The 86052-nt window shown below is 73.0% G+C and carries 72 protein-coding genes and 2 pseudogenes; 39 read left to right on the top strand and 35 right to left on the bottom strand.

What is annotated here, in order from left to right:
- From AB0J71_RS37965 to AB0J71_RS37950, 4 genes are all read right to left on the bottom strand, one after another.
- On the bottom strand, positions 1 to 1915 hold a 1915-nt coding region (locus tag AB0J71_RS37965; protein WP_364418850.1), incomplete at its 3' end, for a heavy metal translocating P-type ATPase.
- A 27-nt stretch (positions 1916 to 1942) separates the two neighbouring features.
- The gene (locus AB0J71_RS37960) at positions 1943 to 2917 is read right to left on the bottom strand and encodes a hypothetical protein (RefSeq protein ID WP_364418848.1); all 975 of its coding nucleotides are present in this window, start codon (positions 2915 to 2917) and stop codon (positions 1943 to 1945) included.
- Positions 2914 to 3126: a copper ion binding protein gene (locus AB0J71_RS37955; RefSeq protein ID WP_352330522.1), complete on the bottom strand. Its 213-nt coding sequence runs from the start codon at positions 3124 to 3126 to the stop codon at positions 2914 to 2916. Before AB0J71_RS37955 ends, AB0J71_RS37960 begins: the two co-directional genes overlap by 4 nt.
- 22 nt (positions 3127 to 3148) lie before the next feature.
- The gene (locus tag AB0J71_RS37950; protein ID WP_352330520.1) at positions 3149 to 3430 is read right to left on the bottom strand and encodes a metal-sensitive transcriptional regulator; all 282 of its coding nucleotides are present in this window, start codon (positions 3428 to 3430) and stop codon (positions 3149 to 3151) included.
- A gap of 114 nt (positions 3431 to 3544) precedes the next feature.
- Here AB0J71_RS37950 and AB0J71_RS37945 point away from each other — a divergent pair, with 114 nt between their 5' ends.
- A complete protein-coding gene (locus AB0J71_RS37945) occupies positions 3545 to 4126 on the top strand; it encodes an HD domain-containing protein (RefSeq protein ID WP_364392316.1) in 582 nt (193 codons plus the stop codon).
- A gap of 36 nt (positions 4127 to 4162) precedes the next feature.
- Here the strand turns inward: AB0J71_RS37945 and AB0J71_RS37940 are convergent, their stop codons facing one another.
- From AB0J71_RS37940 to AB0J71_RS37925, 4 genes are read right to left on the bottom strand one after another with little or no spacing between them, the layout of a single operon-like run.
- Complete coding sequence (locus AB0J71_RS37940) at positions 4163 to 4924, bottom strand: SDR family oxidoreductase (RefSeq protein WP_364418846.1); 762 nt, start codon at positions 4922 to 4924, stop codon at positions 4163 to 4165.
- Positions 4921 to 5763, bottom strand: coding sequence for an amidohydrolase family protein (locus AB0J71_RS37935; RefSeq protein ID WP_352329128.1), 843 nt, complete (start codon positions 5761 to 5763; stop codon positions 4921 to 4923). Before AB0J71_RS37935 ends, AB0J71_RS37940 begins: the two co-directional genes overlap by 4 nt.
- Complete coding sequence (locus AB0J71_RS37930; RefSeq protein ID WP_352329130.1) at positions 5753 to 6934, bottom strand: mandelate racemase/muconate lactonizing enzyme family protein; 1182 nt, start codon at positions 6932 to 6934, stop codon at positions 5753 to 5755. The genes AB0J71_RS37935 and AB0J71_RS37930 overlap by 11 nt, the downstream gene beginning before the upstream one ends.
- On the bottom strand, positions 6921 to 8258 hold the full coding sequence (locus AB0J71_RS37925) for an aspartate aminotransferase family protein (protein WP_364418844.1): 1338 nt from the start codon (positions 8256 to 8258) through the stop codon (positions 6921 to 6923). The genes AB0J71_RS37930 and AB0J71_RS37925 overlap by 14 nt, the downstream gene beginning before the upstream one ends.
- A 161-nt stretch (positions 8259 to 8419) precedes the next feature.
- Here AB0J71_RS37925 and AB0J71_RS37920 point away from each other — a divergent pair, with 161 nt between their 5' ends.
- The 12 genes from AB0J71_RS37920 to AB0J71_RS37865 all read left to right on the top strand — a co-directional run bounded on the left by AB0J71_RS37920 (position 8420) and on the right by AB0J71_RS37865 (position 23737).
- Positions 8420 to 9217, top strand: coding sequence for an IclR family transcriptional regulator (locus tag AB0J71_RS37920; RefSeq protein ID WP_352329134.1), 798 nt, complete (start codon positions 8420 to 8422; stop codon positions 9215 to 9217).
- Between the two features lie 176 nt (positions 9218 to 9393).
- A complete protein-coding gene (locus AB0J71_RS37915; RefSeq protein ID WP_364418841.1) occupies positions 9394 to 11343 on the top strand; it encodes a hypothetical protein in 1950 nt (649 codons plus the stop codon).
- An 11-nt stretch (positions 11344 to 11354) separates the two neighbouring features.
- Complete coding sequence (locus AB0J71_RS37910; protein WP_364418839.1) at positions 11355 to 13421, top strand: hypothetical protein; 2067 nt, start codon at positions 11355 to 11357, stop codon at positions 13419 to 13421.
- On the top strand, positions 13422 to 14642 hold the full coding sequence (locus AB0J71_RS37905; protein WP_364418837.1) for a Gfo/Idh/MocA family oxidoreductase: 1221 nt from the start codon (positions 13422 to 13424) through the stop codon (positions 14640 to 14642). It abuts the gene before it with no gap.
- A 12-nt stretch (positions 14643 to 14654) separates the two neighbouring features.
- A complete protein-coding gene (locus AB0J71_RS37900) occupies positions 14655 to 15878 on the top strand; it encodes a sugar ABC transporter substrate-binding protein (RefSeq protein WP_352328751.1) in 1224 nt (407 codons plus the stop codon).
- Positions 15878 to 16732 (top strand): sugar ABC transporter permease, encoded by an 855-nt coding sequence (locus tag AB0J71_RS37895; protein WP_352328753.1) that lies wholly within the window; start codon positions 15878 to 15880, stop codon positions 16730 to 16732. Before AB0J71_RS37900 ends, AB0J71_RS37895 begins: the two co-directional genes overlap by 1 nt.
- The gene (locus AB0J71_RS37890) at positions 16729 to 17574 is read left to right on the top strand and encodes a carbohydrate ABC transporter permease (RefSeq protein ID WP_352328755.1); all 846 of its coding nucleotides are present in this window, start codon (positions 16729 to 16731) and stop codon (positions 17572 to 17574) included. The genes AB0J71_RS37895 and AB0J71_RS37890 overlap by 4 nt, the downstream gene beginning before the upstream one ends.
- On the top strand, positions 17574 to 18596 hold the full coding sequence (locus AB0J71_RS37885) for an NAD-dependent epimerase/dehydratase family protein (protein ID WP_352328756.1): 1023 nt from the start codon (positions 17574 to 17576) through the stop codon (positions 18594 to 18596). Before AB0J71_RS37890 ends, AB0J71_RS37885 begins: the two co-directional genes overlap by 1 nt.
- Positions 18596 to 19627 (top strand): dihydrodipicolinate synthase family protein, encoded by a 1032-nt coding sequence (locus tag AB0J71_RS37880; RefSeq protein ID WP_364418835.1) that lies wholly within the window; start codon positions 18596 to 18598, stop codon positions 19625 to 19627. The genes AB0J71_RS37885 and AB0J71_RS37880 overlap by 1 nt, the downstream gene beginning before the upstream one ends.
- Positions 19611 to 20585, top strand: coding sequence for a hydroxyacid dehydrogenase (locus AB0J71_RS37875; RefSeq protein ID WP_364418833.1), 975 nt, complete (start codon positions 19611 to 19613; stop codon positions 20583 to 20585). The genes AB0J71_RS37880 and AB0J71_RS37875 overlap by 17 nt, the downstream gene beginning before the upstream one ends.
- Positions 20582 to 21439 carry a GNAT family N-acetyltransferase gene (locus tag AB0J71_RS37870; RefSeq protein ID WP_364418831.1) on the top strand — a complete coding sequence of 286 codons (858 nt, stop codon included), beginning with the start codon at positions 20582 to 20584 and terminating at the stop codon, positions 21437 to 21439. Before AB0J71_RS37875 ends, AB0J71_RS37870 begins: the two co-directional genes overlap by 4 nt.
- Before the next feature lie 141 nt (positions 21440 to 21580).
- Entirely contained in the window at positions 21581 to 23737 is a 2157-nt protein-coding gene (locus AB0J71_RS37865; RefSeq protein WP_364418829.1) for an alpha-L-fucosidase, read from the top strand.
- A gap of 51 nt (positions 23738 to 23788) precedes the next feature.
- Here AB0J71_RS37865 and AB0J71_RS37860 read toward each other — a convergent pair whose 3' ends face one another.
- Complete coding sequence (locus AB0J71_RS37860; RefSeq protein WP_364418827.1) at positions 23789 to 25336, bottom strand: alpha/beta hydrolase; 1548 nt, start codon at positions 25334 to 25336, stop codon at positions 23789 to 23791.
- A gap of 140 nt (positions 25337 to 25476) precedes the next feature.
- On the opposite strand from AB0J71_RS37860, the gene AB0J71_RS37855 reads away from it, so the two are divergent.
- Together AB0J71_RS37855 and AB0J71_RS37850 are read left to right on the top strand one after the other, a co-directional pair.
- On the top strand, positions 25477 to 26655 hold the full coding sequence (locus AB0J71_RS37855) for a sensor histidine kinase (RefSeq protein WP_364418825.1): 1179 nt from the start codon (positions 25477 to 25479) through the stop codon (positions 26653 to 26655).
- A 17-nt stretch (positions 26656 to 26672) separates the two neighbouring features.
- Complete coding sequence (locus AB0J71_RS37850) at positions 26673 to 27359, top strand: response regulator transcription factor (protein ID WP_352327137.1); 687 nt, start codon at positions 26673 to 26675, stop codon at positions 27357 to 27359.
- Between the two features lie 26 nt (positions 27360 to 27385).
- On the opposite strand, the gene AB0J71_RS37845 is transcribed toward AB0J71_RS37850, so the two are convergent.
- Entirely contained in the window at positions 27386 to 28093 is a 708-nt protein-coding gene (locus tag AB0J71_RS37845) for an alpha/beta hydrolase (protein ID WP_352327138.1), read from the bottom strand.
- 82 nt (positions 28094 to 28175) lie between these two features.
- On the opposite strand from AB0J71_RS37845, the gene AB0J71_RS37840 reads away from it, so the two are divergent.
- Entirely contained in the window at positions 28176 to 29123 is a 948-nt protein-coding gene (locus tag AB0J71_RS37840) for a YafY family protein (protein ID WP_352327139.1), read from the top strand.
- A gap of 82 nt (positions 29124 to 29205) precedes the next feature.
- Here the strand turns inward: AB0J71_RS37840 and AB0J71_RS37835 are convergent, their stop codons facing one another.
- Genes AB0J71_RS37835 through AB0J71_RS37825 form a run of 3 tightly spaced genes read right to left on the bottom strand, consistent with a single transcriptional unit; the run spans position 29206 to position 31465 of the window.
- Positions 29206 to 30900 carry a SulP family inorganic anion transporter gene (locus AB0J71_RS37835; protein ID WP_364418823.1) on the bottom strand — a complete coding sequence of 565 codons (1695 nt, stop codon included), beginning with the start codon at positions 30898 to 30900 and terminating at the stop codon, positions 29206 to 29208.
- Positions 30897 to 31238, bottom strand: coding sequence for a metalloregulator ArsR/SmtB family transcription factor (locus AB0J71_RS37830; RefSeq protein WP_352327141.1), 342 nt, complete (start codon positions 31236 to 31238; stop codon positions 30897 to 30899). The genes AB0J71_RS37835 and AB0J71_RS37830 overlap by 4 nt, the downstream gene beginning before the upstream one ends.
- The gene (locus AB0J71_RS37825) at positions 31238 to 31465 is read right to left on the bottom strand and encodes a hypothetical protein (protein WP_352327142.1); all 228 of its coding nucleotides are present in this window, start codon (positions 31463 to 31465) and stop codon (positions 31238 to 31240) included. Before AB0J71_RS37825 ends, AB0J71_RS37830 begins: the two co-directional genes overlap by 1 nt.
- Before the next feature lie 125 nt (positions 31466 to 31590).
- Between AB0J71_RS37825 and AB0J71_RS37820 the strand changes: the two genes are divergently transcribed.
- Together AB0J71_RS37820 and AB0J71_RS37815 are read left to right on the top strand one after the other, a co-directional pair.
- A complete protein-coding gene (locus AB0J71_RS37820; RefSeq protein WP_352327143.1) occupies positions 31591 to 32193 on the top strand; it encodes a TetR/AcrR family transcriptional regulator in 603 nt (200 codons plus the stop codon).
- Positions 32194 to 32216: 23 nt separating this feature from the next.
- Positions 32217 to 33005 (top strand): SDR family oxidoreductase, encoded by a 789-nt coding sequence (locus tag AB0J71_RS37815; RefSeq protein ID WP_364418821.1) that lies wholly within the window; start codon positions 32217 to 32219, stop codon positions 33003 to 33005.
- Here AB0J71_RS37815 and AB0J71_RS37810 read toward each other — a convergent pair.
- The 5 genes and pseudogenes from AB0J71_RS37810 to AB0J71_RS37790 all read right to left on the bottom strand — a co-directional run.
- Positions 32976 to 34352, bottom strand: a complete 1377-nt coding sequence (locus AB0J71_RS37810; protein ID WP_364418819.1) for an amino acid permease — start codon at positions 34350 to 34352, stop codon at positions 32976 to 32978. The two genes, AB0J71_RS37815 and AB0J71_RS37810, sit on opposite strands and share 30 nt — an antisense overlap.
- Positions 34353 to 34507: 155 nt before the next feature.
- Entirely contained in the window at positions 34508 to 35296 is a 789-nt protein-coding gene (locus AB0J71_RS37805; RefSeq protein WP_364418817.1) for an enoyl-CoA hydratase/isomerase family protein, read from the bottom strand.
- Complete coding sequence (locus tag AB0J71_RS37800) at positions 35293 to 36912, bottom strand: AMP-binding protein (protein ID WP_364418815.1); 1620 nt, start codon at positions 36910 to 36912, stop codon at positions 35293 to 35295. The genes AB0J71_RS37805 and AB0J71_RS37800 overlap by 4 nt, the downstream gene beginning before the upstream one ends.
- Positions 36909 to 37538 (bottom strand): TetR/AcrR family transcriptional regulator, encoded by a 630-nt coding sequence (locus tag AB0J71_RS37795; RefSeq protein ID WP_364418813.1) that lies wholly within the window; start codon positions 37536 to 37538, stop codon positions 36909 to 36911. Before AB0J71_RS37795 ends, AB0J71_RS37800 begins: the two co-directional genes overlap by 4 nt.
- Positions 37539 to 37581: 43 nt before the next feature.
- Positions 37582 to 37836, bottom strand: a pseudogene (locus tag AB0J71_RS37790) (helix-turn-helix transcriptional regulator); the annotation flags it as partial.
- 155 nt (positions 37837 to 37991) lie between these two features.
- Between AB0J71_RS37790 and AB0J71_RS37785 the strand changes: the two are divergent.
- Positions 37992 to 39173, top strand: coding sequence for a serine hydrolase domain-containing protein (locus AB0J71_RS37785; RefSeq protein ID WP_364418811.1), 1182 nt, complete (start codon positions 37992 to 37994; stop codon positions 39171 to 39173).
- 1 nt (position 39174) lies between these two features.
- Here the strand turns inward: AB0J71_RS37785 and AB0J71_RS37780 are convergent, their stop codons facing one another.
- On the bottom strand, positions 39175 to 40614 hold the full coding sequence (locus tag AB0J71_RS37780) for an LCP family protein (RefSeq protein ID WP_352323785.1): 1440 nt from the start codon (positions 40612 to 40614) through the stop codon (positions 39175 to 39177).
- Between the two features lie 102 nt (positions 40615 to 40716).
- A complete protein-coding gene (locus AB0J71_RS37775) occupies positions 40717 to 40968 on the bottom strand; it encodes a hypothetical protein (protein WP_364418809.1) in 252 nt (83 codons plus the stop codon).
- Positions 40969 to 41337: 369 nt separating this feature from the next.
- On the opposite strand from AB0J71_RS37775, the gene AB0J71_RS37770 reads away from it, so the two are divergent.
- The 6 genes from AB0J71_RS37770 (at position 41338) to AB0J71_RS37745 (ending at position 45190) form a co-directional block, all read left to right on the top strand.
- Positions 41338 to 42102, top strand: coding sequence for an ATP-binding cassette domain-containing protein (locus tag AB0J71_RS37770; RefSeq protein ID WP_364418807.1), 765 nt, complete (start codon positions 41338 to 41340; stop codon positions 42100 to 42102).
- Between the two features lie 11 nt (positions 42103 to 42113).
- Positions 42114 to 42875, top strand: coding sequence for an ABC transporter permease (locus AB0J71_RS37765; protein WP_352323782.1), 762 nt, complete (start codon positions 42114 to 42116; stop codon positions 42873 to 42875).
- A gap of 10 nt (positions 42876 to 42885) precedes the next feature.
- A complete protein-coding gene (locus AB0J71_RS37760; protein ID WP_352323781.1) occupies positions 42886 to 44094 on the top strand; it encodes a cytochrome P450 in 1209 nt (402 codons plus the stop codon).
- Positions 44095 to 44170: 76 nt separating this feature from the next.
- On the top strand, positions 44171 to 44497 hold the full coding sequence (locus tag AB0J71_RS37755; RefSeq protein WP_352323780.1) for a PadR family transcriptional regulator: 327 nt from the start codon (positions 44171 to 44173) through the stop codon (positions 44495 to 44497).
- Entirely contained in the window at positions 44494 to 44850 is a 357-nt protein-coding gene (locus tag AB0J71_RS37750) for a DUF1048 domain-containing protein (RefSeq protein ID WP_364418805.1), read from the top strand. The genes AB0J71_RS37755 and AB0J71_RS37750 overlap by 4 nt, the downstream gene beginning before the upstream one ends.
- A 1-nt stretch (position 44851) precedes the next feature.
- On the top strand, positions 44852 to 45190 hold the full coding sequence (locus AB0J71_RS37745; protein ID WP_364418803.1) for a DUF1048 domain-containing protein: 339 nt from the start codon (positions 44852 to 44854) through the stop codon (positions 45188 to 45190).
- Here AB0J71_RS37745 and AB0J71_RS37740 read toward each other — a convergent pair.
- Both AB0J71_RS37740 and AB0J71_RS37735 read right to left on the bottom strand, forming a co-directional pair.
- The gene (locus AB0J71_RS37740; protein WP_364418800.1) at positions 45178 to 45885 is read right to left on the bottom strand and encodes an ABC transporter permease; all 708 of its coding nucleotides are present in this window, start codon (positions 45883 to 45885) and stop codon (positions 45178 to 45180) included. The genes AB0J71_RS37745 and AB0J71_RS37740 overlap by 13 nt on opposite strands.
- A gap of 43 nt (positions 45886 to 45928) precedes the next feature.
- Positions 45929 to 46601 (bottom strand): annotated as a pseudogene (locus AB0J71_RS37735) (ATP-binding cassette domain-containing protein); the annotation flags it as partial.
- A gap of 164 nt (positions 46602 to 46765) precedes the next feature.
- On the opposite strand from AB0J71_RS37735, the gene AB0J71_RS37730 reads away from it, so the two are divergent.
- The 6 genes from AB0J71_RS37730 to AB0J71_RS37705 all read left to right on the top strand — a co-directional run bounded on the left by AB0J71_RS37730 (position 46766) and on the right by AB0J71_RS37705 (position 54957).
- Positions 46766 to 47428 (top strand): helix-turn-helix domain-containing protein, encoded by a 663-nt coding sequence (locus AB0J71_RS37730; protein ID WP_352323776.1) that lies wholly within the window; start codon positions 46766 to 46768, stop codon positions 47426 to 47428.
- Positions 47429 to 47726: 298 nt separating this feature from the next.
- Complete coding sequence (gene kdpF / locus AB0J71_RS37725) at positions 47727 to 47816, top strand: K(+)-transporting ATPase subunit F (protein WP_352323775.1); 90 nt, start codon at positions 47727 to 47729, stop codon at positions 47814 to 47816.
- Positions 47816 to 49477 carry a potassium-transporting ATPase subunit KdpA gene (kdpA, locus tag AB0J71_RS37720; protein ID WP_364418798.1) on the top strand — a complete coding sequence of 554 codons (1662 nt, stop codon included), beginning with the start codon at positions 47816 to 47818 and terminating at the stop codon, positions 49475 to 49477. Before kdpF ends, kdpA begins: the two co-directional genes overlap by 1 nt.
- 1 nt (position 49478) lies before the next feature.
- Positions 49479 to 51584, top strand: a complete 2106-nt coding sequence (kdpB, locus tag AB0J71_RS37715; RefSeq protein ID WP_364418796.1) for a potassium-transporting ATPase subunit KdpB — start codon at positions 49479 to 49481, stop codon at positions 51582 to 51584.
- Positions 51585 to 52418 (top strand): potassium-transporting ATPase subunit C, encoded by an 834-nt coding sequence (locus tag AB0J71_RS37710; protein WP_352323772.1) that lies wholly within the window; start codon positions 51585 to 51587, stop codon positions 52416 to 52418.
- A 1-nt stretch (position 52419) separates the two neighbouring features.
- Positions 52420 to 54957, top strand: coding sequence for an ATP-binding protein (locus AB0J71_RS37705; RefSeq protein WP_352323771.1), 2538 nt, complete (start codon positions 52420 to 52422; stop codon positions 54955 to 54957).
- 30 nt (positions 54958 to 54987) lie between these two features.
- Here the strand turns inward: AB0J71_RS37705 and AB0J71_RS37700 are convergent, their stop codons facing one another.
- The 3 genes from AB0J71_RS37700 to AB0J71_RS37690 form a co-directional block, all read right to left on the bottom strand.
- Positions 54988 to 55602 carry a hypothetical protein gene (locus AB0J71_RS37700; RefSeq protein ID WP_352323770.1) on the bottom strand — a complete coding sequence of 205 codons (615 nt, stop codon included), beginning with the start codon at positions 55600 to 55602 and terminating at the stop codon, positions 54988 to 54990.
- A 132-nt stretch (positions 55603 to 55734) separates the two neighbouring features.
- Entirely contained in the window at positions 55735 to 56373 is a 639-nt protein-coding gene (locus AB0J71_RS37695; RefSeq protein WP_352323769.1) for a response regulator transcription factor, read from the bottom strand.
- On the bottom strand, positions 56370 to 57419 hold the full coding sequence (locus AB0J71_RS37690) for a histidine kinase (RefSeq protein WP_364418794.1): 1050 nt from the start codon (positions 57417 to 57419) through the stop codon (positions 56370 to 56372). Before AB0J71_RS37690 ends, AB0J71_RS37695 begins: the two co-directional genes overlap by 4 nt.
- 87 nt (positions 57420 to 57506) lie before the next feature.
- Between AB0J71_RS37690 and AB0J71_RS37685 the strand changes: the two genes are divergently transcribed.
- On the top strand, positions 57507 to 58151 hold the full coding sequence (locus AB0J71_RS37685) for a hypothetical protein (RefSeq protein ID WP_364418792.1): 645 nt from the start codon (positions 57507 to 57509) through the stop codon (positions 58149 to 58151).
- On the opposite strand, the gene AB0J71_RS37680 is transcribed toward AB0J71_RS37685, so the two are convergent.
- A complete protein-coding gene (locus AB0J71_RS37680; protein WP_364418790.1) occupies positions 58129 to 59253 on the bottom strand; it encodes an FAD-dependent monooxygenase in 1125 nt (374 codons plus the stop codon). The two genes, AB0J71_RS37685 and AB0J71_RS37680, sit on opposite strands and share 23 nt — an antisense overlap.
- Before the next feature lie 63 nt (positions 59254 to 59316).
- On the opposite strand from AB0J71_RS37680, the gene AB0J71_RS37675 reads away from it, so the two are divergent.
- Entirely contained in the window at positions 59317 to 59769 is a 453-nt protein-coding gene (locus AB0J71_RS37675) for a MarR family transcriptional regulator (RefSeq protein ID WP_352323765.1), read from the top strand.
- Between the two features lie 19 nt (positions 59770 to 59788).
- Here the strand turns inward: AB0J71_RS37675 and AB0J71_RS37670 are convergent, their stop codons facing one another.
- A complete protein-coding gene (locus AB0J71_RS37670; RefSeq protein WP_364418788.1) occupies positions 59789 to 60739 on the bottom strand; it encodes an alpha/beta fold hydrolase in 951 nt (316 codons plus the stop codon).
- Positions 60740 to 60824: 85 nt separating this feature from the next.
- Here AB0J71_RS37670 and AB0J71_RS37665 point away from each other — a divergent pair, with 85 nt between their 5' ends.
- A complete protein-coding gene (locus AB0J71_RS37665) occupies positions 60825 to 61412 on the top strand; it encodes a TetR family transcriptional regulator (RefSeq protein WP_352323763.1) in 588 nt (195 codons plus the stop codon).
- A 54-nt stretch (positions 61413 to 61466) separates the two neighbouring features.
- On the opposite strand, the gene AB0J71_RS37660 is transcribed toward AB0J71_RS37665, so the two are convergent.
- The 5 genes from AB0J71_RS37660 to AB0J71_RS37640 all read right to left on the bottom strand — a co-directional run bounded on the left by AB0J71_RS37660 (position 61467) and on the right by AB0J71_RS37640 (position 69300).
- Positions 61467 to 65255 carry a beta-ketoacyl synthase N-terminal-like domain-containing protein gene (locus AB0J71_RS37660; protein ID WP_364418786.1) on the bottom strand — a complete coding sequence of 1263 codons (3789 nt, stop codon included), beginning with the start codon at positions 65253 to 65255 and terminating at the stop codon, positions 61467 to 61469.
- A gap of 49 nt (positions 65256 to 65304) precedes the next feature.
- On the bottom strand, positions 65305 to 66348 hold the full coding sequence (locus AB0J71_RS37655) for a ketoacyl-ACP synthase III family protein (protein ID WP_364418784.1): 1044 nt from the start codon (positions 66346 to 66348) through the stop codon (positions 65305 to 65307).
- Between the two features lie 20 nt (positions 66349 to 66368).
- Complete coding sequence (locus AB0J71_RS37650) at positions 66369 to 66623, bottom strand: hypothetical protein (RefSeq protein ID WP_352327657.1); 255 nt, start codon at positions 66621 to 66623, stop codon at positions 66369 to 66371.
- Positions 66620 to 67630, bottom strand: a complete 1011-nt coding sequence (locus AB0J71_RS37645) for a ketoacyl-ACP synthase III family protein (protein ID WP_364418782.1) — start codon at positions 67628 to 67630, stop codon at positions 66620 to 66622. The genes AB0J71_RS37650 and AB0J71_RS37645 overlap by 4 nt, the downstream gene beginning before the upstream one ends.
- Positions 67631 to 67983: 353 nt before the next feature.
- A complete protein-coding gene (locus AB0J71_RS37640; protein ID WP_364418780.1) occupies positions 67984 to 69300 on the bottom strand; it encodes a cellulose binding domain-containing protein in 1317 nt (438 codons plus the stop codon).
- Between the two features lie 434 nt (positions 69301 to 69734).
- Here AB0J71_RS37640 and AB0J71_RS37635 point away from each other — a divergent pair, with 434 nt between their 5' ends.
- A complete protein-coding gene (locus AB0J71_RS37635; protein ID WP_352327660.1) occupies positions 69735 to 69953 on the top strand; it encodes a hypothetical protein in 219 nt (72 codons plus the stop codon).
- A gap of 86 nt (positions 69954 to 70039) precedes the next feature.
- On the opposite strand, the gene AB0J71_RS37630 is transcribed toward AB0J71_RS37635, so the two are convergent.
- From AB0J71_RS37630 to AB0J71_RS37620, 3 genes are read right to left on the bottom strand one after another with little or no spacing between them, the layout of a single operon-like run.
- Positions 70040 to 71254 (bottom strand): ROK family protein, encoded by a 1215-nt coding sequence (locus AB0J71_RS37630; RefSeq protein ID WP_364418778.1) that lies wholly within the window; start codon positions 71252 to 71254, stop codon positions 70040 to 70042.
- 30 nt (positions 71255 to 71284) lie between these two features.
- Positions 71285 to 73060, bottom strand: a complete 1776-nt coding sequence (locus tag AB0J71_RS37625) for an ATP-binding protein (RefSeq protein WP_364392268.1) — start codon at positions 73058 to 73060, stop codon at positions 71285 to 71287.
- Positions 73057 to 73740 carry a response regulator transcription factor gene (locus tag AB0J71_RS37620; protein ID WP_352330464.1) on the bottom strand — a complete coding sequence of 228 codons (684 nt, stop codon included), beginning with the start codon at positions 73738 to 73740 and terminating at the stop codon, positions 73057 to 73059. The genes AB0J71_RS37625 and AB0J71_RS37620 overlap by 4 nt, the downstream gene beginning before the upstream one ends.
- 90 nt (positions 73741 to 73830) lie before the next feature.
- Here AB0J71_RS37620 and AB0J71_RS37615 point away from each other — a divergent pair, with 90 nt between their 5' ends.
- From AB0J71_RS37615 to AB0J71_RS37600, 4 genes are all read left to right on the top strand, one after another.
- Positions 73831 to 74592 carry a L,D-transpeptidase gene (locus tag AB0J71_RS37615; RefSeq protein WP_364418776.1) on the top strand — a complete coding sequence of 254 codons (762 nt, stop codon included), beginning with the start codon at positions 73831 to 73833 and terminating at the stop codon, positions 74590 to 74592.
- A gap of 29 nt (positions 74593 to 74621) precedes the next feature.
- Positions 74622 to 74897, top strand: a complete 276-nt coding sequence (locus AB0J71_RS37610) for a hypothetical protein (RefSeq protein WP_364418774.1) — start codon at positions 74622 to 74624, stop codon at positions 74895 to 74897.
- Between the two features lie 912 nt (positions 74898 to 75809).
- A complete protein-coding gene (locus AB0J71_RS37605) occupies positions 75810 to 80564 on the top strand; it encodes an amino acid adenylation domain-containing protein (RefSeq protein WP_364418772.1) in 4755 nt (1584 codons plus the stop codon).
- Positions 80561 to 86052 (top strand): amino acid adenylation domain-containing protein (locus AB0J71_RS37600; RefSeq protein WP_364418769.1); only part of this gene is annotated, 5492 nt, incomplete at its 3' end. The genes AB0J71_RS37605 and AB0J71_RS37600, both read left to right, overlap by 4 nt.

Here is an 86052-nt window from a genome sequence, read left to right as displayed (position 1 = left end):
TGGCCACGACCTTGCCCTCGCCCTGGAGCTCCTTGACGACGTCGACCTTGTCGGCGGGCAGCACCTCGGCGATCACCTCGTCGATGCCGACCTCGGCGGCCACCGTCCTGGCCACGGCCTCGTTGTCGCCGGTCAGCAGGACCGGGGTGAGACCGAGCGCCCTGAGCTGCTGGATGGCCTCCTTGCTGGTGGGCTTGATCACGTCGGCGACCACCAGCACCGCGCGGGCCTTGCCGTCCCAGCCGACCGCCACGGCGGTCCTGCCGCCCGCCTGGGCGGCGTGCAGAGCGCGTTCCAGGTCGGACGGCAGGTGCTGGGACCACTCCTCCAGCAGCCTCGGCCGGCCGACCAGGACCGCGTGCCCGTCCACGACGCCCTGGACGCCGAGGCCCTCGACGTTCGCGAAGTCCTCGGGGGTGGGCAGGTCGCCGACCCGGGCGGCGGCGCCCTTGGCGATGGCCTGCGCGATCGGGTGCTCGGAGGCGTGCTCCAGAGCGCCCGCCAGGCGCAGCACCTCGGCCTCGTCCTCGCCCTCGGCCAGGTGCACGCCGGTGAGCGTCATCCGGCCCTCGGTGACGGTGCCCGTCTTGTCGAGCACCACCGTGTCGATGCGGCGGGTGGACTCCAGCACTTCGGGGCCCTTGATCAGGATGCCGAGCTGCGCACCCCTGCCGGTGCCGACCAGCAGCGCCGTCGGGGTGGCCAGGCCGAGCGCGCACGGGCAGGCGATGATCAGCACGGCCACCGCGGCGGTGAACGCCGCGCCGACGCCGTCGCCGGTGCCGAGCCAGAAACCCAGCGTGCCCAGGGCCAGCGCGATCACGATAGGCACGAAGATGCCCGACACGCGGTCGGCCAGCCGCTGCACCTGCGCCTTGCCCGTCTGGGCGTCCTCGACCAGCTTGGCCATCTGGGCGAGCTGCGTGTCCGCGCCGACCCGGGTGGCCCGGACGACCAGCCGGCCGCCCGCGTTCACCGTCGCGCCGGTGACGGCGTCGCCCGGACGCACCTCGACGGGCACCGACTCGCCGGTCAGCATCGAGGCGTCGACCGCGGAGGTGCCCTCCTCGATCACGCCGTCCGTGGCGATCTTCTCGCCGGGCCGCACGACGAACCGGTCGCCCACGGCCAGCCGGTCGCTGGGGATGCGGGTCTCGACGCCGTCGCGCAGCACCGCGACGTCCTTGGCGCCCAGTTCCAGCAGGGCGCGCAGGGCGGCGCCCGCCCGGCGCTTGGAGCGGGCCTCGAAGTAGCGGCCGGCCAGGATGAACGCGGTCACCCCCGCCGCGGCCTCCAGGTAGATGTTGCCCGACCCGTCGGTGCGCTCGATCGTGAACGCGAACGGGTGGGTCATGCCCGGGGTGCCCGCCGTGCCGAAGAACAGCGCCCACAACGACCAGCCGAGCGCGGCGATGGTGCCGACCGAGATCAGCGTGTCCATCGTGGCGGCGCCGTGGCGCAGGTTCGTCCAGGCGGCCTTGTGGAAGGGCCAGCCGGCGTAGACGACGACCGGCGCGGTGAGCACCAGCGACATCCACTGCCAGTTGGTGAACTGCAACGGCGGGATCATCGCCATCGCGATCACCGGCACCGCCAGCACCACCGAAGTGATCAACCGGCTGCGCAGCGGCCGCAGCTCGTCCTCCGGCTCCCGCTCGCCCGGCTCGCCCTCGGAGCGGGGCGGCGCGGGCAGCGCGGCGGTGTAGCCGGCCGCCTCCACCTGGGCGATCAGCTGCTGCGGATCGACGCCTTCGGGGAAGGTGACCTTCGCCTTCTCGGTGGCGTAGTTGACCGTGGCGGTCACGCCGTCCATCTTGTTGAGCTTGCGCTCGATGCGGTTGGCGCACGAGGCGCAGGTCATGCCGCCGATCGAGAGTTCGACCGCGTTCTGCCGGTCATCGGTGACAGAGGTCATCACCGTTCCCCTTTCCCAGTGGCTTTCTCAGTGGCTGTGGTTGCCGTGCCCGGCGGGGGTCGCCGACGCGTCGGGGGTGGCGGGCCGCGGCCCGGCCGCGAGCGTGAAGTCGGCGGTACGGACCTCGCCCTCGTGCTGGAAGTCCAGGAACAGGCGGTAGTCGCCGCCGCTCGGCACCTCGGCGTAGAAGACGATCTCGGGCCCCGGCTGCGTCTTGCCGTCGCCCGGCTCGCCGTCGGGGTGAACGTGCAGGTAGGCCAGGTCGCGGGCGCGGAGGGCGACGAGGTGGCCGAAGGCGCCGAGGTAGGGCTGCAGGTCGGTGACCGGCTTGCCGTCCTTGCTGACCTTGAGGGTGAGCTTGCTGGCCTGGCCCGGCGTCAGGTCGCCGTCGAGGGTGACCTCGTAGCCGTCGACCTTCGAGGTGCGGCCGGTCTCCGGCAGCGGCCTGGGCTGGTAGTCGCCCGCCACGGCCAGGTCGGCGCCCAGCGTCAGGGCCTGGCCGCCGGTCGGCGCGAAGTCGGCGAAGGCCCGGTAGCCGCCCGCCTCGGGGAAGGTGACCTTGACCGACCAGATGCCGTCGGCCGACATCTCCGGATGCACGTGCTGGAAGCTGCCCAGGTCGCGGGAGACCACGATGAAGTGCAGCTTCTTGTCGTGCTGGACCTGGTAGTCGGTGACCGGGCGGCCGTCGGGGCCGGTCACGGAGAAGCGGAAGTCGGCGGGCTCGCCTGGCTTGAGCGACGTGGTGAGCGGGTTGAGGGTGTAACCGTTCTCGGACACTTGGAGCCCCCCGGGGGTATCGTTCTTCTTCGTCGTCGTCTGCTGGGCTGTGTGCTGGTTGTGGCCCGCGCTCTGCGCGGTCTCCGGGGTGGCCGTCATGGCGCTGTGGTCGGCGGCGGGAACGGCCCCGACCGGGCCGACGGCCTTGCCGGCGCCCAGGGCGCCGCCGAAGACGACGGCCAGCCCCAGGGCGTAGGAGCCGAGCTTGGCTGCGGTGTTCACGACTGGTTCGCCACTTCGTACCCGGCCTCCTCGACGGCGGCGACGATCTTCGCCGCGTCGATCGGGCTGTCACTCTCGACGGTCAGCAGGCCGGAGGCCAGATCGACCTCGACGCCGGTCACCCCGGCGACCTCGCCGACCTCTTCCTTGACCGAACTGACGCAGTGGCCGCAGGTCATGCCCTGGACGGTGTAGGTGGTGGTGCTCATATCGGTCTCTCCTTCAATCCGGTCAGGAACGAACAAGTCTGGCGATGGCGTCGGAGGCTTCCTTGACCTTGGCCTCGGCCTCCGGGCCGCCCTTCGCGGTGGCCTCGGCGACGCAGTGGGCCAGGTGGTCCTCCAGCAACGACAGGGAGAACGACTTCAGGGCGCTGGTGGCGGCCGACACCTGGGTCAGGATGTCGATGCAGTACTTGTCGTCCTCGACCATGCGCTGCAGGCCGCGGACCTGCCCCTCGATGCGGCGCAACCGCATCCCTTGGTCCTGCTTGTTACTGCCGTGTCCAGCCATGCCAGCCCTCCCTCGGCTCGTTGCCGTTGAGCACACTATACCCCCCTATGGTATCCAGAAGGCAAGTGGCGGCCCCCGCGACGAGCTCCGGCGGCCGGATGAAAGGCTGAGGGCATGTTCCCGGAGACTCCCGCCGCCGCCGCGGCGCTGTCGGTGGCCGGCCGCTACTGCTCGCCCGCGCTGCTCAACCACTGCGTGCGCGCCTACCTGTGGGGGGCGATGTACGGCGCGGCCCACGGCATCGCCTTCGACGACGAGCTCTACTACGTCTCGGCGCTGCTGCACGACATGGGGCTGACCGAGCCCTTCGACAGCCACCGGCTGCCGTTCGAGGAGGCGGGCGGGCAGCTCGCCTGGGTGTTCGGCGCGGCGGCCGGCTGGCCGGCGGAGCGGGCCGAGCGGGCCGCGGAGATCATCAGGCTGCACATGCGCGCCGACGTGTCCGCCGCCGACGACCCCGAGTCCCACCTGCTGCAGGTCGCCACGAGCTGGGACGTGGTCGGGCGGCGGCCCGAGGAGTTCGCGCCGGACGCCAGGGCGGAGCTGCTCGCCCGCTACCCCAGGCTGGGCTTCGGCGCCGAGTTCCTGGCCTGCTTCGAGGACCAGGCCAGGCGCAAGCCGGACAGCGCCGCCGCCGCGTCGGTCCGGAACGACGTCGCCGGGCGGATCGCCGCCAACCCGCTGGACGGCGGCTGACCCGAGCCCCTGCTCCAAGCCCGGCGACGCCGCAGGTCAGGAACCGGGCCGCAACGAGTTCCGGTACGGCGTCATGAACCGCGTCCTCGGCATCTGGTCGGCCAGCACGCCGCCGTCCACGACCAGGGTGGAGCCGGTGACGTAGCGGGCCGACTCCGAGGCCAGGTACGCCACCGCGCCGGCCACGTCGTCCGGCCTGCCGTACCCGCCGCGCAACGGGATGCGCTCCTCCCACGCCGCCTCGAAGGCCGCGCGGTCGAGGGGGAAGTCGCCGTCGATCGGGGTGGCGATCATGCCGGGCGCCACGGCGTTGACGGTGATGCCATGGGCGCCCAGCTCGGCGGCGAGCGAGCGGGTGATCAGCTCCAGGGCGCCCTTGGAGGCGTTGTAGTGGGCCAGCCCGGCCTCGGCCATGAGGCCGTTCTTGGAGGAGACGTTGACGATCCGCCCCCGCACGCCGTCCGCGATCATGTGCTCGGCCACCCGCTGCGCCAGGAAGAACGGCGCGTCGCAGTTGACCCGCATGACGGCCTGCCAGCCGGCCACGGTGATCTCGTTGAAGTGTTCGAGCCGGGCCACCCCGGCGTTGTTGACCAACACGTGGATCGGCCCGTGGTCGCGGCGGACCGCGTCTGCCAGCCCGGCCAGGCCCTCGGTGTCGGCCAGGTCGAAGCCGTAGGCGCAGCCCGCGCCCGGCCGGTCGACGGTGATCACCCGGTAGCCGTCGGCCGTCAGGCGCGCGGCGATGGCCTGGCCGAGGCCCCTGGCGGCCCCGGTGACCACGGCCAGTTCGGTCATGACAGCCCCAGCAGGTCGAGCGACGGGCGGTGGATCAGCTTCTCGATCTCCTCCCGGTCGAGAGGCGGCAGACCGGGGATGCCGGGGACGGCGCCGACCGCCCGCAGCCCCTCCACCGAGGCGTCCACCGTGGTGAAGGGGTAGTCGCTGCCGAACAGCAGCTTGCCCCACACCCCGTAGTCCTGGGCCAGGCGCAGGCTGTGCCAGAGCTGGAAGGGGCGGTAGTGCAGGGCGGAGACGTCGGCGTAGACGTGGCGGTGCTTGCGGATCACCGCGATGCACTCGCCCTCGTACGGGTGGCCGAGGTGGGCCAGGACCATGCGCAGCTCCGGATGCCTGATGGCGACCTCGTCCAGGTGCACCGGCAGCGCGTAGCGCAGGGGCGCGGCCGAGACGAACGTGGTCCCGGTGTGCACGAGCAGCGGAAGGCCGTGGCGGGCGGCGTAGGCGTACAGGTCGTCCAGCTCGGGTGCGGCCGGGTCGAAACCGGCGTACATCGGCATGAGCTTGATGCCGCGCAGCCCCAGGTCGCGGTGCCCGTGTTCCAGCTCGTCGCGCCAGCCGGGCTGGGTGGGGTCGAGCGACAGGTAGCCGATGAGCCGGTCGGGGTGCTCGGCGGCGTAGGCGGCCACGGCGGCGTCGTCCACCCACAGGCCCGACCGCCTGGCCTTGCCGCCCACCACGACGGTACGGGTGCCGGCCGGCGAGGTGGCGGCGTAGTCCGCCCAGCGCACGGTCAGGTCGACGTGACCGCCGTGCGCGCGGGCGGACTCGGCCGCGAACGGGTCGCCGACGTCGTCCGGGCAGCTGAACAGATGGGAGTGGACGTCAACGATCACGCTTCTCCCAGCCCTCCTTGAACATGTTCCAGAACCGGTGGGACGGCGGGTGCTCGGCGAAGACCTCGTCGGCCAGCTCGACGCCGAGGCCGGGCCGCTCCGGCAGGCCGACGTGGCCGTCGACCACGGGCAGGACGCCCTTCAGCGCGTCGAAGACGTACGGCTCCAGCATGCCGTCGAACGTCTCCAGGACGAGCAGGTTCGGCATGCCGAGCACGGCGTGCACGGAGGCCGTGGTGCACAGCGGGGAGTTGGAGTTGTGCGGGGCGACGAGCATGGCGTGCACGTCGGCCTGCGCGGCCAGCTTCCTGATCTCGGTGAACCCGCCGGCCATCGACAGGTCGGGCTGGATGATGTCGACCGCGCCGGTGGCGAACAGCCGGGCGTACTCGTAGCGGTTGTGGAAGTGCTCGCCGCCGGAGATGGGCATGGCGGCGCGGGCGCGCAGCTCGGCGTAGCGCTCGATGTGCGTCCACGGCAGCGGCTCCTCGAACCAGCCGAGGTCGAACGGCTCCAGCTCGCGCACGAGCCGGACGGCGGTCGGCATCGCGAACCGGGCGTGCCCCTCGACGAACAGGTCGAGGTCGGGCACGGCCTCGCGGACCGCCGCGACGATGTCCACCGAGAGTCGCAGCTCGGCCCGGGACAACTCGCCCAGCCCTGCGCCGAACGGGTCGAACTTCAGCCCGGTGTAGCCGCGGGCGGCGACCTCCTTGGCCTTGGCCGCGAACACCTGCGGATCGCGCTCGCCGGTGTACCAGCCGTTGGCGTAGACCCGCACCCGGTCGCGGCAGGCGCCGCCGGTCAGCCGGTAGGCGGGCACGCCCAGCGCCTTGCCCATGATGTCGTAGAGCGCCTGGTCGACGCCGGAGACGACGATGCCGCCGACGTCGCCGCCGCGCAGGAAGTCGCCCTGGTACATCCGCAGCCAGATCTCCTCGACGTCGAAGGGATCGGCGCCGATCAGGTGGCGCTGCGCCATGGCCTCGGTCAGCGAGCAGGTCTCCCGGCCCCGGTAGGGGTGGGTGATCTCGCCGATGCCGCTCAGCCCTTCGTCGGTGTGGATGCGCACGTAGGAGAAGTCGCGCCAGGCGGTGCCCAGCGAGAGGGTCTCGACGCGGCTGATCCGGCCGGCGGGCCCGGCCGGGCGGCTGGTGTCAACGGTGAGCATCGGCACCGCCCATGGTGCTGGCGTCGGTCAGGTCGAGCACGTCGCCGCGGGCGTGCCGGGCCGCGATGGCGGCCGCCTCCAGCAGGTGGTCGGCGTCGGCGTCGGTGTGGGCGTAGGAGACGTGGCTGCGCTTGAGGTTCAGCGGCAGCTCGAAGACGCCGTGCTCCAGCAGCCGGCGGCGGTACCCGATGAACATGTTGGCATCATTGCGCAGCAGGTCGTCGTAGCTGCGGGCGGGTCCGGTCATGAAATATCCGACGAAGACCGAGCCGTACCCGCTGACCAGCGCCGGGATGTCCAGCGAGGCGAACACCTCGGCCAGCCCGGTCCTGATCCGCTCGCCGAGGCGGAAGACGTGCTCGTGCACCGGCTCCTCGCGCAGCTTGCGCAGCGTGGCCAGGGCGGCCGCCACGACGGCGGGGTGGCCGTTGTAGGTGCCGGCGAAGAAGGCCGGGCCGCCGGGCCGCGAGCTGAACAGCTCCATGAGATCGGCGCGGCCTCCGAGCGCGCCCACCGGGTAGCCGTTCGCGATCGCCTTGCCCATGGTGGTCAGGTCGGGGGTGATCCCGCAGATCGCCTGCCAGCCGCCCAGGTGGTGACGGAAGCCGGTGATGACCTCGTCGAAGATCAGCACGCTGCCCGCCCTGGTGCACTCGGCGCGCAGCGTCTGGAGGAACTCCTGCTCGGGCAGCAGGCAGCCGACGTTGTGCGGCACCGGCTCCAGGATGACGGCGGCGATGTCGTCGCCGTGCTCGGCGAACGCCCGGCGTACCGCCTCGGGGTCGTTGAACGGCAGGACCAGCGTGGCCTGCAGCACCTCGGGCAGGATGCCGGTCGAGATGGGGTCGTGGCTGCCGACCTTCTCCGGCGTGGAGATCACGTTGAGGCTGACCGCGTCGTGCCAGCCGTGGTAGCAACCCTGGAACTTCACCACGAGCCGGCGGCCGGTCGCGGCCCTGGCCACGCGCAGGGCGTGGAAGGTGGCCTCGCTGCCGGTGCTGGTCAGGAGCACCTTCTCCACGCTCGGCACGAGCTCTGCGAGCGTCTCGGCGAGCTCCACCTCGCCGGCGGTGACGCCCACGCCGCACAGGTCCACCGTACGGCCGGCCTCGGCGACGGCCGCGGCGACGTCGGGGTCGTTGTGGCCGAGCAGCGGCGGGCCGAAGGCCGCGTGGTAGTCGACGAACTCCCGTCCTTGCGAGTCGCGGAAGCGGGCGCCGGCGGCATGGGTGATCACCAGGTCGGTGAGCCCGGGGATGCTGCGCTGCCCGCTGTTCACGCCGCCCGGGATGACCTGGCGTGCGCGCTCGGCTAGGTGCTTCAAATCTCTCTCCTCCGACGCGCCTCCCGGCCCGGCCCGGCCTGGGAAGCGCTGATCGTCCGCCACAAATTCCGAACAGTGTTTGGCAATACCGAACAGGTGAGGGAGATTGAAACACGAGAATGGGTGGGGGTCAACGATGAATTCCGCTAAGCTGTTCGGCTGTGACGAACACTGCTGCTGAGGAATCGCGATATTGGGTCCGCAGCGTCGCCCGCGCCGCCGAGGTGCTGGAGGTCCTGTCCCGCGTGGGGCCGGGTGGCGGCATGAGCGTGACCGAGGTCGCCGCGGCCTGCGGGCTGAGCAAGAGCGCCGCCTTCGCCACCCTCTACACGCTGCGCGGCTACAGCCTGGTCGCCGACGACGGCGAGGGCATGAACCGCCGCTACCGGCTGGGCATGGCCCTGTCCAGGCTGGGCGCCAGGGCCCAGGAGCAGCTCTCGCTGCGCGACGTGGCCCGCCCCGCGCTGGTCGCGCTCACCGAACGCACCGGCATGAACTCCAGGCTCGCGGTGCCCGAGGCCGGCCAGGCGGTCGTCGTCGACCAGGTGAGCAACGGCGAGCGCATCCAGGTCGACCTGCGGATGGGCACCAGGGAGCTGCCCCACTGCACCGGGCTGGGCAAGGCGCTGCTGGCCGAGATGGGCGACGAGGAGGTCGCCAGGGTCGTCGGCCACGTCGGCCTGCCGCGCCGCACCGGCAACACGATCACCGAGCTGCCGGTGCTGCTGGCCCACCTGAAGACGGTCAGGGAGCTCGGCTACGCGGTCGACGACGAGGAGGACGCCGACGGCATCTTCTGCATCGGCAGCGCGCTGCGCGACCACACCGGCGCCTGCGTCGGCGCGATCAGCATCACCTCGCTCAAGCGCGACCTGCCCGCCTGGCGCTACCAGGAGCTCGGCCGGGAGGTGAGAGAGACGGCGGCGATGATCTCCCAGCATCTCGGGCATGCCCCGTGACGGCTTGACAGATCCGTTCCCACTGTCTAGCGTCCTCGCCAATCGTTTCGGGCGAAGATCCGACTCCGAGCGCCGCGGCCCCCGGCGCCGGACGTCTGGGCCGCAGCACCGCCGCCTGCCCGCCTTCGCACGTCGCCCGGCCTTCCCATCACCCCGTTCCCCGAAGGCCTCCCCCCATGAACCATGTAGCCGACGTCGCGCGCCTGCTCGCGCTCGACGCCTCCCGACTCGCCGACGGCACGCTGCTGCGTGTCGCGGGCTACCACCGCGCCGGTGACGGCGGCGGCAAGCTCGTCCGCTGGGCCGCCGCCGCCACCACCCCCGCCAACGGCGGCACCGTGCTCGGCTCCGCGCCCCAGGGCCGCTGGATCCAGCTGCACGACGGCTGCCTCGACTTCCGCGCCTTCGGCGTCCTCGACGACAGGACCCCCGCCGACGACGCATTGGAGGCCATGGTCAACGACCCGGCCGTCTCCAGGATCGAGGCCCGCACCGATCTCAACTTCGTCAGGCGCCACACCTTCCGGCGCTCCGGCCTGGTGCTCGACTTCGGCGGCCACACCATGACCACTGCCGGCATCGAGAAGAACTCCCACGACAACCCCTTCGGCGCGGTCCTGTTCTTCCAGGGCGAGCGGACCGGGACGACGGTCACCGGCACGCTCACGGCCACGCTCCCCGACCTGGCCGACGTCTTCGAGGTCGACTCCCGGCAGTTCCGGGTCGGCCAGTGGTGGGCCGTGGAGGTCAACGCCCTGGCCGGCACGTACGAGCGCGAGCTCCAGCGCCTGGTCCAGATCACCCAGGTCGTCGACGGCCGGCACGTCCGGGTCAACTACAAGAACGGCTGGGAGCTGGCCGCCGGCCGCACGCTGACCTGGACGCTGATCAACCCGGTCGAGCGCGTGCACGTGCGCGACCTGCGCTTCGAGGCGGCCCCGGGCGGCGACGAGTACACCGGCTCGCACCCGGTCGCCTACGAGTACGCCGTCCACTGCGACGTCGAGGACGTGCACGCCACCGGCAGCTTCTGGCCGGTGATCATGCGACGCTGGTGCACCCACTTCCGCACCGAGCGCTGCAGCCTGAAGAACCCCCCGACCGTCATGTACGGCGGAGCCGGCTACCTGACCCAGCAGATCTACTGCCTGTACGGCCACGTCGCCGACTGCACCACCTCCAACGTCCGCCATCTCAACGACTTCACCGCCAGCGCCTACTGCACGGTCGAGAACTGCCACGGCGACGGCGACGACGAGGGCGGCAACCCCTTCACCACCCACGGCCAGTACGAGCATGACCTGGTCTTCACCGGCAACTCCGGCCTGATGGACATCGCCAACAGCGGCGCCCTCTGGGGCACCAGCGCCAAGCGCATCACCGTGCGCAAGCACCTGTGCTCGTGGTTCGTCGCCGGAACCAAGATCACCGACCTGACGCTGGAGGACGTCCGGGTGATCCCGCGCTCGACGTTCGACCCGGCGGGAACGCTCCAGGTGAACGCCGACGGCCTGCACATGCGCGGCTGCTCGGCCAAAACCGTCGCGATCGGCCAGCGGTCCAACCGCTCCGGCCGGCCCAACGTCATCGAGGGCTGCTCCTTCGACCTGCCGAAGGACCAGGTGCTGGTGCAGACGCCGGTGAGCAACGCGCTGCACTTCAAGGAGTGCGCCGTCACCGGTCTCGACGGCGCCACCCTGCGCGGCTCCGGCCCGCTACGCTTCACCGGCTGCGTCCTGAGCGGATCGGGCACGGTCTCGGTGGGCTCGGCCGACGTCGTGATCAGCGGCGGCCGGCTCGACGGCGTGCGCGTCGAGCTGAGCGCCGTCCGCGACCAGCGGCTGCGCCTGGAGGGCGTCACGCTGGAGAACGCCACGCTCGGCCGGGCCGCCGGTCCGGGCGTCCTGACCTGGGAACTGGCCGCCTGCACGGCCACCGGCACCCGCGTCGAGCCGGCCACCGGTGACAACCGCTGGCGCGCCACCGGCTCCCGGTTCACCGGCGGCCGCCTCGACCTGACCGCCGCCACCGTCCTGGTGCACACCGGCTGCACCGAGGAGGGCGTCGAGCGCGCCTTCCCGCCCGCCGGCCCCCGCGTCCTCATCGCCGACACCCTCGCACTGTAAGGAACCACCCCATGGAACGTCGTGACATCCTGCGCGTCACCGGTTTAGCGGCTGTCGGCACCGTCCTGATGGCCAGGCCCGCGCTCGCCGAGCCGGACAAGAAGCCCAAGGACGAGGTGCACGCGGTCGCCACCGTGGCCGAGCTGCTCGCCTTCGAGGCCGCCAAACTGGCGGACGGCACGCTGGCGCAGGTCGCGGGCTATCTCAAGCCGGGCGACGGCGGCGGCAAGCTCGTCCGCTGGGACGCCGCCGCCACCACCCCCGCCAACGGCGGCACCGTGCTCGGCTCCGCGCCCCAGGGCCGCTGGATCCAGCTGCACGACGGCTGCCTCGACTTCCGCGCCTTCGGCGTCTTCGACGACAGGACCCCCGCCGACGCCGCGCTGGAGGCCATGGTCAACGACCCCGCCGTCTCCAGGATCGAGGCCCACAGCGACCTCAACTTCGTCAAGCGTCACAAGTTCCAGCGCTCCGGCCTGGTGCTCGACTTCGGCGGCCACACGATGCGCACCGTCGGCATCGAGAAGGCGGGCCAGGACGACCCGTTCGCGGCGGTGATGTTCTTCCGCGGCAAGGTCACCAGCACCACGGTCAGCCACAAGCTGAGCGCCCCGGTGCCCGACCTGTCGGACGTCTTCGAGGTGACCGACTCCGCCGCCTTCAAGGTCGGGCAGTGGTGGAGCGCCGAGGTCAACGCGCTGTCCGGCCGCTGGGAGCGCGAGCTGCAGAAGCTGGTCGAGGTCACCCAGATCGTCGACGGCACGCACATCCGGGTCAACTACAAGAACGGCTGGGAGCTGGCCGCCGGCCGCACGATCACCTGGACCCTGGTCGAGCCGGTCGAGCGCGTGCACGTGCGCAACCTGCGCTTCGAGGGCGTCGCGGACGGCGACCAGTACACCGGCTCGCACCCGCTGGCCTACGAGTACGCCGTCCACTGCGACGTCGAGGGCGTCCACGGCACGGGCACGTTCTGGCCGCTGATCATGCGGCGCTGGGCCACCCACTTCCGCACCGAGCGCTGCACGCTGAAGAACCCCGCCAGCGTGACCTGGGGTGGGGCGGGCTACCTGACCCAGCAGATCTACTGCCTGTACGGCCACGTCCGCGACTGCCACACGGCCAACGCCCGGCACCTGAACGACTTCACCGCCAGCGCCTACTGCTACGTGGAGAACTGCCACGGCGACGGCGACGACCAGGGCCCGTTCGTCACCCACGGCCAGTACGAGCACGACCTGACCTACACCGGCAACTCCGGCCTGATGACCTTCGCCAACTCCGGCGCGGCCTGGGGCTCGGCGGCCAAGCGCATCACGGTGCGCAAGCACGTCTGCTCGTGGTTCGTGGCCCGGGTGAAGGTCACCGACCTGACGCTGGAGGACCTCCAGGTCATCGGCAAGCCGTCGCTGGAGGGCTCGGGCATGATCTGGGTCAACGCCGACGGCGTGCAGATGCGCGGCTGCTCGGCCAGCCACACGCTGATCGTCTCCCAGCAGTCGAAGCTGTCGCGGCGGCCCAACCTGATCGAGGGCTGCGTCTTCACCGTCCCGGCCAAGAGCGAGATCGTCCAGGCGAACGTGACCGCGCCGCTGCACGTCAGCCGCACCACGTTCCACGGCCTGAACGGCAACGCCTTCAACGGCGCCGACCTGCGCCTGTCCGGCTCGACGCTGAACGGCGCCGAGGGCGCGGCCCCGCTGGTGCTGGCCGGTTCCGTGTCGCTGACCGGCTGCACGGTGAAGAACGTGGGCCTGGCCGCCGCCGGCAAGGCCGACCAGCGCATCCGCCTCGACGGCGGCACCGAGCTGGCCGAGGCCGGGCTGTCGCGGGTGGAGGCCGCCGGGCTCGTCTCCTGGCAGCTGGCCGGGGTGCGCAGCCAGAACGCCGGAGCCCACGTCCAGCTCGACGCCGGCCGGAACCGCTACATGGCGACCGGCTGCCAGTTCGGCGGTGGCCGTCTGTCGATCAAGGCGTTCGAGGTGGTCCAGCACACGGGCAACGTCGAGGAGGGCGTCGCCAGGGAGCTGCCGGCCGACGGCCCGAAGGTCCTCACATCAGGAAATCTGGTGATTTAGGTGCGAAAAATAACGCTGGCGGTCGCGGGAGCGGGCAACCGGGGGCAGACCTACGCCTCCTGGATCGCCGCGCACCCCGATCGCGCGGAGCTGGTCGCCGTGGCCGACCCCGACCCCGCCCGCCGGACCAGGCTGGCCGGCCCCGGCGTGCGCGAGTTCGGCGACTGGCGCGACCTGCTGCGCGAGCGGGTGGCCGACGCCGTCGTCCTGGCCACCCAGGACCGCCTGCACGTCGAGCCCGCCATCGCCCTGGCGCGGGCGGGCTACGCGCTGCTCGTCGAGAAGCCCATGGCGCCGACCGAGGAGGAGTGCCGCGAGATCGTCTCGGCCGTGGGCGAGACCGGCGTGCTGCTCGCCGTCTGCCACGTGCTGCGCTACACGCCCTACACCGCGCTGGTGAAGCAGACCGTGGACAGCGGCGTGCTCGGCGAGGTCATGAGCGTCGAGCACCTGGAACCGGTCGGCTGGTGGCACCAGGCGCACTCCTACGTGCGCGGCCCCTGGCGCAGCGAGCGCCTGGCCAGCCCGATGCTGCTGGCCAAGTCCTCCCACGACCTCGACTGGCTGACCTACGTCACCGGGCTCAGGATCGAGCAGGTCGCCAGCTTCGGCTCGCTCGGCCACTTCAGGCCCGAGCGGCGCCCGGAGCAGGCCGCCGACCGCTGCCTCGACTGCGTCCTGGAGCCCCGGTGCCCGTACTCGGCTCCCCGCCTGTACCTGAACCGCGGCTACGACTGGCCGACCAGCGTCCTCGGCGAGAACGAGGAGCAGGTCATGGACGCCCTGCGCACCGGCCCGTACGGCAGGTGCGTCTACGCCTGCGACAACGACGTGGTCGACCACCAGGTGCTCGCCATGCAGCTGACCGGCGGCGCGACCGCGACCTTCACCATGACCGCCTTCACCGAGCAGACCCACCGCCAGACCAGGATCTTCGGCACCCACGGGCGGCTGATCGGCGACGGCGAGTCGGTCGAGGTGCTCGACTTCCGCGACGGCCGCAGCAGCCGGCGCAGCGTCGCCGAGACCGGCTCGAACGCCGGCGACGGCCACGGCGGCGGCGACGACGGCGTGATGGACGCCTTCGTCACCGCGCTGGCCACCGGCGACCCCGCACACGTGCGCTCGGGCCCCACCGAGTCGCTCCACAGCCACCTCGCGGTCTTCGCCGCCGAGAAGGCCCGGCACAGCGGCACGGTCGTCACCGTGCCCGCATTCTAGGAAGGAACCATCATGCGACTGCGCGCGCTGGCCGCCGCTGCGGCCGCCCTCGGCACGCTGACCGCCTGCGGCGGCGGCTCCGGAGGCGACGAGAAGCAGACCGTGACCATGTGGATCTACCCGAACATCGCCGACCAGCCCAAGCACCAGGCGTTCTGGGACGAGCAGACCAAGGCGTTCGAGGCGGCCAACCCGAACATCGACGTCAAGGTCGAGATCTACCCGTGGGCCAAGCGCGACGAGGCGCTGTCCACGGCGATCGCCGGCAACAAGGCGCCGGACGTGGTCTACCTCATCCCCGACCAGCTCCCCAAGTACGCCAGGACGCTGGAGCCGGTGGACGCCTACCTCGCCGACAAGGCCGACTACCGGGACAACGCCCTGAAGTCGGTCACCATCGACGGCAAGGTCATGGGCGCGCCGATCCTCATGTCGGCCAACCCGCTGGTCTGCAACCAGAAGGCGTTCGACGCCGCCGGCGTCACCGAGTTCCCCAAGACCTGGGACGACGTGCTCGCCCTGGCCCCGAAGTTCAAGGCCAAGGACATCGACGTCACCAACTACTGGGCCGACCCCGCCGCCACCCTCAACCAGTCGTTCTACCCGCTGCTGTGGCAGGCCGGCGGCGACGTGTTCAGCCCCGACGGCAAGGCGGCGGCCTTCGGCGGCGCCGAGGGCGTCAAGGCGCTGACCTTCCTGAAGAAGCTGGCCGACGGCGGCTACGTGGAGAAGGACCTGCTGACCGGGCTGCCCAAGTTCGAGCAGACCAGGACCGCGCAGAACAAGGTGGCCTGCACCTGGCAGCAGCTGCCCGCCGACGTCGAGTCGTTCTGGGGCAAGGAGAACATCAAGGTCCTGCCGCCGCTGACCGACGCCAAGCAGGTCGCCTACGGCACGGTCGGCTCGCTGTCCCTGCTCAAGGCGTCCGACCACAAGGAGGCGGCGGGCAAGTGGATCGGCTTCGCCACCGGCGCCGCCCCGAGCAAGGCCTACGACCTGGCCTCGGGCTACTTCTCCCCGCGCAAGTCCACCGGCTCGCTGTACGCGGCCGACCCGGTGCAGTCCGAGGTGGAGAAGGCGCTGGACCTGACCACGGCCGGGCCGCTGCACGAGAAGGCGCGTGACGTGATGGGCGTCCTGGCTCCCGAGATCCAGGCCGCGCTGATCGGCAAGAAGACGCCCGAGCAGGCGCTCGCCGACGCGGCCAAGGCCGCGGACGCGCTGCTGGGTGGCTGATGGCGGCGATCGACGTCAGGCGGTGGGAGGCGCGGACCGGACTGCTGTTCGTCCTGCCGTGCCTCCTGCTGTTCCTGCTGTTCCGGTTCGGCCCGTCCGTCGCCGGGGTGCTGCTGGGGTTCTTCGACTCCTCCATCGGCGCCAGCCCGGAGTGGACCGGCGTGGACAACTACCGGCGGATGGCCGCCGACCCCGTCTTCTGGGAGTCGCTGCGCATCACGCTGATCTACACGATCCTGTACGTGCCGGCGTCGATGGCCGCCTCGGTGGGCATGGCGCTGCTGGTGCGCCGCGCCTTCCGCGGGGCGGCCTTCTTCCGCTCGGTCTTCTTCCTGCCCGTCGTCACCAGCCTGGTCCTGGCCGGGACGGTCTTCACCTGGCTGTTCTCCTCCGAGGGGCCGATCACCAAGCTCACCGGGCAGTCGTGGCTGGCCTCCACCACGCTGGTCATCCCGGCCCTGGTGATCGTCTCGGTCTGGTCCAGGTTCGGGTACGGCATGCTCATCGTCCTGGCCCGGCTGCAGGACCTGCCGCGGGAGCTGGAGGAGGCCGCGCTCACCGACGGCGCCTCCACCTGGCAGCGCTTCCGCTACATCGTGGCCCCGCAGCTGCGCCCCGCGCTGTTCTTCGTCGCCGTCATCGAGACGACGAACTCCTTCCAGGTGTTCGACCTGGTCTACGTGATGACCGGCGGCGGCCCGGCGCACGGCAGCTTCACGCTGGTCATGGCCCTGTACGAGCAGGCGTTCAAGAACTTCGACTTCGGCTACGCCAGCGCCATCGGCGTCGCGCTGTTCGTCATGACCCTCGTGGTCGCGCTGATCCAGCGCCTGATGATCGGGAGGTCGAAGTGACGACATACCGCCCGTACAAGGCGCTGGAGCCGACCAGGGGCGGCAAGGTGGCCAGGTTCGTCCTGCTGGCCGTCGCCACGCCGGTCACGCTGTTCCCGTTCTACGCGATGGTCGTGCTGTCGCTGAAGCCGGGCACGGCCGTGACGTTCCCGGAGAGCATGCTGCCCTGGCCGGTCGACTTCAGCGCCTACGGCGAGGTGCTGGGCGGCCGCGACCTGATCACCTGGACGGTCAACACGCTGATCTACTCCGTGGTCAGCGTGGTGGCCGTGCTGCTGCTGGCCTCGCTGGCCGGATACGCCTTCGCCAAGAAACGCTTTCCCGGCCGCGAGCCCATGTTCTGGTCGTTCCTGGCCATGGTCATGGTGCCCTACCACGTGACGCTCATCCCGACCTTCATGCTCATCGCCGAGCTGGGCGGGGTGGACACGTACTGGGGGCTGATCCTGCCGACGCTGGCCAACGCGCAGGCGGTCTTCCTCATGCGGCAGTTCATCATGGGCCTGCCGGACGAGCTGTTCGAGGCGGCCCGGCTCGACGGCGCCTCCGAATGGCGGATCTTCATCAGGATCGTCCTGCCGCTGTGCAAGCCGATCCTGGCCACGCTGGGCGTCTTCGTCTTCCTGTGGCACTGGAACGACCTGCTCTGGCCGCTCATCATCGGCGGCGGCGCCGACATGCGCACCCTGACCGTGGGCATCGCCTCCCTGCAGACGGAGAACGTGCCGCTCAGCGTCGTGCTGGCCGGGGCCACGGTCGCGTTCGTACCGATCTTCGCCGCCTACCTGGTCGGCCAGCGTTATTTCACCGAAGGAGTCACGATGTCGGGGATCAAGGGCTGATGTTCACCTCCGTCGACGATCTGGAAGAACACCTCACCCGCCCGTCCGAGTCGCTCGTCGCCGACCTCGCCGCCGGCTCCGGCGACCTGGTCGTGCTGGGCGCCGGGGGCAAGATGGGGCCCACGTTGTGCCGTCTGGCCCGGCGCGGCCTGGACGCGGCCGGGCGCGGCGCCGACCGCGTCTTCGCCGTCTCCCGGTGGTCCGACCGCGCGGCGGCCGGCGCGCTGGCCGCGCACGGCGTGGACGTCGTCCCCTTCGACCTGCTCGACGGCGACCTGGGCACGCTGCCCGACGCCGCGGACGTGGTCTTCATGGTCGGGGCGAAGTTCGGCACGTCCGCCGCGCCCTACCTGGCCTGGGTCGTCAACGCGGCCCTGCCCGCCCGCGTCGCCGAACGGTACGGCGGCGCCCGCGTCGCGGCGCTGTCCACGGGCAACGTCTACCCGCTGGTGCCCCTGTCGTCCGGCGGGAGCGTCGAGGGCGACCCGGTCGGGCCGGTGGGCGAGTACGCGATGAGCTGCCTCGGCCGCGAGCGCGTCTTCGAGCACGCGGCCGCCACCCGCGGCACGGCCGTGACGATCGTCCGCCTCAACTACGCCGTGGACCTGCGGTACGGCGTGCTGGCCGACATCGGGCAGCGGGTGCTGGCCGGCGCTCCGGTGGACGTGACGACCGGGCACGTCAACGTGGTCTGGCAGGGCTACGCCAACGAGGTCGTGCTGCGCTCGCTGGCCCACGCGACGGCGGGCACGCCGTTCACGCTGAACCTGACCGGCCCCGAGACCGCCTCGGTGCGCCGGGTGGCCGCCGCCTTCGGCGCGCGCCTCGGCAGGCCGGTGTCGTTCGAGGGGTCGGAGGCCGCGACGGCGCTGCTGAACGACGCCACGCTCTGCCACCGCCTGTTCGGCTACCCGCCCGTGCCGCTGGGCACGCTGGTCGACTGGCAGGCCGACTGGCTGGCCGCCGGGCTGCCGACGTCCGGCAAGCCCACCAAGTTCGCCGTACGAGACGGGAGATTCTGATGCCCACGCCGAATCCCGCCCTGCCGAATCCCGCGCTCTCGCGCCTGCGGGCGGGGACCGTCATCCCCGCCCACCCGCTGGCGCTCACCGCGGACCGGACGCTGGACGAGCGCCGCCAGGCCGCGCTCACCCGGTACTACCTGGCGGCGGGGGCGGGCGGCCTGGCCGTGGGCGTGCACACGACCCAGTTCGAGATCCGCGGGGCCGGGCTGCTGGAGCCGGTCCTGCGGCTGGCCGCCGACGTCGCTCATGAGTCGGCCCGTGAGTCCGCGCGGGAGCGGCCGGTGCTGGTCGCCGGGGCGTGCGGGCCGACCGCGCAGGCGGTGGCCGAGGCCGAGCTGGCCGCCTCGCTCGGGTACGACGCCGTGCTGCTCTCGCCGGTCGTGCCGGGCGCCTCCGAGGACGACCTGCTGGCGCGGGCGCGGGCCGTGGGCGAGGTGCTGCCGGTGGTCGGCTTCTACCTCCAGGCGGCGATCGGCGGGCCGGTGTTGTCGCGCGGCTTCTGGCGGGCCCTGGCCGACCAGCCCTCCACGGTCGCGGTGAAGGTGGCGGCGTTCGACCGCTACCGCTCGCTGGACGTGGCGCACGGCGTGGCCGCCTCCGACCGGGCCGACCAGGTCGCCCTCTACACGGGCAACGACGACCACATCATCGGCGACCTGCTGGCCGAGCTGCCCGGCGGCCTGCGCTTCGCCGGCGGCCTGCTGGGCCAGTGGGCGGTGTGGACCCGGGCGGCCGTGGAGATGGTCGACGGCCTGCGCGAGGACCCGGCGCGGTGGTGGGGCCGGGCCACGGCGCTCACCGACGCCAACGCCGCCGTCTTCGACAGCGCCAACGCCTTCGCCGGCTGCATCGCCGGCGTGCACGAGGTGCTGCGCAGGCAGGGTCTGCTGGCCGGCACCTGGTGCCTGGACCCGGACGAGGGCCTCTCCCCCGGCCAGGCCGAGGAGCTGACCCGGGTCAGCGCCGCCTACCCGTGGCTGACCGACGACGACTTCGTGGCGGAGCACCGCGATGCCTGGCTCGGCTGACTCCGCCGTGCGCGTCCTGGTCAGCGTTCCGCCGTCGCTGCGCGCGCAGTTCTTCCCCGACCCCGCGGCCCTGCTGGCGCTGGGGGACGTGCGGCTGCTCGACGACCACCGCGCGCTGCCCGAGGCGCTGTCCGGCACCGAGGTGCTGGTGACGTCGTGGGGGGTGCCGCCGCTGACCGCCGACCTGCTCGACCGGGCGCCGGAGCTGCGGCTGGTCGCGCACACCGGGGCGACGGTCAAGCCGTTCGTCACCGGCGAGCTGTGGGCGCGGGGCGTCCGGGTGACGCAGGCGGGCGCGGCCATGGCCCGGTCGGTGGCGGAGGTGGCGCTGACGTTCACGCTGGCGCTGCTGCACCAGGTGCACCGCTTCGACCACGCCCTGCGCGGCGGCGTGCCGTGGGAGGCGGCCGAGCGGGCGCCGGCCAGGCGGGAGATCCTCGGCTGCCCGATCGGCGTCATCGGCGCCTCCAGGACCGGCCGGGCCTACCTCGACCTCGTCCGCGCGCTCGGCGCCGAGGTCACCGTCGCCGACCCGTACCACGAGGGCGCGGTGGAGCTGGACGAGCTGCTGTCCACCAGCCGGATCGTGGCCGTACACGCCCCGGCGCTGCCGGAGACGCGCCACCTGCTCGGGGCGCGGGAGCTGGCGCTGATGCCCGACGGCGCCGGGCTGGTCAACACCGCCAGGTCCTGGCTGGTGGATGAGGCCGCCCTGCTGGCCGAGCTGCGTGCGGGACGGCTGGACGCGGCGATCGACGTCTTCGACGAGGAGCCGCTGCCGGTCGGGCACCCGTTCCGCGCGCTGCCGAACGTGCTGCTCACCCCGCACCAGGCGGCCGGCACCGATTCGGGGCGGGCCCGTCAGGGCCGGGTGGTGGTCGAGGAGATCGCCCGGTACGCCGGCGGCGTGCCGCTGGCGCACGAGGTGACGCCGGAGCTGCTGGGGAGGATGGGATGACGTCCCTGCGCACCGCCCGTCCGGGCGACCGGGAGGCGCTCTACGCGCTGTGGGCCGCCTGCTTCGACGCCCCGCACGTGGTGCCCCTGTACGAGACCGACCCCGGCCGGTACGGCAGGACGTTCGTGACGGGTGACGTGTCGGCCTGCGTGTACTACCTGCCGCGCCGGCTCCACGACGGCCTGGGCGGCGAGGTGCGGGCAGGTGGCGTGGCCAACGTCGCCGCCCATCCGTCGGTCCGCGGGCGCGGGCACGTCCGGCGGCTGCTGGCGCTGGCCGCCGAGGCGATGGCGGCCGACGGCTGCGCGTGGTCGTTGCTGTTCACCGGCACGCCGGGGGTCTACAAGGAGTGGACCGGCTTCGAGCTGCGGACCGTGTCCGGCCCGTTGCGCCGTACCGGCCCGGCCGGGCGGGGGCTGCGCCGGATCCCGGCGGGCGAGGCGGCGGTGCTGCGGGAGGTGTACGAGCGGCACAACGCGCGGCGTCCGCTGACCGCCGTGCGCGACGAGGCGCACTGGCGGGACCGGCTGCCGATCTGGTACGGCGACCCGGTCGAGCTGCTGGCCGGGGACGCCGGGTACGCCGCCGTGCGGTGGGACGGCGGCGTCCTCGACGTGCTGGAGGTGGCCGGGGACCTGGCCGGGGTGCTCTCCGCGCTGGCCGCCGAGGCGTCGGCCCGAGGCGTCCGTGCCGGCCGGGCCAGGCTGACCTGGGACGAGCCGGCTCTGCCGCACCTGTTCGCGAGCGTCGTCCGGGAGCGGGACCGCACGGGGATGGCCCGCGCGATCCTGGGGGATCCGGGGCCCGTGGTGGGCGCGGAGAACGCGGCCCACTGGCCGGCGGACTACTTCTGACAGCCGCTTTTATCCAGCAGACATCGGATGAATCTTCGTACAGCTCTTGCCGAGGGAACGGAGATCGGGCTACCTTTCCTCCAATCTCTTCCCCGCTTTGGAGTGGACATGGCCTGCTTACGTCGACTTCTCGCCGTCTCCATGCTCAGTGTCATCGGATGTCTTCCCGCTCCCGCTCAGGCCGCCACGGATGGCCCCTACGAGCCCACCGTCGAATCCCTGAACAGTCACCCGACCCCTAAGTGGTTCAACAACGACAAGTTCGGCATCTTCCTCCATTGGGGGGCGTACTCCGTCCCGGCCTGGGGTCCGCGCCGCAGTTACGCCGAGTGGTACTGGTACTACATGAACTCCCCCGGGAACGCGACCAACAGCTACCACCGGGACACCTACGGGCCGGACTTCGCCTACGACCGCTTCGCCGAGCAGTGGAAGGCCGAGAAGTTCGACCCCGCTGACTGGGTCAAGCTCTTCAACGACGCCGGGGCCAAGTACTTCGTCCTCACCTCCAAGCACCACGAGGGCGTCGCCCTGTGGGACAGCAAGGTGAGCGAGCGCGACACCATGGCGCTGGGCCCGAAGCGGGACCTGGCCAAGGAGCTGTTCACCGCGGCCCGCGCCGACGGCAAGCTGCGCGCGGGCTTCTACTACTCGCTCATGGAGTGGTACAACCCGCTGTTCACCGGCCACCCGGCGACCAACCCGTACACCGGGCAGCCGGTGCCCTACACCGGGGCCCCGCAGCAGGGCGACTACGTCAAGGACTACATGCTCCCGCAGATGCGCGAGCTGATCGACGGCTACGACCCCGACATCCTGTGGTGCGACGGCCAGTGGGACCGCTCGGCCGCCCAGTGGCAGACCGCCGGGGTGATCGCCGACTACTACAACAAGGCGGCCAAGAAGGGCAAGGAGGTGGCGGTCGCCAACCGGTGCAAGATCGAGAGCGGCGCGCTGGAGAGCCACGAGCTGGACTTCCAGACGCCCGAGTACTCCGTCAAGCCGGACATCGACCCCGTCAAGTGGGAGGCCAGCCGCGGCATCGCGCACTCCTACGGCTACAACCAGAACGAGCCCGTCGAGGACTACCTGACCTCCGACCAGCTCGTGGACTCCTTCGTGGACATCGTCAGCAAGAACGGCAACCTGCTGCTGGACGTGGGCCCGAAGGCCGACGGCACCATCCCCGACGTGCAGCGCGAACGGCTGCTGGACATGGGCTCCTGGCTGAAGGTCAACGGCGAGGCCATGTACGGCACCACGTACTGGACGCGCGCCGAGGAGAAGGGCGGCCCCGACGACGTCCGGTACACCGTCAAGGACGGCGTCCTGTACGCGACCGCGCTGAAGTGGCCGGGCGAGCAGCTGACGCTGGGCGCGGACGTGCCGGCGGGCCCCGGGACGCGGATCACGCTGCTCGGCTCCGACGCCGGCCCGCTGCCGTGGCAGCGCGACGAGCAGGGCCGGGTGGTCGTCACCACGCCCGCCGAGACCGGGCAGTACGCCTACTCGTTCAAGATCGAGACGCCCGGCGTGACGGCCCTGCCGCGCTTCGGCACCGACCTGCCCGAGCACGTGCAGGCCGGTGAGAGCGTCACCGGCAAGGTGACCGTCACCAACCCCGGCTCCACGCCGCTGCGCGCGGCCACGCTGACCCTCGCCGCGCCCGACGGGTGGACGGTCACCCCGGCGAGCACCCGGCTCGGCCACCTGGCGGCCGGGGCGAGCACCGAGGTGCCCGTCACCGTGACCGTGCCGCCCGGAGCCCAGCCCGCCGCGCTCGGCATCCAGGCGACGCTCAAGTCCGGACGGCTGCGCGCGGCGTACCGGATCCCCGTCTCGGTGGTGCTGCCGAACCTGGCCCAGGGCAAGCCGGCCACCCAGCAGAGCACCGGCTACGACGCCCCGGCCGCGCGGGCCGTGGACGGCAACACCGACGGCGGCTTCTGGAACGGCTCGGTCACCCACACCCAGGAACCGGCCAGGGAAGCCTGGTGGCAGGTCGACCTGGGTGCCTCGGCCGCCCTGGACAGCGTCGAGATCTGGAACCGCACCGACTGCTGCGCCGAACGGTTGCGGGACTACTGGGTGATGTCCTCCGAGCAGCCGATCACCGCCGACGGCCTGGAGGCGGCCCGCACGACGCCGGGCGTGACCGCCGTGCACGTGCAGGAACAGGCCGGCCGGCCCAGCACGGTCAAGCTGCCCGCCGGCACCACCGGCCGGCACGTGCGCATCCAGCTCTCCTCCGGCACCGACCCGCTCGCCCTGGCCGAGGTACGGGTGAGAGGCCGCTGACGCAGGCGGCGGACCACCAGCCCCTGACCGGCCTGCCCATCGGCGGGGCGGTCAGGGGCGGCAGGTCTGGTCGGCGGCGGGGAGTGCGCCGGTGGCCAGGTAGGCGTTGACCTTGGCGTCCACGCAGGCGTTGCCGTACTCGCCGTAGATCCCGTGGGCGATGGCGCCGCGCAGGGTGAGCAGGCGGGAGCCGGTCAGCGCCCGGTGCATGGCCTTGCTGCCCTCGTAGGTGGTGGCGGTGTCCCCGGTGGCGGACACGATCAGCGCGGGGGTGGGGTTGGCGACGTGCGTCAGCCGCTCGCGCGGCGGGGCGGGCCAGAAGGCGCAGGGCCAGATGTTGTTCCTGACCGGGCCGAAGAGCGGGTGCCGCGCCCGGCTGCGCTGGACGTCGTCCCAGTAGACGTCGGGGTCGCCCGGCGCGGCCCGGTCGCCGCAGGTGATCGCGGCGGCCGGGCTCGCCAGCGGCGAACCGGCGCTGGTCAGGACGAACGCGAGGAACCCGGCCAGCTCGGCGCCGGGTTCGGCCGGGCGGCCGTGCGCGGCCTCGTTCAGGGTCCGGACGGTGGCGGCGAACTCGGCGCGGGCCTCGGGACGGTCGTTCGCGGAGCCGACGGACAGCAGGTACGGGACCGCCTGGTCGTCCACCTCGTACGCGCCGACGCGCAGCGGACGCTCCGCCGCGGCGACGACGATCGTGTCCACGGTGGCGAGCACCCGGGCAGGGGTCGCGCCGAGCCCGTAGGCGCCGTCGCGTCCGGCGGCCCAGGACGCCCAGGCGCGCAGCGCGCGGTCCGCCTCGTCCTCGGTGCCCCGCATGGCCCTCGGGCCCCACTTGTCCGGGTCGCCCGCGCTGTCCAGGACCACCCGGTCGGTGCGGCCGGGGAACATCTGGGTGTAGACCGCGCCCAGGTAGCTGCCGTAGGAGTAGCCGAGGAAGGAGATCCGGCGCTCCCCCAGGGCGCGGCGCACGAGGTCGATGTCGCGGGCCGTGTCGCGGGTGTTGACGTACGGGAGCACGTCGGCGTGCCGCCGGGCGCAGCGTTCGGCCAGGTCGCGCTGCACCGCCACCTGGTGGTCGAACCGGGCGCGGGTCGAGCCGGCCGAGCGCAGCCACAGGCCGATGGGCCAGCCGCAGTCGAGCGGCGTGCTGCGCCCGACGAAACGCGGGTCCAGGCCGATGACGTCGTACCGGGCGGCGACGTCCTTCATGGCCGCGCGCGTCCGCAGGGGCATGCCGAGCGTGCTCTCGCCAGGGCCGCCGCTGTTGAGCACCAGCGTGCCGATGCGATGGGCGCGGTCGCTCGCGGGGATGCGGGACAGCGCGAGCTTGATGCTGCGGCCGCCCGGCCTGGAGTGGTCGAGCGGGACGGCGAGCTCCGCGCAGCGCCCGCCCGCCTGGTCGAGCTGCCTGCCGACGGCGTCGTCCGGGCCCTGGGAGCAGCGTCTCCAGTCGAGCGCCGGAGGTTTCCGGCCGGTCGCCGCGGGCGCTCCGGCGGCGGCTCCGGCCGGGGCCGCGACGGCGGCGGACAGGGCGATCGGGGCGATCAGGGCGACGGCCCGGACCAGACGGCCGAGCGGCCGCACACGTGTCGGTTTCATGGCCGGGGACGCTATTCCGACCGGCCGCCCGGCACGATACAGCCGGCCGCACGCCCTTGGTACAGCCCGCTGTAGTGTCCGGCCGCGAACGGTGACGGGATACTGGTGCCCCGGTGTACGCAGGTCAGGAGGAGGTGCGCATGCGTGACCGCGCCTTCCCCGGTTCGAGGTCCTGGCCGTCGTCCGGCTCGCTCGCCCGGCCGGCGTCCGGCTCGGCCTACCTGCTGGGCACGCTGGCCACCGCCGTGGCCACGGCGCTCGCGCTCCCGGTGCTGCTCGCGCCGGCGGCGGGGCGGGGCTGGGCGGCCTGGCACCGCCGGCGGGCCGGCCGGCTGCTCGGCGTCCCGGCCGGCGGGGCGCCGGGCGGGCGGCGGGATCTCGCCTGGGCGCTCGCGCACGTCGCCACCGGGTTCCCGCTCGGGCTGGCCGCCCTGCTGTGCCTGGGCAACATCGTGGTCGCCGCCGTGGCGATGGTCGCGTGGCAGGCCTTCCCGGCGGACGCGCGTCCCACGCTGTTCTCGTTCTTCGACGTCCCCGTCGACGATTGGGCGACCGCGCTGGCCGGAGGGTCGGCCCAGATCGTCGTCCTCGGCGCGGCGGCCTGGTGGGGGCTGCCCGCGCTGGCCCGGCTGCACGCGCGGCTGTCCCTGGCGCTGCTGGCGCCGTCGGCCCGCGAGCGGCTCACCGAGCGGGTCGACGTGCTGACCAGAAGCCGGGTCGGCGTGGTCGACGCCCACGGCGCCGAGCTCCAGCGCATCGAACGCGACCTGCACGACGGGACGCAGGCCCGCCTGGTCACCATCGCCATGCACCTGGGCCTGGCCCGCGAGTCGCTCGCCGACGACCCGGACACGGTCGCCCTGCTGCTCCAGGAGGCGCACGAGACGACGGAGGAGGCGATGGCCGAGCTGCGCGCGGTGCTCCAGACGATCTACCCGCCGATCCTGGCCGACCGCGGGCTCGACGGCGCGCTGACGGCGCTGGCCGCCCGGTCGAGCGTGCCGGTGCACATCGAGCTCGCCGACCTGGGGGCGCTGCCGCCGTCCGTGGAGACGGTGGCCTACTACGTGATCGCCGAGGCGCTGACGAACGTGACCAAGCACGCCGCCGCCACGCGGGCGTCCCTGCGGATCGAGCGGGCCGGCGACGTGCTGTCCATCGAGGTCGCCGACGACGGCAGGGGCGGCGCCGACGAGACGCGCGGCACCGGGATCCCCGGGATCCGCCGGCGGGTCGCCGCCCTCGACGGCACGCTGCGCCTCGACAGCCCGCCGGGCGGCCCGACCACGCTCGCCGTCCGGATGCCGTGCGCGCCGTGACCGTCGAAGGAGGTCCCTTGCGGGTCGTGATCGCCGAGGACAACGTCCTGCTGGCCGGCGGGCTGAAGCTGCTGCTGGCGGCCAGGGGCTGCGAGGTCGTCGCGGTCGTCGGCGACGGCGAGGCGTTCCTGCTCGCCGTCGCCGAGCACCACCCCGACATCGCCATCGTCGACGTGCGGCTGCCGCCGTCGTTCCGCGACGAGGGCATCCACGCCGCGCTGCGGGCCCGCCGCGAGCACGGCGCGCTGCCGATCCTGGTGCTCTCGCAGTACGTCGAGCGCGAGTACGCCGGCGAACTGCTCGCCGACGGCCGCGGCGGCATCGGCTACCTGCTGAAGGACCGCATCGGCCGGGTGGCCGAGTTCGTCGACGCCCTGCGGCGGGTCGCGGCGGGCGGCACCGCGATGGACCCCGAAGTCGTCGCCCAGCTCTTCGCCCGCCGCGCCGACGACCCCCTCGCCGCCCTGACCGCCCGCGAGCGGGAGTCCCTGGCCCTCATGGCGCAGGGGCACGACAACGCCACCATCGCCGAGCGCATGCGCATCTCCGACAACGCCGTCCACAAGCACATCGGCAACGTCTTCGCCAAGCTCGGCCTGTCCCCGGACGACTCCGGCCACCGCCGCGTCCGCGCCGTGCTCGCCTACCTGGACGGCACGCCGCGCCCGCCCGAGCAGCCCCCCGTCCGCGGAAAGCCACGCTGACCCGGCCTTTCCGGCACCCGGGGACGTCAGAGCAGCGCGGCGAGCTCGGCCGGGCGCGAGAACATCGGCCAGTGCCCGGTCGGCAGCTCGGCGAACGTCCACTCGGGCGTGCCGAGCGCGGCGAACGCCGGGTTCCCCGAGTCGATCAGCTCGCGGATCATCGCCATCGGCATCGTCGAGGCGACCAGGGTCTTCGGCGTCGTCGGGATCCGCTCCGGCCGCTGCGCCGGTTGCACGGCCGCGCCCCACGGCTGGGGCGTCGCCTTCGCGCGGATCTGCTCCCATCGTTCCTCGGTCAGGCCCGCGAACTTGCCCGCCCCCTGCTCGTAGGCGGGCACGTCGAGCGCGTGGCCGTCCCCGACCTGGGCGCGCCAGGCCTTCTGGGTGTCCTCGTCGTTGAAGTCGATCACCGCCGCCCCGGACGGCAGCGGCCCGGCGTCCACGTAGACGACCCGGCTGAGCCGCTCGGGATGCCGGTCGGCGACCGCGGTCACCGGGACGTTCGCCCCGCTGTGCCCGACCAGGACGACCTCGTCCCAGCCGTCCATCGCCGCCAGGATGTCGGCGACGTGCGTCTCCACGCCGACCTCCGGCGACAGCTCGCCGGCCCGCTCCGCCACCCCGGTCAGGGTGACCGCCCGCACCTGGTGCCCGGCGGCGCGCAGTTCGTGCGCCACCTCGTCCCAGGCCCAGGCCCCGAGCCAGAATCCGGGCACCAGCACGTAGTTCGCCATCTCGTCGTCCTTCCAAGTGAGCCGATGTCGCTACGCTAAAGCCGAAAGCGGACAGAACCCGCCCGGATTGAGAGGGTGACCTGTGTCATATCCGGCGACCCGGATGCTGGCGATGCTCGAACTGCTCCAGGCGCACCACGTGCTGGGCGGCCGCGACCTCGCCCAGCGGCTCGGCGTGGACGAACGGACCGTCCGCCGTTACGCCGTCCGGCTCGCCGACCTGGGCATCCCGGTCGCCGCCGAGCGCGGCAGGTACGGCGGCTACCGGCTGATGCCCGGCTACAAGCTGCCGCCGCTGATGCTCACCGACGACGAGGCCACCGCCGTGGTCCTCGGCCTGCTCGCCGGACGCCGCCTGGGCCTGGCCGCCGAAGCCACCGAGGCCGCCCTGGCCAAGATCCGCCGGGTGCTGCCGGCCACGCTGCGGCAGCAGGCCGGCGCGCTGGAGGAGACCCTCGACTTCACCCTCGCCGCCCGCGCCGCGCGCACGCCCGCGAGCCGGGCCGTGCTGACGCTGGCCGCCGCGATCCGCGACCGCCGCCGGGTCACCCTGGGCTACCGCTCCTGGAAGGGCTCCACCACCGAACGCGAACTGGACGGCCACGGCCTGGTCTTCCACTCCGGCCGCTGGTACGTGACCGGCCTCGACCACCTGTCCGGCGAGCTGCGCACCTTCCGCCTCGACCGGATCTCCTCCGTCGTCCCGGGGACGGCCTCCTACGAGATCCCGCAGGAGTCCGACCCGGTGCGGCAGGTCACCGCGTCGCTGGCCCGGGTGCCGTACGCGCATCCCGTCGAGGTCGTCCTGGGCGTGCCCCTCGCCGAGGCGGCCCGTCGCGTCCCGCCGTCGGTGGCCACGCTCACCGAGACGCCGGACGGCGTCCTGCTGCGGATGCGCGCCGAGTCCCTGGACGGCATGGCCACCATGCTCGCCGGGCTCGGCTTCCCGTTCACGATCCTGTCGCCGCCGGAACTGCGCACAGCCGTCCGCCGCCTGGCCCAGAGCCTGCTGGACCAGACCCCCGAATGAGGGGGGCCGGCGAAGGCGCCAGCCGGGTCCGTCCGGGTCCGTCCCTGATCGCCACGCCGGCCCGTCCCGCCTTCGTCGGTGGTCAGCCGATGGGGGCGGGGAGGACGCCGGTGCGGTGGAGGTGGCGGCGGGCCGCCGCGATGGCCTCCGGGGTCGAGGCGAACACCTGGCCGGCCTCGTCCAGGCGGGCGATCGCGCCCAGGGCGCGCAGCGGCCGGTGGTGGCCGTCGCGGATGCCGGAGACGTACACGGTGATGCCGCGTCGTTCCAGGCGGGCGATGGCGTCGCCGAGCACCAGGGTGCCGCTGGCGTCGATCGTGGTGATGCGGGACATGCGCAGGATCACCACCGAGACGTCGGCGACCTCCGACAGCTCCAGCAGGAAGCGGTGCGCCGCGGCGAAGAACAGCGGCCCGTCCAGCCGGTAGGCGACGATGTGCTCGGCCAGCAGCTCGTGCTCCTCGGCGGCGTGGTCGCCGGGCAGGTCGGCGTGCAGGGGGACGGTGTCCAGGCGCACGTTCCCGGCGATGGCGCGCAGCGCGAGGGCCCCGGCGACGATCAGGCCGAGGATGACCGCGGTGACCAGGTCGAGGACGAGGGTGGCGACCGCGGTCGAGGCCAGGACGACGGCGTCGGCCCGGGTGGAGCGCAGCATCGACGTCACCGAGCCGACCTCGACCATCCGCGCCGCGGTGGCCAGCAGCACCCCCGCCAGGGCCGCCAGCGGGATGCGGGCGACCAGGCCGGAGGCGGTGAACACGATGACGCCGAGGATCGCGGCGTGCGCGAGCGCGGCCAGCCGGGAGGACGCGCCCGCGCGCACGTTGACGGCGGTGCGGGCGATCGCGCCGGTGGCCGGGACGCCGCCGAACAGCGGGGCGACCAGGTTGGCGACGCCCTGGCCGAACAGCTCGCGGTCGGGGTCGTGCCGGTGGTTGACGCTCATGCCGTCGGCGACGGCGGCCGACAACAACGATTCCAGCGCGGCGAGCGCGGCCACGGCGAACGCGGGGGCGACGAGCGAGCTCAGCGCGGCGACGTCCAGGAACTCCAGGGACGGGGCGGGCAGCCCCGCGGGCAGGGCGCCGATGCGCGTCACCGGCAACCCCGCCAGCTCCGCGACGAGCGTGGCGGCGGCGACGGCGAGCAGCGAGAACGGCACAGCGGGCCGCCGGCGTCCGCCGACCAGGATCAGCGCCGTGACCGCCGCGGCCATGGCGAGGGCGGCCCAGTGCGGACGGGCGGCGAAGTCGCGCACCGCCTGCCAGGCCACGGCCAGCACCTTGTCACCCTCAGGCGTGGGCACGCCGAGCGCGGCGGGCACCTGCTGCATGCCGATCACACAGGCGATGCCCAGGGTGAACCCCTCCACCACCGGCGCGGGCACCAGCATCATGAACCGGCCCGCCCGTGCCAGGGCCAGGCCGAGCAGCAGCAGCCCGGCCAGCAGCCCCACCGTCAGCACGCCGGTGGCGCCGTGCGCGTGCATGATCGGGACGAGCACCACCGTCATCGCGCCGGTCGGCCCGGACACCTGCAGGGCCGAGCCGCCGAAGACCGCGGCCAGCGCGCCGGCCACCACCGCGGTGGCCAGCCCCGCCTGCGCGCCCAGCCCGCTGGAGATGCCGAAGCCGAGCGCCAGCGGCAGCGCCACGATGGCCACCGTCAGCCCGGCCAGCAGGTCGCGGCGCGGATGACGGCCGAAGGCGGCCAGATCGGCCCGGCCGGGCAGGACGGGGCGCAGACGGGCCCAGCCCGCCCGGAGCACTGAGGTCACCGTTCGCCGGCCTCCGACTCGAGCAGCTCGTTCAGCAGCGCGTGCCGGCCGGAGAGCTTGGCCTGCAGCAGGTGGCGGGCGGCGCGCAGCAGCTCCGCCACGTCGCCGCCGGACAGCGCGTACACGACGGTCGATCCGTCGCGGCGGGCGGTGACCAGCTCGGAGCGGCGCAGCACGGCCAGATGCTGCGACAGGCCGGTCGGCTCCACCTCGATCTCGGCCAGCAGGTCGCGCACCGGCATCGGGCCGTCCTGGAGCAGCTCCAGCACGCGGATCCGCACCGGATGTCCGAGCAGCCGGAACAGCTCAGCCTTGGCCTCGTACAGGGGGACGGACATCAGCGCGCCTCCCGTCCCTCGCGGGCCGAGGCGGGGTCTGCGCCGGGGTCTGCGCCGGGATTTTCGTCCGTGTCCACGCCGTGGGCGCGGGCCATCCGCAGCACCTCGTCCAGCCCGCCGGCGGCGGACAGCGCGGCGTCGGCGTCGCCGTCCTGTTCGGCCGCGCGCAGCGCGCCGGCCGCCTCATCCACCCGGCGCCGGATCGCCGCAGCGAACGCCTCGCTCACACTGTCCCCCGCCTTCATGCCTGTCTTGACGAGATAAGTGTTAAACGAATTGCGAAAATTCGCAACTCCTATACCTCAGAGCCGAAACTTGCCCATTTGTTATCTATCCAGATAACGTTATCTCCATGGATAACAGCGAACGCCCGCCAGGCCCTCACCAGGCGGCGACCGCGGCCCGCAGGAAGCAGATCATCCGGGCCGCGATCACCCTGCTCGGCGAGCGCGGTTACCAGGCGACCACGTTCGACGCCATCTGCAAGGAGGCCGGGCTCAGCAGCAGCCGGCTGATCACCTACCACTTCTCCAGCAAGGACGAGCTGTTCGCGGCCGTCGCCGACCAGATCGCCGCCGACGCCGACGCCCACGTGCGTCCCGCCGTGGAGGCCGCGACCGGCGCCCGCGAACTGCTCGCCACCGCCATCCGGGCGAACGTGGCGTTCATCGCCGCCCACTCCGCGCAGGTCCGGGCGCTCCAGCAGATCCTGCTCAACAGCGGTCAAGACGTCTGGGAACGGCACCACACCGAGTCGCTGAACCGGCTGGCCGGCCTGTTCACGGACGGGCAGCGCGCCGGCGTCTTCCGCCCCTTCGACCCGCGGGTCATGGCGGCGGCGCTGCGGGCGTCGATCGACGGCGTCGTCCCGCTGCTCGCCGCCGGGCTCGAACCCGGCCGCTGCGCGGACGAACTGGTCGAGCTCTTCGACCGCAGTACGAGCCAGAGGTCCTGAGACCGGTGCGGAAGGGAAACACGATGTCAGCTGAAGGGATCGCCGGGCGGAGGTACGTCGTCACCGGTTCGGCGTCGGGCATCGGCGCCGCGACCGCCGCCCTGCTCCGCGCCCGCGGCGCCACGGTCATCGGCTGCGACCTCGACGACGCCGACGTGCAGGCCGACCTGTCCACGCCCGAGGGCCGGCGGTCGCTGGTCGAGCAGGTGAGCGCGGCCGGGGCCGTCGACGCGGTGCTCGCCGTCGCCGGGGGCGGCAGGACGGGGCTGCTCGCGACGAACTACTTCGGGGCGGTGGCGACGCTCGAAGGTCTGCGTCCGCTGCTGGCGCGGAGTCAGGCTCCCCGGGCCGTGGTCGTGTCGTCGACCTCGTCGCTGGCCCCTGCCGACGAGCGCGTCATGCGGGCCTGCCTGGACGGCGACGAAGCCGCCGCCGTCGCCCTCGTCGAGGCGGACCCGTCCGGCGGCGGCCCGGCCGGCGCCTACGGGATCGCCAAGCGCGCGTTGAACCGATGGGTGCGCAGGGCCGCCCCGACGCCGGAGTGGGCGGGCGCCGGCATCGCGCTCAACGCCGTCGCGTCCGGGGTCGTGGACACGCCGGCGGCCGCCTGGATCTTCGCGAGCGAGGAGGTGCGGGCCGCGGTGGAGGCGGCGGCGCCGCAGCCGTTCGGCGGCTTCCCCGGGCGGCCGGAGTGGGTCGCCGAGCTCCTGTGCTGGCTCACCGGCACGGGCAACCGCTTCGTCACCGGTCAGATCATCTTCGCCGACGGCGGCGCGGAGGCGTCACTGATCGGCGACCTCCATTGGCGCTGACGGCGCAGACGCGCTTGGGGCCGCCGACCGGCCCTGCTTGCGGCGGCGTGACCTGATCTCGTAGGCGAGCAGCGTGCCGCCGACGGCCACGGCGACCGCCCCGACCACCGGCAGCGCCTCGGCGGAGGAGGCCACGGCGGCGAACGCCAGCGCCAGCAGCGCCACCACCACCCGGCTCAGCCAGGGAAAGCCCCACATGCGCAGCCGCAGCAGTTCGGGCGACTCGACCTCCATACGCCGCCGCAGCCGGAGCTGGCTGAGCGCCACGAAGACGTAGAGCAGCAGCACCAGCAGCCCGGCGGTGTTGATCAGCAGGTCGAAGGCGTCGTCCCCGACCGCGAACGCACCGGCCATCAGGGCCAGCGCGAGCGCGCCGCCGCCGAGCAGCGCGGGCGCGGGCACCCCGGACGCCCGCACCCGCGCCGCCGCGGCGGGAGCGTCGCCGCGGGCGGCCATCGCGCACAGGACGCGCGAGGCGGCGTACAGCGCGGCGTTCATCACCGACACGACCGCGACCAGGATCACCCACGTCATCAGGGTCGCCGCGCCGGGGACGCCGAGCTCGGCGATGGCGGCCGCGAACGGGCTGTCCGCGCCGCCCGCCGGGACGCGGTCCCACGGCACGACCGCCACGATGACCAGCACCGAGCCGACGTAGAAGATCAGCACCCGCCAGACCACCCGCAGGGTGGCCCGCGCGACCTCCTTGGCCGGTTCGGCCGACTCGGCCGCCGCGATGGTGACGATCTCCGCCCCGAAGTAGGAGAACAGCACGGTGACGAGCGCGGTGAGGACCGCCCCCCAGCCCTTGGGGGCGAACCCGCCGTGCCCGGTCAGCGCGGTCAGGCCGGCGCCCCCGCCGGACGGCCACAGGCCCAGGACGTACAGCGCCCCGGCGGCGAGGAACGCCACGATCACCACGACCTTGACCGAGGCCAGCCAGAACTCGGTCTCGCCGAACAGCCGTACCGAGACCAGGTTGGCCGCGGTGAGCGCCGCCAGCAGCGCGACGGCCGTCGGCAGCACGGGGACGGCGCCGGACATGGAGTGCAGCAGCTTGGCCCCCGCCACACCCTCGAACGCGACGGCGACGATCGCGAACAGCCAGTAGCACCAGCCCACCAGGAACCCGGCGCGCGGCCCGAGCGCGGTACGGGCGTAGTCGGCGAACGAGCCCGCCGAGGGCCGGGCGGCGGCCATCTCGCCGAGCATCCGCATCACCAGGACGACGATCAGGCCGCCCAGGGCGTAGGCGACCAGCGCCGCCGGGCCGGTGTCGGCGATCACCTTGCCGCTGCTGACGAACAGGCCGGCGCTGATGACGCCGCCGAGCCCGATCATGGTCATGTGGCGTCGTTTGAGTCCGCGGTGGAGCGATCCCCCGCTGTCGTGCCCGGTCATGGCGTTCGGCTCCCTGCTGTTCTCGGATAGGGGAGGTCGGACCCCGGCCCATGGACGGGCCGGGGTCTGGTTGATCGCGGGGGCGGTACGGGCGGCGCCGGTCAGTGGCCGCGGTAGACGGCGGGGCGCCGTTCGACGAAGGAGCGGACGCCTTCGAGCACGTCCTGGCCGCGCAGGCAGGCCAGCAGCCCTTCGGTCTCCAGGTCGAGCACCTCTTCCAGGTCCAGCTCCCAGACCTGCCGCATGGCCTGCTTGATCAGGCGTACCGGGGTGGGCGCCGCGTCGGCGACGCGTTCGGCCAGCTCCAGTGCCGTGTCGAGCAGGTCGGCGTCGGGGACCAGCCTGCTGACCAGCCCGGCGCGGTACGCCTCGGCGGCGCCGACGGTCTCGCCGGACAGCAGCAGGTCCACCGCGCGGCCGTGGCCGACCAGGCGGGGCAGCGAGTACAGCACGCCGTTGCTCGGGAACAGGCCGCGGTGCACCTCCTTGAAGGCGAACGAGGCGGCGTGGCCGGCCAGCCGCAGGTCGCTGGCGATGGCCAGCTCCACGCCGACGCCGACCGCGATCCCGTTGACCGCCGAGATGATCACCTTGGGGTGGGTGGTGAAGCGGCGGGTGAGGTCCTGGAGGGCGGCGATCCGTTCGACCAGGTCGGCGTCCGACCTGGCGGCGAGCTGCGCGCCGGCCTCCTTCAGGTCGGTCCCGGCCGAGAAGGCCCGGCCGGTGCCGGTGAGCACGAGCGCGCCCACCGTGTCGTCGCGGGCGGCCTCGTCCAGGACGGCGACCAGCTCGCCGTAGGTGCGCTGCCGGAAGGCGTTCAGCACCTCGGGCCGGTCGAAGGCGACCACCAGGGCCGAGCCGGCGCGGTGCACCCGCAGATCGGTGCTCATCGGTTACCCTCCCGGGCGTCGTAGGCGCCGTCCCGTCCGGGCGGCAGCAGGTGCTTGGCGATGCGTTCGGACGGCGTCATCGGGAACGCCTCGACGAACTCCACGAACCGCGGCGTCTTGAAGTCGGCCAGCCGCGCCCGGACGTAGGCCACCAGCTCGTGCGGCTCGACGGGCTCGGCGACCTGCACGAACGCCTTGACCTCCTCGCCGTACAGCTCGTCGGGCACCGGGATCACGGCGGCGGCGCGCACGGCCGGGTGGCCGGCCAGGACCGCCTCCACCTCGGCGGCGGCGATGTTCTCGCTGCCGCGCCGGATCATCTCCTTCAGCCGCCCGACCAGGTGGTAGTGGCCGCGGGCGTCCCGGTGGCCGAGGTCGCCCATGGGGTACCAGCCGTCGCGCAGCAGCGGCTCGTCCCGGTTCCAGTAGCCGGTCAGCATCGGCCGGCCGCGGACCATGATCTCGCCGACCTCGCCGTCCGGGGCGTCGGATCCGTCCTCACTGACGATCTTGACCTCCTTGCCGGGCACGGGCCGTCCCATGGCGCCGGTGCCGACGCACGCGGTGTCCTCCGGCCGGACGGCCAGCACGACCCCGGCCTCGGTGCTGCCGTACGCCTCCCGCCAGGGCGCGCCCCAGCGCTCCTCGATCGCGGCGTGCAGGGCGGGCGCGATGCCCGAGCACAGGACGAGCCGGACGCGGTGGGCCCGGTCCCGTTCGGGGTCCGGCGGCTGCTTGAGCAGCAGCAGCGGCATCGTGCCGAGGACGTAGAAGAAGGTGGCGCCGTGCTCGCGCACCGACGGCCAGAAGCCGGAGGCGGAGAAGCGCGGCAGGATCGCCAGCGGGATGCCGGTCAGCAGGCACAGCACCGTGTTCCACTGCGGGTCCATGTAGTGGAACGGCTGGGCGGTGAGGTCCACGTCGTCCGGGGTGACGGCGGCGACGTCGGCCGCCAGCTCGGCCAGGTGGAGCCAGTAGCGGTGGGTGAGCATGCAGCCCTTGGGGAACCCGGTGGTGCCCGAGGTGTACTGGAGGTTGAGCAGGTCGTCCCAGCCGACGTCGGGCAGGTCGGGGGCGCCGGGCGCGGCGGCGGTCTCGGCCCCCGCGTCGAAGGCGCCCGCGGGGACGGGTTCGGGCGCGGGCCCGGCGTCGGCGGGGTCGAGCAGCCCGACCTCGCCCAGGTCCAGCGCCAGCAGCGCCCCGGCCGCGGCGGCCGAGCCGGCCAGGGCCAGCACCGGCGCCGAGTCCTTGACGACGTGGGCCAGGTCGGCGCTGCGGTACCCGGGGTTCAGCGGGACGATCACCGCGCCCAGCTTGGCGATCGCCAGCCAGGCGACCGGGAAGCCGACGCCGTTGGCGAGCATCACCGCGACCCGGTCGCCGCGGCGGACGCCGTGCGCGGCCAGCACCTCCGCCAGCCGGTCGGTCCGCTGATCCACCTGCGCGACGGTGGTCTCGACGCCGTCGAAGCGGAACAGCACCCGGTCGCCGTGGGCGGCGGCCCGGTCCCGGAGCAACCCGCCGAGGCCCCCGGGGATCCGCCGCGCCGCTCCCCCGCCGAGGCCGCCCGCGATCGGCCCGGCCGCTCCCCCGCCGGGCGGCGGCGCGGCCGTCACGCCCGCCGCCGGGTGGCCATGTCGAACATCATCACCAGCTCGGCGGCGCAGTCGGCCAGGTCGACGGCCTCCTCGTCGAAGACCCACTGGAGCATGACGCCGTCGATCGCCCCCTGGACGGTGGCGGCCAGCGTGCGCGGCGAGAAGTCGCGGAAGTCGCCGCTGTCCTGGCCGCGCCGCAGGATGCCCTCCAGGTGGTGGCGGCACGGGTCGTACATGTCGGCGTTGAAGCGGCGCTTGGCCTCGGGCGATCCGAAGCTGCCCCAGATGTCCACCAGCGCGACGAAGTTGGCGCGGTTGGCCGCCATGAACTCGAAGCTCGCCTCGATGAAGGCGCGCAGCCGGTGCGGGGCGTCCGGCGCCCGGTCCACCCGGGCCTTGATGAACCGGTTGGTCTCGGTGAACAGGGCATTGACGACCTGCTGGATCAGTTCGTCCCGGCCGGCGAAGTGGTAGGAGATCACGCCCCTGCTGACGCCGACGTCCTGGGCGATCCGGGCCAGCGACGCCTGAGGCAGCCCGGCGGTGGCGATGGTGGAGATGGCGCCCTCCACGATCTGCCGCCGCCGGGCCTCCTCGATGAACGAGGCCTTCTTCTGGCCGTCCTGATCGATTTTTGACCGCATGGCCAGGATTCAAGCCCGACGGGCGGCGTGCGGCAAGCCCCGCTCACCGACTGTGCGGTTTCCCCCACCCCGCGCCCGGCCGCGCCGGGGGCCGTTCCCCGGGCCGGCCGGTCGCCGCGAGGTAGTGCAGCACCGCCAGCACCCGGCGGTTGCCGGCCGCCGACGCGGGCAGGCCGAGTTTGGCGAACACCGCGGTGACGTGCTTCTCCACCGCGCTCAGCGAGACGTACAGCTGGTCGGCGATGCCGGTGTTGGACCAGCCCTCGGCCATCAGGGCGAGCACTTCGCGCTCCCGGGGCAGCAGGGACTCGTCCCAGCCGGGGTCGGGCATGGCGGCACCTCCTCGGTGCGGGAAACCGCAAGATCCGGGTGAACCTCTTGTCTCACTCATACCATCTGGATTAAATCCTGGCCATGCGGTCAAAAAATCATCACCATGCCCAGAAAACCTGCGTGCTCGGCGCCGTCCTGGCCGGCGTGGTGCTCGGCGGCGGCCTCGCCGTCCCGGCCCACGCCCGGACGGCGCACGCTCCCGCCACCGCGGCCCGGAGCGCCACGAACGCCACGAACGCCACGAACGCCACCGACGCCACGGACGAGCAGCTGCGCTGCCTGCTGGACGGCGTCGTCAAGCCGCCCGTGCCCGGCGCGATCCTCACCGTGACCGGCCCCGGCCGGGCCTTCGACGGCGCGGCCGGCGTGTACGAGCTGGGCGGACGCGCCCTGCGCAGCTCCGACGCCTTCCGCGCGGCCAGCGTCACCAAGACGATGACCGCGGCCGTCGCGCTCCGCCTCGCCGAACGCGGCGACCTGCGCCTGGACGCTCACATCAGCGAGTACCTGGACCGGAAGCTGGTCGCGCGCATCCCGTACGGGTCGCGGATCACCGTCCGGCAGCTCCTCGACCACACCGCCGGTCTGTACGACTACGTGGGGGACGAGAAGTGGTTCCAGTACGTGCTCGACCATCCGGACAAGACCTGGAAACCGCTGGAGCTGGTGGACTGGGCGCTTCGGTCGGGCAAGCCCTACTTCGCTCCCGCCAAGGGCTACCACTACTCCGACACGGGCTACGTCCTGGCCGGGATGGTCATCGAGAAGGCCGGCCGCGAGCCGCTGCACCGGTTGTACCGGTCGTTGCTGCTCCAGCCGCTGAAGATGGACCGCACGTACCTGGAGTGGTGGGAGCCGCACCGCGGCCCGCGCGCCCACAACTACCTCGGCGAGCGCGACACCTACGACTACAACCCGACCTTCGACACGTTCGGCGGCGGCGGCGGCCTGGTCTCCACCGGGGCCGACCTCAACCGGTTCATGCGCGGCCTGTTCGAGGGCAAGGTCTTCAAGAACCCGGCGACGCTGCGGACGATGCTGCGCAGCACCCCGCAGAGCGTCAAGGCCGGCTCGCCGTACGGGCTGGGCATCGCCCGGCTGACCGCGACGGGCGAAGCCGTCTACGGGCACAGCGGCTTCTTCGGCGCGTTCCAGGTCTACCTGCCGAAGCAGCGGCTCGCGATGACCGGCACCCTCACCCAGGCGGAGACGGTGTCCAAGAAGCAGAACAGCGAGTTCATCGAGAACGCCCTGCGGGTGAGCCTCGGCAAGGCGCCCACCGGCCCCTGCGCGCGCCCGTAGCTCAGGCCACGCAGGAGTCGGCCAGCTTCCCCGACGACGCCATCGCCGTCCTGGTGGGCGTGCCGGACGGCCGGGTGGACGGCGAGAGGGTCGGCCGGGCGGACGGCGTGCCCGCGGCGACAGTGGCGGGCGCGCGGTGCGAGCGGACGATGGCCTTGCGGACGTCGGCCCGGATGCGCGGGAAGTCCGGATAGGCCGGGTTGTAGCGCGGCGGGACGATCGACAACGTCCCCACCCGGGCGCCCTTCACCTTGTCGGCCAGCGGCACCAGGTCCTGCAGCAGCCCGCGCGGGATGTCGGTCCGGAACGTCTGCCGGGCCGCCCCGGCCAGCTGCTTGAACTTCAGCAGCACGTTGGCCGGGTCGAGCTGGTCGAGCATGGCGGAGATGACGCAGTGCTGGCGGCGCATCCGGGTGTGGTTGTCGCCTCCGGCGCAGTTGGAGCCGTCGTGGTCGCGGGCCCGGCCGTACCAGAGCGCGTCGTTGCCGTTCAGCCGCCGGGTGCCCGCCTTGATCACGCCGCCGTCGCTGCGGCCCACGCCGTAGCAGATGTCCTGCTCGACGTGGATGCGCACGCCGCCGAGCGCGTCGATCAGCCGGGCCACGCCCCACATGTTGACCAGCACGTAGTAGTCGATCTTGAGGCCGAGGATCTCGCCGACCGCGCCCTTGACGGCGTCGGGGGCCCGGGTGGGCGAGTTGCGGAACAGCGCGGGGTGGGTGTCGGCGTAGGCCCAGACGCCGTTCAGCAGGTCCTCCGACTCCCGCCCGGCCCCGGCGATGTAGAAGCCCTTGGGCGGCGGGAACAGCCGGCCCATCACGCTCCCCCTGGGGAAGGGCGCGTTCTCCATCTCCCTGGGCAGCGCGAACAGCACGGTGTCGCCGGTCCTGACGTCGATGCTGGCGACGTTGACGCTGTCGGTGCGGATGCTCGTCCCGTTGCGGCCGCGCGCGCCGTCGCCGCCGAGCAGCAGGATGTTCACCCTCGTGCGGCCGGCCCACGGGTCGGCGTGGTTGATGGGCGTGGGCTCGGGCGCGTTGAACACGTCGGTCAGCGTGGCGTCGACCTCCGACACCGTCTGCGAGGCCACCACGAACGGCGACACGACGGCCGCGACCAGCAGCAGCGCCACGCCGTCCGACCAGACCAGCCGCCGCCGCGGCCGCAGCACGGTGTAGGAGGCGACCACCAGCAGCCCCCACGCGACGCCGACGCCGATGGCGCCACCGCTGATCGCCGAGGCCCAGGTGGCCTGGGTCGCCATGGCCACCCCACCCGCCGAGGCCACGACGAGCGCCACCGCCACGCCCGCGGCCAGGAACAGCCCCAGCAGCCCGAACCCGAGCAGGCGGTACCCGGCCCGCAGATGGGCCGCGCCCGGAATGACGATCGACAGCGCTGCCCAGCCGATGGCTGCCCCCGCGCCCCGTTTGGTGCCCATCCGCCCTCATGATCTCTATGTGGTACGTCCCCCGAGATCATAGGTTCGGGGCTGATTGCCCATGTACGCAACTTATCCGGCGGAATATGCGGAAGAAGGGCGTCAGTCCACGTACGCCCACAGGTCGTAGGTGGTGGAGCCCGGATAGTTCTGCGGGTAGTGCGTGCTGCACCACCAGGTCTGCCAGCGCCCGTTCTGCTGGCCCGACCGGCCGAAGGAGACGCAGACGTCGTACGGCAGGCTGGTGTAGACGACCTGGAGCGTGGACGTGGCGTCCGCCGGCGTGCTCATGGCCAGGACGGGCGCCAGGGTGCTGACCGCGGCAAGCGCCAGGGCGGTGATTGCGCGACGCATCGGCTCTCCCCTCATCAAGGGTCGGATGGTGTGAAGCGATCACCGTGAATTGCACGACAGGGCTTGTCCGCACCGCAAGAACGGCCCTCGCGCGGTCGCGGCGACCAGCGCGAACGTCCCGCAGGCGATGAAAGGTTCATTCCGCCGCGCCTGACGGCGTCAGAAGGCGGCCGCGCCGTGTCAGCACGGCGTCCGCGCGGTGTCAGCGCCGCCCGCGAAGGTGAACGCCATGAACATCTGGACGATCACAGCTATTCGGTGTTGCTAGGTACCAGTACTTCGTGCCACTATGTAGCTGGTAGTCAGCACCACCGAGTAGTTGCGGCCGCCGACGGCGAGACCCCCCGGAAGAGAAGACAGGGCCCAGTGATGACGACACAACAAGCTCCGGCGATCCAGGTGCGCGGCCTGGAGAAGTCGTACAAGGAACTGCACGTGCTGCGCGGCGTGGACTTCGAGGTGACGCGGGGCAGCATCTTCGCCCTGCTCGGCTCGAACGGCGCGGGCAAGACCACGCTGGTGAAGATCCTGGCCACGCTGCTCAAGGCCGACGCCGGCACGGCCATGGTCAACGGCCTCGACGTCGCCGGGCAGGCCGCCCAGGTACGCGAGTCCATCAGCCTCACCGGCCAGTTCGCCGCCGTGGACGAGATCCTCAGCGGGCGGGAGAACCTCGTGCTGGTCGCCCGGCTGCGCCACCTGAAGAACCCCGGCAAGATCGCCGACGACCTGCTCGAACGGTTCTCGCTGACCGACGCGGGCGGCCGGAAGGCGGCGACGTACTCGGGCGGCATGCGCCGCCGTCTCGACATCGCGATGAGCCTCATCGGCGACCCGCCGGTCATCTTCCTCGACGAGCCGACCACCGGCCTCGACCCCCAGGCGCGCATCGAGGTGTGGCAGGCCGTCAAGGAGCTCGCCGCCCAGGGCACCACCGTACTGCTCACCACCCAGTACCTGGACGAGGCCGAGCAGCTCGCGGACCGGATCGCGATCCTGCACGAGGGCCGGATCATCGTCAACGGCACCCTCGCCGAGCTCAAGCAACTCCTCCCGCCCGCCAAGGTCGAGTACGTCGAGAAGCAACCGACCCTGGAGGACGTCTTCCTCACCCTCGTCGGCACGAAAGCCTAAGGACCACCACCATGAGCAAGCACTTCTTCGGTGACACCACCGTCCTGCTGGGACGGTCCCTGCGCCACATCTCCCGCAGCCCGGACACCATCGTCACGACCGCGATCATGCCGATCGCCATGATGCTGATGTTCGTCTACGTGTTCGGCGGCGCGATCAGGACGGGGTCGGACTCGTACGTGAACTACATGCTGCCCGGCATCCTGCTCATCACGGTCGCCTCCGGCATCGCCTACACCGCCTACCGGCTGTTCATGGACATGAAGGGCGGCATCTTCGAACGGTTCCAGTCCATGCCGACCGCGCGCTCGGCGGTGTTGTGGGCGCACGTGCTGACCTCGCTGGTCGCCAACCTGGTCTCGCTGGTGGTCGTGATGCTCGTCGCCCTGCTCATGGGCTTCCGCTCCAGCGCGGGCCTGTCGGCCTGGCTGTCGGTCGCGGGCATCCTGATCCTGTTCACCCTGGCGCTGACCTGGATCGCCGTCATCCCCGGCCTGTCGGCCAAGACCATGGAAGGCGCGAGCGCGTTCTCCTACCCGCTCATCTTCCTGCCGTTCCTCAGCTCGGCGTTCGTGCCCACCGACACCATGCCCACCGTGGTGCGCGTCTTCGCCGAGAACCAGCCGGTGACCTCCATCGTCAACGCCGTCCGCGCCCTGTTCGCCGAGCAGCCCGTGGGCAACGACATCTGGATCGCCCTCGCCTGGTGCGTCGGCATCCTGGTCGTCGCCTACGTCTTCGCCATGAACACCTACCGCCGCAAGATCTCCTGAAAGGACGACCATGACCGACTCCCTCCACACCGTCACGCCGATGCCCGCCGAACGCCGTCCCGGCTGCCCGTTCGACCCGCCGAAGGAGCTCGTCGAGGCCCGCGAGCACGGCCCCATCAGCCGCTTCCCCTTCGCCGACGGACACCAGGGCTGGCTGGTCACCGGCTACGACCTAGCCCGCTCGATCCTGGCCGACCCCCGCTTCAGCTCCCGCAAGGAGCTCATGAGCCACCACCCGACCATCGACTACGGCGACATCGAGGTGCCCCCGGCCCCGCCCGGCGAGTTCCTGCTCATGGACGAGCCGCAGCACAGCCGCTACCGCAAGCCGCTCGTCGGCAAGTTCACCGTCCGCCGGATGCGGCTGCTCACCGAGCGCGTCGAGCAGATCACCGCCGAACACCTGGACGCCATGGAGCAGGCCGGCCCCACCGCCGACCTGGTGACCGCGTTCGCCAAGCCCATCCCCGCCATCGTCATCTGCGAACTGCTGGGCGTGCCGTACGAGGACCGGGGCCGCTTCCAGGAGAACATCGACAAGTTCCTCGGCGGCGAGGCCAGCGACGAGGAACTGATCGCCGCCTACCTCGCCACCCAGCAGTACCTGGGCGAACTCGTGGCCGCCAAGCGCGCCCACCCGACCGACGACGTGCTCAGCGACCTGCTCGACAGCGACCTGACCGACGAGGAGCTGCAGGGCATGGCCCTGATCCTGCTGTCGGCCGGGTTCGACACCACCGCCAACATGCTCGCCCTCGGCACCTTCGCCCTGCTGCAGAACCCGGACCAGCTCGCCGCGCTGCGCGCCGACCCCACGCTCACCGACCAGGCCGTCGAAGAGCTGCTGCGGTACCTGTCGGTCGCCAAGCAGTTCTACCGGGTCGCCCTGGAGGACGTCGAGCTGGCCGGCCAGACCGTCAAGGCCGGCACGATGGTCATCCTGTCCCTCAACACCGCCAACCGCGACCCCGGCCGTTTCCCCGACCCCCACACCCTCGACCTGCGCCGGCAGGACGGCGGTCATCTGGCCTTCGGCCACGGCATCCACCAGTGCCTGGGCCAGCAGCTCGCCCGCGTCGAGATGCGCGTCGCGTTCCCCGCGCTGCTCAACCGCTTCCCCACCCTGCGCCTGGCCGTACCGGCCGACCAGGTCGCCCTGCGGCCGGAGATCGCCGACATCTACGGAGTCAAGAGCCTCCCCGTCACCTGGGACGCCTGACCTCCGTACCAGGTGTTACCGTACAGCAGTACTCGGTGGCACCGAGTAGCACAGGAGGGGCGGACGAAGAGCCACCATGGAGAATCTGACGGAGATGCTGAAGGGCACGCTTGAAGGCTGCGTGCTCGAGATCATCGGCAGCGAGGAGACCTACGGGTACGCCATCACCCGCCGGCTGAACGACCTCGGCTTCGCCGACGTCGTCGAGGGGACGGTTTACACGATCCTGCTGCGGCTGGAGAAGAACGGGCTCGTCCAGGTGACGAAACGACCGTCCGAACAGGGCCCGCCGCGCAAGTTCTACGCGCTCAACGACGCGGGACGCGCGGAGCTCGCGACGTTCTGGGCGAAATGGGCGTACATCACGTCCCGGATCGACAAGCTCAAGGAGGGCGGGAAATGAACTTCTGGGAGACCATCACCGGCAGCGATCTCACCAGGGACTACAAGGCGTTCGAAGCCCGGGCCGCGGCCCTGCCGGCCGACCACCGGGCGGCATGGGACCAGATCAAAGGACATCTCTTCCACTACTCGGACTTCACCGGCCGGAACCTGATGCCGATCTTCGACGGCGTTCTGGGCCTGCTGGAGGAGACCGCGGCCGACGGGCAGGACATCCACGAGGTGCTGGGCGACGACATCCCGGGATTCTGCGCGGCCCTGGCCGGCGAGACCGGGGGCCGCAGCTTCCGCGACCGGTGGCGCGAGCAGCTGAACAGGAACGTCGCGAAGAAGCTGGGCCGGCTGGGAGGCTGACGTGGGCATCCAGGACATCATCGAGGGCAAGAAGCAGTGGCGGGCGCACATGGCGCGGGTCAAGGCCCTGCCGCCCGACTACCAGATCGTCTACAAGGAGATGCAGCGGTACTTCTTCAAGGTCGGGCCGGTCGGGCTGACCGACGGGCCCCTGCTGCCGGGGATCGTCGACTTCTTCGAGGAGGGCGTCGCGGCCGGCAAGGGAGTCCTGGAGCTCATCGGCGAGGACGTCGCCGCCTTCGCCGATGAGCTGATCAAGGACTCGCGCACCTACGCGGACCTCTATCAGGAGTCCGTCAGCCGGAAGCTCGGCGGCACCGGCAAACCTCACCGGTCGTAGAGCCGGCGGGCCCACAGGTACCCGCCCAGCGCGATGGCCGCGCTCCAGAGTGCCGCCGCCGCGAGGCTGGGCCCCGCCGGCCGCCCGGCCAGCAGCGCGCGCAGGGTCTCGATGACCGGCGTGAACGGCTGGTGTTCGGCGAACCAGCGCAACGGGCCCGGCATCGACTCCGGCGGGACCACGCCGCTGCCCAGGAACGGCAGCAACATCAGCGGCATCGGCAGGTTGCTGGCCGTGGCCACGTTCTTGGTGACCATGCCCAGCGCCGCCGACAGCCAGGTGACGGCGAAGGTGAACATCGCCAGCACGCCCACCACCCCGAGCCAGTCCAGCGCCGAGGCGGCGGGGCGGAAGCCGATCAGCAGGGCCGTCAGCGTCACGGCCGCGATCGCGGTGAAGTTCTGCACGAGCGCGCCGAGCACGTGCCCGGTCAGGACCGAGACGCGGGCGATCGCCATGGTCTTGAACCTGGCGACGATGCCCTCGGTCATGTCCATCGCCACCGCGATCGCGGTCCCCTGCGCGGCGCTCGCGATCGTCATGATCAGGATGCCGGGGGTGATGTAGGCGACGTAGGCGGCGCGGTCGCCGCCGATCCCGGCCCCCATGATGCCGCCGAGGACGTAGACGAACAGCAGCAGGAACACCACCGGTACGCCCGCGTAGGTGAGGATCAGCGTGGGGTACCGCCACATGTGCCTGATCTGGCGGCGCAACATCGTCGCCGAGTCGGTGGCTGAGCAGCGCGATGCGGTCGGCGAGCTCGTCGGCCTCCTCCAGGTACTGGGTGGTCAGGAAGATGGTCACGCCGTCCTGCCGGACGAGGTCCCGGACGAACTGCCACATCGTGCGGCGGCTGCGCGGGTCCAGTCCCGTGGTGGGCTCGTCGAGGAAGATGAGCCTGGGCGTGCCGACCATGGTCATGGCCAGATCGAGCCGGCGGCGCATGCCGCCCGAGTAGGCGGCGCATGCCGCCCGAGTAGGCGGCCGCGGGCGTGCGCGCGGCGCCGGTGAGGTCGAAGCGCTCCAGCAGTTCGCCGGCTCGGCGGCGGCCCTCGGCGCGGCCGAGGTGCAGCAGGTCGGCCATGAGCCGCAGGTTCTCCTCGCCGGTCAGCAGGCCGTCGACCGCGGAGAACTGGCCGGTGACGCCGATCGCGGCCCGCACCTTGTCGGGCTCCCTGGACAGGTCGTGCCCGGCGACCCGGATCTCGCCGGCGTCGGCCTTGATCAGGGTGGACAGGATCTGCACCGTGGTGGTCTTGCCCGCGCCGTTGGGGCCGAGCAGCGAGAAGACGGTGCCCTGGGGGATGGACAGGTCGATGCCGTCGAGGACGCGGTGGGGACCGTAGGACTTGCGCAGCCCCGCCACCGACACGAAGGCGCGCGACCCGTCGCGATAGTACGTGTTCATCACGATTGAAAGCTACGTTGCTTTCAGAAAATGTGTCAATCAACGGAAACATATAACCCCAGCTCACACGGGATAAACCGATACGTTGACGCTGAAGCTGAATGCAATGAAACGTTGCATTGTGTGGAGCCGAACGCAATAGTGAGGTCGTGGCACAAGGAAGGTTGACCCTGCACGACCGCCGGCGCATCGCGACCGGTCTCGCCGAAGGCCGCTCCTACGCCGAGATCGCCAGGCGGCTCGACCGGCCGACCTCGACGATCAGCCGCGAGGTGAGCCGCAACGGCGGCCCCGGCGACTACCGTCCCGAGCGGGCGCACCAGGCGACGGCGCGGCGGGCGCGGCGCGGCGCCCCGGCGCGTCCGGCCGAGCCCCGGGACCGCGAGGTCTTCGAGGCGGAAGAGGGGGCCGTCGAGATGGCGGTCGCGATGGGCCTGCCCAAGATGGTGGCGCGCGTGCTCATCGGCCTGTGGCTGAGCGAGGACGGCCGGCTCACCGCGGCCGAGCTGGCGCGCGGGCTGAAGGTGAGCCCCGCCTCGATCTCCACGGCGGTGGGCTACCTGACCCAGCAGGGCCTGATCAGGCGCGAACGCGATCCGCAACGACGGCGCGACGTCTACGTGGTCGACGACGACGCCTGGTACCACTCGACCGTGATCAGCGCGCGGCAGACGCTCGCGGCGGCGGAGGTCGCCAAGGCGGCGGGGCGGACGCTCGGGCTCGACACGCCCGCGGGCCGGCGTCTGGCCAGGGGCGGCGCGTTCCTGGAGCGGATCAGCCTGGACGCCCTGGCGTCGGCGGAACGCTGGCGCGACCTCCTGCCGTGACCGAAGCGCGGCCCGTACCGCGCGATCCTCCCGACCCCGGACCGTGCACGATCCTCCCGACCCCGGACCGGGCCGCGTAGGGAGGCCGTCAAGATTCGGCCGACGGCCGTATGGAAACCGTCAAGAACGACAAAACACCCCATTTTCCGGCGTTTGCTGGACCTGCGGCCGCCCGTCGAGAGGCGGCGGCGATCTCATCATCGAGCTGAGGAGTGGGGATGGCCGACGTCGTCTTCGTCGCCCTGACGATCGCGATCTTCGTGGTCTTCGGGCTGGTCGTGCGGGCGGTGGAGCGGCTGTGAGCGCCGTCAACGCCGCCGGTCTCGTCGTGGTCGCCGGCCTGGTGATCTTCATGATCGCGGCCCTGCTGTTCCCGGAGCGGTTCTGATGAGCACGACCCTGGCCGGAATGATCTTCATCGTCTCCCTGATCGCGGCGCTGGCCCTGGTCTGGAAGCCGTTCGGCGACCACATGCACCGCGTCTACTCCACGACGAAGCACAACGTCGTCGAGCGCGGCGTCTACCGCCTGCTGGGAGTGCGGGCCGACGCCGAGCAGAGCTGGCCCGTCTACGCCCGCAGCCTGCTGGCCTTCTCGGTGGTCTCGGTCCTGGTCGTGTACGGCCTCCAGCGCCTGCAGGACAAGCTGCCGCTGAGCCTCGGCATGGAGCCGGTCACCGATCACATCGCCTGGAACACCGCGATCAGCTTCGTCACCAACACCAACTGGCAGGCGTACTCGGGCGAGTCCACGATGGGCCACCTGACCCAGATGTCCGCCCTGGCCGTGCAGAACTTCGTCTCGGCGGCCGTCGGCATGGCGGTCGCGGTGGCCCTGGTCCGCGGGTTCGCCCGCCGCAGGTCGGGCACGATCGGCAACTTCTGGGTGGACCTGGTCCGCGGCACCCTGCGCATCCTGCTGCCGATCGCCTTCGTCGGCGCGCTGGTGCTGGTGGCGGGCGGCCTGGTGCAGAACTTCTCGGGCGTGCACGAGGTGACCACGCTGACCGGCGGCACGCAGGGCGTCACCGGCGGTCCGGTCGCCTCCCAGGAGGTCATCAAGGAACTGGGCACCAACGGCGGCGGCTTCTACAACGCCAACTCGGCCCACCCGTTCGAGAACGCCACGAGCTGGACGAACTGGTTCGAGATCTTCCTGATCCTGGTGATCCCGTTCTCGCTCACCCGCACCTTCGGCCGGCTGGTCGGCCAGGTCCGGCAGGGGTACGCGATCCTCGCGGTGATGGGCGTGCTGGCGCTGGCGAGCGTCCTGCTCACCAACGTCTTCGAGCTGTCCGGGAACGCCACCGTGCCGCAGGCGGCGGGGGCGGCGCTGGAGGGCAAGGAGCTGCGCTTCGGCGTCTCGAACTCGGCCACCTTCGCCGCCGCCACCACCCTCACGAGCACCGGGGCGGTGAACTCCTTCCACGACTCCTACACGCCGTTCGGCGGCATGATGACGATGGTCAACATGATGCTCGGCGAGGTCGCGCCCGGCGGCGTCGGCTCGGGCCTGTACGGCATGCTGATCCTCGCCGTGATCACGGTGTTCGTGGCGGGCCTGATGGTCGGCCGCACGCCCGAGTACCTGGGCAAGCGCATCGGCGCCCGGGAGATCAAGCTCGCCTCCCTGTACTTCCTGGTCACCCCGGCCCTGGTGCTGGTCGGCACGGCCTGCGCGATGGGCTCGGCGGAGCGGCGCGCGAGCATGCTGAACGGCGGCCCGCACGGCCTGTCGGAGGTCCTGTACGCCTTCACCAGCGCCTCCAACAACAACGGCTCCGCCTTCGCCGGCCTCACCGTCAACACCCCGTGGTACGACGTGGCGCTCGGCCTGTGCATGGCCCTCGGCCGGTTCCTGCCGATCATCCTGGTGCTGGCCCTGGCCGGTTCGCTGGCGGCGCAGTCGCCCGTCCCCGAAGGCGCCGGCACGCTGCCCACGCACCGGCCGCAGTTCGTCGGCCTGGTCGTCGGCGTGACGGTCGTCCTCGTCGCCCTCACCTTCCTCCCGGCACTAGCGCTCGGCCCGATCGCAGAAGGACTGTCCTGACATGTCAACCCCCGTACTGGAAAAACCCTCCCCCGCGCGGCGGGACGGCCGCGTGGGCGGCGGCCTGCTGGATCCCCGGCAGCTCGTCAGGTCCCTTCCCGACGCGGTCAGGAAGCTGAACCCGGCCACGCTGTGGCGCAACCCCGTCATGCTGATCGTCGAGGTCGGCGCGGTGTTCACCACCGTCCTGGCGATCGTCGAGCCGTCGTTCTTCGCCTGGGCGGCCGTCGTGTGGCTGTGGCTGACCGTGATCTTCGCCAACCTGGCCGAGGCCGTCGCGGAAGGGCGCGGCAAGGCGCAGGCCGCGACGCTGCGCAGGGCCAAGACCGACACCCGGGCCCGCCGCCTGCGCGGCGACGCCGAGGGCGGATGGGACACGGTCGGCGCGCCCGAGCTGCGGCAGGGCGACCTGGTGGTGGTCGAGGCCGGCGAGATCATCCCCGGCGACGGCGACGTGGTCGAGGGCATCGCCTCGGTGGACGAGTCGGCCATCACCGGCGAGTCCGCACCCGTCATCCGCGAGTCGGGCGGCGACCGCTCGGCGGTGACCGGCGGCACGAAGGTGCTCTCCGACCGGATCGTCGTCAGGATCACCCAGAAGCCCGGCGAGAGCTTCGTCGACCGCATGATCGCCCTGGTCGAGGGCGCCAACCGGCAGAAGACGCCCAACGAGATCGCGCTCAACATCCTGCTGGCCGCCCTGACGATCGTCTTCCTGGTCGCCACCGTCACCATGCAGCCGCTGGCCGTCTACTCCAAGCAGATCAACCCCGGCGTGCCGGACTCGATCGCGCTCGACGCGAACGGCGTCACCGGCATCGTGCTGGTCTCGCTGCTGGTCTGCCTGATCCCCACCACGATCGGGGCGCTGCTGTCGGCCATCGGCATCGCCGGCATGGACCGTCTGGTGCAGCGCAACGTCCTGGCCATGTCCGGCCGCGCGGTGGAGGCGGCCGGCGACGTGTCCACGCTGCTGCTGGACAAGACCGGCACGATCACGCTGGGCAACCGGCAGGCGGCCGAGTTCGTCCCCGTGGCCGGGGTCGGCGAGCGGGAGCTCGCCGAGGCCGCCCAGCTCTCCAGCCTCGCCGACGAGACGCCCGAGGGCCGCTCGGTCGTGGTGTTCGCCAAGGAGCGGTACGGCCTGCGCGAGCGCGAGATCCACGGCGCCGAATGGGTGCAGTTCACCGCCCAGACCCGCATGTCCGGCGTGAACCTGGACGGCCGCGAGGTCCGCAAGGGCGCGGCCACCGCGGTCATGAAGTGGGTGCGCGACAACGGCGGCCACCCCACCGACGACGTCGGCCACATCGTGGACGGCATCTCCGCCTCCGGCGGCACCCCGCTGGTCGTGGCCGAGCGGGGCCGCGTGCTCGGCGTCATCCACCTCAAGGACGTCGTCAAGCAGGGCATACGGGAACGCTTCGACGAGATGCGCCGCATGGGCATCCGCACCGTCATGATCACCGGCGACAACCCGCTCACCGCCAAGGCCATCGCCGACGAGGCCGGCGTGGACGACTTCCTGGCCGAGGCCACCCCCGAGGACAAGCTCGCGCTGATCAGGAAAGAGCAGGAGGGCGGCCGGCTGGTCGCGATGACCGGCGACGGCACCAACGACGCCCCCGCCCTGGCCCAGTCGGACGTCGGCGTGGCCATGAACACCGGCACCTCGGCCGCCAAGGAGGCCGGGAACATGGTCGACCTGGACAGCAACCCGACCAAGCTCATCGAGATCGTCGAGATCGGCAAGCAGCTGCTGATCACGCGGGGCGCGCTGACCACGTTCTCGATCGCCAACGACATCGCGAAGTACTTCGCGATCATCCCGGCCATGTTCGCGGCCGTCTACCCGGGCCTGGACGCGCTCAACGTCATGCGCCTGTCCAGCCCCCAGTCCGCGGTCCTGGCCGCGGTGATCTTCAACGCGCTGGTCATCGTCGCGCTGATCCCGCTGGCGCTCAGAGGCGTCCGGTACCGGCCGTCCAGCGCGTCCAAGCTGCTCTCGCGCAACCTGTACGTCTACGGCCTGGGCGGCATCGTCGCCCCCTTCATCGGCATCAAGCTCATCGACCTGCTGATCCAGTTCCTTCCGGGGATGTCATAAATGGAACGCCTGCCAAGCCGGCTCCGCCGGCACCTCGCCGCCCTGCGCGCCGTCGCCGTCCTGACCGCGCTGCTCGGCATCGTCTACCCGCTGGTCACCACCGGGGTCGCCCAGGCCCTGTTCAACGGGCACGCCAACGGCTCGATCGTGGAGAAGGGCGGCAGGGCCGTGGGCAGCGCGCTCATCGGCCAGTCCTTCACCGACGCCGACGGCAGGCCGGTCAGGAAGTACTTCCAGTCCCGCCCGTCGGCGGCGGGCGACGGCTACGACCCGATCGCGTCCGGCGCGAGCAACCTGGGCCCGCAGGACGTCGTGGACACGCTGCCGGTCGCGGGTGAGGAGGGCCGGCAGTCGCTGCTCACCCGGGTCTGCGCCCGGTCCAAGGCGGCCGGCGAGCTGGAGGGCGTCAGCGGCGCCCGCCCGTACTGCACCCCGGACGGGGTCGGCGCGGTGCTCAAGGTCTTCCCCGACCGGGCCGTCAGCGTCAACCAGCCGTGCCCGGCCACCCCGTTCGTGGCCGCCTACCAGCGGCTGAGGGTGGAGTGCGCGAAGCCGGGCGAGGACTACGCGGCCGGGCGGACCGTCCCCGTCCGGGGGAACGCCACGGCGGTCGTCCCCGCCGACGCGGTGACCGCAAGCGGCTCGGGGCTCGACCCGCACATCTCCGTCGCCTACGCCGAGCTGCAGGCCCCCCGCGTCGCCGAGGAGCGCGGCCTGGACCGGGCCGAGGTCGAACGGCTCATCCAGCGGCACACCACCGGCCGGGCGCTCGGCTTCATGGGCGAACCGGTGGTCAACGTGCTCGACCTCAACCTCGCCCTCGACGGGCAGTGACATGAGGGGGCGGTTGCGGGTCTACCTCGGGGCGGCGCCCGGGGTCGGCAAGACGTACGCGATGCTCGGCGAGGGCCGCCGCGCGCGGGAACGCGGCCGGGACGTGGTCGTGGGCCTGGTCGAGACCCACGGCCGTCCCCGCACCGCCGCCCTCCTGGAGGGCATGGAGATCATCCCGCGGCGGACCGTCGTCCACCGCGGCGCCACCTTCACCGAGCTCGACGTGGACGCGGTCATCGCGCGCCGGCCCAAGGTGGCGCTGATCGACGAGCTGGCCCACACCAACGTGCCCGGCTCGAAGAACGTCAAGCGCTGGCAGGACGTCGACGAGATCCTGGACGCCGGCATCGACGTCGTCTCCACGGTGAACATCCAGCACCTGGAGTCGGTCAACGACGTCGTCCAGGAGATCACCGGCGTGCCGCAGCGCGAGACCGTGCCCGACGAGGTGGTGCGCCGCGCCGACCAGATCGAGCTGGTGGACATGTCGCCGGAGGCGCTGCGCCGCCGCATGGCGCACGGCAACGTGTACGCGCCGGAGAAGGTCAGCGCCGCCATGTCCAACTACTTCCGCGTCGGCAACCTCACCGCGCTGCGCGAACTCGCGCTGCTGTGGGTGGCCGGCAAGGTGGACGACCAGCTCGACCGCTACCGCGCCGACCACGGCATCGCCACCACCTGGGAGACCCGCGAGCGGGTGGTGGTCGCCCTGACCGGCGGGCCCGAGGGCGACACACTGGTCCGGCGGGCCGCCCGCATCGCCGCCCGCACCAAGGGCGCCGACCTGCTGGCGGTGCACGTCACCAGCGCCGACGGGCTGGCCGGCGCCGACCCGGCCAGCCTGGCCCGCCAGCGCACGCTGGTGGAGGACATGGGCGGCAGCTACCACCAGGTCGTCGGCGACGACGTCCCGCGGGCGCTGCTGGACTTCGCGCGCGGCGTCAACGCCACCCAGCTCGTCCTCGGCGCCTCGCGCAGGGGGCGGTTCGCGCAGATCTTCTCCCGGGGCGTCGGCGTGGAGACCACCGCCCGGTCCGGCTCGATCGACGTGCACATGATCACGCACGAGGAGGCCAAGCGCGGACGCCGCCGGCCCGCCCGCACGCGCGCCGCGCTCACCCGCACCCGGCGGGCGAGCGGCTGGGCGCTGGCGGTGGCCGGGATGCCGCTGCTGACGGCCGCGCTGGCGCCGTTCCGCGACCTGTTGTCGCTGCCCAGCGAGATCCTCTTCTTCCTGTGCCTGACCGTCGGGGTGGCCCTGGTGGGCGGCATGTGGCCGGCCATCACCGCGGCCGTCGGCGGCTCGCTGCTGCTCAACTGGTTCTTCACCGCGCCGGTCGGCCGGTTCACCATCGCCGCCCCGGAGAACCTGTTCGCGCTGGTCGTGTTCGTGCTGGTGGCGGCGGCGGTGAGCACCATCGTGGACATCGCGGCCCGCCGGACGAGGGAGGCCGCGCGGGCCGGCGCCGACGCCGAGCTGCTGTCCACCATGGCCGGTCACGTGCTGCGCGGCGAGGCCGCGGTGTCCTCGCTGCTGGAACGCATGCGCGAGACCTTCGGCCTGACCTCCGTCACCCTGCTGGAACGGCGGCCCGAGGCCGCGCGTGTGCCCGACCAGCAGTCCGACCCGGACGCCTGGCGGATCGTCGCCACCTCCGGCGGCGCCCCCGCCACCTGCCCGGGGCGGTCCGACACCGACGTCGTCATCGACGAGGAACTGGTCCTGGCCGCCAGGGGCGAGCCGCTGGAGGCCGCCGACCGCACGGTGCTGGAGGCGTTCGCCGCCGAGACCGCCGTCGCGCTGCGCCAGGAACGCCTGCGGCAGGAGGCCGAGCTCGCCCGCCCGCTGGCCGAGGCCGACCGGATGCGCACCGCGCTGCTGGCCGCCGTCAGCCACGACCTGCGCACGCCGCTCGCCTCCGCCAAGGCCGCCGTCGAGAGCCTGTGCAGCACCGACGTCGCCTGGTCGGAACGGGACCGGTCCGAGCTGCTCGCCACCGCGAAGGAGTCGCTGGACAAGCTGGACCGGCTGGTGGCGAACCTGCTGGACATGAGCCGGCTGCAGGCCGGCGTGCTCGGGGTGAGCGCGCAGCCGCTGGCGCTCGAAGAGGTCGTGCCGCGTGCCATCGACGATCTCGGCCCGCTGCGGGACCGCGTCGAAGGCGACGTCTCCGTCGAACTGCCCGACGTGCTGGCCGACCCCGCGCTGCTGGAACGCGTCCTGGTCAACCTCATGTCCAACGCCGTGCGCTTCAGCCCGCCGGGCCGGACCGTGCTGGTCACCGCGAGCGGGCACGGCGACCACGTCGAGATCCGGGTGATGGATCGTGGCCCCGGCATCCCGCCGGAGGCGCATGACCGCGTCTTCCAGCCGTTCCAGCGGCTCGGCGACCGCGACAACCACTCCGGCGTCGGGCTCGGGCTCGCCCTTTCCCGCGGGCTCGCCGAGGCCATGGGCGGCACGCTCGTGCCCGACGAGACCCCCGGGGGCGGCCTCACCATGATCCTCACCCTGCCCGTCGCCACTCCACGACGGTGAGCGTCGCTCGGCGACCCGTCCCAACTGCTGTCACACGACGGCCGGTACGGCGGGCTCGGCCACGCGGTGGCGGCCGTCGGCCGCACGGGACGCGCGCGACACCCGGGCCATCGCCAGGAAGGAGACCAGCAGGCAGGCGGCGCCCAGCGGCATGAGGTCCTTCTCCACGAACGGCACCAGGACGTCGGCGACCACCAGGACGGGCGTCCACGCCTTGACGCGGCGCTGGACGGCGAGCTGGAGGACGAGGCCGATCTGGGCGACGAAGAACAACATCGGCCCGAAGTCGTAGACCACCTGCTGCACCCCGGGAACCGACTGGACCTGGTCGAAGAGCACGCCCATCGCGGCGTGGTCGGCCGAGCGGAATCCCACGACGATGTCGATGGAGAACTGGGCGATCAGCGTGGCGATGCCGACATGCCCGGCGACGGCCAGCCCGGTCGCCAGGCGGCCACGACCGGCCAGCCGGCGCATCTCGTGGAAGGCCACGGCGAAGAACGCCAGGGCGCCGATGAAGGCCAGGTGCCCGGCCGTCCAGGCGAGGCCGGGGCCGCGGCTGCCGTCCAGGCCGTCCAGGATGCGGAGGACGCCGTAGGTGAAGGTGAGCACGGGGGCGGCGACGAAGGCGATGCGGGGGTTCATCTCGTTGACTCCTTAGCGGTGACGACCTCCCCCATCCTGGTTTTCGGCGGCCTTGCGGACATCGCCGGGGCGGGCGAAATCCCGTCTCGCTCTTGAGCGGGATACGGGACCTCGCCTCCCTCCTGAGAGTGATCATTCCCCGGCCGGGCCGACCAGGCCGAGCTCGTAGGCGAGCACCGCCGCCTGGGTGCGGTCGCGGGCGCCGAGCTTGTCCAGGAGGTTGCCGACGTGCGTCTTGACCGTCTCCCTGGTGACGTGCAGCGCGGCGGCGATCTCCGCGTTGTTCCGCCCGAGCGCGATGTGCCGCAGGACGTCCAGCTCGCGCGGCGTCGGCTCGACGGGCAGGCGCTGCCGGGCGCTGCCGACGTGCGGCGCGGCGATGCGGCGCAGCGCGTCGGGGAAGAGCACCGCGTCGCGCCGGTGCACCAGGCGGATCGCCTCCACCAGCTCGCCGGCGGGCGAACGTTTGAGCACGTAGCCGGCGGCCCCCGCGCGCAGCGCCCCCCAGACGAGCTGGTCGCTCTCGAACGTGGTCACCATGACGACGCGCGTCTTCGGCGAGCGGCGGGCCAGCTCCCGGGTCGCGGCCAGGCCGTCCAGGACCGGCATGCGGATGTCCATCAGCACGACGTCCGCGCCGGCGCCGGCCGTGACCGCCGCACGGCCGTCGGCGGCCTCGGCCGTCACCTCGATGTCGTCGTGCAGGGAGAGCATGGTCGCCCAGCCCGAGCGGATGAGCTGCTCGTCGTCGGCCAGGACGACCCGGATCACAGCGGCAGGCTCGCCCGGACGCGCCACGTTCCGCCCACCTCCTCCCAGGTGCACGTCCCGCCGGCGAGCCGGGCCCGCATGCGCATGCCGGTCAGGCCGCGCCCCGGCTCCCCCGGCGTGCTGAGGGTCGCGTTGTCCATGGTCAGGGTCAGTCGTTCGGCGGCGGCGACGGCGAGCGTCACCGGGCCGTGGCCGTGCCGCAGGGCGTTGGTGAGCGCCTCCCTGGCGATCGCGAAGGCGGCCCGCGAGGTCGCGGGCGACACCTTGCCGAGGTGGCCGACGCTGACCCGGACGTCGAGGCCGCGGGTGAGCGTGCCGAGCGCCTCCAGGGTGGGCGTCCGGCCGGCCGCGCCGTCGTCAAGCACGCCGAGCAGCACGTCGAGCTCCTGCTGAGCGTTGCGGGCGGTGGTCGTCAGGTGGCCGAGCGACTGGGCGGCGAGCTCGGGGGCGGCGCGGCGCAGCGCCGCCTCGGCCGCCATGGCCTGCACCAGGACGACGCTGAGGGCGTGGCCGACGGAGTCGTGCAGTTCCAGGGCGAGCGACTGGCGGCGGCCCAGCTCGTCGATCAGCCGGGACGGCTCGGAACGCAGCAGCCGCCGCGCGACCCAGCGCTGGCCGAGCCCGGCGGCGACCATCGCGGCCAGCACGACGGCGGTGAGCAGCAGCACCTCGGCCACCTGGCCGGGCGCCGCCTGCCAGGCCCGCGGCAGCAGCCCGGGGGACAACGCCAGGACGGCCGCGCTGAGCGTCCCGCCGACGAACAGGTGCAGGCTGGTCAGGGCCACCAGGTAGAGGCGGTCACCGCGTTCGGGCACATCAACGTCGAGCAGGTCCGACAGCGCGATCACCTCCAGACGGCGGGTCAGCGGCAGCAGCGCGAGCAACACCGAGGCGGGCAGGCACGCCGCCCACAGCACCAGCAGGCGGCCCGGCGTCAGCTCGGTCAGGATCGGCAGGCCGAGCCCGGCGGCGACCGGAGCCAGCAGCGCGGCGCCCAGGAGCTGGTAGACCCCGGCCCGCACGGCCTGGGTGAGAGGGCGTTTCACGTGGACCGACGTTAGCCGACGCCTCCGCGGCCGCACTCCCCCGCCGGGGGGAGGCAGGGCGGCCCGGTCGTTCCTAGCGTGAGCGCCATGACGAGAACTGATCGTTCGCGCGGCGCCGCGGCGCCGCTCCCCGTGGCCGCCGCTACCGCGGGATCGCCGGTGACCGGCGGACGGCTGCGCACGGCGTGGCGGGCCGCCCACGCGCCGGTGGCCGGGGTGCCCCGCTGGGCGCGGATCGCCGCCTACGCCGTGCCGTTCACCGTGCTGCCGTCCAGCCTGTGGCGGTTGCCCGCGGCGTTCGACCGCGGGATCGGGCTCGGTGAACGGCTGTACGTCGTGTTCCTGTCGATCCTGTCGGAAGCGGCGGCGTTCACCGCCGTCGGGCTGGTGGCCGCGTGGGGTGAGCGGTTCCCCCGCTGGGTCCCCGGGTTGCGTGGCCGCAGGGTGCCGACGCCGGCCGCCGTCGTTCCGGCGGCGGCGGGCGCCGTGCTGCTGACGGCCTTGTGGACCGCGGCCTTCGTGACCCAGCTCGCCGGGGTGACCATGCGCGGCGAGCCCATCCCGCCGGACTTCCCCAGCCGGGCGGGCGGCTGGGAGGCTGGGATCTTCGCCGTCTGCTACCTTCCGCTCCTGCTGTGGGGGCCGCTGCTCGCCGCCGTCGCCTACGCCTATCACCGGCGCCGGAGCCCGCGGCCCGGCGTGCCGGCGCTCAGTGGGCGAGGGCGGCGGTGAGGCGGTTGCTGAAGCGGGCGAGCAACCCGCTCTGGGACGTCTCGGAGACCATCCGGCCGACGAACGGCGGGATGCGCCAGTTGGCCGGGCTGCGCCGGGCCAGCCTGGACACCAGGTTGACGTGCGGGTAGCGGGCCCGCTCGTAGGCGCGCAGCCGCTGCGCCGGGTCGCCGCCCTCGGCCAGCTCGCGGCCGAGCACCCACACGTCCTCCAGGGTCTGGTTGGCGCCCTGTCCGAGCGTGGGCGGCATGAGGTGGGCGGCGTCGCCGAGCAGGGTGACGCGGCCCTTGCCCCATTCCCGGCGCACCTTCTGCCAGTGATGGCCGAAGAAGTCGAGATCGGCCTCCGATGCCTGGGCGAGCAGCTCGGGGACGGGCGACGCCCAGTGGCCGAAGCGGCGCCGCAGCTCGGCCAGGGGCTCGGCCGGACGCGGCTCGCCCGGGGACCAGCGCACGTCGAACCACCACTGGAGCTTGCCGTCACCGGCGGGGATGATCCCGCAGGCGCCCTCCTTACCGGTGATCATGAGGTGCAGGTGGGTGCGGGCGAGGTCGATGTCGATCCGGCTCAGGGCCTGCCAGGTGCCGAACGTGGCCGTCCGGATGGGGACGTCGCCCCACAACTGGCGCCGGACGACCGAGTGGTGGCCGTCGGCGCCGATCAGCAGGTCGCCCGTGGCCGTCGAGCCGTCGTCGAAGGTCGCGGTCACCCGGTCGGCGTCCTGGGTCACGGTCCGGCAGGCCGTGCCGTAGCGGATCAGGTCGCCGGGCAGCCCGTCGGCCAGCCGGTCCAGCAGGAGACGGCGGGAGACCGACTTGTTCGGGAAACCGTAGAGGGCGGCCGCGTGGGCCATGTCGGAGGTGAGCCGCAGCCGGCCGTCGGCGGTCAGCGCGTCGATCCGGTCGAACCGGCCGCCGACGCCGTCAAGGGTGACACCGAGATCGTGCAGCACCGCGGCGCCGTTGCTGAAGATGCTCAACCCGGCGCCGCCCGTGCGCATCGCGGGGGCCTGTTCGTAGATCCGCACCTGGTGGCCGGCGGCGAGCAGGCTGCGCGCGACGGCCAGGCCGCCCACGCCCGCGCCGATGACGACAACGTCCATTTTATCTCCAAAACGAAGTTACTTCGATTCAAAGATACATCGCTGTGAAGTACATTGGGGCGAGTGACCGACAACCACCCAGAAGCGGACGTCTACCGCGAGTTCCTGATCGCGGTCATGCTGCACATCGAGGCCATCGCCGACCGGCTCGGCGTGCACCATGTGGACGTGGCCGCGCTGATCCTGCTGGAGATGCGCGGCCCCCTCCCGGTGGGCGCGATCTCCGAGGAACTGGGGCTCCCGTCCGCGTCCGCGACCCGGCTCATCGACCGTCTGGAGAAGGCCGGCTACGTGCGGCGGGTACGCGGCGAGCGCGACCGGCGCATGGTCACGGTGGAGCTGCTGGAGGGTGGCATGGCCGAGTACCACGCCACCCGCGTCACCTCCGAGCGGCACCTGGAGCAGATTCGGGGGCAGTTCACGCAGGAGCAGGTGCCGCTGATGCTGGGCATGCTCGGCGGCGTCGCCCGCGCCTACCGCTCGGCCACCAGGGAGATCCGCGAGCAGTCCGGCTGAGCAGCCCCGGCTCGTGGCGTCAGGGCGTGTCGCCGGCGGTGTCGCCTGCGCGGTCGACCTCGTCGGCGAAGGCGAGGACCCGGGTGTTGACGCGGTCGGGGAACTCGCCGTTGAGGGCGTGGGAGGCGTCCGGCCACAACTCGACGACGCCCCGGGCGAGCAGGCGGCGGGCCCGCAGGGCGGCCTTGCGCGGGTTGTGGATGATGCTGCGCCCGGCGATCAGCGCGAGCACCGGCACGTCGAGCCCGGCGACCTGGTCGTCCGTGGGGTACGCAGGCGGCGGCAGGAACGCGGTGAAGTCCCGCATCCCGGCCGAGATCAGGTTGGCGACGGGCTCGTCGGCGGAGGCGTCGGCCCCGCCGGAGATCCAGCTCAGCAGCTTCCTGCGCCACGACTCGGGGAAGAACGGCACCACCGAGCCCAGCGAGAAGACGACGACCTTCCAGGTGATCCGGCCGAACAGGTTGGCGGGATCGAGCACGCTCACCGAGGCGATCCGCTCCGGCACGCGCAGGGCCAGGTGGAAGGCGCTCCACCCGCCGATGGACACCCCGACGAGGTGCACCCGGTCGAGGCCGAGCCGGTCCAGCAGCTCGGCCAGCCAGGCCGCCTGGTCCGCCGCGCCCGTGAACGGTCGGGTCTGCACCGACAGGCCGGGCTCGCCGAGCAGGTCGACGGTGTAGACCGGCCGCCGGGCGACGAGGCCGGCCAGGTTCGCCTCCCACATCGGGGTGGCCGAGGTGCGCCCCGGCAGCAGGAGCAACGGCACGCCGTCGCCGTCGCCGAACCGGTAGACCCGGACGGATCCGAACTCGGTCACCACGTCGTGGGTCTGGCCGGGTTCGGGGAGCCTGGCCATGGCGTCGTCGTAGGCGTCGCGGTAGCGCGCGAAGGCGGGGGCGTCGCGGAAGTGGCCGAGCCGCCGCGCACGGAACGCGGCTCCGATGTTGGGTTCGACAAGGTCGTTCACGTGCGGGATCCTTCGTTCGCCCTTCGCGATACGATCGTATCGCAACAACGTCACGATACACTCGTATCGCAAAGAGAGGGGGGCCGTGCCGAAACAGGTGGACCACGCGGCGCGGCGGGCCGAGATCGCCCATGCCGCGCTCAGGCTGTGCGCGCGCGACGGCCTGGCCGGCGTGAGCATCGGAGGCGTCGCCCAGGAGGCCGGCGTCTCCAAGGGGCTCGTGCAGCACTATTTCGGGGCGAAGGCCGATCTCATGCGGGCGAGCGCGCGGCTGCTCAGGCAGGAGATCGAAGGCCATGTCCGGGCGGCCCTGCGGGAGGCCGCCGGACCGGCCGACACGCTGCGGCGCACGCTGCTGGCCGTCGTCGAGCTGGGCTCGCGCGCTCCCGTGCTGCTGCTGGCCGGGCACGCGTTCCTGGCCAGGGCCGTCGCCGATCCCGACGTACGCGAGCTGTACCGCGCGGGCGGCGACGCGGTGCACCGCGAGATCGCCGCGCTCGTGGCCGCCACCGCCGCGGACCCCGGCGTCGAGGCGGGCGCCGAGGCCCACGTGCTGCTCGCGCTCGCGCGCGGGCTGGCCGACGGCGTGCTGGTCGGGGACCTGGACATCGCCGAGGCGACCGCGGTCCTCGACCACCAGCTCCGCCGGCTCGGCCGGCCGGCGGGCTCCTGACGGCACGCCGCGGTCGGCCCGGGGAGCTCCTCCGCCGGGCCGCCCGCGGCGCTCTCACCCGCCGATCGCGGGCATGCCCTCCGGTACGGCCTCCGCCGCCGCCTCCGGCCCGGCCGCCACGAGCAGCTCCACCAGCCGGTCCGCGATCGCGGAGATGGTGGGCTGCTGCCACAGCAGGGTCGCGGGCAGCCGGCAGCCGAAGCGCTTGTCCAGACGCCGCCGCACCATGACCGTCATCACCGAGTCCAGCCCCTGCTCCACCAGGGGACGGCGGACCGCCAGGTCCTCGGGGACCAGCCGCATCACGGCCGCGATCTCCGCCCGCACCTCGGGCAGGACGCGCTCGCGCAGGTCCTCCGCCGTCAGCCCGGCGAACGACGCTGCGGGCCCGCGCAGCTCCTCCTCCGCCGGGACGGGCGCGTCGATCACCGGGTAACGCAGCCCCGTGAGGTGACCCACCACCCGGCCGTCCGGGTCGGCCAGCAACACTCGCACGGTGTCGTCGGCGGCCGGGTCCACGGCCGCGTCGACGACCACCGTCGCGGGTGGGGCGCCGGTCAGCACGACCTCGTCGATGTGCACGACCATGCGCAGCACCGGGTCGCCGGGGAACACGCAGGGCGCGACGGACATCGCCGCGTCCAGCGCCGGGGCCCAGCTCTCGGCGTCCCCGGTGCGGACGGTGGCGCGCAGCGCGCCGTCGCCGCCCAGCAGCGTCTCGATCGTCCAGTCGAAGCCCGTCGAGGGCACGCCGACGGCGGCCAGCCGCCGCTGCACGAACCCGGGATCGATCGCGGTCAGAGCGCCGGCGCCGGGCAGCACGTCGGGCTTGACCTGGCCAGGAGCGGCCACCTCCGCGGTGACGTGCACCAGCCAGGCCGGTTCCGGCTCGCCGGGGCCGGCCGGCGTACGGGCCGCGAGCCGTACCGCCGGAGGCTCGTGCACGACCTGGACCTGCCGGCGTTCCGCGGTCATCAGCGGATGCGTCATCTCCACGCCGGTGAGCGTGACGTCCTCGTCCTCGGCCGCGTGCAGGAACGTGTTGACCAGCACGGCGGCGGGCACGATCTCGATCCCGTTGAGGGTGTGACTGCCCGGGTAGGGCCGGTTGGCGTCCTCCAGGCTGGTCCGCCACACGCGGGTCCGGCTGCCGGCCAGGCTGGTCCCGGCGCCGAGCAGGGTGTGGGAGCGCACGTCGTGCCCGCGGTTGTCGTCGTCGCCGGAGTCCTCGCGCCAGTGGCGGCGGTGCTGCCAGGCGTACGGCGGCAGGTCGGCGAGGCCGCCGTACGGCTGCAGCCGGTTCCAGTCCACCTCGACTCCGTGACAGTGGGCCGTGCCGACCGCGGCGAGGAAGGCCGGCAGCTCCGGCTGGTTCCGGCGCAGCGTGGTGCCGACGAACACGTCCTCGAACCCGTTCTCCGACAGCGTCTCGGTGACGGAGTGCGCGACCACCGGGTGGGGGGAGACCTCCAGGAACACGCGGTGGCCGTCCTCGGCCGCGGCCGTCGTCGCCGCGGTCAGCCGCACGGGGTCACGGAGGTTCGCCGCCCAGTACGCGCCGTCCAGCACCGGCGTCGCCCGGGGGTCGGCCAGCGCGGTCGTGTACATGGGGATGCGCGGCGGGCCGAACGACAGGCCGGCGACGGCGGCGGCCAGCTCGACGGCCAGCGGTTCCATCTGCGGGCTGTGGAAGGCGACGTCCGAGGCCACCCGCCGCACCACGATGCCCTCGGCCGGCCAGTCCTCGACCACGGCCTCGACCGCGGCGACGTCGCCGGACAACACGGTGGAGCCGGGCGACGACGAGATCGCGGCCACCAGGTCGGTCCGCCCGGCCAGCCGCTCGGCCGCCTCCTCGAAGGACAGGCCGACCATCACCATGGCCCCCTTGCCCTCGGCCTGCCGCAGCAGCCGCGAGCGGCGGCAGATCAGGCGGGCGCCGTCGGCGACGCTCATCGCGCCGGCCGTCACCGCCGCCGCGATCTCGCCGACGGAGTGGCCGATGACGGCCCGCGGCGCGACCCCGTACGCGTTCCAGAGCCGGGCGAGGCCCAGCTGCATCACGAAGATCATGGTCTGCACGCGGTCGATCGTGTCCAGATCGCCGTCGGCCAGGACCTGCCGCGGGGAGAAGCCGATCTCCTCGGCGAAGATCGGCTCGACCTCGTCGACCAGGGACGCGAAGTCCGGCACGGCGAGCAGCTCCCGCCCCATCCCCGGCCACTGGCAGCCCTGCCCCGAGAACACCCAGACCGGGCCGGGGCCGAGGTCGGGCAGCACGTCCCCGGTGAGGACCGCCTCGGCCGGCACGTCGTCGGCCAGCCTGCGCAGGTGGGCCGCCAGCTCGTCGCCGTCCGTCCCGATCACGACGGCGCGGCGGGCCAGATGGGTGCGCCGCAGCGCCAAGGTGTGCCCCGCCGACGCCGGGTCGAGGCCCGTGCCGAGGCGCTCGGCGAGCCGGCCCGCGTACTGCCGGAGGGCCTGCTCCGACGCCGCCGACAGCGGGAACAGCCGCTCCGCGCGGGGAGGCGGCTCCTCCTCCGCGGCCGCGTGCCGGGCCGGCGGGGCCTGTTCGAGCACGATGTGCGCGACCGTGCCCCCGTACCCGAAGCTGGAGACGCCCGCCCGGCGCGGGTGGTCGCGCTCCGGCCAGGACGATCGCCGCGTCACCACGCGCAGGCCCGAGGACTCCCACGGGACGGCCGGGTTGAGCGAGGACAGCACGCTCGGCGGGATCTCCCCGCGGTCGAGGGCGAGCACCGCCTTGATGACGCCGGCGATGCCGGCGGCGCCTTCCAGGTGGCCGATGTTGGACTTGACCGAGCCGATCAGGCACGGGTCGCCGGCCGGCCGCCCCGCGCCGTACACCGAGGACAGCGCGCCCGCCTCCAGCGGGTCGCCGAGCCGGGTGCCGGTGCCGTGCGCCTCGACGTAGTCCACGGTGGACGGCGCGACGCCCGCCTGCCGGCACGCCCGGGCCATCACGTGCTCCTGAGCCTCGCCGCACGGCGCCATGATGCCGTTGGTGTGCCCGTCCTGGTTCACGGCGCTGCCGATGACCAGCGCGAGCACGCGGTCGCCGTCGCGCTGCGCGTCGGACAGGCGCTTGAGCACGACCACGCCGCAGCCCTCGCCGCGGCCGTAGCCGTCGGCCGCCGCGTCGAACGACTTCGACCGCCCGTCGGACGCCAGGGCTCCGGCGGTGCCCAGCGTGAGGGTCTGGCCGGGAGTGACCAGCAGGTTGACGCCGCCGGCGAGGGCGACGTCGCTCTCGCCGAGCCGCAGGCTCTGCGCGGCCAGGTGCAGCGCGACCAGCGACGCCGAGCAGGCGGTGTCGATCGCCATGCTGGGGCCGCGCAGGTCGAGGGAGTAGGAGATGCGGTTGGCCACGGCGCAGGTCGCGGCGCCGATCCCGGTCCACGCCTCGATCTGGGGCAGGTCCTCCAGCAGCCGGCCGCCGTAGTCGGCCGTGCAGACGCCGACGAACACCCCGGCGTCGGTCCCGGCCAGCTCGTGCGGCGGCAGGCCGGCGTGCTCCAGGGCCTCCCACGCGGTCTCCATGAGGATGCGCTGCTGCGGGTCCATCAGCTCGGCCTCGCGGGGCGACAGGCCGAAGAACTCCGCGTCGAAGCCCTCGATGTCGCTCAGGAAGCTGCCGTGCCGTACGGCGTCGCGCAGTGCGGCGGCGTGCTCGGGGCTCCGGGTCTCGTAGCCGCGCCAGCGTTCGGCGGGCAGCGGCCCGGTCGTGTTGCGGCCGGCGCACAGCAGGTCCCAGAACTCGTCCGGCGAGTGGACGTCGCCGGGAAGACGGCATCCGATCCCGACCACCGCGACTGGTTCCACCCGGGCTCCGCGCGGAGTGTCGACCATCTGCGTTCGTTTCCCTTCGATGTCAGGCCCAATGAGGAGTTTCGAGGATTTCGAGCACGGCCCCGGAGACGGTCACCCCGGGCCCGGTGCCGAGCATGAGCAGGTGGTCGCCGGGGCCCAGCTGCCCGGTCGTGAGCAGGTGGTCGAGGGAGAGGACCTGGTCGCTCGCCCCGCAGTGGCCGATGGTGCGGCCGTAGTCCCAGGTGGAGCGGGACATGGGCAGGTCGACCACGGCCATGCACCGCTGTTCGACGATCTCCTCGGAGTAGTTCATGAACGCCACGCGGGTCAGGTCGCGGGCCTCGATCCCGCTCTCGTCCAGCACACGCTCGACGATCTCCATCAGCGCCCGCTGGATGTTGAACAACGCCGCGGTGGCCTCGCCCTTGGGCATGACCTGCTGCCGGAACTGCTCGTTGCGGGCCGCGAAGCTCATCCGGCGCCCGACCGTGACGCCCGGCGGGAACAGCGGTTCGCTGCCCCGGTGCAGTTCCTCGGCCCCGGCCACCGTCGTCGTGCAGACCGAGGCCAGGCGGGCGAACCCGCGGTCCTTGGTGAGCACGAGCGCGGCGGCGGCGTCCCCGCCGATGTAGCCGAGGCCCATCCGCCACCGGTCCATCAGCGGGGTGCCGTAGTTGTCGGCGGCGACCAGCAGGGCGGCCTGCCTGCCGGGCGCGGCGGCCAGGTGACCGGCCGCCAGTTCCAGGGCGATGAACATGCCGTTGCAGCCCTGCCGGATCTCGGTGGCCAGGACGTCCCCGCCGACGAGATGACGTTGCAGGTAGGAGTGCGGAGGCCAGCCGTCCGGGCCCTGGTGCCAGGTCGAGGCGTACAGGAGGAGATCGAGGTCGCCCGGCGCCCGGCCGCTGCGCTTGATCGCGCTGCGCGCCGCGTGCAGGGCCATCTCGGGAGCCGGCACGTCGCCGGCGACCACCGTCCCCGCCAGGTTGTGCAGCTCGGCGTCCTCCGCCGGGTACCAGCCCTTGGCGACGGCCTTCTCGACGCTGACGACGGTCCTGGGCAGGTAGGTTCCCACGCCGCCGATGTAGGTGTCCGCGTACCGCATGGCTTCCGTCCTCGTCCCGGCTAAGCGGATCGGAGTTCTCTGACCATCGTCACGATGGTCGCGACGTCCCTGAAGTTCTCGGGGTCGAGCATGGCGGCGGTGACCCGGACGCCGACGTCCTTCCTGAGGAAGTTCAGCAGCCGCGCCGTGCGCAGGGAGTCCAGGAGGCCCGACACGAGGAGCGGGGTGGTCTCGTCCACCTTGACGTCGTCGCCGTCCAGGACGAGGTTGTCCTGGACGAAGTCGACCAGCCGCCGGGTGAGGTCGTCGCTCACGCGCGTGCTCCTTCCGTGACGGGCGTGGTGGACAGGACCCGGAACGCCGCCGCGGCGACCGACGTGCCGGAGCCGAAGCCGACCATGAGCAGGTGGTCGCCGGGCACGAGCCCGCCGGTGGCGATCAGGTGCTCGAAGGCGATGAACTGGTCGACCGCGCCGCAGTGGCCGACGCGCCGGCCGTAGTCCCAGGTCGTCTGGTCCTCGTCGATGCCCAGCCAGGACATCTGCCCGTCCAGGTCCTCGCGGCGGCCGTGCGGGAAGGCCACCCGGGTGATGTCGCCGAAGCCGATCCCGGCCTCGTCCAGGGTCTGCTCGACCTGCTGCAGCATCGTCTTCTGGATCGTCAGGTGGATGCCGGTGCCCTGCGCCTTGAGCAGCCGCTGGCGGAACTCCTCGTGCCGGTCGCCGAAGCTCAGCCCCCTGCCGACGGTGGCGTCCGGGGGGAAGAGCGGGTAGGCGCCGTCGTTGACCGCGTCGGCCTCGGGGATCACCGTCATGTTCACCGACAGCAGCTCGGCCATGCCGTAGTCCTTGCCGAGGACGAGCGCGGCCGCGGCGTCGCCGATCAGCGCCCCGGGGGTCATCCGCCAGCGGTCCACCAGCGGAGTGCCGTGGTTGTCGGCGGAGACCACCATGGCCGTCCGCCGGTCGACGTCGGCCTGGAGGTAGCTCGCCGCCAGCTCCAGCGAGCTGATCATCCCGACGCAGCCGCTGCGGATCTCGTGCGCCGGCACGCCGCCGCCGAGGAGGTGCATCTGCAGGTAGTGCTGGGGCTGCCAGCCGTTGGGGCCCTGGTGCCAGACCGACGGGTAGAGCAGCAGGTCCAGATCGCGCGGGGAGGACTCGCCCCATCGCTCGTACGCGTCCAGGACCGCGAGCCGCGCCATCTCCGGCGCCGGCATGTCGCCGGCCACCGCCGCGCCGATCTGCCGGTATTTCTCGGCGTCCGCGGCCGGGTACCAGCCCTCGCGGACGGCCTGTTCGACGCTCACGCTGTCAGGCACGTAAACGCCCAGGCTCCTGACGAACATGTTGGGTGTACGCACACGCCCCCTAACTCATCGACGAATCCCGGACAACGGCCCGCGCCAGGGAAAAGCGCTTATCCGATTTATTTCCGGCCAGGAGTCACGTGGCCCCCGGCCGGTCGGTGAATACGACGGTAAATGAGCCGGCGGGCCGTCCCGGGTAAGGATAGGGGCGGCCCGCCGAATAACGCAATAAGGTGATCCGCGACCTTCCGTGACCGAGGTTCGACGGAACGTGGCGCAATAAGGGAAAGCCGCTATTCAGCTCCCCGCCCGCGGATTTCGCCGAATAAAATTCGGGAATCCACGGCGGCGGAACCCGGGTCGGCTCAGGGCACTCTCGTGCAGACGATGTTGTTGAGCTTGAACTGGGCGGGAATGTCGTTCGTCCCGGTGACGGACGCCGAGAAGCCGAGGCTCTGGCTGGAGCCCGGGCCGATGTAGGTGTTGGTGCCGGCGTCGCGGGCGGTCACCTGCGTGCCGGTCTGGGTCACCGTGGCGTTCCAGGCGTTGGTGATCAGCTGGTTGCCCGACCAGGCCCACGTGACGGTCCAGCCGTAGATGGGGGTCGTGCCGGTGTTTTTGATCGTCAGGCTGCCGTTGAACGCGCCGTTCCAGACCTCGGTGGCGTAGCTGACCTCGCAGGAGGTGCCCATCTTGAGCCCGCCGCGCAGGAAGGTCGTGAAGTTGGGCCAGGTGGGGTCGAGGGTGCCGGTGCCGACGGTCTCGCCGCAGTTCTTGGTGGTGCGGACGGTCTGCGTGCCGTAATGGGCGGGGTCCATGACCTGGGGCATCATGTGGTCGGCGCCGGGCACCGAGACGAAGGTGGCCGACCCGCACTGAGCCTTGATCTTGTTGTAGAGCAGGACGCTCTGCCCGTGCGGCACCAGGAAGTCGGCCTGGCCGTGCAGGAACATCAGCGGCGGGTCGTTGGCGTCGACGTACGTCATCGGATTGGCCTGGGCCACCGTGGCCGGGCATGTCTGGATGGGACAGCCGACCAGCAGGGACTCCGGCGAGGCGGGAGAGTTGTGGTCCAGCCCGCCGGTCGGCAGGTTCTGCGCGTTCATCTGCAGGAAGTCGGTCGGGCTGTAGAAGGCGAGCCCCGTCTGCACGGCGCTGGAGACGCCGGTCGTGCCGATGGCGCCCTCCAGCGCCGACACGCCGCCGGACAGCGTGGCCATCTCCGTCAGCCAGCCGCCCGAGGAGTCGCCCATGATCGCGAATCGGTTGGGGTCGAGCTGGTACGTGGCCGCGTTCGCGCGCAGCCAGCGGATCGCCGCCTTGATGTCGTGCACCTGGGCCGGGAAGATCGCCTGGGCGCTGGAGCGCACGCTGACGCCGGCCACCGCGAAGCCCAGCGGGTTGAAGATGGCGGCGATGGCGTCCGCGCCGGCTTTGCCGTCGTCGCTGCTCCACGCCGAGCCGGTGTGCCAGATGATCAGGGGGCGGGGCGTGATGCCGGTGGCGGGCAGGTAGAGATCCAGCAGATGCCCTCTGCTGCCGGCCGGTTGCGCGGGCGCGTAGGCGATGTCGGTGATCGTCTGCGTCGCGTGTGCCGGCGGCGCGAAGGCCGCCGGCACACCGACGGCGGCCAGCACGGTCATCGCCAAGCCGACGGCGGCCGTGCGGATTCGAGCTTGCATGGTGCGACTCCGGTTGGGTCGGATGGTCGCCGCTTCCCCGGGTGGCCGTCCGTGTCTCGGTCGATGGCAGGGCGGCCGTGATGAGCACGCCGGCCTGTCGCGCCTGTGAGAACAACGTCCTGTTCGAGTGTCGCGGCTCACATCGATATGGGCGGGGCGACGATATGCCACCAACGCGACGATGGTCAAAGTTTTCGAAGTTTCGTTTCCCTTAGAACGGGAAAGCGGCATAAATCGTACTTTGGGGCTGTAAGGCGCGGAGACGATCCCAGATCATCCATGGCGTGCACAGGCGGTCGGATACACCCCCACGGCGTCTTTCACGCCAATGAAAGTTTCATGACCCGGCGGCCCGGGATTCCTACGCGACAATCCCGCCGGAGCGGTGAGTGATAATGTCCACCGACATGATCTCCCCAGTCGCAGGAGGACGAATGCGAAAGGCACGCGCTGTTCTCGTCTCGGCCGTCATGGTCCTTGGAGTGTCGCTGACGATCGGCGCCGCCCCGGCGAACGCCGAGAAACTGGCGGGCGTCTTCAGGGAGCACGCGGAGTGCGAGCGGATCGGCACCCAGGGCGTCGACCAGAACTGGTGGGACGACTATTCATGCCAGTGGGAGAGCAAGTACAGCTACTACTTCCTCTACGCCTGACCCCGTGCGGCGCACGCCCCCCGGGCCCGCGGATCGAACCGGGGGCGCGTGCGCCCGCCGCGATCGGCGGGAGCCGGACGGCCGTCTCAGCGAAGGGCGGTCAAGGTGGTGAGGGGGTTGTCCAGGAGACCGGCGAAGGCGAGTTCGGCGGCTCCGGCGAGCGTGGTGTCGTCGCCCAGGGCCGTCACGGCCAGGCGGACGCGTTCCCGCGACACCGGCAGCACGTGCGCGTCGATCCGGGCGCGGACGCGTGGCTCGGCGCCGGGGTAGACGTCGCGCAACATCCCGCCGAAGACCACGAGCGCCGGGTTGAACAGGTTGATGAGGTTGACGACGCCGACGCCGAGCCAGTCGCCGACGCGGTCGAGGGCGTCCCGCGCCCTGGCGTCACCGGCGCGGGCGAGGGCGACGACGGACCGGATGCCGTCGCGGCCGACCAGGTCGCCGGACCGTCCCGCGTAGTCGAGCAGCGCCTCCTCCCCCACCTCGGCCTCCAGGCAGCCGCGCGACCCGCACAGGCAGGGCCGGCCGTCGAAGGGGTTGACCAGCATGTGCCCGAGTTCGCAGCCGTAGCCCGTGTCGCCGTCCAGGAGTTCGCCGCCGACGATGATCCCGCCGCCGACGCCGACGTCCCCGTGCAGGTAGACGAGGTTGTCGACGTCTCGTCCAGCGCCGCGCACGTGCTCGGCGATCGCCCCCAGGTGCGCCTCGTTGCCCACCTCGACGGGCAGCCCGAGGCCGAGCCCGGCGCCGAGTTCCGCGCCGAACGCCTGGTCCACCCAGCCGAGGTGCGGCCCGTACCGCACGGTGCCGTCGGTGCGTCTGATCAGCCCGCAGTACGAGGCGCCGACCCCCACGCACAACGCGTCCGGCCCGGCCCCGGCGACCAGCTCGCGGCCGAAGGCGGCCAGCACCCCGACGACGTCCTCCAGGTCGACCCCGGCGCGGGCGCGCACGGCCTCCCTGCGGTCGAGGACCCGGCCGCCCAGCCCGACGCGGGCCGCGACCAGCCGGTCCACGGCGACGTCGAACGCCAGCCCGTACACCGTGCCCTGCTCGGGCATGACGACGATGGACGGCCGCCCCGCCCGCCCCCGCCCGGCGGGCATGCCCTCGCGGACGAGCCCGGCCGCGGCCAGCTCGGCGGTCAGGTCCATGATGGTGCTGCGGTTGAGCCCCATCAGGCGGCCGAGCGCCGCGCGCGACACCGCCCCTTCGTGGTGGACGCGCCGCAGCACCTCGCTCAGGTTCCGCTGCCGCACCTGCTCCTGCGTCCGCACGACCACCGCCGATCCCGCCATACCGTCACCCTAGGACCCGTCCTCACAGGATCACGGTCGTGCCGGAAGGCGCAAGGTGAAGGTGGTGCGCACGCCCGGGGTGCTGGCGGCCGTGGCGGTGCCGCCGTGCGCCTCGGCCAGGTCGCGGACGATGGCGAGGCCCAGGCCGCTGCCGCCGGTGCGGCGGTTGCGGGACTTCTCCGCCCGCCAGAACCGGTCGAAGACGTGCGGAAGGTGCTCGGCGCGGATGCCGATCCCCGTGTCGGTCACCTCGATGACCACGTGGTCGCCGTCCCGGCGGGCGCCCAGCGTGATGCGGCCGCCGGCCGGCGTGTAGCGCAGGGAGTTGGTGACGAGGTTGCCGACGGCCTGGCGGAGCCGTACGGGGTCGGCGGTCAGGGCGGGGGCGCCGATGACGCCGGTGGTCAGGGTGAGGCCGGCGGCCTCGGCGCGGCCTCGGTGGGCGGTGGCCACCTGGTCGAGGAGGTCGCCGAGGTGCACGGGTTCGAGGTGCAGGCGCAGTTTGCCCGCGTCGGCGAGGGCGAGGTCCTGGAGGTCGTCCACGATGTGCTGCAGCAGCAGGAGCTCCTCGACCAGGGAGGCGATCAGCGCGGGGTCCAGCTCGGCGACGCCGTCCTGCGCCGCCTCCAGCCAGCCCCTCAGGTTGCTCAGCGGGGTGCGCAGCTCGTGGGAGACGTCGCTGACCATGGCCTTGCGCTGCTCCTCCATGCGCTGGAGGTGCTCGGACATCTCGTTGAACGCCGTGGCCAGCTCGCTGATCTCGCCGGTCGTCCTGACCTGGACGCGGGCGGAGCTGTCCCCGTCGCGCATCCGCCGGGCGGCGTGGGTGAGCGCGTTGACCGGGCCGACCAGGCGCCTGGCCGCCATGACGCTGACGCCGACGGTCAGCACGAGCACGAGGAGAGCGGCGCCGGCGATCGAGGGCAGCGGGATGCGCGGGCCGGTGGCCTCGGCGGGGGAACCGATGTACAGGTAGGCGGCGGGGGCGACGTAGGGGTCGAGCTGTTCCTTGCGGGCCGCGACGATGCAGGAGGAGATCGTCTGGCCGGGTTCGGCGACCGCCGGACCCGGCCGCTTCTCCTTGGGAACCCAGGTGAAGTCGAGGCCGACCGAGCCGCGTTCCGCGCCCTTGCCCTTCAGACAGCTGCCGACCAGGAGGTTGAGCTGCTTCAACGCGGCCTTCTCGGTGCGCGTCGGCGTGTTGAAGGTGACGGCGTCGCAGGGGGCCTTCACCGCGGGGACCGGGCTCGGCTCCTGCGGGATCCCTTCGCCGGTCGTCGTCACGGACGGCCTGCCGGTGCGGGAGACGGTCGTCCGGACGGCCTGCCCGGTACGTCTCATGCAGGCGGCGTAGGCGTCGGCCGCCTTCCCCAGCCGGACCCGGTCACGGTCGGGCAGCAGGAAGGGGCCCACCGCGCGCGGATCGATGCGGTCCTCGGCCGCCCCCGGCACCAGCGTCACGTCCACGGCCAGCGGATCGACGACGGCCGACACCCTGGCGGGCAGCGGGGTCCCGGCGGCCGCCGAGTCCGCGATGAGGGCGCCCTTCTCGGTGGTCAGCGCGACGCGGCGGTTGTTGGCGGCGGCGAGGTCGCGGACGGTGGCGGCGACGCCGGACCAGTCGGGATGGCGGGCGGCGTAACCGAGCAGGCTGTTGTTGATCTGGGCGTCGCTGGCCAGCGTCTGGCCCTGCTCGCGCTGGATCGCGCCGGAGGTGCTGCTCGCGGCCAGCCACGCCGTCGCCGTGATCGAGCAGACCGCCACGACGGCCGAGCTGGTGAGCAGCCTGACGAACAGCGACCTCATGCCTGGGTCAGCTTGTAGCCGACGCCGTACACGGTCAGCAGCCGGGACGGGCGGCGCGGGTCGGGCTCGATCTTCTTGCGCAGGTTCATCACGTGCACGTCGACCGTGCGTTCGGTGATGAAGCGGTCGAAGCCGTGGACGCGCTCCAGCAGCTGCTTCCTGGTGAACACCCGTTCCGGCTCGGCGGCCAGCGTCTCGATGATCCGGAACTCGGCGAGCGTGCAGTCGACCGGCGTGCCCGCCACGGTGACGGTGTGTCTGACCGGGTCGACGACCAGGTCACCGGCCCGGAACAGCCGGCCGGCCTCCGGCGACCTGCCGGCGCGGCGCAGCAGCGTGCGCACGCGGGCCATCAGCTCGCGCGGGCTGTACGGCTTGGTCATGTAGTCGTCGGCGCCGAGGTCGAGCCCGAGCAGCAGGTCGTCCTCGGTGGACCTGGCGGTCAGCATCAGGATCGGCAGGTCGGACTCGGCGCGCAGCACCCGGCAGACGTCCAGCCCGTCGACCTTCGGCATCATCACGTCGAGCAGCACGAGGCCGGGGTCCCCCTGCCGGGCCTCGTCGATCGCCGAACGTCCGTCGTGCACGACGCGGACCTCGTGGCCCTCCCGCTCCAGGTAGCGCCTGAGCAGTTCGGCCTGCTTGGGGTCGTCCTCGGCGACCAGTACGTACGCGCACATGGCCCGAGGTTATGCGCACTCCGCGAGTGCATACGGGATCCGCATGACAGGCAAACAGGTTCCACACATTCTGCCGCCAGGCTGCGCCGGGTGAGAACCAACCTGCTTCGTACGGCCGCGGCGACGGCACTCGCCCTCCTGACTGCGGGCTGCGCGGGCAGCGCGGACAGCGCCGTACGGCCCGCGGGCGCCACGGCGGCCACCCCGGCGAGCACCACGGCGAGCAGCGCCGCGCGCACCGAGCCGGCGGGCGGCGCCGGAGCGAAGATCGCGAGCGTCAGGGGAGCCCGGATCACGATCTACCGCGACAAGAAGGGCGCGCCCCAGAGGACGATCACCAGTCCCAACGACTACGGCGCGACGCGCGTCTTCCTGGTGGACCGCGACGAGGGCGACTGGCTCCGGGTGCTGCTGCCGATCCGGCCCAACGGCAGCAAGGGCTGGATCAAGGCCGCCGACGTGACGCTCGCGGAGACCTCCCACCGCGTGGAGATCGACCGCGGGGCGTTCCGCTTCACGGTCTACGACGGCGACCGGCCCGTCAGGACGGGCAGGGTCGCGACCGGCGAGGCCGGGACGCCGACGCCGCCGGGCCGCTACTTCTTCACCGAGCTGGTGAGGCCCACCGGTGACGGCGGGGCCTACGGCGCCTACGCGTTCGGGCTGAGCGGCTTCTCGCCGGTGCTGAAGAGCTTCGCCGGCGGCCCCGGCCAGCTGGCGCTCCACGGGACGAACAAGCCTTCCGCCATCGGCACGCGGGCCAGCCACGGCTGCGTCCGGGTCAGCAATGACGACATCACCTGGATGGCGAAGAACCTGGCGATCGGCACTCCGGTCGTCGTCAAGGGCTGAGGCCCTGCTCGAAGGATGAGAGGAACCCTATGAAGATCAGAACCATGCTCGTCGGCGGCGTCGCGGCGCTGGCCCTCGCGGCGGGTCTCGCCGGGCTGTCGGGGACGGCCTCGGCCGAGCCCAAGAAGCCCGCCGCGGTGCCCGCCGCAGTGCCCGCCGCTGTGCCCGCCGCTGTGCCCGCAGCCGTGTCCGCCGGGGGCCCCTCCGCGGCGCCCTCCCCGGTGCCCGCCGAAGGCCGGCCCACGGTGGAGCAGACGGCGGGGCCGAAGGAGCCGGTCGCCGTCAAGCCGCGTTACACCGGCTGATCACGACACGTCGCAGCACGACACGTCGCAGCCGCGTGACGTCCCTCCGCTCCTGCCCGTCGGCCGCGTCCGCGGCCTGGCCATCACGGGCGGGAGCAGGGCCCGGACGCCGCGGCGCCACGTGCGGGCGGCGAGCGGGACGGCCACGCCGTCCCTGACCACGCACATCACGGCGTCCGTGACACCGCGGTCTCGCGTGCGGCGGCCGCGCCGTCCCTGACCGCGCGCACCACGGCGTCCGTGACGCCGCCCCTCCCCCGCCGGGGTCTGCCCCCGGCGGGGGCTTTCCTTTCAAGCCCTCTCGTGCGCCGACGCCCCGAGGGCCGGGCCTTTCCCGTCGCGCTCCCCACCTCACCGTCCCGTGAGGTCGCGCGACGGATGTGCTTGCCCGTCCACGGTTTTCGCGCCTTTCAACCCCGATTGCGGGACCGCCCCGGCGAAGAGGATCATGTCGGTGTGGCGTTCCGGAGCAGTGGCGAGAAGGCCGCACTCCTCGCCCACGTCCGGAGCCCGGGGTTTGCCTGTCGCCGGTCCAGGAGGTTCGCGCGCTCCGGCCGACGCCGGGCGCCGGGACGTCGCTGACCGCCTGCCGAGCCGTCCGGCCGCCACCGGCCGATGACGCCCCTCCTGCAAGCAAGATCATGGCAGGTTCCAAGTCAGCGGCAAGCCGGGTCACCGATCCTGTTGCGCGGACGACCATGGGCGAAAGGAGCACGTAACCGCAGACCCCGACATTTGCCGCGAAAGCCCCCCGCCACCCCCGCGACCGCGCGACACTGAACCGCCCGCACGAACCCGCACGACCCCACGCGCCCAGCGACGACCTCGCCCGGGCTCGCGTGCGTCCCCGAGGAACGGGCTGTTCCGGACCGCCCACCCGGGCACGTTTGATCTTTGCTGGAAAGAGGACACATGACTACGGATGTGACGGGCGCGAACCGCCCTCCCACCGACTCGCCGGGACGCCTCCACGAGGCCCTGGAGGCGCAGTGCCGGCGGACACCCGATCGCCTCGCCGTCGTCGCGGGCACGAGCCGGATGACCTACGCCGAGCTCGACCGCAGGGCCAACGGGATCGCCAACGCCCTGGCCGCGCGGGGTGTGGCACGCGGCGACCTGGTGGGCATCTGCCTCGACCGCGACGAGTGGCTGGTGCCCGCGCTGATCGGGGTGCTCAAGGCGGGCGCGGCCTACGTGCCGCTGGACCCGGCCTACCCGGCCGAGCGCTTACGTTTCATGGCCGAGGACGCCGCCATGACCGCGGTGGTCACCTCGGCGGCGCGGCGCGAGACCGCGGCGCCGACCGGCGCGGACACCGTGCTCGTCGACGACGTGACGCCCGCCGCGCACGGGCCGCGGGTGCCCGGCGAACCGGGCGACGCCGCGTACGTCATCTACACCTCCGGTTCCACCGGCCGTCCCAAGGGCGTGGTCGTGGAGCACCGCAACACCCTCAACCTGGTGCGCTGGGAGGCGTCCGCCTACACCGCCGAGGAGCTGAGCGGCATGCTCGCCGGCTCCTCCATCTGCTTCGACGCCTCGATCACCCAGATCTTCACGCCGCTGTTCGCGGGCGGGACCGTGATCATGGCGGACAACGTGCTGGCGCTGCCCACGCTGCCCGCCCGCGACGAGGTGCGCACGGTCTTCGGCGTCCCGTCCGCGCTGTCGGTGCTGCTGCGCGAGCCGCTGCCGGACGGCGTGCGCATGGTGCTGTCCGGCGGCGAGCGGCTGACCGCCGCGCTGGTCGCGCGCGTGTACGCCAACCCCGGCGTGCGCCGCGTGCTCAACATGTACGGCCCCACCGAGTGCACCACCGGCTCCACCCTGTTCGAGGTGAGCCGCGACCACCAGGGCGACCCGCCGCTGGGCGGGCCGATGGCGGGCGCGCTGCTCAGCGTGCGCGACGCCGACGGCAGGCCGGTCCCCGACGGCGAGGTCGGCGAGTTGTGGATCGGCGGGCCGAACGTGACCCGCGGCTACCTGGGCCACGACTCGCAGGCGTTCGGCACCGACCCGGACGGCACCCGCGTCTACCGCACCGGCGACCTGGTCCGATGGGTGGACGGCGAGCTGCGCTACGTGGGCCGCGCCGACGACCAGGTCAAGATCCGCGGCTACCGGGTGGAGCTGGGCGAGGTCGAGTCCGCGCTGGACCGCCATCCCGCGGTGCGCCGCGCCGTCGTCCTGGCGCACACCGACGACGACGGCATCGCCTACCTCGTCGCGCACGTGGCCGCCTCCGGCGTGAGCGAGCCCGAGCTGCGCGACTGGCTGCGTGACCGGCTGCCCGACCACCTGGTCCCGGCCAGGATCGGCGTGACCGGCGACCTGCCGATCGCCCCCACCGGCAAGGTGGACCGCGCGGCCCTGCCCAAGCTGGGCGCCGCCCGGACGGGGACCGCGGCGCCGGTCGCGCCCCGGACGGACGACGAGCGCCAGGTGGCCGAGGTGATCGCGAACGTGCTGGGCCTGCCGGAGGTGGGGGTGCACGACCGGTTCGCCGACCTGGGCGGGCACTCGCTGGCCGCCGCCCGGGTGGTGACCGAGCTGTCCCGGCGGCTCGGGCACACCGTGCCGCTGGCGACGTTCCTGACCGAGCCGACCGCGGCCGGGCTGGCGGCGCGCCTGCGCGAGCCGGGATCGGCGCCGGTGCGGCGGACCGGCCGGACCCGGCACCCGCTCACCGCCGCGCAACGCGAGTTCTGGACGTTGCGCCAGCTCCACCCGCACAGCCCGGTCACCACCGTGTCGATCCGGCTGCGCGTGCGCGGCCTGAGCGGGAGCGCGCCGCTGCGCCGGGCGCTGGACGCGGTCCTGCGCCGGCACGAGGCCCTGCGCAGCACGGTCTCCGTCGGCGAGGACGGCGTCCCGTACGCGGTCGTGCACCCGCCCGTCGCCGTCCCCCTGGTCGAGCATCCGGCGGGCGCGGACCCGGTGAAGGTGGCCCGGGCCGCGGTGGAGCACGTGTTCGACGTGACGACCGAGGTGCCGTTGCTGCGCGCGAGCCTGTGCCCCGTCGGAGAGGGCGTGGCCGAGCTGGTGCTCGTGACGGACCACATCGCCTTCGACGGCGGTTCGACCGGCGTGCTGATGGACGAGCTGGCCGCCGAGCTGGCGGGCGAGCCCGTCCCCGAGCCGGCGGTGCAGCTCGGCGACGTGGCGGTGCGCGAGCAGGAGGACCGGCCCGACCTCGCGCGGCTGCGGGAGTTCTGGCGCGGCGAGCTGGCGGGGGCGCCGGTGGCGGGGCCGCCGCCCGGCGACCTGACGACGTGCCGGGTGATCAGGCCGCTCACCGAGGAGTTCACGGACGGCGTGGCCGCGCTGGCCCGCGCGTGCGGCGCGACGCCGTACGCGGTCTACCTGGCCGCGCTCGCCCTGGTCGCCGGGGAGCCGGACACGCTGGTCGGCATGGTCGCGGCGCGGCGCGCCCGGCCGGAGCTGGCCCGGGTCGTCGGGCCGCTGATCGACACCGTGCCGGTGCGGCTGCGGCCGGACGCCGCGCCGACCTTCCGCGACCTGGTCCGGCAGGCCGGGCAGGCCGCCACGCGGGCGCTGGTCCACCAGGAGGTCCCGCCCGCCGACGTGCCCCGCGCCCCGGTGCTGCTGGCCATGCAGCACGCCGAGGTGCCGGTGCGCGCCGGCTGCCTCGAACTGCTGACCGAGATCGGTCCGGGCGCGGCGGTCCACGAGTTCAGCGTGCTCGTCAACCGCACGGCCGCCGGCGCTGAGCTGCACCTGGAGTACGCGGTCGCGCTGCTCGGCCGGGAGGCGGCCGGGGCGTACCTGGACCGGCTGCTGTGGCTGCTGCGCCGCGTGGTGGCCGAGCCGGACCTGGCGATCGCCACGTTCGAGCCGGTCACCCCGGACGAACGCGCCGCGCTGCTGGCCCGCGCGGCCGGCCCGCTGCTGCCGGACGACCTGCCGCCGGTGCCGCTGTCGCTCGCCGCACACGCCACCGGCGCAGCGGGCGGGGCGGGCAGGGCGGTGGTCGGCCCGGACGGCGTCACCCTGAGCCACGCCGAGCTGAACGACCGCGCCGACCGGATCGCGGCCGGGCTGCTGGCGCACGGCGTGTCGCGCGGCGACGTGGTCGGCGTCCACGTGCCGCGGGACGAGATGTTGCCCGCGGCGCTGCTGGGCGTGTGGCGGGCGGGTGCGGCGTACCTGCCGCTGGACCCGGAACACCCGGCCGAGCGGCTGCGCCTGCTGGCCGCGGACGCGGGCGCCCGCGTGGTCCTCACCCCCGGCCAGACGCCCCTGGAGACGGCGCCCGGCGAGGACGGGCCGGTGCCTCTCGACGCGGACCGGCTCGCGGCCGGCCCCCGCGCGGACCTTCCCGAGGTGCGCGCCGAGGACCTGGCGTACGTCACCTACACCTCCGGCTCCACCGGCACGCCCAAGGGGGTCGAGGTCACCCACGGCGCCCTGGCCGCCCTCGTGGCCGGCATGATCTCGACGCTCCGCCTCGGCCCGGCCGACGTGCAGCCCGCGGTCGCACCGCTGAGCTTCGACGTCTCCGCCTCCGAGCTGTGGAGCGTCCTGGCCGCCGGCGGCACGTCCGTGGTGGTGGACAGGGCCACGGCCACCGACGGGCACGCGCTGGCGGAGCTGATCGCCACCAGCGCGGCCACGGTGGTCGACCTGGTGCCGACCGCGTACCGGATGCTGATCGCGGCCGGCTGGGCGGGTGACCCCGCGCTGCGCGCCGTCGCCGGCGGGGAGGCGCTGGACCCGGCGCTGGCCGAGCAGGTCCTGCTGCGCGTCGGCGAGTTGTGGAACGCCTACGGGCCCACCGAGACCACCGTCACCTCCCTGCTGCACCGGGTGCGCGCGCACGAGGGCGACCGGGTGCCGATCGGGTCGCCGATGCCGGGCGAGCGGGCGTACGTGGTCGACGCGCGGCTGCGGCTGGTGCCGCCGGGCGCGGTCGGCGAGCTGCTGCTGGGCGGCGCCGGGGTGGCCAGCGGCTACCGGGGCCGTCCGGACCTGACCGCGGCCGCCTTCGTCGCCGACCCGTTCACGCCGGACGGCCGCTGCTACCGCACCGGCGACCTGGCTCGCCGGCGGCCGGACGGCACGCTGGAGTTCCACGGCCGCCGCGACCACCAGGTGAAGGTCCGCGGCTACCGGATCGAGCTGGGCGAGGTCGAGGCCGTGCTGCGCGAGGTCGCCGAGGCCGCGGTGACCGTGGCGGGCACGGACGCGCAGGCCCACCTGGTCGGCTACGTCGCGCCGGAGACGGCGGACCTGGCCGCGGTCGAGCGGCACGCCCGGTCCCGGCTGCCCGGCCACATGGTGCCGGGCCGCTGGGTCGTGCTGCCGGCCCTGCCCACGCTGCCGAGCGGCAAGGTCGACCGCCACGCGCTGCCCGAGCCGGACACCGGCCCGGCCCCGGCGCGGGTCGAACCCGCCACCGAGGCCGAGCTCCTGGTGGCCGCCGTCTGGGCCGAGGTGCTCGAACGGCCCGAGGTGTGGGCCGGCGACGACTTCTTCGCCCTCGGCGGAGCCTCCTTCGCCGCGACCAGGGTGGCCGCCCGCCTGCGCGAGATGTTGCAGCTCACCGTGCCCGTGCGGTTGGTGTTCGACCGGCCGGTGCTGGCCGACTTCGCCGCCGCGCTGGAGGAACTGCTGGCCGCCGACCTGATGGAGGGGAACGAGGGATGACCGAGGTACGTGAGGACCGGATCGCCGAACTCGTCCGGTCCAGGCTCGCCGCCGCCCTGAAGCAGAAGGAGCAGGCCGCCGTCCCCCGGATCCCGGCGACGTCGGCCGCGGACATGCCGCTGTCGCCGGCGCAGGAGCGGCTGTGGTTCCTGGCCCAGCTCGAACCCGGCACGCCCGCCTACAACGTGCCGCTGACGCTGCGGCTGCGCGGCCCGGTGGACGTCCCCGCCCTCACCGGCGCGGTGGCCGACCTGGCCGAGCGGCACTGGATCCTGCGCGGCGTCATCGAGGACGGACGCGTGCGGCCCGTCGCCGCCGTGCCGGTGCCCGTGGTCGACCTGTCGGACGCGGGCCCGGCGGAGCTCGAACGGAAGCTGGCCGAACACGCCTGGCGGCCGTTCCGGCTGGACGCCGAGCCGCCCCTGCGGGCCACGCTCTACCGGCTCGGCGACGAGGAGTGCGTGCTCGCGCTCACCCTGCACCACATCGCCACCGACGCCTGGTCGGAACGCGTGCTGCTGGACGATCTCGCCCACCTGTACGCCGCCCGCCTCGGCCTGGAGCCGCCCCCCGCTCCCCCGGCCCTGCAGTACGCGGACGTCGCCGCGTGGGAGGCCGGGCGGCCCGACGCCGACCTCGACTGGTGGGCCGCTCGCCTGGCGGGCCTGCCGCCGGTGCTCGACCTGCCGCTCGCCCGCCCGCGCCCGGCCGTCCCCACCTGGGAGGGGGCGGCGGTCGCGGTGGAGGTGCCCGAGGCGTTGTCGGCGAAGGTGCGCGCGGTGGCCGGGACGTCGCCGTTCATGGTGTTCCTGGCCGGGCTGCAGGCGCTGCTGAGCCGCCTGTCCGGCGTGGACGACATCGCCGTCGGCGTGCCGCACGCGGGCCGCCACCACCCCGACGCCGAGCGGGTCGTCGGCTGTTTCATCAACACGCTGGTGGTGCGCGGCGACACCTCGGGCGACCCGACCGGCGCCGAGCTGCTGGCGCGGGCGCGCACGGCGGCGCTGGACGCGTTCGCGCACGCCGGCACGCCGTTCGAGCGGATCGTGGAGCGCCTGCAGCCGGAGCGGAACCTCGCGGTCACGCCGCTGTTCCAGGTGATGCTCAACGTCTACGACACCGGCACGCCGCCGTCGCTGCCGGGGCTGGCGGTCGAGACCGGGACGCCGCCCGCGCCGACCGCCAAGTTCGACCTGAACCTGGAGCTCGGCGACGACGGCACCCGCTTCTCGGGCGAGTTACGCTTCCGCACCGACCTGTTCGACGAGGCCACCGTGCGCCGGCTCGCCGGCTGGTACCTGGAGCTGCTGGACGGCATGCTCACCGACCCCGGCGCGCCGGTGCGGCTGCCGGCCGGCGACGACCTGCGCGGCCGGGACGCCGTCCTGCCCGTGGACGTGCCGCTGCACACGCTGGTCGAGCGCATGGCCGACGCCCGCCCCGACGCGGTCGCGGTCGGCCCGCTCAGCTACGCGGAGCTGGACCGCCGCGCCAACCAGGTGGCCCACTGGCTGCTGGAGAACGGGGTGCGGCCGCAGGAGCCGGTCGGCGTGCTGCTGGAGCGGCGGCCGGAGCTGGTGGTCGCCATGCTCGGCGTGCTCAAGGCGGGCGCCGCCTACCTGCCGCTCGACCCGGTCTACCCGGAGCGGCGCAACCAGGCGGTGGTGGCCGACGCCGGAGCGCGGATCGTGCTCACCGGCGCCGAGCTCGCCGCCGCGGCGGAGGCGTCCGGCGAGCGTCCCGGCGTGGCGGTGCGGCCCGAGCACCTGGCGTACGTGATCTACACCTCGGGCTCGACCGGGCGGCCGAAGGGCGTCGCGGTCGAGCACCGGCACATCACGCACTACCTCGGCGCGGTGGCCGAGGTCCTCCCCGCAGGGCTGACGTCGTTCGCGCTGGTCTCCACCGCCGCCGCCGACCTGGGCATGACGAACGTGTGGTGCGCGCTGACCACGGGCGCCGCCCTCCACCTGATCGACCACGAGACGGCCACCGACCCGGCCGCGTTCGCCGCCCGCCTGGCGGCGCACCCGGTGGACGCGATCAAGATGGTGCCCAGCCAGCTCGAACTCCTCGGCACGGCCGCCCTGCCCGGCAGGCTGCTGATCCTGGCCGGCGAGGCGGTGCCGGCGGACCTCGTCGCGCGGGTGCGGGCGGCGCGGCCGGACCTGGAGGTGCAGATCCACTACGGCCCCACCGAGACCACGGTGTCGGTGCTGGCCTGCGACGCGGGCGAGGCACTGGCCGAGCTGGGTCCGGGCCGGGCCCCGCTGGGCCGCCCGCTGGCCGACGTGGTGTGCCGGGTGGCCGACCCGTCCGGACGGGCGTTGCCGCCCGGCGTGCCCGGTGAGCTGTGGATCGGCGGGCCGAGCGTGGCCCGCGGCTACCTGGGCCGTCCCGACCTCACCGCGGAGCGTTTCACCGGCGGCTGGTACCGCACCGGCGACCGGGTCCGGGTGACCGGTACCGGGCTGATCGAGTTCCTGGGACGCATCGACGACCAGGTGAAGGTGCGCGGCTTCCGCGTCGAGCTGGGCGAGGTCGTCGCGGCGTTGCGGGCTCTGCCGCAGGTCGCGGAGGCGTACGTGCAGCCGGTCGGCGACGGACTGGAGCGCCGCCTGGCCGCCTGGGTGACGCCCGCGACCGTGGAGGCCGCGGCCGTGCGCTCGGCGCTGCGCGAGCGGTTGCCCGACTACATGGTGCCGGCCGCGATCGGCGTGCTGGAGGCGTTGCCGCTCACGCCGAACGGCAAGGTGGACCGGGCGGCGCTGCCCGTGCCCGAGGCGGCGCCCGCGGTGCGGGTGCCGCTGGGCACGCCCGCCGAGCGCCTGGTCGGCGAGGTCTGGGCCGACGTGCTCGAACTCGCCGAGGTGTGGGCGGACGACGACTTCTTCGCCCTCGGCGGGCACTCGTTCGCCGCGACCCGGGTGGCCGGGCGGCTGCGGGAGCGGCTGGGCGCGGCGGTGCCGGTGCGGCTGCTGTTCGAGCACCCGGTGCTGGCCGACCTGGCCGCCGCGCTGCCCCGTCCGGCCGCTGCGGCGCGCGTGCGGCGCGCGCCGGCGGACGGGCCGGTGCCGCTGTCCGGGGTGCAGGCCAGGCTGTGGTTCCTGGCGCAGCTCGAACCGGACAGCAGCGCCTACAACGTGCCGGTGGCGCTGCGGCTGCGCGGCCCGCTGCGCGCGGAGGCGCTGCTGGACGCGGTGCGCGACCTGGCCGAACGGCACCACGTGCTGCGCGGCGTGGTCGACGACTCCGGCCCCGAGCCGGTCATGGTGGTGCGGGACGCCGCCGAGGTGCCCGTCTCCACCGCGCGCGTGGACCGGTCCGAGGTCGAGGACGTGCTGGCCGGGCACCTGGCGACGCCGTTCGCGCTGGACCGCGAGCCGCCGATGCGGGCGGTGCTGCTCGCCGTCGGCGATCCTGGGCACGACGACGAGCACGTGCTCTCGCTCACCTTCCACCACATCGCCACCGACGCGTGGACGCGCGGGCTTCTGCTGTCTGAGCTGTCCGGCCTGTACGCCGCCCGCCTGGGCCTGCGCCCGCCGCTCGACCCGCCCCCGGCGCAGTACGCCGAGGTGTCGCCGGTCCCCGACCCGGCCGACCTGGACTGGTGGGCCGGGCACCTGGACGGCCTGCCGCCGGTGCTCGACCTGCCCACCGACCGGCCGCGACCCGCGGTGCCCGACCCGGGCGGAGCCGCGCTCGACCTGGAGCTCCCGGCGGAGCTGAGCGAGCGGATCAGGACGGTGGCCGCCGCCTACCGGTCCACGCCGTTCATCGTGCTGCTGGCCGGGTTGCAGGCGCTGCTGGCCCGGCTGTCGGCGAGCGCGGACATCGCGGTCGGCGTGCCGGTCTCCGGACGCGACCACCCGGACACCGAAGGCGTGGTGGGCTGCTTCCTCAACACCGTGGTCGTGCGGACCGACGTGGGCGGCGACCCGACCGGGCGCGACCTGCTGGCCCGCGCGCGGGAGTCCGCGCTGGGCGCGCTCGCGCACGCGGGCACGCCGTTCGACCGGGTGGTGGACCGGCTGCGGCCGGAACGCAACCTGGCGGCCACGCCGCTGTTCCAGGTGATGCTCAACTACGTCCCCGGCGTGGCCGGGGCGGAGCTGCCCGGCCTGGAGGCGTCCGAGATCCACCTGCCGGAGCTGACCACCAAGTTCGACCTGAGCTGGCACGTCGTGGACGACGGGCCGGGCGCGACGCTGCGCGGCGGGCTCGCCTACCGGACCGACCTCTTCGAACCGGGCACCGCGGCCAAGCTGACCCGCTGGTACGCCGCCCTGCTCGACGGGCTGCTCGCCGACCTGGACGCGCCGGTGGGCGCGGTGCCGCTGGAGCCGGTGACCGGCCCGGCGCTGGCCGGCGGGCCGCCGCCGGAGCCGCCCGCCGGGGCGGTGCACCACCTGATCGAACGCTGGGTGGACGAGACCCCCGGCGCGCCGGCCGTGGTGGGCGCCGACCGCGCCCTGACCTACGCGGAGCTGGAGTCGGCCGCCAACCGCATCGCGCACTGGCTGATCCAAGCCGGGGTGAGCGCCGACGAGCCGGTCGGCGTGCTGCTGGAGCCGGGGGCGGACCTGGCCTGCGCGTTGTTCGGCATCCAGAAGTCGGGCGGCGGATACCTGCCGATGGACCCGGCGTACCCGGCGGCGCGGATCGCCGCGATGCTGGAGGCCGCCGGGGTGCGCGCCGTGGTGACGGTGAGCGAGTTCGCGCCCCTGATCGGGGATGGCAGGCAGGTGCTGGCGCTGGACCGACTGCCCGACCTCCCGGAGACCAGGCCGGAGAGCGCGGTGCGACCGGAGCACCTGCATCACGTGATCTTCACGTCGGGGTCCACCGGCACGCCCAAGGCGGTGGCCGCCGAGCACGGCGGCGTCCTGAACTACCTGGGCGGCATGCTGCCGCGCATCGGCGTGCCCGGCGGGTCGTTCGCCGTGGTCTCCACACCGGCCGCCGACTTCGGCCTGACCTGCGTGTTCGGTGCGCTGACCACCGGCGGGACGGTGCACCTGGTGCCGCGCGAGACCGCGATGGACCCGGCCGCGTTCGCCGGCTACCTGGCCGAGCACCGGGTGGACGTCGTCAAGTGCGTGCCGAGCCACCTGGAGCTGCTGGCCTCGGGCGGCGACCTGGCGGCCGTGCTGCCGGGCCGGCTGCTGATCCTGGCGGGCGAGGCGTGCCCGTGGGACCTGGTGGAACGGGCCCGCGCCGCCCGGCCCGAGCTGCGGATCCAGAGCCACTACGGGCACACCGAGTCCACGATGATCTGCCTGGTGTGCGACACCGAGGAGATCCCCGCCGACCGGCGGACCGGCATCGTGCCGCTGGGCCGCCCGCTGCCCGGCGTGTACGGGCACCTGGTGGACGCCGGAATGCGGCCGGTGCCGCCCGGCGTGCCCGGCGAGCTGGTGGTCGGCGGCCCCGGGGTCACCCGCGGCTACATCGGCCGGCCCGAGCTGACCGCCGAACGGTTCGT

The sequence above is a fragment of the Nonomuraea sp. NPDC049637 genome, assembly GCF_040675235.1.
Taxonomy (GTDB): Bacteria; Actinomycetota; Actinomycetes; order Streptosporangiales; family Streptosporangiaceae; genus Nonomuraea.
This window is presented reverse-complemented; position numbering and strand designations above follow the sequence as displayed.

Coding starts and splice junctions, on each gene's coding strand:
- AB0J71_RS37830 (WP_352327141.1), bottom strand. CDS start 31,238: ATGTCCGTCCCCCTGTACGAGGCCAAGGCTGAGCTGTTCCGGCTGCTC.
- AB0J71_RS37915 (WP_364418841.1), top strand. CDS start 9,394: ATGAACCATGTAGCCGACGTCGCGCGCCTGCTCGCGCTCGACGCCTCC.
- AB0J71_RS37865 (WP_364418829.1), top strand. CDS start 21,581: ATGCTCAGTGTCATCGGATGTCTTCCCGCTCCCGCTCAGGCCGCCACG.
- AB0J71_RS37945 (WP_364392316.1), top strand. CDS start 3,545: ATGTTCCCGGAGACTCCCGCCGCCGCCGCGGCGCTGTCGGTGGCCGGC.
- AB0J71_RS37930 (WP_352329130.1), bottom strand. CDS start 6,934: ATGCTCACCGTTGACACCAGCCGCCCGGCCGGGCCCGCCGGCCGGATC.
- AB0J71_RS37950 (WP_352330520.1), bottom strand. CDS start 3,430: ATGGCTGGACACGGCAGTAACAAGCAGGACCAAGGGATGCGGTTGCGC.
- AB0J71_RS37780 (WP_352323785.1), bottom strand. CDS start 40,614: ATGGGCACCAAACGGGGCGCGGGGGCAGCCATCGGCTGGGCAGCGCTG.
- AB0J71_RS37955 (WP_352330522.1), bottom strand. CDS start 3,126: ATGAGCACCACCACCTACACCGTCCAGGGCATGACCTGCGGCCACTGC.
- AB0J71_RS37870 (WP_364418831.1), top strand. CDS start 20,582: ATGACGTCCCTGCGCACCGCCCGTCCGGGCGACCGGGAGGCGCTCTAC.
- AB0J71_RS37755 (WP_352323780.1), top strand. CDS start 44,171: ATGGAGAATCTGACGGAGATGCTGAAGGGCACGCTTGAAGGCTGCGTG.
- AB0J71_RS37655 (WP_364418784.1), bottom strand. CDS start 66,348: ATGCGGTACGCGGACACCTACATCGGCGGCGTGGGAACCTACCTGCCC.
- AB0J71_RS37910 (WP_364418839.1), top strand. CDS start 11,355: ATGGAACGTCGTGACATCCTGCGCGTCACCGGTTTAGCGGCTGTCGGC.
- AB0J71_RS37640 (WP_364418780.1), bottom strand. CDS start 69,300: ATGCAAGCTCGAATCCGCACGGCCGCCGTCGGCTTGGCGATGACCGTG.
- AB0J71_RS37630 (WP_364418778.1), bottom strand. CDS start 71,254: ATGGCGGGATCGGCGGTGGTCGTGCGGACGCAGGAGCAGGTGCGGCAG.
- AB0J71_RS37770 (WP_364418807.1), top strand. CDS start 41,338: ATGACGACACAACAAGCTCCGGCGATCCAGGTGCGCGGCCTGGAGAAG.
- AB0J71_RS37805 (WP_364418817.1), bottom strand. CDS start 35,296: ATGAGCACCGATCTGCGGGTGCACCGCGCCGGCTCGGCCCTGGTGGTC.
- kdpB (WP_364418796.1), top strand. CDS start 49,479: ATGTCAACCCCCGTACTGGAAAAACCCTCCCCCGCGCGGCGGGACGGC.
- AB0J71_RS37700 (WP_352323770.1), bottom strand. CDS start 55,602: ATGAACCCCCGCATCGCCTTCGTCGCCGCCCCCGTGCTCACCTTCACC.
- AB0J71_RS37860 (WP_364418827.1), bottom strand. CDS start 25,336: ATGAAACCGACACGTGTGCGGCCGCTCGGCCGTCTGGTCCGGGCCGTC.
- AB0J71_RS37795 (WP_364418813.1), bottom strand. CDS start 37,538: ATGCGGTCAAAAATCGATCAGGACGGCCAGAAGAAGGCCTCGTTCATC.
- AB0J71_RS37900 (WP_352328751.1), top strand. CDS start 14,655: ATGCGACTGCGCGCGCTGGCCGCCGCTGCGGCCGCCCTCGGCACGCTG.
- AB0J71_RS37845 (WP_352327138.1), bottom strand. CDS start 28,093: ATGGCGAACTACGTGCTGGTGCCCGGATTCTGGCTCGGGGCCTGGGCC.
- AB0J71_RS37875 (WP_364418833.1), top strand. CDS start 19,611: ATGCCTGGCTCGGCTGACTCCGCCGTGCGCGTCCTGGTCAGCGTTCCG.
- AB0J71_RS37740 (WP_364418800.1), bottom strand. CDS start 45,885: ATGTGGCGGTACCCCACGCTGATCCTCACCTACGCGGGCGTACCGGTG.
- AB0J71_RS37605 (WP_364418772.1), top strand. CDS start 75,810: ATGACTACGGATGTGACGGGCGCGAACCGCCCTCCCACCGACTCGCCG.
- AB0J71_RS37710 (WP_352323772.1), top strand. CDS start 51,585: ATGGAACGCCTGCCAAGCCGGCTCCGCCGGCACCTCGCCGCCCTGCGC.
- AB0J71_RS37880 (WP_364418835.1), top strand. CDS start 18,596: ATGCCCACGCCGAATCCCGCCCTGCCGAATCCCGCGCTCTCGCGCCTG.
- AB0J71_RS37625 (WP_364392268.1), bottom strand. CDS start 73,060: ATGAGGTCGCTGTTCGTCAGGCTGCTCACCAGCTCGGCCGTCGTGGCG.
- AB0J71_RS37750 (WP_364418805.1), top strand. CDS start 44,494: ATGAACTTCTGGGAGACCATCACCGGCAGCGATCTCACCAGGGACTAC.
- AB0J71_RS37705 (WP_352323771.1), top strand. CDS start 52,420: ATGAGGGGGCGGTTGCGGGTCTACCTCGGGGCGGCGCCCGGGGTCGGC.
- AB0J71_RS37820 (WP_352327143.1), top strand. CDS start 31,591: ATGGATAACAGCGAACGCCCGCCAGGCCCTCACCAGGCGGCGACCGCG.
- AB0J71_RS37635 (WP_352327660.1), top strand. CDS start 69,735: ATGCGAAAGGCACGCGCTGTTCTCGTCTCGGCCGTCATGGTCCTTGGA.
- AB0J71_RS37760 (WP_352323781.1), top strand. CDS start 42,886: ATGACCGACTCCCTCCACACCGTCACGCCGATGCCCGCCGAACGCCGT.
- AB0J71_RS37855 (WP_364418825.1), top strand. CDS start 25,477: ATGCGTGACCGCGCCTTCCCCGGTTCGAGGTCCTGGCCGTCGTCCGGC.
- AB0J71_RS37765 (WP_352323782.1), top strand. CDS start 42,114: ATGAGCAAGCACTTCTTCGGTGACACCACCGTCCTGCTGGGACGGTCC.
- AB0J71_RS37620 (WP_352330464.1), bottom strand. CDS start 73,740: ATGTGCGCGTACGTACTGGTCGCCGAGGACGACCCCAAGCAGGCCGAA.
- kdpA (WP_364418798.1), top strand. CDS start 47,816: ATGAGCACGACCCTGGCCGGAATGATCTTCATCGTCTCCCTGATCGCG.
- AB0J71_RS37885 (WP_352328756.1), top strand. CDS start 17,574: ATGTTCACCTCCGTCGACGATCTGGAAGAACACCTCACCCGCCCGTCC.
- AB0J71_RS37940 (WP_364418846.1), bottom strand. CDS start 4,924: ATGACCGAACTGGCCGTGGTCACCGGGGCCGCCAGGGGCCTCGGCCAG.
- AB0J71_RS37815 (WP_364418821.1), top strand. CDS start 32,217: ATGTCAGCTGAAGGGATCGCCGGGCGGAGGTACGTCGTCACCGGTTCG.
- AB0J71_RS37610 (WP_364418774.1), top strand. CDS start 74,622: ATGAAGATCAGAACCATGCTCGTCGGCGGCGTCGCGGCGCTGGCCCTC.
- AB0J71_RS37685 (WP_364418792.1), top strand. CDS start 57,507: ATGACGAGAACTGATCGTTCGCGCGGCGCCGCGGCGCCGCTCCCCGTG.
- AB0J71_RS37680 (WP_364418790.1), bottom strand. CDS start 59,253: ATGGACGTTGTCGTCATCGGCGCGGGCGTGGGCGGCCTGGCCGTCGCG.
- AB0J71_RS37775 (WP_364418809.1), bottom strand. CDS start 40,968: ATGCGTCGCGCAATCACCGCCCTGGCGCTTGCCGCGGTCAGCACCCTG.
- AB0J71_RS37810 (WP_364418819.1), bottom strand. CDS start 34,352: ATGACCATGATCGGGCTCGGCGGCGTCATCAGCGCCGGCCTGTTCGTC.
- AB0J71_RS37895 (WP_352328753.1), top strand. CDS start 15,878: ATGGCGGCGATCGACGTCAGGCGGTGGGAGGCGCGGACCGGACTGCTG.